The organism is Mycobacterium liflandii (assembly GCF_022354805.1).
Taxonomy (GTDB): domain Bacteria; phylum Actinomycetota; class Actinomycetes; order Mycobacteriales; family Mycobacteriaceae; genus Mycobacterium; species Mycobacterium marinum.
Genome location: NZ_CP023138.1, coordinates 5,418,571 through 5,533,913, shown reverse-complemented (window position 1 = coordinate 5,533,913; position 115,343 = coordinate 5,418,571). Strand labels below are relative to the sequence as shown.

Genomic DNA, 115,343 nt, shown 5'->3' with positions numbered 1-115,343 from the left:
ATCGTGGTACGCAGCCGTCCGGCTGGTGCCCGCGCCGCATATGCGTCTGAGGATGGGCATTCTGCTGTAGCACAATCAGTTTGAAATCCGACCGGGAATTTTCACGCATGACCGACAACTCGATCGCCTGGGTGGAGGGGGCGTTGGTAGCGGGTGACCAGCGTGCGCAGCCGCACGAGCCGCGCCAACTGCGGATTGCGACGGCCGACGAACTCATCGCGGCGATCGCGACTTCGCTTATCAGGGGGGCGCCCGCGATTGGCGTCACGGCGGCTTTTGGAGTGGCGTTGGCCGCGTCGTTGGCTGCCTCAGGTGACAACACCGACGAGCAGATCCGACGTTAGGCCGCGCGCATCGCGTCGGCGCGGCCAACCTGCGCCCGTATATCCGCAAAGAACGGGGCGTGGACGCGAAGTAAACGTCGTCGATCCCTTGGTACTGGCGGAGCGCACACACCGACAACACGTTCCGGCGGTGGAAGAAGGACCTCGCCACTGAGGAGGCGGGCTCAGATCGATGCCTCAGGGCTCCGGCGTTGTTGATTAGCAGGCTTGTGAGCTGGGGAATTGTGGATTGAGGAGGTCTAGGCGGCGGTTGGCGGTCAAAGCGGTGATCCGGCAGGCTTCGGCGATGTTGTCGGCGCCGTTGAGGCGGTGCAGATTGATCGCGGTGTTGCGTAGCGTTGCTAGGACCTGTGCGCCGTTTCCGGTATGTGCCCTTTGACGGTCTTCGTCGAAGGTGACGTCGCGTATCCAGTGCAGGCTGTTCTCGATTCCCCAGTGTTGACGCATCCAGGTCATGATCGCGGTAGGGCGGGCGTGCTCGAACGGCAGGCTGCAGATGGCATAGACCACCTCCACGCTGCGCTGGTCGGTGGCGGTGATCAAGCGTTCACGAGTGATCCGGATGATTTGTTTTGCGTAGGGGAAGCCGATTCCTCGTGCAGCGGTGATGATTTGCAGGGTGCGGGTCTCGACACGGCCGTGGCCGCGGGAGTCGTCGGTAGCGGCTGCGGGCACCTCGGCCCAGGGCAGCGCGGTGATACGCGCAAGTATTTTGGCTTGGTTGGACTTGACGATCATCAGGTAGTGCGACTTCAAGGTGGCGCAGATCAACTTCGCGGTGACGACCTGGGTATGCATCGCATCCACGGTGACCAGCCACCGCAAGCTACCCGGCAGCAGCGTGAGCAGGGCACGTACGCAGGGAATTTCATTGCTTTTCTCGGCGACAGCGAGTTGACCGAGCACCAATCGGGCACGGTGGGCGAACACCGACACGAGATGCGTGGCTGTCGCTTTGGCGCGTAAAGGCACCACGCAGCATCTTGCCGTCCAACGCGATCGGCACCAATCCACTGGGGTCGCTGCTGGCCACGTGTGCAGTGAAGTAACTGCCCATCCTGGCGTTGAGGTCGGCGGGGTCTAGCCGAGACAAAACAGCGCGGAAGGTCTTCTCACTGGGCCGCCGGAACCGGACCCCTAATTAGGCCAACACATCATCGGGAGCGGTGGCCGCCCATGTGGCAAAACCAGCATAGCCGCGCATCCCCGCGGCAGTGGCCAGAACCGCGATCGCCAACAAAGCCATCAGCGAATACCTCCGACCGCGTGGGTCCCTCGGGTCTGGCACCGAGGCCAACACATCGAGAAACTCCGATCCGATGAGCTCGCTGCGCTCACCAGGACTCCAGCGGTCGAACACCTCTGGAACCGACGACACAGGCAATACTGAAACGGTAGGCACGGGCAACTCCAGGCCAACGACGAACAGTAACCAACTCGATCGTTCTCCAGATAGCCCGTGCCTACACTCCGGCCCCAATAGCGCGGCACCAAAGATCATCAACCCAGCTCACAAGCCTGCTAATCAACAACGCCGGAGCCCTGATCGATGCCTCTGTGAGTGGCAGTAAACGCGCGGTCCGTCGTTGTATTTCGCTGTCGAAGCAACAATGGTCGACTGCACCGCAATCACGTTCTAATAGCGCCTACAAGTACTACCGGGTGAAATTCGCATGACTGTCAATTACGCGAACGACTCCGACACCGAAAGGCCGCTGATCGTGAGGAAGATTCATGCGTTCGCGGTGCCAATCATCTTGGGCTGGCTGGCTATTTGCGTCGCACTCACCGTGTTCGTGCCATCGCTGGAAAAGGTCGAACAACAGCGTGCAGTTTCACTGAGTCCTCAGGATGCGCCGTCCTTCCAAGCGGTCAAGCGCATCGGCCAGGTGTTCGACGAAGGAAATTCCGACAGTTCAGCGATGATCGTGTTGGAGGGCGATCAACCGCTCGACGACGCGGTCCATAAGTATTACGCCGCTTTGTTGCGCAAGTTGAATGCCGATTAAAAGCACGTAGAGCACGTGCAAGCCTTCTGGGGCGATCCTCTCACGGCGGCGGGCGCGCAAAGCGACGACGGCAAAGCCGTGACTGTCCAATTGAGTTTGGGGGGGCAATCGAGGTGAGTCGCTGGCCAATGAATCCGTCGAAGCCGTCCGCAAGATCGTTGCGGAGACGCCCGCTCCGCCCGAGATAAAAACGTACGTCACGGGACCATCGGCGCTCATGGTGGATATGCAGCGCAGCGGTGACAAGTCCATGCTGAAAATCACGCTGACGACTGTCACAGTCATTTTTTTCATGTTGCTACTCGTCTATCGTTCGGTCAGCACCGTTATTGCCTTGCTGTCCATGGTCGGCGTTGCATTGACAGCGTCGCGGGGAATTGTCGCCCTCGTCGGGCACAGCGGGGGTATCGGACTCACCACGTTTGCGGTCACGTTGCTCACGTCGTTAACAATCGCGGCCGGCACGGACTACGGCATTTTCGTCTTTGGCCGGTACCACGAAGCGCGCCTGATCGGCGAAGACGAAGAGACCGCCTTTTACACCATGTACCGCGGCACTACCCACGTCATTTTGGGCACTGGCTTGACTATCGCCGCCGCGACCCTCTGCCTCCTGTTCGCCCGGCTGCCTTCCTTCCAGACTCTGGCCATCCCCTGCGCGGTGGGGACGCTGGTTACTGTGGCGGTCGCGCTGACGCTGACGCCGGCCGTGCTGGTTGTCGGCAGCCGCTACGGTCTGTTCAACCCCAAACGGCGGCTCGACGTCCGGAGCTGGAGACGAGTCGGCACGGTGGTAGTGCGATGGCCTGTGCCCGTCCTCACCGCAACACTGGCTATTGCCCTCGTCGGACTGCTGGCTCTGCCCGGACTTCGAATCAACTACAACGACCGGATCTATCTACCCGCCGGCATCCCTGCGAACCAGGGGTACGCGGCGGCAGATCGCCATTTCGCCCCGGCCCGGATGAAGCCCGAGATCTTGATGATCGAGGCGGATCACGACATGCGAAACCCGACCGACTTCTTGATTTTGGACAAACTGGCCAAGGGAATCTTCCGCGTTCCCGGAATCTCGCGGGTCCAGGCGATAACCAGGCCCGACGGAACTACACTGGCGCACACGACGATACCGTATTTGATCAGCATGCAGAACGCCATTCAAGTGCCGACACCCAAATTTCAGCGTGACCCGATGAAGGACATGCTCGCGCAAGCCGAGGAAATGGGCCAAATGGCCGTTGCGATGCGTCGCATGTACGACGCCATGGCGAAACTTTCCGACAATACCCACCGAATGGCTAATGACTTCGTCGAGATGGAGCAAATCACCAGTGAGGTGCGCGACCACATCGCCGACTTCGATGACTTCTGGCGGCCAATCCGCAGCTATTTCTACTGGGAAAAGCACTGCTACGACATTCCGATCTGCTGGTCGTTCCGATCGGTATTCGACGCGCTGGATGGTGTGGACGAGATAGACGAGAAAATCGGCGCGCTCGTGAGTGACGTCCAGACCCTGGACGCGCTGCTACCCCAGATGCTCGCGATGTTCCCGCCGATGATCGAGACCATCGAAAGCACGCGCACCATGATGCTGACCATGCACAGCACCATGGTGGGCATTTTCGACCAGATGGATGAGATGAGCGAAAATGCGAACGCCATGGGCAAGGCGTTCGACACCGCCAAGAACGATGACTCTTTCTATTTGCCGCCGGAGATTTTCCAAAACAAGCGTTTTCAGCGCGCAATGGACTCGTTTCTGTCGGCGGACGGACACGCGGCCCGCTTCATCATTTTGCACCGAGGCGACCCCCAGACGCCCGACGGCATGGCAAGCGTTAATGCGGTCCGGACGGCGGCGGAAGAGTCGCTCAAGGGGACCCCATTGGAGGACGCCAAGATATATCTGACTGGCGCGGCAGCTGTGGTCAAAGATATCGACGAGGGCGCCGGCTGGGACCTTCTGATTGTGGGAATTTCGGCCATGTGCCTGATTTTTATCATCGTGCTGATCCTCACCCGCGCCCTTATTGCTGCCGCTGTGATCGTGGGGACGGTAGTGCTGTCGCTGGGCGCTTCCTTTGGGCTATCCGTGCTGCTATCGCAGCATATTCTCGGCGTTCCCTTGCACTACATGGTGCTGACGATGTCTGTTATCGCCCTCTTGGCGGTGGGATCTGACTACAACCTGCTGTTGGTGGCCCGGTTCAAACAGGAATTGGGCGCCGGACTGAATACCGGAATCATCCGCTCGATGGGCGGTACCGGAAAGGTCGTGACGAACGCGGGCCTGGTATTTGCCGTCACCATGGCATCGATGGTCGTCAGCGACTTGCGAGTTATCGGCCAGGTGGGAACTACGATTGCCCTGGGCCTGCTGTTCGATACCTTGATTGTCCGGTCGTTCATGACGCCCGCAGTAGCCGCGCAGTTGGGCCGCTGGTTCTGGTGGCCGATGCGAACAGGCGCCATACGCTAGATGGCTAGATCCGGCGAAGCCGGATTTTTGAGTCAAGTTGTGTGGCGTGGGTCAGGTTCGCTGGTGTTCGATTTGGAGGGTGCGTCATTCCATCTGCGTAGGTCCGGGGTGGTCCATTAGCGGACCGCTGTTGGGGCGGACAGAAGGAGTGTCTTGTGACCAAGACCATGCAGGCGCCAGCCGGGGACAAGACGGCGGTGCGGCGGTTGGCCGAGACGTTCACAGCCGAGACGCTGGACTCGTCGATCAACCTGACGTAGGTCACTTTTCCGGTTCGGGTTTGTCGCGGGGCTTGGACCTGCTGTTTTCCGATCGTTGAGGCTAGAGCAAGCTCAGTGCGGCCGTGTGCAAGCATTCGCCGTCGTTTTCGGCCACCATGGTGTGGTGGAGCTATCGGTACGCGGGGCGGCGCCATGACTCGGGCGCAGGTCGCGCGCCTGCTCGAACAGCACCGGGCATCGGGGCGCCGATTCACCGCGGCCGGCATCGAGTCCTTCGTCTTGGATAGCGGCGCCCGAGACGCACCGCCGGTGATCTGCGTGCACGGCGTGCCAGCGTCGTCATTCCTCTACCGCAAGGTCGTGGCGGTCCTGGCCCAGCGTGGTCTGCGGGGGATTGCGAACGATCTGCCCGGTCTCGGCCTTGCCGAACGCCCCGGCGACGCCGACTACACCTGGAGCGGTCTGGGACGTTGGCTGGGCGCGGCGATCGATGCGCTGGGTATCGGCCGCTTTCACCTGGTCGTCCACGACATCGGTGGACCGATCGGATTCGACGTCGCCAACGCGGCACCCGATCGTGTGCTGTCGATGACGCTGCTCAACACCATCATCGCGGTGGAGCGCTTTCACCGCCCCTGGCCGATGGAGCCGTTCGCTCATCGAGCGGTCGGCGAAATGTGGCTTGCCTTGTTGCGCGTTCCGGGTGCGTTCGAGTCGATAATGCGTCTGGTGGGCGTGAGCAGTCGGGTCCCGAGCGCCGAGATCGCTTGTTGGAAGCCGCTTTTGTTCGGGGATGACGGAGGCCGGGCATTCCTCGAGATCATGCGGGGCTTCGAACTGACACCAGAAAAACAGCACAGCTACATCGCGGCGGTCCAGGACACGCGCTATCCGGTGCAAATCGTATGGGGTGTTCGAGACACGATGCTGAGTTGGCGCCGCTACGGCGCCGAGGCCCGGCAGCTGGCCGGGACGCAGCGGGTGACCACGCTACCGGCCAAGCACTTTCTTCAAGAGGATTTTCCAGAGGAGATCGCGGCCGCGGTTCAGCGGCTCGCCCAGTCGAGCTGAATCACAGGCCATGGTCTGCTTTGACGATCTCCGCGGCACGCTCACCGATCACGACGCAAGGAGCCATGGTGTTGCCGGTGGTGATCCGCGGCATGATCGAACTATCGGCGACCCGAAGATTTTCCATTCCATGGACTTTCAACTTGGCGTCAACCACCGACATGTCGTGTCGCCCCATCTTGGCGGTGCCGGACTGATGCCAATAGGTCGAAGCGCCATCGCGAATGAAACGTTCGAGCTCGGCACCCGCGAAACCGCCCGGCATCACCTCGCGCTTCGCGAAGGGGCGAAGTGGTGCCGTATTTCCGATCTCGCGGCAGAGTTGCAACCCGGCCGCGGCGGCCTTCATATCGTCAGGGTGGGCGAGCATCTCGGCCTCGATCAGCACAGGGTCGCCGGGGTGCGGCCCGCTGAGCCGCACCCGACCGCGACTTTGTGGTCTGACCACGCCGACACACATGGTCCAGCCGTGTGCCGGCAGCCCGTAGCGTGCTGCGTTCTCCGGGCTGGACAACGGAAACTCCGCGACACAGATCTGTAGGTCCGGGGTGGCCAGCGTCGGGTGGCTCTTCCAGAAGACCGTGACCTCCGCCCCGTTGTTGCGCGGTGCCAGCGCCTCATGCGATTCCCATACACAGTCAATCCGAGGGTGATCCTGATAGTTGTGTCCCACTCCGCGAAGATGCGTGATGACCGGAATGCCGAAGCCGCGCAGTTCATTTGCATCCCCGATGCCAGACTGCATGAGCACTTTGGGGGTGTTGATGGCGCCGAGTGAGACGACCACCTCTTGGGTGGCGGAGACGGTGCGGATCGCGTTGGCATGTGAGAACTGCACGCCGGTGACACGACTCCCGCTGAACGTCAGCCGCCGGACCGTCGCACCGGTAAGGACGGTGAGGTTACGTTGTTGCAGGTGGGGGTGCACATAGCTGCGGAACACCGACTCGCGGAGTCCATTTCGCAGTTGCAGGTCCAATAGCGATGCGCCGCCCGGTCCCTCCATCATGATGCCGTTGTTGCTGTCATACACGGGAATCCCGATTGCGCCCGCACCATCGACGACGGCCGTGGCAATCGGATTGGGGTCGGGCGCGGTTTGGACGAACACCGGGCCTCCGACTCCCCGCCGATCGCCGTCGCAGCGGCCGTGCCAGTCTTCGATGCGGCGGTAAATGTCCAGGACCGATTCATAGCCCCAGCTCGGGTCGCCGGCCGCCGCGGCGAAATGGGCCCAGTCGTTGCGGTGACCGCGCGCCCAAGCCATCACGTTGATGCTCGATCCTCCGCCGAGCACCTTGCCCATGGAGAGCGGGATGGATCGTCCGTTCAGGTGGGCGCTCGGAGCCGACGCAAAGCCCCAATCGCGTGCGCTGCCCAGGTTGAGTGGCCATTGGGCGGGATCCATCACCTCCGCAACGTCGTCGGTGCCGCCGGCCTCCAGCAACAGCACGGCGACGTTGCTGTTCTCGGATAGTCGCCGCGCCAGCACCGACCCTGCCGAACCGGATCCGCAGACCACGAAGTCATACCGCGCCGCGATGGGGTCGGAGCACATGTGATTTCTCGATTCTGCATCGGGGCGGTTCGGTATCCGGTGGTCTTTTGGTTTGCGGTCGCGGGGATCAGTGGCGGCGCCGATCACGATGACGCGATGTCTCACCCAGTGTTGGTCGCGCGGGACGGGGCGCGCTTGCACGCCGGCGCACGGATCTTGAGCTTGCGCGAATGCTTCGGGTGAACTCGCGGCGCAGCGCCGCTTCGGGCGCCGCGCAGGTACCGTCGAATGAGGTGCTCAGCATCCGTCACGGGGGTGGGCGCCGTACCGCGCGATGACGTCGGCTGAGCAGGTTGCGGCCAAACCCGGGATGGCTCGCCGACGAGTTGGAGGCACCATGGTGAATCCCAGCCGACCCGGCCAGCGCTGTGCCGCCACGTCCGCACGGCGAAACGAACGTTTTGAAGCCTTCCAGCACGCCATCTCCCAGACATTCGTGCCGCTTGCGTTATGCGTCGATGACGTCGGAACTTTTCGTGGCCAGGTGCGCTCGGCGAGTCTGGGCACGGTCCGAGTGTCCGATGTCCGGGTCGGAAGTGACGTGCTGGTGCGCCGCACGGCCAAGCTGATAAACCACAGCGCCCCGGACTACCTCAAGGTCGCGATACCGCTGAACGGTAAGTGCGTTGTGACCCAGGACGGCCACGAAGAGACGTTGGCTCCGCGAGATTTCGCGGTGTACGACACGACCCGGCCCTACAGCCTGGCTTTCAGCGGTGTCTACCGGGCGCTGGTCGTCATGTTTCCGCGCGACCAGATGCGGCTGTCCTCGGCCGAATTGACGCGATTAACGGCTCGGCGGCTGAACGGGCGCGATGGCTTGGGAGCGTCGGTGTCGGCCTTCCTGACCGAGATGGGCAACCGGCTCGACGATGCGAACACCGCCGGCACCCTCTATCTAGCCGACGCGGTGCTGGACATGCTGGCGGCATCGTTCGCCGCGCAACTCTCCGACGAGACCGGCGGCAATGTGGCTCGAGGTACGCGAGGCCTGGCGCTGCGGATTCGCGCCTTCATCGAAAGTCGGCTCGGTGACCCGGGTCTGGATGTTTCAACGATCGCTGCCGCGCATCATGTTTCGGTGCGGTACCTGCAGAAGCTGTTCGAGTCGCAGGGTCAGACAGTCACCGGCTGGATCCGAGACCGCCGCATCGAACATTGCCGTCGCGACCTGGAAGATCACCGCCTTGGGGAGGTGCCGGTGAGCTCTATCGCCGCGCGTTGGGGGCTGGTCAACGCATCGCATTTCTCCCGCCTCTTCAAGGCCATTCATGGGTCCTCACCCGCCGAATACCGCGCCGAGGTTTCGCTACGCTCGCCTTCCGCATCCACCGATCGGGGCTAGGTTGGGAGGTAGAGCTGCGCGATAGCGGGATCGGGTTGCTGCTTGGGGAAAGGCGGCCGGTGTGGCAATCGACTACAACCAGGGGCACATCGCCGAGCAGTATCAACAGGCGAAGACGCAGCCTTGGCGAGAACGCATCGAGACCTACTCCTTTCTCAAGCACATCGGTGACGTCAGCGGCAAGAAGGTGCTGGACGTCGCGTGCGGCGAAGGGCATTTCACCCGCTTGTTGCGCCGCGCCGGCGCCGGGCAGGTGGTCGGACTCGACATCTCCGAACGGATGATCGCCCTGGCCCGCGCGCAGGAAAAGCAGCAGCCGTTGGGCATCGACTACGTCGTGGCGGACGCCCGTTCGACCGTTGCGCAACAGGATTACGACGTGGTTGTGAGTGCGTGGCTGCTGGTGTACGCGCAAAACCGGGCGGAGCTCGCGCAGATGTGTCGCGGCCTGGCGTGCCGGGTCAAGCCGGGCGGCCGGTTCGTCACCGTGAACACCAATCCGGGGGTGTATTCGTTTCGGCCCGACTACCGTAAGTATGGATTCGAGCTGCAACTGGCCGATCACGTCTGCGACGGCGCGCCGATCGACATCACGGTCAATCTCGCCGATTCCAGACTGCGAGTCCGGAACTACTACCTGCCGATCGAGGCCTATGCCCGCGCGTTCCGGCACGCCGGTTTCCACGACTTCGCCGTCCACATTCCCGATCTGGAGCCTGCGCCCGAAGCGGGTGAGGAGGGCGACTACTGGGACTACCTACTCGACAATCCTTTCCTGGTCATCATGGACTGCGTCAAAGACTGACGTGCGCCGCGACGGTGCCGTCAGAGCTGCTGGAGCTAAATCGATTTCGGTTTGGCGAGATCCTGTCACGACCACGTTCTAGTTGTCGTTGACCGTTACCACCATCTGGTAGTCGCTGGCCTGCCAGGCCTGCATGAAGGTGTCGATCGGCACCTGCTTGTCGGCGCCCGACGGATAGGCGGGGTCGTTGAGGTGCACGACGCCGGTGCGGGTGTCCACGCCGGTGATGACCAGGGAGTGGTCCGGGGCGCTGTGGTCGCCGTCCGGGTTGTCCCAGATGGTTTCGACGTTGACGGTGGCGATCACCTTGTGGCCATCGCCGAGGTAGCGCTCGATCGCCGAAAGTCCGGTGGGAACACCGGTTTGCTCTTCGGTGGAGGCATTGGTGATGGCACCCTTGATGCCGAACTGGGCCAGCAGGACCACCACATCGCTGGGGTCGGTGCCCCAGGTTTGGGTGGGGGTGGGGCGGATGCAGATCGACCCGGGATGCATCGAACTCGGCGTGCTTTCGGCCAGGCGAACGATCTGCTCCTCGGGCGGCAGCTTTCCAGTTACTTCGCCGACCACGTCGGCGACCGACATCAGCACGCAGTTGTCGGGCAGGTGCTGCATCTGCCAGTACTGAGCGGCCGTGTCTGGGTGGCCGTACAGCGCGCCGGTGGATTCGGTCTGGGGAGCGGGGCTGGCCAGCGCGGGGGCGGCGAACGCCCCGGCCGCGGCGGCGCCGATGAAGGCCGCCGCGGTGGCGGTACGCGCTGCGGTGGCGACTCGGTTCATGAAGGTCTTCGACACGATGAGCTCCTTTCCTCGTGGGCTTCTCGTCGGCCGCCTCGGCGGCGCGGTGGGTTCCGTGAGAAAAAGATCCACCCGGGGCCTTCCGGGATTCATGAAGAAACCTTGGAAGCCGCGAAAGCCCTGGAAGCTACCTGTCACCGCCCGTGAGCGGCGGCCTCGGTGTCAGGAGATGCGGTCCGTCCAGCCCAGCCCTCGACTCACCACGTCAGCCGCGGCGATGGTCTGTTGGGCGACCTCTTCGAAGTCGGCGGCCGGTAGCCGGTAGGCCGGTCCGGAGACGCTCAGCGCCGCGGCAACCCGTCCGGTGCTGTCGTAGATCGGCGCGGCGACCGCATTGAGGCCGATTTCGAGCTCCTCACGTGCGCTGGCCCAGCCGGCCGCGCGGGTGGCCGCGAGTTGGGCCTCCAACGCATCGATGGTGACGATGGTGTTCTCGGTGAAGCTGTCCAATGTCGCGCCGACCCGGTGGCGTACCTCATCTGCCTCCAGACCGGCCAGCAACACCTTGCCGGACGAGGTGGCGTGCACTGGGCAGCTCTGGCCCACCCAGGTTTGCAGTGCGATTTCGGCGCTGCTTACCGCCTCGACGATGTTGACGGCGCGGTTTTCGTCGAGGATTGCCAGGTTGGCCGTTTCACCCAAGTCCGCCGCCAGCTTGTCGCACGCGTCCTGGCTCAGCTTCACCAGGTCCGAGTGACCGCTGCGGGCGCGGGCCAGTCGCGACACCCCGATTCCGAGCTGGTACTTGCCGCGATCGGAGAGCTGTTCGACGTAGCCGCGTGCTTCCAGCGCGGTGATCAGCCGCGACGCGGTTGATTTGTGTACCCCGAGCTCATCGGCGACCTCGGTCACCCCCGCTTTGCCCATGTCCGCCAACAGTTCGAGCACCAGCAGGGCACGGTCGACCGATTGAACGGCGGGGGCAGGGTCTGACTCGGAGGCACCGCCGTCGTTGCCTGTCCCCATGATCATCGACGATATACCGCTGCTCACGGGCACCTCGGTTACCCCGACACCGCGGGGATGCCGATGCGTGCGACCACCCACTGATGGAATTCGGCGATGTGGTGCTCGGCGGGAACCAGCACACCGCCGGTGCGGTAGGCGCGTGACGACATCGCGGGCTGGGTCCGCTGGCAGGCGTCGAAGTCCTGCTCGTTGACGCGATGGAACAGTTCAACCGAGTGCGCAATGTCGCCGCCCGCGGCCACCTCGGGGGCTTAGAGCCAGTCACATTCGACGATGGTTCGGTCGGCGGCGATCGGGAACATCCGGTGGATGATCGCGTGATCGGGGACCAGGTTGATGAACACCGTCGGTTTGACGGTGATGGCGAAGTAGCGTCGGTCCTGCTCCGGCCTGATTCCGGGTAGGGCGGTGAAGCCTGCCCGGCCGTCCACGGTGAAACCTGCTACCGCCGAGCCGAATTCGGCGCCGCGTCCCACCGATCGCTGAGCCGCCTGGCCGCGTGCGAATTCCGGTATCACTCTGGTCAGCTCGGGGTGGATGGTGGCGCAGTGGTAGCACTCCATGAAGTTCTCGACGATCAACTTCCAGTTCGCCGCGACGTCGTAGCTGACACGCCGCCCGACCTGCAACGCCTCGATCCGGTAGGTGTCTATGGCGCTCACGTCGCCGAGTCGCGCCGTGACCGACCCGACGACGTCGTCTTCGAACGACGGCGGATCCTCGGCCAGGCAGACCCACGCATAGCCCAGCCACTCCCGCAATGCCACCGCGACCAGGCCATAGCGGTGCCGGTCGATGCTCGCTCCGTCGGTGTCGGTCAGTTCCGCGATATTCGGGGCGGCGATCAGGGTGCCGTCCAATCCGTAGGTCCAGGAGTGATAGGGGCAGCGCAGATTCCGGCGCACCTGTCCCTCGGGCTCGGTGCACAGCAGCGCACCTCGATGCCGGCAGATGTTGAGAAAGGCGCGCAGCCGTCGATCCCGCCCCCGCACCAGCAGCACGCTTTCGCGTCCCACCTGTACGGCCTTGAATTGCCCTGGCTCGTTCAGGTCGGCCGCGCGCACGACGCAAAACCACATGCTTTCGAACACGTGCTGTTGCTCGGCGGCAAACACGGCGGCACTGGTGTAGTAGGCCCCGCCCAGGGTGGGCAGCAAGGCCGAGGGTTGCCGGACAGCGGTCATACGGTCACCAGCCTCTGTGGGTCGAACAGCGAAATCGGTTGGCTGGTAGCGCCCTCGGTCACCAGGTCGGCAAGAATCTCGCCGACAACCGGCACGAACTTGATGCCGTGCTCGGAGAATCCACAGGCCACGGTCACCGCAGGACAGTACGGATGTCGTGCGATGACGAAATGCTGATCGGGTGTGTTGGAGTACATGCAGGTCGCCGCTTGCAGGCAGGTGCCGGCGAGCGCCGGCAATAATTCGCCGACCCGGGTGATCATCTCGTGGATATCCTGCGGCCCAACCACCCGGTCGATGGTGTCCGGGGTGCAGGCGATCCCTTTGCGGAAGAACGCGACCTTGACCCCGCCGCGTGGTCCGTCGATGGCGGGGAAGTCGTAAATCTTTGCGCCGGAATCATTCTCGGCGATGAAGATCGGGTGATCCCGGAACCCGGCCGTGCCGCCAACCGGGTCCAGCCAGTACATCACCTGGCGTTGCACCGTGATCGGAATGCCCAATTGGCTCAGCAGCTCCGGTGCCCAGGCGCCGGGGCAGACCACCAGCTGTTCGGCGATGTAGGTGCTGCGGCCGGTGGTGACCCGCACGCCGCTGGTGGTCGTGGTCCAGTTCAGCACCGGCTCCTCGAATTGCAGTGTTGCCCCCGATCGCTTTGCCAGCTCCAGGTGTGCACGCACCGTCAGTTCAGGGCGAGCCAAACCCGCCTTGGCTTCGTAGAGCGCGATGTCTGTGGGCTGCGGGGTGAAATTCGGGAAGCGGGCCGCGATCTGCGGGGCGTCGAGCACCTCGTGCGGCAGATTCCACTCGCGGCTGGCCCGCAGGCTGCCGGCTACGGTCGCGCAGTCCGGCGGTCCGATGAACAGGCCGCCGGTGAGTCGGTAGATGTCGCTCTGGGCATCGATGGCCAGCCTCTCCCACAGCTCATAGGACCGCAGCAGCAGTGGCACGTAACCGGGATCCTCGAAGTAGGACTGGCGGATGATCCGGGAGCCGCCGTGGCTGGATCCCTTGTCGTGGGCCGGTTGATGACGCTCCAGGCCGAGCACTCGGCGGCCCCGGGCGGCCAGATGATAGGCGGCCGCGCTTCCCATGCCGCCCAGTCCGATCACAATCACGTCGTAACCCGTTGTCGCCATGACGAGTTATCTCCGTATCCGGGTGGACTCTGGATCGACCGCCGGTTGCTGGTGGACGCTCGCCGGGTAGCGCCGGCCGCGGTGGTCGACGGTGACGGTGTCACCAATCGACGATTCGGCCGGCAGCCAGGCGTAGGCGATGGTGCGGCCAATCGTGGGCGAATACCCGGCACTGGTCACGAATCCAATGCAGACATCGCCGGCAAACACCGGCTCCTTGCCCAGTGCCGCCGCGGCGGGATCGTCGAAGACAATGCACTGCAGTACCTTTCGCGCAGCGGCGTCCACCAGCGCGGCCTTGCCGATGAAGTCTTTGGACATCCGAACCGCGAAGCCCAGGCCGGCCTCATCCGGGCGGTGCTCGGCGGTCATGTCGGTGCCCCACGCGCGGTAGCCCTTCTCCATGCGCAGGCTGTTGAACGCGATGCGTCCGGCGGCAATGGCCTGGTGGCCGGCGCCAGCCGCCCACAACAGGTCCCACAGGGCGCCGCCGTAGCTGGCTTCGGTATAGATCTCCCAGCCCAGCTCGCCGACATAAGACACCCGCAGCATGGTGACCGGGATGGCCTCCAGATAGGTCTGCAGCAACCGGAAGTACGGGAACGCTTGGTGTGACAGATCGTCTCGGCACAACGGCTGCACGAGGTCCCGCGCGGCCGGCCCCCACACCCCGATGCAGCGGGTGCCTCCGGTGATATCGCGCAGCGTGACGCTGCCGTCTTGGGGCAGATGGCGACTCAGCCAGTCGAAGTCCTGGGGCCCATTGGCGCCGACCTGAAAACGGGCCGTGCCGAGTCGGGCGACGGTGAGATCGCTGCGGACGCCGCCCGTCTCATCGAGCATCAAGGTGTAGGTGACCGATCCGACGCCCTTGTCGATGTCGTTGGTAGTCAGCCGCTGCAGCAGGTCGACCGCACCGGCACCGCTGACTTCGTAGCGGGTCAGCGGTGTCATGTCGTAGAGGGCGACGCGTTCACGCGTCCACTGCGCCTCGGCGATCGCGATGGGCGACCAGTAGCGTGCCGCCCAGTCGTCACGCTCGGGAAACGCCACATTGCGGCCGGCGAGCTCCCGAACCAGCTCGGCATTGGCTTGAAACCATGCGGGTCGCTCCCAGCCACCGCCCTCGTAGAAGTAGGCGCCCAGTTCGCGCTGGCGGTGGAGGAATGGGCTGGTGCGCAGGCCGCGCAGCGCGCTGCGGTACTGGTGGGGATGAACGATGTCGTAGACCTCGACGAAGGCCTGCGCGCAGGTCTCGTCGATGAATCGTGGGCTGCGCGCAAAGTCCTCGAACCGGTACAGGTCGCATTCGTGCACGTCGATCGTCGGGGTGCCGTCGACGATCCACTCCGCGACCGCTTTGGCCACCCCGGCCGAATGGGTCACCCACACCGCCTCGGCAACCCAGAACCCGCCCAACTCCCGGTGCTCGCCGAGCAGCGAATACCCGTCGGGCGTGAACGAGAAGATGCCGTTGAAGCCCTCGTCAACCTTGGTGTCCCCGAGCGCAGGCAGCAGTCGCACGCAGTCACGCCAGGCCGGTTCGAAGTCCTCCTCGGTGAAAGGGAGCATCGAGGGCATCGGTTCACCGGCGGTGTCGGCCAGCAACGTGGACATGTCCACGGGCATCGGCTGGTGCCCGTAGGAGCCGATGCCAAGGCGGTCGACGTGTTCGCGAAAATAAAGGTCGGCGTCTTGGTGGCGCAGGATCGGCAGGCTCGCCGGGGCGTCTTCGGTGTTGCGCCCGACCAGCGGTGCGACCTGGCCGGTCTTGGCGTACTGGTGCGCCAGCGGCACCAGCGGCAGCACCAGGCCCACCTGTTTGGCCAGCTGTGCGCCCCAGAATCCCGCCGCGCAGACCACGATGTCGGCCTCGATGACACCGCGACTCGTGTGGACTCCGGTGACCCGGCCGTTGTGATCGGCCACCTGCTGCACCTCGGTCTCGGCCAGGAAGACCGCGCCCCGCGCGATCGCCCGCCGAGCTTGCGCTTCGACCGCGCGTACCGCCGAGGCCAGGCCGTCGCTCGGGGTGTGAAAGCCGCCCAGGATTCCCGCGCGGTCCAACAGCGGGTGCAGCTCGACGCACTGGTCCGGGCCGACCAGCCGCCCCGGCACTCCCCAGGCCTGCGCCCAACCCGCCTTGCGATGCAGGTCCGCCCAGCGCTCGGCGGTGGTGGCGACCTCGAGCCCGCCCACCCGGTTGAACACCGCCCCATCGCGATGGTGCAGTCCGGAGAATTTGTCCACGGTGTAGCGAGCGAATGCGCTCATGGTTTTCGACGGGTTGGTCGCAAACACCAGGCCGGGGGCATGCGACGTGGATCCGCCGGTGGTGAACAAGGGCCCGCGGTCGACCACCGTGACATCGATGACCCCCCGGGCGGTCAGCTCGTCGGCGAGCGAAGCCCCAACGATGCCGGCACCCACGATGACGATCTTCGGTCCCATAACGCCACCCACTTGCACTGTGTTCTGTAATGCAGAACAAGTTTTGTAATGCGCAACATGGTGAGGTCTGGCGCGGCCGCTGTCAAGCGGACAGGAAGGGACCCGGAAACGGCGCGGGCGGGGCCGCGGCATTGGCTGGCCCCAGCCGTCTCCGGGTTGTCCAAAAAATGCTGGTGAGCAGGGGCTTGCACCCCGGTGCGGCTAGCGGAGGCTTACCGGTTGGGGTTGCGAATCGATCAATGGCGCGCGGCGCCGACCGCCGCGGTCTGATAGTCCCAGGGATCGAAGGGGGCGGAGGCGGTGCCGGTAGGTAGCTGCCATCTGGTGAAGAAGTGGCCGGCCGGATGTGCGCTCTCCGATGCCGCGATGCCCAGCGCCGCGCGGACCTCGGCCAGCGGTCGGTCCAGGAGCTCTTCGTACGGGGCCGCCATCAGGTTCTGCGCGGCCCGCCCGCGTGCTACCGCCTGGCGCCAGAACTCGCGTTTGCGCCGCCATGAGCCGCCGCGTACCGCCGCGCACGCGATGAATCCGAAAATCGCTGTGGTTCGGCACTTTCCAAGCTGGCCGTGATGCAGGCCCAGGTTGCCGATCTCGCCGCCCAGGTCGGGTCCGTAGCCGCCCAGCACGTGGAACATGTCATGCAAGACGGTGCCCCGCTTGATCATGTAGCCGAAGTCGGGGTCCCAGCCATTGCGTTCGATGACCGGCTCGATGACGTCGCGGGCATCGAATACCCCCGCATCGAGGCGGTGTTGACGCAGGAAATCGCGATAGGCGGCGCCGAGTGAGCCCGGCGGCAACGTAGCCAGGTAGTCGTCGTCACCGAGTCGCGCCATCAGGTCGGGCTTTGTCTCGAGCAGCCGGCGTCCCTGCGGGAGTCGGGCGAGTTTGTCGAACTCGCGCTGCAGGGTCGGGTAGCCGAAGGCGATCACGGCTTCGAATACCTGGTCGTGATTGAACCGAAGGCCGAACACGTGGCCCAGTGCGCGAACACCGGTCCGCATCTGCCCGTACCGTGCCGTTGTGGACGGGATAGCCATCTACCAAATAATAGACATACTGTAATCGATGTCAACTAAAATTCCAGCCGGAGAATCCGGCGTGCGGCGACGCGGCCGGCCCGCGGGGGGCGGCAATACCCCGGAGCAGGCGCGTCGTCTGCTGGTGCAAACGGCCGAGCGTTGCTTTGCCGAAAATGGTCTGGATATCACCATGGCGGAGGTTGCCAAGCGGGCGGGCGTCTCACGCGCTGTGCTCTATCGGCATTTCGGTGGGCGTGATGAGTTGGTGGTCGCGGTTGCGGTTCAGGTGATGGATCGCTATGTCGCACGAGTGGTTGATGACCTGATGCCCACGGACGACGTTGCCGCCCTGATCACCGAGTCATTGGTTTTTGTGACCACGGTGGTCAGTCGTGATCCCCTGCTCGAGTTGCTGTCCATGGGAGCCGAGCACGGCGTCGCCAGTTTGCTGGCCAACTCCCCGGTGTTGTGTGGGAAGGTGGCCGGCCTCTACGAGCAGGTGTTCGTCCTATTCCGGGACCGGTTGCGAGTGGGCTTGGAGCCCGGTGATGTCGGGCGATACGTCCTCGGGGTAGCGCTTTCGCTGCTGATGAACGTGATACCGGGGTCGGATGACCCTGCGACGGTCCGTCGCTATGTCCGGACCTTCGTGCTGCCGGCGATTGTCGCGTCCCCGCCCGACGCGGTGTCGGTGTTTGTCTGAGCCGCCGGTAACTTCCCCGTGTCGCGCGCGGCGGCGCACCGCGGTGGTGCGCTCGTGCGGCCATACACTGGGCCATCGTGGGTATGCTCTTCGGGTTTTCGCCGTGGCTGGTCTACTGGGTGTTGGTCGGCAATGTCCCTTTCGAGACGGCGGTCGCGGTCGCACTGTTGATTGCCCTGGCGGTGCTGGCGGTAGGGCGCTCCGCTCAAAGGCCCGGTCGCACCGTCGAAATAGGTTCTGTCGCAACATTTTCGGTGCTGACCGTGCTGACATTCGCACTCAGCGAGGCGTTTCTGGCGCGATGGATCGTGGCGGTGAGTAACTTCGGCATCTTCCTGGTCGCTGTTCTCGGATTGCTGATGGGCAAACCGCTTGTGCGCGAATACGCGGCCGCCGAATTGCCCTCCGACGTGGTCAACACCGAGTTGTTCAAGCGAATGACGATGATCCTGACCTGGATCTGGGTTGCCGCGTTCGCCGGTATGACGCTCTCATCACTGGTTCCGCCGGTCGTGGAAAGTGACGCCACCATCCTTGACACCAAGACCCCGGTGTCGTTCATGTGCTAATGGGTCATTCCGGTGTCGCTGCTGGGTTTGGCGGCGCTGGCTTCTCAGTTGCTGCCCACCCGGATGCTTGCCGGCATCGACGACGTTGTCCGGGAGACCTCGTTCGTCGCTTACGACGAAGCGACCATCGACGAGCTGTACTACCTTGCCCAAGAACACGCCAACCGGGAAGTCGGTCCGGGTAAGGAGGCCTACAACGTGAAGGTCGGCGGGATGGGGACACCCCTGACCGGCGACGAGGCGCGCAAATCCTGGCCCTCAACCTATAAAGTGCGTGACAAGCGGCGCTAGCGCCGGCTTCCGTACACCCGCACTACAACTTTTCCTGCTAAATCATGCGTATGGCATTTATGGCGAGACGATGGGTAGCGACGGTTGGGTTGTCGATTGCGCTGACAGCCTGCTCGTCGAGCACCTCAGATCCCACCGCCGCGTACGCGGGCAACATGGACTTGAGTACCGCAACCGGCACAGCGTTGGCGATCTCACCGGGCCGGATGTTGGCGGCCACCCACGGCGTGACACCGGTGGCGTTCGGCAAACCCGCGCACGGCCGCATCGCCTACGGCGAAAACGGTGCCATGATCTACACCCCCGACCCGGGCTTCACCGGTACCGATGAACTCGCCGTCACGGTCAGCCACGCGGTCAAGCTCTTCGCCGAGGACCAACTGCCGCTGGCCACCGTCGGCGGCGTCGCGATCAAGGCCAGCGCACACGGATCGGGAATCGCCGCGGTGCCGGGCAGTGCTGATGAAATCTATGGCATCACCGACCGCGGTCCCAACGTCGACGGGCGTACCCCGAATGAAAAGGTGCTCCCGGTACCCGAATTCCATCCGCACATCGCCAAGCTCAAACTCGCCGATGGCGTGGCAACGGTGGAGCGAATCATCACGCTGCACGGTCCGGCCGGACGTCCGATGCTCGGACTGGTGTCCCCGCAGGCGAATACCGGGGAGGCCCTGGTAGACCTCAACGCAACGCCGCTGCCGCCTTCCGAGCAACGCCGCTGCCGCCTTCCGATTACGGCGTGGACCCCGAGGGTCTGGTCGCCATGTACGACGGCAGCTTCTGGGTATTCGACGAGTACGGTCCCTACCTCATCCACTTCGACGACAACGGCAAAGAGCTGGAACGCTTTTCACCGTTTGACGGGATGCTGCCCCGGGAGCTGTCACTGCGCAGCCCCAACCGCGGCATCGAGGGTCTAACCATCACCCCGGACGGCTCCACGCTGGTGGGGATCATACAGTCGGCCATCCAGACGCCCGAGCTGGCCGGCCCGGCCAAGTCGGTCCCGATCGTGCGCATCGTGACCGTCAACCTCATTGACCGCAGAAACGTCCACGAATACCTGTATCCGCTGGAAAATCCCCAGCAGACGAAGGTCGCTGTCTCCGATATCACCGCGCTGAGCGCCACCACGTTCCTGGTCGACGAGCGCGACAACGAGCCGGCGCCCAAGGGAAACAAGAAGATCTACCTGGTGGATACCGCCGACGCCACCGACGTCGGACCCCGCTCGACGGTGCCCGGTGCGGTGTATCAGGCGGACGCCGGCGGCTTGCTCATCGACGGTGTTCCGATCGAAACCGCGGTGGGCGTCAGCACCGACGCCGACGCCGTCGCCAAGCTCAAGGCCGCCGGCATCACGGTGGCGTCCAAGACCCTCAAACTCGATCTCGGAGCCCTGGTGCGCACGCTGAGTCCCAACGGTGACTTCTTCGGGCACGACAAGATCGAAGGCCTGATCACCCCGGACGGCGGCAAGACGCTGATCATGGCAAATGACAGCGATTTCGGGCTGGCCGGGTTTGCCTCGGACACGCCGCCCATGCGGCTCGAGCCCAAGATGTTGCCCAACGGCTCCCAAGACAATGGCGAGATTCTCATCGTCGACACGACCCAGCTGCCGGCGAAAACCGAATCGGTGACGGTCTTCATCAGGGTCGGTTGAGCGCGGTGGACCGGAGCGCTCAGCCCGCCACCGGGCGAAGGCGAAAAACCCGGATCTCGCGGGGCGCGCAGCTGCTGCGATAACCCTCGTAGCCGGCGTAGAAGTCCGTGGCGCTGGCCCACGCTGCCGCGCGCGCATCGCCGGTGAGCAGTTCGGCCCGGTACGGCCCGGGCGGCCCTTTGAACTGCACCGTGCACTCGGGGTGTGCCAGCAAGTTGGCACTCCACGCGGGATGGTTGGGACGCCCGTAGTTGGACCCGATGGCCAACAGTCCGTCGGAGTCCTCGATCAACGCCAGGGGATGCACCCGGGGCTGGCCGGACTTGGCGCCCGTCGAGGTGAGCAGGCCTACTTTGTTCAAGCCCCCGAAGCTCAGCCGGCCGCCGGTCCGTGGGATCAGCGCCTTGTCGATGGGTGGGGCAACGCGGAGCATGACGACGTAGCCCACCCGGGTCAGCAGGACGCGATCCAGCAGCGCCTCATCGAGTCGCAACCGTCGCCCGCGCCGCGGGCTGTACCTGCGAAACGCCACGAGTAGCACAGTAATCGATCGGAGCGGAGCCCACATTGGGGTTTGTGGGGGTTCGCGGGGGTTATGGCGTCGTAGGTTGAATGGGTCGGATGCGTCGAGTCCTCCGCAGGCAAGGAGCGTTGCGATGATCAAGGACAACTCATGACAAGCGACATGGGAGACCGCGACTATCCCCAGATGGCGGCCGCCCGCGGACGGATCGAGCCAGCGCCGCGCCGGGTGCGCGGCTATCTGGGGCACGAACTGGTCTTCGACACCACACAGGCTCGCTACGTGTGGGAAGTGCCGTACTACCCCGCGTACTACGTGCCATTGGCCGACGTCCGAGCGGAGTTCCTCAGGGACGAGAACCATGCGCAGCGGGTCCAGTTGGGTGCCTCGCATCTGTACTCCGTCGTCGGCTCCGGGGCGACGCAGACCCATCCGTCGGCCGCGCGGGTGTTCGACGCCGACGGTGCGAGTCCGGTAGCGGGCACCGTGCGGTTCGACTGGGACGTGCTGCGGTGGTTCGAGGAAGACGAACAGATCTATGGCCATCCGCGCAATCCCTACTCGCGCGTCGACGCGCTGCGCTCGCAACGACATGTCCGGGTCGAACTCGACGGTGTCGTGCTTGCCGATACCGGTGCTCCCGTGCTGCTGTTCGAGACCGGACTGCCCACCAGGTACTACATCGATCCAACCGACGTCGCCTTCGAGCATCTGGAACCGAGCGCGACCCAGACGTTGTGCCCCTACAAGGGGACGACCACCGGCTATTGGTCGGTGCGGGTGGGCGACAGCGTGCATCCGGACCTGGCGTGGACCTACCACTACCCGTTGCCCGCCGTCGCCGCAATCGCCGGGTTGGTGGCGTTTTACAACGAAAAACTTGACATTAGCGTCGACGGTGTCAACCTATCCCGGCCCCGTACGCACTTTGGCTAGGTTTGAGCATAAGCACGGTGTGAGATTTGCTTCTCCCGGTGTTGGAATATAAGAGATTCTTATTTGACGTCCGCGACCAGGGCATTTGGACTGTTGGCGACACGTGCCAAAAGGGCAGATCAAGCCATCCTTGGACATTTGCTGCGAATTCCCTGTGGAAATGATTCAGAATTGCATTCTGAGCGCCGGCTGAGGCGGCCGAGTGACATAGGTAACAGCAATAAAATTGAAATCTATTTACCCAGAATTAAGGAGCTAGACTCGGGCGAAAGCAGTCGATCAGCGCCTTTTTGGTGCTGAAATCCGGTTTGGATCGGGCGGCGAGGATCGCACAGGGTTGTCGCGATATGCGGCGCCCGCATGGAGTTTTCAAAACAGCAAAGGCGGTGCCAACGTGAGCGACGTGAACGGCCAGCAGACCGGCTGGAATGATCGCGATGGCGGGGATGTCCAGGTCTTCGAGTTGGGTACCGCACCCGATTTCCCGACCTCCGTCGAGATTGCGGTGGCCAACGGGCCCATCGGTGACATCGGCATCAGTCCCGACGGCAGTCGCCTGATGGTGACCAACTACGGCGACAACAGCGTGTCGGTGATCGACACCGACACCTGCCGGGTGGTGGAGACCATCACCGGCCTCGATGAGGCTTTCGCGGTCACCGCGGGCGGCCCAGCCGCCAACCGCGCCTACGTGAGCACCGTTTCGACGGCGTATGACGCCATTGCCGTCATCGATGTCGCTACCAACGCCGTCGTCTCCACCCACCCGCTGGCGCTCAGCGTCAGTGACCTGGCGGCCAGCTCGGATGGAAAGTACGTCTACGCCAGCCGTAACGGCGCTCGCGGTGCCGACATCGCTGTTCTTGACACCGCAACGGGCCGCGTCGATGTGGTCGACATCGCTCCCAAGCCTGGCCTCACCACCGAATGTGTCCGCGTCAGCGCCGACGGCAACCGCGTTTACGTCGGCGCCAACGGACCGTCCGGCGGTCAGCTCATCGTCGTGGCAACGCATGCGGAGTCCGAACTCAATCCGGTCCGGGGCGGACGCGCACGCTCGCGGGGCAGGAATGGCCAGGGCGTGGCCGGATCTGTCGTGCAGCAGTTCCCGCGCGATCTGCGCATCATCGACACGATTGAGATCGGCTCTTCGGTTCGTGATGTCGCGATCAGCCCCGACGGCACCACCGCCTACGTCGCCAGTTGCGGCGCCGACTTCGGCGCGGTGATCGACGTTGTCGACACCCGCACCCGCAAGATCACCGGCACCCGCAAGATCGAGGAGATCGGCGGTCTGATCACCCGGCTTTCCATCGGCGGCAACGGCGAGCGTGCCTACCTGGTGAGCGAGGACCGTGTCACCGTGCTCAGCGCGCGCTCGCAGGATGTCATCGGCACCGTCCGGGTCAACCAGCCGTCCGCCGCGATCGAAAGCCCGGGCGGCGACCGCCTGTACGTCGCTGACTATTCCGGAACGGTCACCATGACGTTGGTTGATCTGGGCGTGTCAGCCATCGACAACGCCCTGTGCCAGGGTCTGTCGGCCGATTGGGTCATGCCTGAGCTGCTGCAGTTCGAGGCGGCGCTGGCCTAGCGCCCCCTACTGGACGCGGTTCTGCGGGGGAGCCCGTTTCTTATGGTGGTGCTCGGCGATAGCATTCGCCGGAGGCCGACACGAGGCGGTGCTGCGCCGGGACCCGTAAGGCGGTACATCGATGTACAGCACGATGCAGGATTTTCCTCTGACGATCACCGCGATCATGCGCCACGGCTGTGGCGTTCACGGGTCGCGGCAGGTGATCACCGCGACCGGTGACGCCTACCGTCAGACCACCTATCGCGAAGTCGGACAGCGTGCCGCCCAACTGGCAAACGCGCTGCGCGGACTGGGCATTTCCGGTGACCAGCGGGTGGCCACGTTCATGTGGAACAACGCCGAACACCTGGTGACCTACCTGGCGGTGCCGTCGATGGGGGCGGTACTGCACACCCTCAATATCCGACTGTTCGCCGAGCAGATCGCCTACGTCGCCAACGAGGCCGAAGACCAGGTGGTCCTGGTCGACCTGTCCTTGACCAACCTGCTGGCTCCAGTGCTGCCCAACCTCGACACCGTGCACACGGTGATCGCGGTCGGGGAGGGGGACACCGCGGCGCTGGAAGAGTCGGGCAAGACCGTGCTGCGCTACGACGAGCTGCTCGACGGCCAATCGACCGAGTTCGATTGGCCGCACATCGACGAGAACTCCGCCGCCGCCATGTGTTACACCAGCGGTACCACCGGACACCCGAAAGGTGTTGTATACAGCCATCGTTCAAGCTTTTTGCACTCGATGGCGACCTGTACCGCAAACGGTATCGGCGTGGGATCCAGCGATCGGGTGCTGCCGATCGTGCCGATGTTTCATGCCAACGCCTGGGGGCTGCCCTACGCCGCACTGATGGCCGGCGCGGATCTGGTGCTACCCGACCGCCATCTCGACGCCAGGTCGCTGGTCCACATGGTGGAGAACCTGCGCCCCACCCGGGCCGGCGCGGTGCCGACCATCTGGAACGACGTCATGCACTACCTGGAGAAAAATCCCGGCCACGACGTGTCCTCGTTGGGGCTGGTGGCCTGCGGTGGCTCGGCGGTTCCGGAATCGCTGATGCGGACGTTCCAAGAAAAGTACGGCGTCCAAATCCGGCAGTTGTGGGGGATGACGGAAACGTCGCCGTTGGCCACCATGGCCTGGCCGCCGCCGGGAACCCCGCCGGACCGGCACTGGGCGATCCGGTCCACGCAGGGCCAGCCGGTGTGCGGCGTGGAAACCAGGATCGTCGACGACAACGGCGAGGCGCTGCCCAACGACGGCCAGGCCGTGGGTGAGGTAGAGGTCCGCGGCCCGTGGATCACCGGCGCCTACTACCTGGGCTATGACCAGTCCAAGTTCGATTCCGGCTGGCTGCGCACCGGCGATGTCGGGCGCATCGATGAGCTGGGCTTCATCACGTTGACCGACCGGGCCAAGGATGTCATCAAGTCCGGCGGGGAATGGATCTCCTCGGTGGAGTTGGAGAACTGTCTGATCGCTCATCCCGATGTGGTCGAGGCCGCGGTGGTGGGCGTCCCCGACGAGCGCTGGCAGGAGCGGCCGCTGGCCGTCGTGGTTCGCCGCGAGGGGGCCACGGTCAGCGCCGCGGAGTTGCGAAAGTTCCTTGCGGACCGGGTTGTTCGATGGTGGCTGCCCGAACGGTGGGCATTTGCCGATCAGGTTCCGCGCACCAGTGTGGGTAAGTACGACAAGAAGACCATCAGGGCCGGTTATGCGGAGGGCGTCTACCAGGTCACCGAGGTGCACAACTGAGCGCGAGCAGACACAGACTCGCATAGCCTCGGCGCCAATCGTGCGATTCTGTGTCTGCTCGCCAGAGGCAGCGAGCCAGCGCAACGAAGCGCGAGGAAGGTGGGGTCATGGGCCTGCGAGTCGTGCAGTGGGCAACCGGGTCGGTCGGTGTTGCCGCAATCAAAGGTGTTCTCGAGCATCCCGAACTCGAACTCGTCGGCTGCTGGGTGTACTCGGAGGCCAAGAGCGGCGTCGACGTCGGTGAGATCATCGGGACGCCGCCGTTGGGCGTGATCACGACCAACAGCGTCGACGAGATTCTCGCACTCGACGCCGACGCGGTGATCTATGCGCCGCTGATGCCCAGCGTCGATGAGGTTGCGGCTCTGCTGCATTCGGGCAAGAACGTGGTCACGCCGCTGGGCTGGTTCTACCCGACCGAAAAGGAAGCTGCCCCACTCGAAGTCGCTGCGCAGTCCGGCAACGCCACGCTGCACGGTGCCGGCATCGGCCCGGGCGCGGCCACCGAACTGTTCCCGCTGTTGCTGTCGGTGATGTCCACCGGCGTGACTTTCGTTCGCTCCGAGGAGTTTTCCGACTTACGCACCTACGGTGCGCCGGACGTGCTGCGCTATGTGATGGGTTTCGGGGGCACCCCGGACAGTGCGCTGACCGGGCCGATGCAAAAGCTGCTCGACGGCGGCTTCATGCAGTCGGTCCGGCTCTGCGTGGACCGCCTCGGCTTTGCCGCCGACCCGCAGATCCGCACCTCGCAAGAGGTGGCGGTGGCAACCGCGCCGATCGAATCGCCGATCGGAGTGATCGAGCCGGGCCAGGTGGCGGGGCGCCGCTTCCACTGGGAGGCCGTGGTTGGCGACACGGCGGTCGTCGAGATCACCGTGAACTGGCTGATGGATGAGGAAAACCTAGACGCTCCATGGTCTTTCGGCCCCGCCGGGGAGCGCTACGAGATCGAGGTGCGCGGACATCCCGACGCCTTTGTCACCATCAAGGGATGGCAGCCCGACAGTGTGGCCGCGGGTTTGCAGAGCAACCCGGGAATCGTCGCCACGGCGGCGCACTGCGTCAACGCCGTCCCGGCGACCTGCGCGGCACCGGCGGGCATCCAAAGCTTCTTCGACTTGCCGCTGATCACCGGCCGGGCCGCACCCGAGCTGTCTGGCTGATCTGTCGCCGCGGGGGGCGCTCGTCGGCCTCGGGCACGACGGGTGAGCCGACCCGTGTCGACACGCCCGCGAGGGGTGCCATTGCGCCACGGATTTACGTAGGCTGCGATTCATGTCCAACGGAAAACCCAACATCCTTGTCATTTGGGGCGACGACATCGGCATCACCAATCTCAGCTGCTACAGCGACGGTTTGATGGGATATCGCACGCCGCACATCGATCGGATCGCCAACGAAGGCATGCGGTTCACCGACGCCTACGGGGAGCAGAGCTGCACCGCAGGCCGTGCGGCGTTTATCAGTGGGCAGAGCGTGTACCGCACCGGCATGAGCAAGGTCGGAATGCCGGGCTCCGACATCGGCTGGTCGGGCCAGGACCCGACCATCGCCGACCTGCTCAAACCACTTGGCTATGCCACCGGGCAGTTCGGCAAGAATCACCTCGGTGACCGCAACAAGCACCTGCCGACCGTGCACGGGTTCGACGAATTCTTCGGAAACCTCTACCACCTCAATGCCGAGGAAGAGCCAGAGCTGCCGGACTATCCCAAAAGCGATCGATTTCCGGTGCTAGCCGAGTTGAACCGGCCGCGCGGCGTTCTCCGGTGCTGGGCCACCGAGGAGGTTTCCGACGAGCCCGACGACCCGAAATACGGGCCGGTGGGCAAGCAACGCATCGTGGACACCGGCCCGCTGACCAAACAGCGCATGGAGACCATCGATGACGAAACCACCGAGGCCTGTGTGAATTTCATCAAAACGGCAGGCCGCGGCGGACACGCCGTTCTTTGTGTGGATGAACATGACCCACATGCACCTGCGCACTCACACCAAGCCGGAAAGCGTGGGCCAGGCCGGGGTGTGGCAGTCGCCCTACCACGACACCATGATCGACCACGACCGAAACGTCGGTCAGCTCCTTGATGCGCTGGACGAACTGGGCATCGCGCAGGACACCATCGTCATCTACAGCACCGACAACGGCCCACACGCCAACACCTGGCCCGACGGCGCAACAACCCCCTTCCGCAGTGAGAAGAACACCAACTGGGAAGGCGCATTCCGCATTCCGGAGATGATTCGCTGGCCGGGCAAGATCTCCGCGGGCGTGGTCTCCAACGAGATCATCCAGCAACACGACTGGTTGCCCACCTTCTTGGCGGCCGCCGGCGAGCCCGACATCATCGAAAAGTTGAAGAAGGGCCACAAGATCAGCGTCAGGGGAGACGACAAGGAGTTCAAGGTCCACCTCGATGCCTTCAACCTGCTGCCGTATCTGACCGGTGAGGTCGAAGAGAGTCCGCGCCAGGGGTTCATCTACTTCTTCTCCGAAGACTGCGATGTGCTGGGTATCCGTTTCCACAACTGGAAGATCGTCTTCCAAGAACAGCGCTGCCAGGGGACGCTGCAGGTCTGGGCCGAACCATTCGTTCCGCTGCGGGTGCCCAAGATCTTCAATCTTCGCACCGATCCTTTTGAGCGGGCTGACATTACATCCAACACCTATTACGACTGGTTCCTCGACCACGATTTCATCGCCTTCTACGGCACCGCGATATGCACGCAGTTCCTCGAGACATTCAAGGAGTTTCCGCCGCGGCATCCACCGGCCAGCTTCACGATCGATCAGGCCGTGGAGAAGCTGCAGGCGATCGTAAAGGACTAGATGCTCGAGCATTGGAACGACGGCCCCACCAAGGCGGCGATCGTCGATTTTGTCGATCAGACCGTCGCTGAGGTGGAGCCCGAGGCACGTATCGCGGTGTTCGACAACGACGGGACACTGTGGTGTGAGAAGCCGATGTATATCCAGCTGGACTTCCTGGTCCGCCGGTTCGCCGAGCAGGTTGCGGCTGACCCGTCGTTGCGGGAGCGCCAGCCCTACAAGGCGGTGTACGAGGATGACCTGCGCTGGATCGGTGACGCCGTCACCAAGCATTACCAAGGTGATGACACCGACCTGAAACTTCTTGTTGGGGCAATACTTTCCGCGCATGAGGCGATTACTGTCGAGGAACACGCCAGCCGGGTGCGGGCATTCTTCGCCGAGGCGACACACCCGACTCTGGGCCGTCCCTATCGGGAATGCGGGTACCTGCCGATGGTGGAGTTACTGCAGTACCTGGCCGGCAACGGATTCACCAACTACATCGTCTCCGGAGGTTGCCGGGACTTCATGCGCCCGATCACCGGTGCGCTCTACGACATTCCGCCGGAGCGGGTGGTGGGCAGCTCGGTGGGGCTGATCTATCGCGACGGCAGCCTGTTCACCACCGCGCAGCCGGAATTCCTCGACGACGGTCCGATGAAACCGGTGCGGTTATGGAGCCGAATCGGGCGCCGTCCGATTTTCGCTGCCGGCAACTCCAACGGGGATATCGAAATGCTCGAATTTGCCGACACACCTGGCGGATCCGCGCTGCGGCTGCTGGTTCGCCACGATGACGCGGAGCGCGAATTCGATTACACCGCAGGGGCCGAACGGGCACTCGACCAGGCCGCCGCGTCGGGCTGGGTGGTGTCCAGCATCAAAAATGACTGGGCGACCGTCTTCGGTGACTGACGATCTGATCCGGATCGCCGCCCAGACCGCTGTGCTGGGGTCCGAGGCGCACTACCCCGAGGAGAGCCCGCCGCGACAGGTCGACGTCAACGCCTTCCGGATCCAAGTGCACCAGGTGACCAATACTCAATTCGCCGAATTCGTCGACGCTACAGGTTATCTCACCGTCGCCGAGCGACCGCTGGACCCGGCGGACTATCCGGGCGCGCCGCCGGAGAACCTGCAACCGGGCTCCATGGTGTTCACCCGCACCGCTGGCCCCGTCGACCTGCGCCACCTCAGCTTGTGGTGGACGTGGACTCCCGGCGCCTCTTGGCGCCATCCCGCGGGCCCGCATTCGTCGATCGCCAAACGGGCCGATCATCCGGTGGTGCACGTCGCCTACGAGGACGCGCACGCCTACGCCGGATGGGCGGGGCTGGCGCTGCCCAGCGAGGCCGAATGGGAAGTCGCCGCCCGCGGCGGGCTGACCGGTGCGGCCTATACCTGGGGTGAAGAATCGGAGCGGCCGGGGCAGCGGTTGGCGAACTTCTGGCATGGCGACTTCCCGTGGCGACCCGAACCCGGCTACGGGCGCACCAGCCCGGTGGGCAGTTTCGAGCCCAACGGCTATGGCCTATTCGATATGGCCGGCAACGTCTGGGAATGGACCGTGGACTGGTACACCGACACCCCCTCGGCCCGGCCCGCCGCCGAGGCCGATAGCTATGACCCCCAACAACCCCAGTTCCGGGTGCCGCGCAAGGTCGTCAAGGGCGGCTCGTTCCTGTGTGCCGACAGCTATTGCCGTCGCTACCGGCCGGCCGCTCGCCGCCCACAGCCGATCGATACGGGCATGAGCCACATTGGATTTCGCTGCGTAGGACGCGACTGAGCCAGGGCTCCGGCGTTGTTGATTAGCAGGCTTGTGAGCTGGGTTGATGATCTTTGGTGCCGCGCTATTGGGGCCGGAGTGTAGGCACGGGCTATCTGGAGAACGATCGAGTTGGTTACTGTTCGTCGTTGGTCTGGAGTTGCCCGTGCCTACCGTTTCAGTATTGCCTGTGTCGTCGGTTCCAGAGGTGTTCGACCGCTGGAGTCCTGGTGAGCGCAGCGAGCTCATCGGATCGGAGTTTCTCGATGTGTTGGCCTCGGTGCCAGACCCGAGGGACCCACGCGGTCGGAGGTATTCGCTGATGGCTTTGTTGGCGATCGCGGTTCTGGCCACTGCCGCGGGGATGCGCGGCTATGCTGGTTTTGCCACATGGGCGGCCACCGCTCCCGATGATGTGTTGGCCCAATTAGGGGTCCGGTTCCGGCGGCCCAGTGAGAAGACCTTCCGCGCTGTTTTGTCTCGGCTAGACCCCGCCGACCTCAACGCCAGGATGGGCAGTTACTTCACTGCACACGTGGCCAGCAGCGACCCCAGTGGATTGGTGCCGATCGCGTTGGACGGCAAGATGCTGCGTGGTGCCTTTACGCGCCAAAGCGACAGCCACGCATCTCGTGTCGGTGTTCGCCCACCGTGCCCGATTGGTGCTCGGTCAACTCGCTGTCGCCGAGAAAAGCAATGAAATTCCCTGCGTACGTGCCCTGCTCACGCTGCTGCCGGGTAGCTTGCGGTGGCTGGTCACCGTGGATGCGATGCATACCCAGGTCGTCACCGCGAAGTTGATCTGCGCCACCTTGAAGTCGCACTACCTGATGATCGTCAAGTCCAACCAAGCCAAAATACTTGCGCGTATCACCGCGCTGCCCTGGGCCGAGGTGCCCGCAGCCGCTACCGACGACTCCCGCGGCCACGGCCGTGTCGAGACCCGCACCCTGCAAATCATCACCGCTGCACGAGGAATCGGCTTCCCCTACGCAAAACAAATCATCCGGATCACTCGTGAACGCTTGATCACCGCCACCGACCAGCGCAGCGTGGAGGTGGTCTATGCCATCTGCAGCCTGCCGTTCGAGCACGCCCGCCCTACCGCGATCATGACCTGGATGCGTCAACACTGGGGAATCGAGAACAGCCTGCACTGGATACGCGACGTCACCTTCGACGAAGACCGTCAAAGGGCACATACCGGAAACGGCGCACAGGTCCTAGCAACGCTACGCAACACCGCGATCAATCTGCACCGCCTCAACGGCGCCGACAACATCGCCGAAGCCTGCCGGATCACCGCTTTGACCGCCAACCGCCGCCTAGACCTCCTCAATCCACAATTCCCCAGCTCACAAGCCTGCTAATCAACAACGCCGGAGCCCTGGCGACTGAGCGACACCGTCTTTTGGGAATGGCGACCAGTCGCGGGTTGGAAATGGCAATAATCCGGCTCTGAAAGTGGAAATGATGCCTGCAAAGTGGCGGCAGAAGGAATGGACGCCCCGGTTGGCGTAGGCTGGAATTCGGGTCCAAAGATGACAATGCGACTTTGCCGCTTTGTGGGCCGGGGCGAGGTGCTGCCGCCGAGGTGCAACGATGCTGCTGCTCGGGTGAATCCCGTTGTCGCGCTACAAATATGACAACGCTACGGTGGCGGCTTAGCGGGCTGGTTTCGCAACGTGATGGTGATGGGGTGTGCCTTGCGCTGCAGCGACCTACCGGGGTGAACAATTCACCGAAAACTGAATTCCTAATTAATCCGAAAATGAATTCCGGGAGGCTTGACACTGCCTTTGAATTCCGGTGTAGTTGGCGGGAAAAGACGCGATTTTAAAACGTCGCGTTCAGGCGTTTTGTGATTGCAATTACCGTCGTTGCAGAGCATCGCCCGTACGGCACCTGCCGCACCACAGGACCCATGTCGCAGGCATGGGCCGTTTGGAGGTTCACCGATGTCGTACGTATTCGCCGCGCACGAGCTGATGGCGGTGGCCGCCGGGGAGTTGAACGACATCGGGGCGCTGGTCGGGTCGGCCAACACGGCGGCGGCTTCGACAACCGATCTGATGGCGGCAGCGGGAGATGAGGTGTCGCTGGCCATCGCGCGGGTTTTCGGTGCTTACGGCCGCGACTACCAGGCGTTCGGCGTGCAGGCGGCGGAATTTCACGAGCGGTTTGTCCAGGCATTGCGTGCGGGAGCGGGCGCCTACGGCGCCGCCGAGGCCGCCGGTGCGTCATCGTTGCAGTCCTTGGAAACAGATCTGCTGGGTCTGATCAACGCGCCCACCATGGCGTTGTTCGGGCGGGCACTGATCGGCAACGGCGCCAACGGTGCGGCGGGGACCGGGGCGGCCGGCGGGGACGGGGGGATCCTGATCGGCAACGGCGGCAATGGTGGGTCGGGTGCGGTCGGCGGTACGGGCGGGGCCGGGGGTTCGGCTGGGCTGTTCGGTAGCGGTGGTGCCGGTGCAGCCGGTGGTGCGGGGGCGGCCGGTGGCGTGGGCGGCAACGGCGGGGCCGGCGGTAGCGGCGGGTGGTTGTTCGGTGCGGGCGGGGTGGGCGGCGCCGGTGGTGTCGGTGGTGCCGGTGGGGGCACTGGGGGGATCGGCGGCAACGGTGGCAGCTCAACGGGCTGGTGGTTTGGGCCCGGGGCCGGTGGTGCGGGCGGCGAGGGTGGCACCGGCGTGGGCTTCGGTACGGACGGTGGCGCTGGCGGAGCCGGCGGTGTCGGCGGGGCCAACAACTCCTTGTTCGGTGGGGTCGGTGGAAGGGGTGGCGCCGGCGGGGGCGGCGGCACCGGTGACACCGGCGCCGCCGGTGAGATGGGTTTCACCGGCGGTGTTGGTGGGGTCGGCGGTGCCGGTGGAGCTCATCACTTCCTGCTCGGCGCGGGCGGAGCCGGTGGGGATGGCGGCACCGGCGGGGCCGGTGGTGTCGGCGGCGCGGGTGGGAATAGCGCTGGTGGGGACGGCGGTCTGGGTGGTGACGGGGGCGCTTCGGGGGCTGGTGGTGCGGCCGGTTTGCTGGGCACGGCCGGTCACGCGGGGGCCGGTGGTGGCGGTGGCGTCGGGGGTAGCGGTGGGGTCGGGGACGTCGATTCGACGGGCAGCGGCGTCGGCTATGTCGGAGGCGACGGAGGTACCGGCGGTATCGGCGGCGGCGGCGGCGCCGGCGGGGTAGGTGGCTCCGCTGGAGCGGGCGTAGCTGGCACCGACTCGGCTACCCCCACCGACGGTGGCAAGGGTGGCGATGGCGGCGGCGGCCAGGGCGGCGCCGGCGGTGCTGGTATCGGCGGTGTGGGCGGCGGCCAAGGCGGCAACGGTGGCACTGGCGGTGTCGGCGGAGTGGGCGGGGCGGGCGGGCAGAACACCGGCACCGGCGGCGACGGTGCCGACGGCGGGGCCGGGGGCACCGGCGGACACGCGGGTGCTGCTGGCGCCGGAACCGACGGCGGCGCGGCGGGCGGCAACGGACTTGGTGGTGCGGGCGGACAAGGCGGCGCCGGTGGTGACGGCAACGTCGGCAGTATCGGCAAGGTGGGCAGCCCCACTGAACCGGCCATCGCGGCCCAGCAGGGTGGCACCGGCGGCGACGGCGGCGCCGGCGGCAACGGTGGCGATGGCTTCCTCGGTGTCGGCGGGGGTGCCGGTGGCACCGGCGGGGCCGGTGGTGGCGGCGGAACGGGCGGTGCCGGTGCTGACGATGGAGATTCCGGCACCGGGGGTGTCGGCGCCCAAGGCGGCACCGGCGGCAAGGGCGGTGTCGGCGGAGTCGGTGGTGACGGCGGCGGGGTCGGCGGTACCGGGGGAGCTGGTGGTGCCGCCGGCACGGGCGGGGCCGGCGGCAATGTTGGCGATGGTGGTGCGGCGGGTGGCGGCGGCAAGGGCGGCATCGGCGGCGAAGGCGGCGGTGGCGGCGAAGGCGGGAGTGCCGGGGGTAGCGGCGGTGTCGGCGGAGCCGGCGGCGCAGCCGGTACGGGCGGGGCCGGTGGCGCGTCTGGCCCGGGCGGCATCGGCGGCGGCGGTGGGCACGGCGGCAGCGCCGGCACCGGCGGCCAGGGCGGTGCCGGTGGTGACGGTGGGCACGGCGGTGAAGGCGGCTTCTTCGGCACCGGCGGCGGCAACGGCGGCAACGGCAGCACCGGGGGAACTGGCGGTGTCGGTGGCACCGGCGGCGACGGCGGCGGCGACGGTGGCGACGGTGGCACCGGTGGTGACGGCGGCAACGGTGGGGAAGGCGCCGGGGACGGCGGATCCAACGGGGGTGGCGGCGGCGGCCAGGGCGGTGGCGGCGGCGCCCCCAGCGCCTCCGGCGGCAGCCCAGGTGAGCACGGGGCCGAAGGCAAGGCCGGCGGCTCCGGCGCCAGCAGCGCGCTGTAGCCGGGCAGGGACAGCGGCGCCGCGGGATCGGCGGTGCAGCGCCGCCCTGCGTAGAGCCGGAAGTTCATCGATCACGTCACGGCCGACCCGACGCAGCGAAGGGGGGCAGGGGCAAGCCGGCCAATCGGGCCGGTGACCCCGACTACCAATGGCAACACCTATCGTCGTCGAGCAATCGCTGGTCATCCCGGTCCCCGGCGACCAAGCGTTCCGCGGCACGCTGCCGGCGCCGCTGCCGGAAGTCTTCAACCACTGGTATGGGCCCATCCCACCGATCAAAGAGGTCCGCGACCAAACCGGTGATTGGGACGCCGCGGGCCAGACTCGCAAACTTTTCATGGTCGGCGGCGGCAGTGTGCACGAGGAGTTGACCAGCCTCGACTCGCCCCGATCATTCGGCTACCGGCTCTCCGACATCAAAGGCCCGATGGCGTTGCTTGTCGGCCAGGTGGTGGGTGCATGGATCTTCACTCCGGCGGACGGCGGTACCGAGATCACCTGGCGCTGGACCATTCATCCGAAGTCTGCGTTGGCCGCGCCGGCGCTACCGGTGTTCGGGATGTTGTGGAAGGGCTACGCCCGTCGGGCGCTACGTAACCTGTCCGCGCTGCTGACGCGCTGAGCACGCGTCTAGCTCCAGCTACCGTCGACGTCATGTGCCGACTCTTTGGCCTGCACGCGGGACGGGACTGCGTCACCGCCACGTTTTGGTTGCTCAACGCCCCGGATAGCCTTGCCGCCCAAAGCAAGCGAAACCCCGACGGGACGGGTCTGGGCGTGTTCGACGACCGGGGCCGGCCCGAACTGCACAAGCAGCCGATAGCGGCGTGGCAGGACGCCGACTTTGCCGCCGAGGCGCACGAGATGACGGGCACGACCTTCATCGCTCACGTGCGCTACGCCACCGCCGGATCGCACTCGGTGGTCAACACCCACCCGTTTCTGCAGGACGGCCGGATCTTCACGCACAACGGGACGCTGGGGGATCTCGAATTGCTCGACACCCGGTTGCGGGAGGTGGGCACCGCCGGTCTGGTGCAGGGGCAGACCGACTCCGAGCGGGTTTTCGCGCTGATCACGGCCGCGATCCGCACCCATGACGGCGGCGTGTCCGCCGGTCTGCTCGACGCGATGGGGTGGCTGGCCGCCAACGTGCCGATCTATGCGGTCAATGTCTTGCTCAGCACCGCCACCGGGATGTGGGCGCTGCGTTACCCGGAGTCGCACAACCTCTACATCCTGGACCGGCGTAATGGTGCGCCGGCCTCCAGGCGCGAGTTCCACTTGCGCACCAAGCGGATTCGCGCGCGTTCCGAGCACCTGCGCACCCGGCCGTCGGTGGTGTTCGCCAGCCAGCCGATGGACGACGACCCGCGCTGGCGCCTGCTGGACCCGGGGGAGTTGGTACACGTCGACGTCGACCTGCGGATCACCCGAAGCCTGGCGCTGCCCGACCCACCCCGGCATCGGCTGCGGCTCGCCGACTTGGGTCCGGAGGTCCAAGAGGCGCTGCACCCGCCGGCCTGACTGGGCTGGCAGACTGACTGGGCGTGGCACCCAAACGCGCACTGGTATTGGCTGGCGGAGGACTGGCGGGAATCGCCTGGGAGACAGGTGTTCTGCTCGGCATCGCCGACGAGTCGCCGGCGGCGGCACGGTTGCTGTTGGATTCGGACGTGCTGGTGGGTACCTCGGCCGGTTCGGCGGTGGCCGCGCAGATCAGCAGCGGCACCAGCCTCGATGCGCTGTTCGACCGGGAGATCGCCGAGCAGTCGGCCGAGCTTGATCCGGGCGTCGACATCGACGTCATCACTGAACTTTTCCTGGACGCCCTGCGCGAGCCGCGAATCCCCGGCGTCGACAAGATACGGCTGCGACTGCAGCGAATCGGGGCGGTGGCGCTGGCCACCGAAACCGTGTCCGAGTCCGTTCGCCGCGAGGTGATCGCTGCGCGCCTGCCCTGCCACGATTGGCCGGACCGCGCGCTGCGGGTCACCGCGATCGATGTGTCCACCGGCGAGCTGGTGGCATTCGATCGTGACTCCGGGGTCGAACTCGTCGATGCGGTGGCGGCCAGTTGCGCGGTCCCGGGGGCGTGGCCGCCGGTGACCATTGCGGGCCGGCGCTACATGGATGGCGGGGTGGCCAGTCTGGTCAACCTCGGTGTGGCCGACGATTGCGGTGTGGCGGTGGTGTTGGTGCCCACGGGGGCCGACGCGCCGTCGCCGTTCGGCGGCGGGTCCGCCGCGGAGGTGGCGGAATTCGCCGGGACGTCGCTGGGCGTCTTTGCTGACGACGACTCGCTGGCCGCCTTCGGGGCCAATCCGCTGGATCCGTGTTGCCGCAAGGCTTCGGCGCTGGCCGGGCGGGCGCAGGGCCGGCGCGAGGCGTCCGCCGTCGCGGCGTTTCTGGGGCTGTGATCAGCCCTCGATGGCCGGCGTCGCGGGTTGGTCCGCGGACTCGAGTGCGTCCAGGGCGCGGTTAGCCAGCGCCCGGCCCACCGCGATCACCTCGCTTGCCCGATGAAATTCCAGGCTGCGGCAGGTCGAGCGCGGCACCTCGATCAACAGATCGGCGGGGTAGGCCGCCAGCGTATGGCGCGCCAGTGCGGACTGGGCGATGTCGATGGTCCGGTTCATCACCTCAAAACTGCCCATTTTGGGCAGTCCGGGTGTGTAGCCGCCGTCATCGCGCTCCGGCACGGGGGCCTCGATCTGGGCGTCTTCCGGCCAGGAGTCCTGGTCCGGGGACCCGGCGCCGAAGCGGTTCAGCACCGCCCGCGTCGGCCGGTCCAGCAGCGACCGGGCGGCCGTGGCGTCGAATATCGAGGAGGTGGTGCGCACCATGCGGTTCAACCACTCGGTGGTGACACCGGGCTCGCTTTCTCGGCTGGGGCCGCTTTCGCTGCCGTTGAGGCTCACCGCGATGGTCAGGTCGGCGTTGACTCCGGCGATCGGTGCCATGGGCAGCGGATCCAGGATGCCGCCGTCGGCGAGCAAACGGCCGTAGACCTCATGGGGGGCGATGATTCCCGGGATGGCGATGGAAGCGCGAATGGCTTCGTCGAGCGGGCCGCGCTGAAACCAGACCGATTTGCCCGCCAGAATGTCGGTCGCCACCGCCGTGTAGGGGACCGGCAGTTGTTCGATGGTGACCGGTCCGAGGATGTCGCGTACGGCGTCCAGAATCTTCTCGGCTCGCAGCACCCCCGCCGCGGTGATCGACGGATCGAGCAGCCGCAGAATGGTGCGCTGATTCAGGGACTTGGCCCAGTCGCTGAACTCCCCGAGGCGCCCGGCCGCCTGCAGTCCGCCGACCACGGCGCCCATCGACGAACCGGCGATACCGGCGATCTCATAGCCCCGCTCGCGCAACGCCTCGATCACCCCGATGTGCGCATAGCCGCGCGCGCCGCCGCTGCCGAGCGCCAAGGCCACCCGGGTCGACGATGATCCGTGCGTGCGCACGGCGATTGGCCCGGTCATCCCTTCATTCTGCGCGGCCTACCCGAGGGGATCGAATCGGACGGGAGTTTCGTGCATCGCTGATCGCAATTGCGCAGCGCTTCGAATCGGCGGTAGCGGCCGCTATCCGCATTCGTTGTTGGCGGCCGCCGCCGCCGCGACGATCACCGCCGCCTGGCGCGGCAGGCTCAGATCCGCCCACCGCATATTCCAGGTGCCGGCAACGCCGGATTCGGATGCCTGAACCATGGCCAGGTAGGGCTCGATCCGCGGCTGCTCGGTGGCTGGTTGGGCGTCCATCCACACCTTCGCGGCATGGCAGGCCTGGAAATATTCCTCTTCGGTCGACTCTGCGGGGACGTCGACGCGAGTCGTCACGCCGGTCGGTGAGACGCCGACGGCGCCGGGCGCCAGCGAACTAACCGGCGGTGCGGTGGTCTTGGCGGACGGCCCGGATGACGTGGTGGCCGTGCCGTTGCTGGCATCGGTGGAGCAGCCCGCGAGGGCCGAGACGCCCGCCGCGACGATGAGTGGTGCGCACACCTCCCAGCACTGGTGGCGCGGTCGGGAAAAGAGACGGTGTGGGCGCATGGTGCCAATTTATGCAACACTGTGCGGCGTGATGAAGTGCCTCGGATGTTTGGAGTGTTGTCGGCCCTGACGTGCCGCCGCTTGCCCGATCCACTTCACACTCTGGAGAACTCCTTCCGTGGCCATGCCTCTTCGCCAGTCCTCTGTCACGTCTTCTCGCCCCCAGACCGTCACGTCCCCGGCACCGGGACCCACGCGGTTTCGGGTGCCCGACCTGTTGCACGCGACCGACCAGGTCGCCGATGACGTGCTCAGCGGTCGCTGCGATCACCTGTTGCCGGAGGGGGGCGTGCCCGACGACGGGCGCTGGTTCACCCGCGTCCATGGCGACGACGAACTCGACGTTTGGCTGATCAGCTGGGTGCCCGGTCACGCGACGGAATTGCACGACCATGGCGGCTCGCTCGGGGCGCTGACCGTGCTGTCCGGATCGCTCAATGAATTTCGGTGGGACGGCACGCGGTTACGCCGCCGCCGCCTTGACGCCGGGGATCAGGCCGGATTCCCGCTGGGCTGGGTGCACGACGTGGTCTGGGCGCCGCGCCCGGCCGCCGAGCCGATCGCGGCGCCGCTGCCGCCCACCCTGAGCGTGCACGCGTATTCGCCGCCGCTGACGGCCATGTCTTACTACGAAGTCACCGACCGCAATACGTTGCGCCGCAAGCGCACCGAATTGACCGACCACCCCGAGAAGCCCTGATGAGCCGAATCGACCGGATACTTGACGACGCCCGCAACCGCTATCCGCGGCTGCCCGCCGACCAGGTGCCGGACGCGCTGCGCCGCGGTGCGGTGCTGGTCGACATCCGGCCGCAGGCCCAGCGCGCCCGGGAGGGCGAGGTGCCCGCGGCGTTGGTGATCGAACGCAACGTCTTAGAATGGCGCTGCGATCCCACCAGCGACGCGCGGTTGCCGCAGGCGGTCGATGACGATGTCGAGTGGGTGATCCTGTGTTCGGAGGGGTACACCTCGAGCCTCGCGGCGGCGGCACTGCTGGACCTCGGGTTGCACCGGTCAACTGACGTGGTGGGTGGCTATCACGCGCTGGTGGCCGCCGGGGTGCTGACCGCGCTGAGCGGCTAGGAGCCTGCGGGGTCTAATGCGGTCGTGGTCGGTTACGACGCCCCGCTGAGCCCGTCGACACCGATCAGCCCGCCGGTTCCGCCGGTTCCGGGGGTGCCCTTGGCGGTGCCGGTTCCGCCGGTGCCGCCGTTGCCGCCGGTGCCGATCAGCACGGCGTTGCCGCCAACTCCGCCGGATCCGCCGGTGCTGCCTCCGAGCGGGTCGGTTTGGCCGCCGGCGCCGCCTGCCCCGCCGGCGCCCAGCAGCTGACCGCCGGTGCCGCCGGCCTCGCCGGTGCCGCCAGTGCCACCGATGGTGATTCCGCCGGCGCCGCCGGCCCCGCCGCAGCCCAGCCAGCCGGCGTCGCCGCCGGCACCGCCGGTGCCGCCGCTGCCGGTATTGCCGTATCCGCCGAATCCGCCGGCTCCGGCGCTGGAGAACAGCAGCCCGGCGTTGCCGCCCCGGCCGCCGGTCCCGCCGGCCCCGGGGCCGAATCCGCCGTCGCCGCCGGCGCCGCCGCTGCCGAACAGCAGCCCGGCATTGCCGCCGGCGCCGCCGACTCCGGCAGTTCCATCAACCGCGCCCCCGAATAGCGCGGGTCCTGCGGCCCCGCCGGGGCCGCCGAGGAGTCCGGCGTTGCCGCCGACCCCGCCGCCTCCGCCGGACCCGCCGGATCCTCCGAACCCAATCCCACCTTGGCCGCCGGCGCCGCCGTCGCCGCCGCCAGCGCCGACGAGGCCGCTGAGCAGGCCGCCAGCCCCTCCGGCCCCGCCGGCCCCGCCACCGCCCCCATCGCCGAAGGTGGGCACGCCGACGAACACGCCGAGTCCGGCCGGTCCGCCGGTTCCGCCGGCCCCGCCGGTTCCACCGTCGCCGAACAGCCCACCGGCCCCGCCCGCGCCGGCGGAGCCGCCGGCACCCCCGTTGCCCGGGGTGATGGCGCCGCCGTACCCGCCGGCGCCGCCCCCACCGCCGATCCCGCCGCTGCCTGAGAGCCACCCGCCTGCGCCGCCGGTGCCGCCGGTGCCCATCAGCCCGGCGGCCCCGCCATCGCCGCCGTCGAGGCCGGTGCCACCGGATCCGCCGGCGCCGCCGTCGCCGAGTAGCCATCCGCCGGGTGTTCCGTCGGTTCCGCTACCAGCGTCCCCGGGGGTGCCGTTGCCGATCAGCGGGCGTCCGGTCGCGGCCTGGATGGGTGCGTTGATCGCATTGAGGGCCTGTTGTTGCAGGGTGTGAATTGGTGAGGTGCTGGTCGGGGCGTTGAAGCCGTCCAGCCCCAGCAGCAGCCCGCTGGTCCCGCCGATACCGTTGCCGCCCGGAGTCGGGCCGGCCCCGCCGATACCGCCGTTGCCGCCGTTGCCGATCAACACCCCGCTACCGGCGGCACCACCTGCCCCGCCGTCGCCGCCGGCGCCGCCGTGGCCTCCATCGGCGCCGACGAACCCGGACAGCAGCCCGGCCGCCCCGCCTTGGCCGCCGGCCCCGCCGCTGGCGGTAGCGCTAGTGCTGGCCCCGCCGGCCCCGCCGAGCCCGCCGCCGCCCAACAACCCGCCGGCACCACCGGCGCCGCCGGCACCACCGTTGGCGACGGTCGAGGCCCCGCCGGCCCCGCCGACTCCGGCGTTGCCCGAGAGCCAGCCGCCGGCCCCGCCGGCACCACCGGCACCCCCGTTGGCGGATGTCGAGCTGCCGCCGGCGCCGCCGGCACCCAACAGGCCCGCGGCCCCGCCGGCGCCGCCGTTTAGCCCGGGTGCGCCGGATCCGCCGGCGCCGCCGTCACCGAGTAGCCAGCCGTCCGGGGCTCCATCGGCCCCGTCCCGGGGGTCCCGTTGGCGCCGTTGCCGATCAGCGGGCGCCCGGTCAACGACTGAACCGGTGCGTTGATCGCGGCCAGCAGACCCGCCAGCGGTGAGGCGCTGGCGGCCTCGGCCTGGGTGTAGGCGCTCGCGCCGGCGCTCAGCGCCTGCACGAACTGGGCATGAAACGTCTCGGCTTGTGCGCTGAGAGTTTGATAGCTCTGGCCGTGGGCGGAAAACACCGCCGCGATGGCCGCGGAGACCTCATCTCCAGCGGCGGCCAGCACCCCTGTCGTCTGAGCGGCCGCGGCCGTGGTGGCGGTGCTCAGTGTCGAGCCCACCCCGGCCAGCTCCGATGCCGCACCGGCCACCAGGTCCGGCACTGCGATCACATACGACATGGGAGACCTCCCAACCGCGTCGACCGACTACCCGACCGGCGCTCGCCAACACCTGTGCTGGGCAAAGTCGACCACAATGGCAATGAGGAACGCGGTGTTTCCACCGAATTGGTCAGCACGAATCGTGACGGTCGTGGGGGATTACATCGGCCCGTTGGTGTATGGAGCCGCCCGAGCTCGGCGCCGCATCCAGGTTGCGGCGCGTACCGCCGCGCGGCCTCAGGACAAGCCGTTGAGCCCGTCCACGCCGAGCATCCCGCCGGCCCCGCCGGATCCCGGGTCGCCCTTGGCGGTGCCCGGTCCGCCGTTGCCGCCGTTGCCGCCCGCCCCGATCAGTACCGCGTCGCCGCCAACCCCGCCTGATCCTCCAGCGCCACCTGCGGCCAGCTCGGCCTCACCGCCCGCGCCGCCGGCGCCGCCGTCGCCCAATAACTGGCCGCTGGTACCACCGGCCCCACCGGCGCTCGCGTCGCCGTTGACGCTGATTCCACCGGCTCCGCCGGCCCCGCCGCTGCCCAGCCAGCCGGCATCGCCACCAGACCCACCGGTCCCGCCGCCGCCGGCCAGGCCGAACCCGCCGAACCCGCCGCCACCGGCGTCGGAGAACAGCAGACCGGCGTTGCCGCCCCCGCCACCGTCTCCACCATTGCCGTGGTCGCTGCCGCCGTCACCACCGACACCGCCACTGCCGAACAGCGTCCCGGCGTTGCCGCCCGCCCCGCCGGGACCGCCGAGCAGTCCGGCGTCGCCGCCGGCTTCACCGGTCCCGCCGGCCCCGGCAGTCCCAGTCACGGCATCCCCGTGGAATCCGCCGGTGCCGCCGGCCCCGCCGTCGCCGCCACCGGCACCGACCAGGCCGCCCAGCAGCCCGCCGGCCCCGCCGGCCCCGCCAGCCCCGCCGGCACCGCCGTCACCGGATGCCAATAGCCCGCTGAATCCTCCGATCGCGCCGGTTCCGCCGGCGCCCAGCAGCCCGCCGGCCCCACCGGACCCGCCGGCCCCACCGGACCCACCGGTGCCTGACAGCCACCCGCCGGCCCCTCCGGCACCCCCGTCACCACCGGCAATGCCGCTGATGGAGTCGGTTCCGCCGGACCCGCCGGACCCGCCGGTCCCGCCGGTGCCCCACAGCCCGGCGGCCCCGCCGGTGCCGCCGTCGAGGCCGGAACCCGCCGTGCTGGATCCGCCGGCGCCGCCGTCGCCGAGTAGCCATCCGCCGGCGGTTCCGCTGCCGGCTGCTCCGGGGGTGCCGTTGCCGATGAGCGGGCGTCCGGTCGCGGCCTCGACGGGTGCGTTGATGGCGTTGAGTGCTTGTTGTTGCAGGGTGTGCAGGGGTGAGGTGCTTGCTGGGGCGTTGAAGCCGTCCAGACCCAGCACCAGCCCACTGGTCCCACCAATGCCGTCGGCGCCCGGAGTCAAGCCGGCCCCGCCGATACCGCCGTTGCCGCCGTTACCGATCAGCACCCCGTTGCCGGCCGCACCACCTGCCCCGCCGATACCGCCGCCGTCGCCGCCGGTACCGCCGGCGCCGCCAGCGCCGCCGTTTCCGAAGAACACGCCACCCGCACCGCCGGCGCCACCGCCGCCTCCGCTACCAGCGGGTATGCCGAACGGAGGGCCTACCGCATCCGCCCCGGCCCCGCCGGCCCCGCCGACCCCGCCGTTGGAGAGCAGCCACCCGCCGTTACCACCGGCGCCGCCGGCACCCCCGTCGGCAAGTTCGCTGGCGCCGCCGGCGCCGCCGGCCCCGCCGTTGGAGAACAGCATGCCCGCGCTGCCGCCGTCCCCGCCGATCCCACCCGTGTTCCCGCCTCCGGTAGCACCGGCCCCGCCGGCGCCGCCGGCCCCGCCAGCACCGCCGCCGTACCCGCCGGTACCGCCGTGGCCGCCGCCAGCACCAACCAAACTGGACAACAGCCCGCCAGCCCCGCCCTGACCCCCGGCGCCACCGGCGCTACCGCCGAACCCGCCGGCCCCGCCCAGCCCGCCAGCACCGAACAACCCGCCGGACCCGCCGGCCCCTCCGGCGCCACCCTTGCCGATGAGGTCCGGGCCGAGCGGGATCGCGCTGGCGCCACCCGCACCGCCCGCGCCGCCATTGCCCAACAGCCAACCGCCGGCCCCGCCGGTTCCGCCGACTCCACCGTTGACCGTCGATGAACTCCCGCCGGCCCCGCCGGCGCCTCCGGTACCAATCAACCCGGCCGCCCCGCCGGCACCGCCGTTTAGCCCGGGCGCACCCGAGCCCCCGGCCCCGCCGTTACCGATCAGCCAGCCGCCCGCGCCACCGTTGGCTCCGGTACCGGGGGCGCCGTTGGCGCCGTTGCCGATCAGCGGCCGTCCGGTCAGGGTTTGCACGGGCGCATTGACGGCGCCGAGCAGACCCTGAAATGGCGCGGCGTTGGCGGCCTCGGCGCTGGCGTAGGTCCCCGCGCCGTTGGCCATCAGCTGCGCAAACTGGGCATGAAACGCCTCGGCTTGCGCGCCGAGTGTCTGATAGCTCTGACCGTGGAAGGAAAACAGCGCGGCGATCGCCGCCGACACCTCATCTCCGCCCGCGGCCAGCACCGTCGTCGTCGCCCTCGCCGCGACCGCATTGGCCTCACCAAGTACCGACCCGATCCCCGTCAAATCCGACGCCGCCGCAGCGACCGCCTCGGGAGTCACATTCACAAACGACACAGCCCACCCACCTAATCAACCCATTGCGGAGAAGTCCCAGACGAACTGGGCCACGTTAATCTGCAGGTCAGGGCCGTATGTGCGGAATGGGTGGCATCGTGAAAAGTTGAGTGGGGACCCTCTAACCCCGGGCGTGCGGTTGTCTCACCACGGGTGGCGCGACCAGCGGCGACGACACCCTGCGGCCACTGGTCGCGTCTCACCGCGAGACGATGCTGGGACGGCCCGATCGGCGTCCTACGCCGCAGCCGCTAGTCGGCGCGCAGCAGCGGTCGTAGCCGCTCGGTTTTCTCGGGGGTCCAGCCCGGCGGCGACAAGACCGCGGCCCAGCCGTTGGCGACGTTGCTGACGTAGCGGTGTCCATGCCCGTCGGGAACGTCCACGGCCACCGCCATGTCCGCAGACACTTGCAGGAAGGTCACCAACGGGATCCACCGCGTTTGGGGCAGTACGTCATAGCCGCGTTTCTCGCGTAGCCAGTCCGGCTCGCTGAAGAGCAGGTCCGGCGTCCACCACGCGATGGGGTCGGAGGCGTGCTGCAGATACACCACCCGCGGTTTGCCCCACGGCGCGTCCGGGCGCTGCAGATCACTGGCGCGGGCGATGAACCGCACGTTGTAGCCGTCGTCGTAGATGGGCAACCACTCCGGGGAACCGGGATCGCGGTTGGCGGTCAGCTCGGTCCAGACGGTGTTGTTGAACGTCGGTCCGCTGAACAACGCCCCGTCGGTGCGGGCGAGGATGTTGTTGAGGTTCATGAACGGTGCTTCGCCGCCGAAGGAACCCAAACTCTCACCGAATACGACGAGCTTGGGGCGCTGAAACTCCGGCATCTGCCGGATCAGCTTGTCCACGGCCTCGAACAGGGCCTGGCCGGCCTGTCGGGCGTTCTCCTTGTCCACCAGGAACGACAGCCAGCTCGGCAGATAGGAATACTGCATGCTCACGATCGCGGTATTGCCGTTGTACATGTACTCGAGCGCGGAGGCTTCCGCCTCGTTGATCCAGCCGGTTCCGGTGGTCGTCGCGACCGCGACCACCGCGCGCTGCAGACCACCGGTGCGCTGCAACTCCCGCGCCGCCAGCTCCGCGGTCGCGATGATCCCGTTCGCCGAGTTCAACCCGGCATAGGCCCGGATCGGCTCGGTGGCGGGGGAACCGTTGAACGCGGTGAGATCGGCCCGGCTTGGCCCACCCTCGACGAAGACCCGGCCCTGATGCCCCAGGGATTCCCACGAAACCAATGACTGCGGTCCTCCGGATCGCAGTGCGGTATTCGGCGGTGCGCTATTGGGATCCAACTCGTCGTTGACCGAGGCGAAGGTGCTGTTCATGGAATGCATCGCGAACTTGAGCACCACACCGTTGAGCACCGTGATCGTCAGAGTTACCAGCAGCACCACCACGATGGTCGCCGACAGGCGAAATGGTGCGATCCGGTCGAGCTGGCGAACCAGAAAACTGAACAGCCGGCGGATGAACTGACCGACTTCGACGAACGCGAACAGCACGATCAGCGATACCACCGCGGTCAACAGGTAGTCGTACCACTTCAGGTGTACAACGCCCATCAGGTCGCGCACATCGTCCTGCCAGAAGTGGAACCAGATCGCCATGAGCACGATGCCAACCCCGCCGACCGCGATGAGCGGCGGCCACACCCAGCGGGGCGGCGGTGGCCTGTCGTCTTGCGAGCGCATGTATCGGACCAGCCAGACGGCGAAAACACCCAGGCCGTATCCGATTGCCCCGGAGATGCCGCTGACCAGACCCTGAAACAGTGGGCCGCGGGGCAGCAGCGATGGCGTCATGGAAAACCACAGAAAAATCAAGCCGACCGCGCTGCCGGTAAAGGTGTAGTGGCGAACCCACCAGGCGTTGCGAGTCGTCTTCGGCGCGGCGGTTTCCCCGCTGCCGGAAGTCTCAACCGACTCGTCGGCCGCCGGTGCCGCTTCGTCGCTGGCGTCGGTACTGGTTGCGGAATCCATGTCGCTCATCGGTGCGTCACCTATCGGTGGGTGAAATTGGGCGGGCGCTTCTCGATGAACGCCGCCATCCCTTCGGACTGATCGGCTGTCGCGAAGGCGGAGTGGATGAGGTGACGTTCGTAGAGAAGTCCCTCGGCCAGGGTTGCTTCGAACGTGCGGTTCACGGCTTCCTTGGCCATTCGGGCCGCTGACCGCGACATCTGCGAAATGGTGGTGGCCACCGCCTTTGCCTCGGTGAGCAGGTCGTCGGCCGGCACCACCCGTGACACCAGACCACTGCGCTCCGCTTCGGCGGCGTCGATGGTGCGTCCGGTCAGGATCAGATCCATGGCTTTGGCCTTGCCGATCGCCCGGGTCAACCGCTGTGAGCCGCCCATCCCCGGCAGGACGCCGAGTTTGATCTCGGGTTGGCCGAACTTCGCGGTATCGGCGGCGATGATCAGGTCGCACATCATGGCTACCTCGCAACCGCCACCGAGCGCGTACCCGGCCACCGCGGCGATGGTCGGGGTGCGGACGGCGGCCAGTTTGCCCCAGGCGGCGAAGAAGTCGGCGTCGAACGCTTCGGAGAACGTCAGGTCCGCCATTTCCTTGATGTCGGCTCCGGCGGCAAATGCCTTGGCTGAGCCGGTGATGATGATCGCCCCGATGCCGGGATCGTTGTCCAGCTCGGCCGCAGCGCTGGTGACTTCGTTCATCACCTGGCTGTTGAGCGCGTTGAGGGCCTGTGGCCGGTTCAGGGTGATGATGCCGACTCGCTGGTCGCGCTCGACCAGGATGGTTTCGTAGCTCATGACCTGCCTTTCTAGAAACTCAAGTCGTCGTCGACCGGCGCGAAATACGCTGCGACGTCGGACTCGGTGATCTCGGCGAACGTCGCCGGCGACCATTTCGGATTGCGGTCCTTATCGATCAACTGTGCGCGGATGCCCTCCACCAGGTCGTGCGAGCGCAACGACGCCGAGGACACCCGATAGTCCTGGACCAAGACGTCTTCGAGCGTTTCCAGCTTGGCTGCACGGCGCACCGCCTCCAACGTCACCGACAGTGCGATGGGGGAGCGGCTGGCAATCACATTGGCGGCGTCGTTGGCCGGGCCGGCATCGTGGCTGCGCAGTGCGGCGATGATGTCGGCGACCGTATCACCCGCATAGCACTCGTCGATCCAGCCGCGTTGGGCGGCGAGACCGCTGGGTGGCGGTTCGACGGCGTGGTGGGCCAGCGCGCTCTCGATTCCGTCGGAGGCGATGGCCGCGCTGAAGGCGCCGAGTTCGGCGTGCGGCACGAAGTGGTCGGCGAACCCCAGTGCGATGGCGTCGGCACCGGAGAAGGGTGCTCCGGTGAGTGCCGCGTGCAACCCCAGGGCGCCGGGGGCCCGCGACAGCAGGTACGCCCCGCCGACGTCGGGAATGAACCCGATACCGACCTCGGGCATCGCGACCTTGGAGGTATCGGTCACCACCCGGATGTCGCCGTGGGCGCTCACGCCCACGCCGCCGCCCATCACGATGCCGTCCATCAAGGCCACATACGGCTTGCTGAACCGGCCGATCTGGCCGTTCATCAGATACTCGTCGCGCCAGAACCGCCGCGCTTCGGCCCCGTCCTTGCGGGCACTGTGATAGATGGCCACCACATCACCGCCGGCACACAATCCGCGTTCGCCGGCTCCGGAGACCACCACCGCGCGTACCTCGCCGTCGCGCTCCCAGCGGGTGAGCACCGTGCTCAGCAGGTCCACCATTGTCTGGTTCAGCGAGTTGATCGCTTTGGGGCGGTTGAGGGTAATAAAGCCGACACCGCCGTCGACGCGGGTCAGAACTTCGTCGGACTCGCCGGTCACGGCTTCGGTCACGCTAGATCTCCCCTCCAGGGAATCGTCCAAGAGTTTGACCAGCAATCTAGATCGTGACTCGCTCCTGGGTGGCCCCGGGGCTAAGGTTTATCGTTAGCCGGACGACAGCGGCGCGGTTGGGCACGAGTCCGGAAAACAGAAAACCGGCAGGTGCGTTGGGAACCCGCGCGGGCCACTGATCGTTGAGCAGTTGTTCGCACAGCTCGAACCCATAGCCATAAGAGAGGATCCGACGGTGCGGGAGACAAGTAACCCGGTATTCCGCTCGCTGCCGAAGCAGCGGGGCGGATACGCGCAATTCGGTACGGGAGCAGGGGCGGGATATGCCGGCGACCCCTACATGGCTCCCTACCAGGAGACTCGTGACGCTGGGACGACCCGGCCACTGACCATCGACGACGTCGTGACCAAGACTGGCCTGACGCTGGCCATGCTGTCCGCGACGGCAGTCGTTTCCTACTTCCTGGTTGCCCAGAACATCGCGCTGGCGATGCCGCTGACCCTGGTCGGCGCGCTCGGCGGGCTGGCGCTGGTGCTGGTCGCGACCTTCGGTCGCAAACAAGACAACCCGGCGATCGTGCTCAGCTACGCCGCGCTGGAGGGTCTGTTCCTTGGCGCCGTTTCGTTCGTTTTGGCCGCCTACACGGTGGGGTCCGCCAACGCGGGAGTGCTCATCGGGGAGGCGGTCCTGGGCACGCTCGGCGTGTTCTTCGGGATGCTGGTCGTCTACAAGACCGGGGCTATCCGAGTCACGCCTCGGTTCACTCGCATGATCGTGGCCGCCATGTTCGGGGCGCTGGCCCTCATGCTCGGCAACTTCCTGCTGGGGATGTTCGGTGTCGGCGGCGGCGAGGGCCTGGGCCTGCGCAGCGGTGGACCGCTGGCGATCCTGTTCTCACTGGTGGTCATCGGTATCGCGGCGTTCAGCTTCCTGATCGACTTCGACGCCGCTGACCAGATGATCCGGGCCGGAGCGCCGGAGAAGGCGGCGTGGGGTATCGCGCTGGGCCTGACCGTGACGCTGGTCTGGCTCTACATCGAGATCCTGCGTCTGCTGAGTTATCTGCAGAACGACTAGTCTCGGCTCGACGAGAAAAGCCGGCACATATGTGCCGGCTTTTTCGTGTGTCCGCTTGGTCTCTTGAGTGTGCGGTGGTGGCCCCGAGCGTGTGCTGGTGGCGGGCTGACCCGAGTTTCGCAGCCCAGGGCGCACACTCACCGCCCTGGGCGCACGCTCGACGTCGGTGCCTGAGGCGCTAGCTCAGCCGCTCGATCACCATGGCCATGCCCTGGCCGCCACCGACGCACATGGTCTCCAGGCCGAACGTCTTGTCGTGGGTCTGCAGATTGTTGAGCAAGGTGGTGGTGATGCGGGCGCCGGTCATGCCGAACGGGTGTCCCAGGGCGATCGCTCCGCCAGAGACGTTCAGCTTGTCCTCGTCGATGCCCAACTCCCGGGCCGAGCCCAGCACCTGCACCGCGAACGCTTCATTGATCTCGACCAAGTCGATGTCGCTGATGGACATACCCGCCCGCTGTAGCGCCTTCTTGCAAGCCTCGATGGGGCCAAGGCCCATGATCTCCGGGGACAGACCGCTCACGCCGGTGGACACGATGCGCGCCAACGGCGTCAGGCCCAGCTCCTTGGCCTTGGTGTCGCTGGTGATCACCACTGCCGCGGCGCCGTCGTTGAGTGGACAGGCGTTGCCGGCGGTCACTGTGCCGTTGGGCCGAAACACCGGCTTGAGTTGGCTGACCTTTTCGTAGGTGGTACCCGCGCGCGGGCCATCATCGGTGCTGACCGTGGTGCCGTCGGGAAGCGTCACCGGGGAGATCTCCCGTTCGAAAAAGCCGCTCTTGATCGCCTCTTCGGCACGGTTTTGGCTGCGCACACCCCAGTGGTCTTGGTCTTCGCGGCTGATGCCCGAAATGATCGCGACGTTTTCAGCGGTCTGACCCATGGCGATGTAGACGTCAGGCAGATTTCCGTCAGCGCGCGGGTCATGCCATTCCTCGGCACCCGCGGCCGCGGCGGCGGTGCGTTCCTGGGCCTCATCGAAGAGGGGGTTCTTGGTGTCGGGCAGCGAGTCGGAGTTGCCCTTGCCGAACCGGGACACGGTCTCTACGCCCGCGGAGATGAACGCGTCGCCCTCGCCGGCCTTGATCGCATGAAACGCCATCCGGGTGGTCTGCAGTGAAGACGAGCAGTACCGGTTGACCGTGGTCCCCGGCAGAAAGTCGTAGCCCAGCGCCACGGCGACGACGCGCCCGATATTGAAGCCGGACTCACCTCCCGGGAGGCCGCAGCCCATGATCAGATCGTCGATCTGGTGCGGGTTCAGCGCGGGCACTTTGTCCAACGCGGTGCGCACCATCTGCACGGCCAAGTCGTCGGGGCGCATGCTGACCAGCGACCCTTTCATGGCGCGGCCGATCGGCGAGCGGGCTGTTGAGACGATGACGGCTTCTGGCATAACAGCTCCCTCCATTGGGGTGTGGCGAAGCCGAATCTAGCCTGACGACGAGCCTGGTGACGATTCGGGTCGTGCAGCGGCCCGTTGCCCGACTAGCCGCTAGCCGGGATCGCGACGGGTCCACCAACCACCGGGACCGGGCGCCGCCACAGCCGGGTGACGATGGCGCCCCGGGAACGCTCCTGGCTGCTGGTGCGGAAGCTAGGCCGCGACGGCACGGGAAGCATTGCGCTCCCGATCTTTTCGCGTAACGCATCGCGCAGACTGAGGAGCAGCTGATCGGCCGCCAGGCCGTACGCCGTTGCGAATGGGTGATATCGGTCGGCGGAGAACATCCGTTCGGGTTCGGCCCGGAATTGGCGTGCCAGCAGATTGGCGAGCGGAACCGGCACCCCGCCGGCCGCCTTGACGGCGGCGGTCTGAGCGCGGGCGAGCTGGCTTCCCCGCGTGTGAGCCAGGGACCGCAACGGTTGCGGTATTGCGGTGATGACACTGAAGTCCGGGCACGTGCCGACCACCACGATTGCGCCGCGGGCGCGCAGCTTGCGTACCACCGAGCCAAGCCGTTCCGCGGAGGGGCCGATCCCGTTGAGTGCTGTTATGTCGTTGGCGCCGATGATGATGATCGCGGCGTCCGGTGGCGGTCCGGCCACAAACATCGCGTCGACCTGACCGCACACGCCTTTTGAGGTGGCGCCGACCAGGGCTTTGGTGCTCAACCGCACCCGCTTGCCGGTCTGCTCGGCGAGCTTGCGTGCCATCACCACGCCCGGCACTTCCTCGGGGCTGCCACAGCCGTATCCGCACGCCGTGGAGTCGCCGAACATCATCAGGTGAAGGTCAAAGGGGGTTCCGCGGCGCCAGCGCTGCACCGGCCCACCGCCGCGGGAGTAGACCCCATCGGCACGGGGAGGTACGTCCCAGGCTTTGGGGATGATGGTGCGCGCGTGCGTAGCCTGACCGACCAGCAAGTTGCGTGCGCCCAGATAGGCCGTACCTGTCGAGGCGAGTGCACCCGCTGTGGCCAGAGCGATCGTCGAACGCCGCGGCACGCGTATGCCCACGCGATCAGTTTAGATCGGCTTCTCTGTTTGCGGGTCTACCTGACAAAACAGGTGAATTACGTTGTGGATCAATTGTGGTATCGAATCAGACTCATTAAGCGTTGTTTAAAAAGTAAGCTGTCAAGCTAAGTCGGAGGAGTTGGCAAATCGCTCGGGGGAGCAGGTTCAATCCGAACGCTTGGCCGCTCCATCACATGCCTTATCGGACTACAACGACGTAGGAAGTGTTGCGCATGACCGCACCTAGCAGGGTCCCCAGTAACCCTATCCATGCCATTCGCCCACGAGACGTACTCAAGACACGTAGACTTGAGGCACGCAGATTCGCCATCAGTGATGGCGCTCCGGTCGAGGTTGTCGAGTCGGGCCCGAGCGTTGCTGCGCGGGTCGCGACGCTTGCCTCGCGGCTGACCATTCGGCCGGTGTTGGCGGTCGGTAGCCACGTGCCGCATCTACCTTGGCCATGGGGCCTCATCGATCACGCCGCGAAGGCTTTGGTCCCGGCGTCTGCCACCGTGAGGGCCGCGGTGAGCTTGCCAAATACGGCAGCGCAACTGGTTCGGGCGCCGGGCGTGCTGCCCGCCGACGGGACCCGGCGCGTGGTCCTCTATCTCCACGGCGGTGCCTTCCTGACCTGTGGAGCAAACTCGCACGGGCGGTTGGTCGAGCTGTTCTCAAAGTTTGCTGACGCGCCCGTTCTGATCGTCAACTATCGGCTGATGCCCAAACACTCGATCGGTATGGCGCTCGATGACTGCCACGACGGCTACCGCTGGCTGAGGTTGTTGGGCTACGACCCGGAACAGATCGTGTTGGCCGGAGACTCCGCCGGCGGCTATCTCGCGCTGACTCTCGCGCAGCGGCTGCAGGAGGAAGGCGAGGAGCCGGCCGCCCTTGTCGCGATCTCGCCACTGCTGCAGCTAGCAAAGGAGCAGAAAAAGGCTCATCCCAACATTAAGCGGGATGCGATGTTCCCGCCGAAGGCTTTCGACGCGCTTGGTGAATTGGTTGCTAGCGCGGCCGCTAAAAACAAAGTCGACGGCAAACCCGAGGAACTCTACGAGCCGCTCGAGCACATCCGCCCGGGTCTCCCGCGGACCCTGATTCACGTGTCGGGATCCGAGGTGCTGTTGCACGACGCCCAGCTGGCGGCGCGCAAGTTGGCGGCGGTCGGGGTGCCCGCCGAGGTGCGTGTCTGGCCGGGACAGGTGCACGACTTTCAGGTCGCCGGGCCGTTGTTGCCCGAGGCGACCCGCTCCCTGCGTCAGATCGGCGACTACATCCGCGAGGCAACCGGCTAGGGGGTCGCGCCGTACCCGGAGTGTGGTTCGCCGGGACCGGCCTGACACGATGAAGCCCATGCGGATCGCCCAGCACATCAGTGATCTCATCGGCGGCACACCACTGGTTCGCCTGAACGCGGTCGTTCCGGCCGGGATCGGCACGGTGGCGGCGAAGGTCGAATATCTCAACCCTGGCGGCAGCTCCAAGGACCGGATCGCGATCAAGATGATCGACGCGGCCGAGGCCAGTGGAGCGCTGCGACCCGGCGGCACCATCGTCGAGCCGACGTCGGGCAATACCGGGGTGGGTTTGGCCCTGGTCGCCCAGCACCGGGGCTACAAGTGCGTATTCGTCTGCCCCGACAAGGTCAGCGAGGACAAACGAAACGTCTTGCGGGCCTACGGCGCTGAGGTGGTGGTGTGCCCGACGGCGGTGCCGCCGGAGGATCCGGACAGCTACTACAGCGTCTCTGACCGGCTGGTCAGAGAAATCGACGGTGCGTGGAAGCCCGACCAGTACGCCAACCCCGAAGGCCCGGCCAGCCACTACGCGACCACCGGCCCGGAGATCTGGGCCGATACCGATGGCAAGATCACGCATTTCGTTGCCGGCATCGGCACCGGTGGAACGATCACCGGCGCGGGGTGCTACCTCAAGGAGGTGTCGGGCGGCAAAGTCCGCGTCATCGGCGCCGACCCGGAGGGGTCGGTGTATTCCGGCGGGACCGGGCGGCCCTACCTGGTCGAGGGGGTGGGCGAGGACTTCTGGCCGGCGGCCTACGACCACGCGGTGCCCGACGAGATCATCGCGGTGTCGGACTCCGACTCCTTTGACATGACCCGGCGGCTGGCCCGAGAAGAGGCGATGCTGGTGGGCGGATCCTGCGGGATGGCGGTGGTAGCCGCCCTGCGGGTCGCCGAACAAGCAGGGCCCGACGCGCTGGTTGTCGTGCTGCTGCCCGACGGCGGGCGCGGTTACATGTCGAAGATCTTCAACGACGCGTGGATGTCGTCGTACGGCTTCTTGCGCAGCCGCCTCGACGGCAGGACCGATGCGTCCACGGTTGGTGATGTGCTGCGGCGCAAGTCCGGTGCGTTGCCGGCTCTGGTACACACCCACCCCTCCGAGACGGTGCGCGATGCCATCGGAATCCTGCGGGAATATGGCGTGTCGCAGATGCCGGTGGTCGGCGCCGAGCCGCCGGTGATGGCCGGTGAAGTTGCCGGCAGCGTTTCCGAACGCGAACTGCTCTCGGCTGTATTCTCGGGCAAGGCCAAGCTGGCCGACGCCGTCTCCCAGCACATGAGCCCGCCGCTGAAGCTGATCGGCGCCGGTGAATTGGTCGGTGTGGCAGGCAAGGCATTGCGGGACTGGGATGCCTTGATGGTCGTCGAGGAGGGCAAGCCGGTCGGGGTCATCACCCGGTATGACTTGTTGGGATTCCTTTCCGAAGGGGCGTTGCGGCGCTAGTCCGCCGTGGCGCCACAACTTAGGTCGGCTAGGAACAAAATCGGCTGGTAGCTACCTCCCCGACGGTGCCCAACCATGCTGGTAATGGCGCGAATCGCGGCTCGGGCGCAGCTCTAGCCTGATCTCTCCGCAGACCGCCAACCTCAGGTACTGTAAGGCCGCCTACTTCAGCTAATTCCGAGTGGAAGGTTGCCCATGACCGATCAGCCGCCTCCCGGCGGGTCTTACCCCCCACCGCCTCCGCCTCCCGGATCCTCCGGTGGGTCGGAGCCGCCCGCTGGTGGGTACCAAGCACCACCGCCTCCCTCGGCGCCCAGCGGGGGCGGCTACCCGCCGCCGCCACCGCCCCCGTCGCCCAGCACCAGCGGTTATCCGCCGCCTCCGCCGCCGTCGGCGCCCGGCGGCAGCGCTTATCCGCCGCCTCCGCCACCACCACCGCTGGAAGGTGGCTACCCGCCGCCGCCACCACCGTCGGCGGGTGGATACGCACCGCCCCCACCGGGGCCGGCGATTCGTGCACTGCCGGCGGAGTCCTACACGCCGTGGATCACTCGCGTGCTGGCCGCGCTCATCGACTTCGCGCCCTACGTTGTGGTTACCGGCATCGGCTGGCTGATCATGATGGTGACCACGACCTCGTCGTGCGTGACCGACATCAGTCAGTACGACATTGGCCAGTACTGCGTATCCCAGCCGTCGATGATCGGTCAGCTGGCGCAGTGGTTGTTGTCCCTGGTGGGGTTGGCCTACCTGGTATGGGACTACGGCTACCGCCAAGGCACCACCGGTTCGAGCATCGGTAAGTCGATCATGAAGTTCAAGGTGGTCAGCGAAACCACGGGGGAGCCGTTGGGCTTCGGAATGTCGGTGGTGCGCCAGCTTGCGCACATCGTCGACGCGATCATCTGCTACATCGGGTTCCTGTTCCCGCTGTGGGACGCCAAGCGGCAGACGCTTGCCGACAAGATCATGACGACGGTTTGCCTACCGCTCTGAGTGCAACGCAACTCACTTGTGTCAGTGAGTGATTAGCAAAGCGCCACCTCGGCCGTGCGATTACGGCCGGGGTGGCGTTCGCTATTAGGCTGGTCATCGATGAAGGACGATCACAAGGCGCAGCACCGGTTCGCCGGACTCGCAACACGAGCCATTCATTCCGGCTATCGCCCGGACCCGGCGACCGGAGCCGTCAACGCTCCGATCTATGCCAGCAGCACCTTCGCCCAGGATGGTGTCGGCGGGCTTCGGGGCGGCTATGAGTATGCGCGAACCGGCAATCCGACTCGCACCGCCTTGGAAGCCGCGCTTGCCGCGGTTGAAGACGCGGCGTTCGGGCGTGCGTTCAGTTCCGGCATGGCCGCCGCCGACTGCGCGCTGCGGGCAATGCTGCGACCGGGTGACCATGTCGTCATCCCCGACGACGCCTACGGCGGCACCTTCCGGTTGATTGACAAGGTCTTCACCGGGTGGAACGTCGAGTACACACCGGTAGCCCTGGCGGATCTGGATGCGGTGCGTGCGGCGATAAGGCCAACCACCCGACTGATTTGGGTGGAAACACCGACCAATCCGCTGCTGTCGATCGCCGACATCGCCGGCATCGCCCAGCTGGGTGCGGACAGCTCGGCGAAAGTTCTGGTGGACAACACCTTCGCATCTCCGGCGCTGCAGCAGCCGCTATCGCTGGGCGCCGACGTGGTGCTGCATTCCACCACCAAATACATCGGTGGTCACTCCGATGTGGTGGGTGGCGCACTGGTGACCAATGACGAAGAGCTGGACCAGTCTTTTGCCTTCTTGCAGAACGGGGCGGGCGCGGTGCCGGGCCCGTTCGACGTGTACCTGACCATGCGCGGCCTGAAAACCCTGGTCCTGCGCATGCAGCGGCATAGTGAAAATGCCGCTGCCGTGGCGGAATTCCTCGCCGAACATCCCGCGATCAGCACCGTGTTGTACCCAGGGCTGCCCAGTCACCCCGGCCATGCCGTGGCGGCGCGGCAGATGCGCGGGTTTGGCGGCATGGTTTCGGTGCGGATGCGAGCCGGCCGCACCGCCGCCGAACAGCTGTGCGCCAAGACGAACATCTTCATCCTGGCCGAATCGCTAGGCGGTGTGGAGTCGCTGATCGAGCATCCCAGCGCGATGACTCACGCGTCGGCCGCGGGTTCGCAGCTGGAAGTGCCCGATGACCTGGTGCGGCTGTCGGTCGGTATCGAAGACGTTGCCGATCTCCTCGACGACCTCAAACAGGCGCTGGGCTAACCCCGGCGCGAGCAGCCCGCGAGCAGACACAGAATCGCACGCGCAGCGCGCGCTGGGTGCGATTCTGTGTCTGCTCGTCAGGTCAGGAGTGGTAGGGCTCGGCGCTGATCAGCGTGACCTCGATGACGCTGCCGTTGGGCACGGTGTAGCTACGGGTCTCACCGACCTTGGCGTCGATCAGGGCGCCACCGAGCGGGGAATTCGGCGAGTACACCTCGAGCTTGCCGTCGTTGACGCCTTCTTGGCGGGTGGCGATGAGGAATGTCTCGCTATCGGACTGGTCGCCGTTGTAGTAGACCTTCACCACGGAACCGGGCAGGGCGATACCGGACTGCTTGGGCGCTTCGCCGACCTTGGCGTTGTTGAGCAGGTCCTGCAGCTGGCGGATGCGGGCCTCTTGCTGGCCCTGCTCTTCGCGGGCGGCGTGGTAGCCGCCGTTCTCGCGCAGGTCGCCCTCTTCGCGGCGGTCATTGATTTCGGCGGCGATGATCGGACGATTGGCGATCAAGTGATCGAGCTCGGCCTTGAGTCGGTCATGTGACTCCTGGGTTAACCAGGTCACCTGAGTATCCGTCATCTCGTGGCGCTCCTTGTGTTGTCTTTTGGCGCATGCGCGCAAGTTGCTGATCCCGCATCAACCCGGTATCGGGCGTACGCGGGCCCCCACCCCGGTCGCTGCCACTCCGCTTCTGCTCACGGCCATTAATGCAGCAATACACGGTCCCGGTCAGGACCGTGTATCTAGCCATGTTACCACCGCGCTAACAGTCGGTGACTGCATATGCGCAGTTCGGGGTTTGTTGCGCGGTCAAGGTGAGCGCAAGTAAGCGGGCACATCTGTGCCGCAACCGTATACGTCCGCCATCAACGGCGGCTTGCTCGATTTCAGGGTCGTCGTCACCTGCACGGTGGTTTGGTCCGAGGGCGGCACCAGGACCTCTCGCCGGCCGGTCTCGCTACCGTCCTTGGCCCGGACGCGCACGATGCAATCGACCGGCCGTGACGGGTCTGACCGCGTCACGCTGATCGTCACCGATGCCGTCTGCTCATCGATCACGCGGTAGCCGGCCAATTTGCCGGTGACGGCGTTGGTGACGATCCGCTGGTAGCCGATCACGGCAAGCACGGTCCCGGCCACCACCACCAACACCGCCAGAGCGATGAGGATGTAGCGCCGCGACCTACCGGAGAGTCGAGACCGCCCATAGCGGGCTTCGGGACGGGATATGGGTGCTGGATTCATGCCTGGCTTGGCGGATCGGGGAAGGGCTGTGGGCGGGCGTCAGACGCCGGACGACAAGATGGAACGATTGAGAACTGAAATTATAGTGGCGCAATCGGCCGGCGAGCAGACGGCCCGACCAGCAGACGGACAAGGGAGCACGTGAGCAAACTGCGGTTGATGGCGGTGCATGCCCACCCCGACGACGAGTCCAGTAAGGGCGCCGCCACTCTTGCCCGGTACGCGGACGAGGGTCATCGCGTGCTGGTGGTGACGTTGACCGGGGGCGAGCGCGGCGAGATTCTCAACCCGGCGATGGATCTGCCCGACGTGCACGGGCACATCTCCGAAATTCGCCGCGACGAGATGGCGAAGGCGGCCGAGATTCTCGGTGTGGAGCACACCTGGCTTGGGTTCGTCGACTCCGGACTGCCGAAGGGGGATCCGCCGCCCCCGCTGCCCGAGGGGTGTTTCGCCCTGGTGCCCTTGGAAGATTCCATCGAAGCGCTGGTACGTGTGGTGCGGGAGTTCCGGCCCCACGTGATGACGACCTACGACGAGAACGGCGGCTACCCGCACCCCGACCACATCCGCTGCCACCAGGTCTCCATCGGCGCCTACGAGGCCGCTGCCGACTATCTGCGGTTCCCGGATGCCGGTGAGCCCTGGACGGTGTCCAAGCTCTACTACATCCACGGCTTCCTGCGGGAGCGCATGCGGATTCTGCAAGATGAGTTCATCAAGCGCGGCCAGGAAGGTCCGTTCGGCAAGTGGCTCGAGCACTGGCATCCCGACCACGATCCGTTTGCCAACCGAGTCACCACCCGCGTTGAGTGCTCGGGCTATTTCGCCCAACGCGACGACGCCTTGCGAGCGCATGCGACCCAGATCGACCCCAACGCCGAATTCTTCGCGGCGCCGCTGTCGTGGCAGCGTGAACTCTGGCCGACCGAGGAATTCGAGTTGGCCCGCTCGCGCATCCCCATCGGTCTGCCTGAGACCGAGTTGTTCGCCGGAATCGAGTCGAGCCAATGAACCAGTTTCTGCTCACTGTGATTGCAGACGATGCACCGCGCAATACCGGACCCGATTTCGGCAAGGCCAGTCCGTTGGGGCTGCTCGTCGTCGTGGTCTTGGTCATCGCCACGTTGTTTCTGCTGCGATCGATGAACCGGCAACTCAGGAAGGTCCCGGAATCCTTCGATCGTGCGCACCCCGAGCCGGATCAGGCGGCCGACGAGGGCACGGATGTGGTGGACGTCGAGGAACCGCCCGCCGCGGACGGTGGCGCCACCACGCGATCGCCGGGGCCGGCCGATGACCCCGGCTGATTCATCGGCCGGTTTCTCCGGAACCAATACCCTCGCGCAGGCCACCAGTCCGTACTTGCGCCAGCACGCCGACAACCCCGTGCATTGGCAGCAATGGACACCGCAGGCGCTGGCTGACGCCGCCGTGCGCGACGTGCCGATTCTGTTGTCGATCGGATACGCCGCGTGTCACTGGTGTCACGTCATGGCCCACGAATCGTTCGAGGACGACGAGGTGGCGGCGGTGATGAACGCGGGCTTCGTCAACATCAAGGTGGATCGCGAGGAACGGCCCGATATCGACGCGGTCTACATGAACGCCACCGTTGCCCTCACCGGGCAGGGCGGCTGGCCGATGACGTGCTTCCTGACCGCTGATGGGCGGCCCTTCTACTGCGGTACCTACTACCCGAAAGCGGGTTTTCTGCAGCTGCTTTCGGCCGTATCGGAGACCTGGCGGGAACGTCGCGGCGAGGTGGAGGAGGCCTCCGACCACATTGCCGGTGAGTTGCGTTCGATGGCGTCCGGACCGCCCGGCGGCGGTCCCGACGTGGCGCCGGAGCTGTGTGACCATGCCGTCGCGGTCGTCTTGGGTGAGCAGGACACGGTTCATGGTGGCTGGGGCACCGCGCCCAAGTTCCCGCCGTCGGCGCTGCTGGAAGCGTTGCTGCGGCACTACGAGCGCACCGGCTCCCCGGCCGCACTGGCTGCGGTGTCGCGCACCGGCGCCGCGATGGCCCGCGGCGGCATCTATGACCAACTTGCCGGCGGCTTCGCCCGATACAGCGTCGACAAGGCCTGGGTGGTACCGCATTTCGAGAAGATGTTGTACGACAACGCGCTGCTGTTGCGGGCTTATGCGCACTGGGCCCGGCGGACCGGCGATGAGTTGGCGCGCCGCGTCGCGGCCCAGACCGCGGGGTTTCTGCTGGACGGGCTGGCCGCTGGCGGCATGTTCACCTCCTCGCTGGATGCCGACACCGACGGCCGCGAGGGTTCGACCTATGTCTGGACTCCCGAACAGCTGATCAAGCTCCTAGGTGAGGACGACGGCCGTTGGGCCGCAGAGGTTTACGCGGTGACCGCGGCCGGCACCTTCGAATACGGCGCGTCGGTGTTGCAGCTGCCCTCGGATCCGCACGACGCCGAGCGGCTGCAGCGGGTCAGCGGCGCACTGTCGGCGGCCCGGCGCGGGCGCGCGCAACCCGGTCGCGATGACAAGGTCGTCACCTCCTGGAACGGGTTGGCAATCACGGCGCTGGTAGAGGCCAGCATTGCCCTGCAGCAGCCCGAATTGGCGCAAGCCGCGCGGCGTTGCGCACGCGTGTTGCTGGACTTGCACGTGGTCGACGGCCGGTTGCGCCGCGCCAGCCTGGGCGGTGTGGTCGGCGACAGCGCGGCCATCCTCGAGGACCATGCCATGCTGGCCACCGGCCTGTTGGCGCTCTATCAGTTGACTTCCGAACCGGGTTGGCTGACCTCGGCCTGCGATTTGCTGGATACCGCATTGGCGCACTTCGGCGATCCGCAGCGGCCCGGTCGCTGGTTCGACACCGCCGACGACGCCGAGCGGCTGATGCTGCGCCCGGGCGACCCGCTCGACGGGGCCACGCCTTCGGGTGCGTCTTCGATCGCCGAAGCCCTGCTGACCGTCGCACACCTGGTCGCCGACGACCGCGCCCCGCGCTACCTGCAAGCCGCCACGGAAACGTTGCGCGAACATTCGGTCTTGCTGGCACGCGCACCGAGGTCGGCCGGGCACTGGCTGTCCGTCGCGGAGGCGGCGGTGCGGGGACCGCTGCAGATCGCGGTTGCCTGCGACGATCCGCAGTCAGAGCTACTGGCCGCCGCCCGCCGGCTGGCGCCGGGCGGAGCCATCGTCGTCGGCGGTCGGCTGGACTCGGCACCGTTGCTGATCGGACGGGATCGGGTGGCGGGTGCGGACGCCGCCTATGTCTGCCGGGGACGGGTCTGCGACCTGCCGGTGACCGGTACCGGCGAACTGGCCGCAGCTCTGCCAGTGCCCGGGTAGTAGCGTGCGTCACATGCCGAATTCCGCTGAGAGGTCCCAAGCGATTACCGAAACGGTCAACCGATACATGTCGGTGCTGGCCGACGGCGGCGCCGACGATCTGGTCGGCTTCTACGCCGATGACGCGACCCTCGAGGATCCGGTCGGGGGAGAGGTGCACATCGGTACGCGAGCCATCCACGGCTTCTATTCGGCGATCGCGGGCCTGACGCGCGAGTGCGAGTTGGTGTCGCTGCGGGTGTGTGGCAACGAGGCGGCTTTTCAGTTCCGGCTGACCGTGACCAGCGGCGACAGCAAGATGCGGGTGGAGCCCATCGAGGTCATGGCGTTCGATCGCTCCGGCAAAGTGGCCACGATGAAGGCGTATTGGTCAGCGGCCGACGTGACTCATTTGTAGCCACGTGAGGCGCTGCTGTAGCGCTCAGAACACCACGAACCACATCGCGATGTAGTGGCAGATCGCCGCGACCGCGGTGCAGGCGTGGAAGAACTCGTGGTAGCCGAACGTCGAGGGCCACGGATCCGGCCAGCGCACGGCGTAGAGAATGCCGCCGATGCTGTACAAGGCGCCGCCGACAAACAGCAGCACCAGCGCCGTCACCCCGGCGTTGTGCAGAATCGTCGCGGTGTACCAGACCGCGACCCAACCCAGCAGCAGGTAGAGCGGGACACCGACCCAGCGCGGCGCGGTCGGCCAGCACATCTTGAGTAGAATCCCGGCGATCGCACCGCCCCACACGATCGATAACACCACTCGCCCGTCATGGCCCGGCAATGCCAGCAGGGCGAACGGGGTGTAGCTACCGGCGATGAACACGAAGATCATCGAGTGATCGGCCCGCTTCATCCACTTGTGCGTGGTCGCGGACGCCCAGTTGACTCGGTGATAGGTGGCGCTGACGGTGAACATCACCACGGTGGCCGCAATGTAGGCCAGCGTGGCCAGGCCGGCTTCGGTGGAGCCCACCGCCCAGGAGACCGCAACCAGCGATGCGCCCGCCAAAACAGCGGTGCCGGCCGAATAGACGTGGATCCAGCCGCGGAAGCGCGGCTTGGTGAGCGCCCGTGCGACCCCTTCGACGAGATGATGCGCAGCGTTGGGAACGGCTAGACCCTGTGGTTCGGGTTCTGCGGTGCTGGCCATGCTGGCCTGGCTGCTCATTTCGCCCATTGCCCCGTCTGGTGATCGCCGGATATCGGTCACCGATCACAGTAGTCGCCCCGAGCGTGAGTGGGCTTACGACTTGGCGTGATCTTGCGGCGAATCAAGGCCGGAATTTGGTGCGCGGCACAGTAGTCTGGATCCTCGTGGAGATCATCCCGCCGCGGCTCAAGGAGCCGTTGTATCGGCTGTATGAGCTGCGGCTGCGGCAAGGCCTGGCAGCCACGAGTTCCGAGTTGCCGCGGCACATCGCGGTGCTGTGCGACGGCAATCGCCGTTGGGCCCGCGATGCGGGTTACGACGACGTCAGCTACGGCTACCGGATGGGTGCCGCCAAGATCGCCGAGATGTTGCGGTGGTGCCAGGAAGCCGGCATCGAGATGACCACCGTCTACCTGCTGTCCACTGAAAACCTGCAGCGCGACGCCGACGAGCTGGCGGCGCTGATCGAGATCATCACCGACGTCGTCGAAGAGATCTGTGCCCCGGCCAACCGCTGGAGTGTGCGCACCGTCGGCGACTTGGAGCTGCTCGGCGATGAACCGGCGCGCCGGCTGCGCGAGGCCGTGGAATCCACGCCGGCCACCGCGCAGTTCCATGTGAACGTGGCAGTCGGCTACGGCGGGCGTCGCGAGATCGTCGACGCGGTGCGGGCGCTGCTGAGCAAGGAACTCGCCAACGGTGCGACCGCCGAGGAGCTTATCGACGCGGTGAGCGTTGAGGGCATTTCGGAGAACCTCTACACTTCGGGGCAACCCGACCCTGATCTGGTCATCCGCACGTCCGGCGAGCAGCGGCTGTCCGGGTTTCTGTTATGGCAGAGCGCCTACTCGGAGATGTGGTTCACCGAGGCGCACTGGCCAGCGTTTCGGCGGGTCGATTTTCTGCGCGCATTGCGCGACTACAGCATGCGCCATCGCCGGTACGGCAAGTAATCGCGTGCGGCACTGAGCCCGCCGCTGGGATGCCCCTCGATCTACCAGGGCTGGCGCTGCGGCACCGGCTCGACCGACTCGGTGGGCGCCAACCTCCGACTGCAATTGGGGCAGAACCGGGGGACAACCAGCAGGAGTTCATGATCTGGTTCAACCATCGATTCCTTCTCCGACGGCGTGGCCACCGGCGAGGCCGCATCGGCGGTACGGCGAGGCGCTGGCGTGGAACACTGGGCGCATGGCTGCGCTGTCGGCGGTGGTGTTCACGCTCAGCGGTTGGCTGGGGCTCTACCTGCTGGCCCGCGACCCGCGCAAGCCGGTGCTGATATTGGCCGCCATTGGGCTATGCGGGTTTGCCCTTGTCTTGGCGTTGGATGCGGTGCGCAACACCAGCATGGCCCACGCCCAGTTGCTCGGTCAGCTGGAGATCTACCTGGTCGCCGTGCCGGGCGTGGCATGGTTCGGCGTTCTGCTCGAGTTGTCGGTGGCGCCCGAGCGCCCTTGGGCACGCAAAGCCGAGTTGCTGCTGATCGCGGCCGTCGGCGCGCTGGCCCTGCTGGGTGCGACCATCGCGGGCAGCGTGGCAGGGCCACTGCGGCCCGGTCACTGGCTGATGTTTGCGGTGATCTCGGCGGCAACGCTGGGCGCCATGGTGGCCGTGTTGGTGCGGCCGGCGCAGCCGATGCCGGTGGTCGGCGTGGTCATCGTCGCGACGCTGTTCTTCGCGCTGGGCAATGCCATCCTGGTGATTCCGCTGGGGCTGGTGCCCAGCTGGCTGGCCCTGGCCTCAACGGGATTCGACGTGTTGTTGCTCGGCGTGGCCGTGGCGGTATGGGACGCCTTCGACGAAGGCCAGGCGTTGCGCGCGGACATGCTGCGCTCGTTTGCGGGCGCGATGGCGGTCGCGGGTGTGTTGGGCGGTCAGGCGCTGATCGGGTTGGCCTTGATCCGCGATGAGCCCACCGCTTCGACCGTGCTGACGGTGCTGCTGTTCACCAGCCTGTCGATCGCCATCGCCGTGCAGGTGTTGGCCGACCCACTGGCCGGGGTACTGGACCGGCTGGCGTTTTCGAAATCGCCGGCACTGCGCGCCGACCGCGCGGCACTGCGCCACACCGGTGCGGCGCTACCGCTGCGGTCGGCGGATCCGCTTGCCGGCATCGATGACGAGACCTTTGTCAGGCTGACCCGCAGAGCGCTGGGGCACTACGGTGACCTGGCCAAGCTCGTCGCCAGCCCGTTGACCGCGTTGCCCGTGATCGATCAGCGGCTGGCCACCCGTGGGGTTCCCGACCAGCCGCTGGAACGGGCCAACGAACTTAAGGCCGTCCTGGCCGACGGCATCAAGCGACTCAAGCCGCGTGAGGGTGGTGATTTCGGAACCACCGAACAGTGGCGTTATTACAACTCGCTGTATTTTCCCTACGTCGTCGGTGTGCGTGCCTACGCGCAGAATGCCACCGCGGCGGGTTTGGATCCCATCGCCCGGCAGGCCTGGCAATGGCTGGTGACCGAGGTCCCGCAGCGGTCACTGCACAACTGGCAGAACGCGGCTGCTCGGCTGATCGCGGCCGATTTGCGCGGGCGCATCACGGTGGCCAGCGACTAGTCTTGCCGGCCCCCGCCCGGCGGGCGTTGACGGCACTGCCCGCAACTGCCTGACGGCGGGGAGAACGACCTGGTCACGGGGCCTATGGCAGCAGTTGGCAGTGCCATGCGTCGATCTGGCAGTGCGCAGGCGGCAGTCTCAAAACTGTTCCACCGACCGCCTTCTCGCACAGCCCCAAGGAGTAATGCAATGACCGCAATCTCGGGCCCGACAACTCGGCCCCTCTCCGATTCGACGGACGCACTGCTGCGTTTCGCGATGCGCGCGGACGCCACATTGACCGGACTCATGGGCCTGGCCCTCGCCGCGGCCGCCGACCCGATGTCGTCGCTGACCGGCCTGACATCCGCTCAGGAATACAGCATCGGTGCCTTCTTCGTGCTCTACGGCCTGTTGGTGTTCGGCCTCGCCGCGATACCCAACCTGCGTCGCGCCGGGATAGGGGTGGTCGTCGGCAACCTCGTCTACACCGTGGGCGCGATCGTCGCCGCCGAACTAGTGCCGATGACTGGCATCGGGGTGGCCGCGACAGTGGCCAGCGGCGTGTTCACAGCGGCATTTGCCGGGCTGCAGTACCTGGGAGTGCGTCGTATCACGGCCTGAACTCCCCTTCCCGCTGGTGCGGGGCGCCCCCGATAGCTGAGGTGGGTGCCCCGCACCAGCCATGTCGGGCGGTGGCGGGTTCCGCGGCCCGGGAGAGCCGGCGGTGACTGACGATGAGGTTGGAATGCTCAAATCGGCTCGGATCGATGGGTGATCCGAGATACGATCCGGCTGTTCGGCGGGGGTAAACCTCTAGAGGACAGTGATGTCATATTTGATAGCCGCCCCAGACCTGATGGCGCATGCCACAACGGAACTGTCGAGCATCGGTTCGGCCCTCACCGCGGCCAACGCGGCCGCCGCTGTCCCGACGACGGGGGTGCTGGCCGCCGGCGCAGATGACGTCGCGGCGGCGGTGGCCTCGCTATTTGCCGGGCATGCCCAGGCCTATCAGTCACTCGGCGGGCAGGTCGCGGCGTTTCACCAGCAGTTCCTCGAGGGGTTGCGCGGAGCCAGCGGCGCCTATGCGGCCGCCGAGGCGGCCAACGTGTCGCCACTGCAGGATCTGCTGGGGTTGATCAATGCGCCTACCCAGGCGCTGTTGGGACGTCCGCTGATCGGCAACGGCACCAACGGCACCGCCGCCAATCCCAACGGAGGCGCGGCGGATTGTTGATCGGCAACGGTGGCAACGGCTGGAACAGCACCACCGGTGGGGCTGCCGGCGGTAACGGCGGTGATGCGGGGCTGCTCGGCAACGGCGGGACCGGGGGCAGCGGCGGGGCGCTGGCGCCCGGCGGCACCGGTGGTGTCGGTGGCTGGCTATATGGCAATGGCGGTGTCGGGGCGAATGGGGGCGGCGGGGGTAACGCCTTCTTGTTGGGTGCCGGCGGTGACGCCGGGGTCGGCGGAGCCGGCGGGGCGTTGTTGGGCAACGGTGGGGCCGGCGGCGCCGGCGGCAATGGCGGGGACGGTGGCGGTTATGTCACCTCCGGCAATGCTCCCCGAGGCGGCGGCAATGGCGGCGAGACGGGCGACGGCGGCCTGGGCGGCTCCGCCGGCATGTGGGGGGCTGGAGGTGCCGGTGGGGCTGCCGGTACCGGCGGCGCTGGCATCTCGGGATACCCGAACGGGTTCGGCGGCAGCGGGGGCAACGGCGGCAACGGCGGCAACGGCGGCGGTGGTGGCACCGGTGGCTGGTTATACGGCGACGGCGGTGCGGGCGGGGCCGGCGGTAGCGGCGGCCCAGGCGGAACGACTCACGACCAATACATTGGCGGCGATGGGGGTGACGGCGGTGATGGCGGCGCCGGCGGCGACGCCCAGCACATCGGCAATGGCGGCGCCGGCGGTGAGCGCGGCGCGGCCGGCACCGGCGGGTCCGGCTTTGCCGACGGGTCGGCGGGCAGCGGCGGTGCCGGAGGCACCGGCGGGTCACTGTGGGGTGCGAATGGGGCGAGCGGCCTTTAAGTCAGGCCCCGGGCTGACTCGGCGCCGGATCAACCTAGCGGCGCCGCGGCCTACAGTTTGCGTAGCCGCAGCCGCTTGATGGAGTGGTCGGCATCCTTGCGCAGCACCAATGTTGCCCGCGGCCGAGTCGGCAGGATGTTTTCAACGAGGTTGGGTCGGTTGATCGTTCGCCAGATCTCGCGCGCGGCGACCACAGCTTCCGGGTCGGGCAGCGCCGAGTAGTGGTGGAAGTGTGACTCCGGGTTGGCAAACGCGGTGCTGCGCATGGCCAGGAACCGCGACACGTACCACTGCTCGATGTCTTCGATTCGGGCGTCCACATACAGCGAGAAATCGAACAGATCCGACACCATCAGCGTCGGGCCCGTCTGAAGTACGTTGAGTCCCTCCAAGATCAAGATGTCGGGATGGCGGACGACTTGTTTGGCTCCGGGGATGATGTTGTAGTGCAGGTGTGAATACACCGGTGCGCAGGCATAGTCGGACCCGGACTTCACCGACGTGACGAACCGCATCAGCGCCCTGCGGTTGTAGCTTTCTGGAAAGCCCTTGCGGTGCATCAGATTTCGTCGCTCCAACTCGGCGTTGGGGTAGAGAAATCCGTCTGTGGTGACCAGGTCCACCCGGGGATGGTGATCCCAGCGCGCCAAGAGGGCCTGAAGCACGCGGGCGGTGGTCGACTTGCCGACTGCCACGCTGCCGGCCACGCCGATGATGAACGGCACCGGCCGGTCAGGGTTCTGCTGTGACTCACCCAGGAATTCCGCGGTAGCGGCGAACAGTCGTTGACGGGCCGCGACCTGAAGATGAAGCAACCGGGCCAGGGGCAGGAAGACCTCTTCGACCTCGAGCAGGTCGATCTGTTCCCCGAGGCCGCGCAGGCCGATCAGTTCGGCTTCGGTGAGAGCCAGCGGTGTCGACATTCGCAGCGCGCGCCACTGCCTTCGGTCGAACTCCACATAGGGGCTCGGCTCGCTAAGCCGTGACATGGCATAAGTCTTACAGGGGCGAGGGCATGCTTGTCGCCTGGGGCCAGCGGTACTGGGAGATCGGGCCCGCAACGGCACCACTGGATACACTGGCGGCCGTGACTGCCGCACCTGACGCTCGCACTTCCGCCCCAAAATCCGCGCCGAGAAATGCTTCTGTGATGGAGGCTCCGCTCGCTGAGGTCGACCCCGACATCGCAGCGCTGCTGGGCAAGGAACTCGGTAGGCAGCGGGACACGCTGGAGATGATCGCCTCGGAGAACTTCGTCCCGCGAGCGGTATTGCAGGCCCAGGGCAGTGTCTTGACCAACAAGTACGCCGAGGGCCTGCCGGGCCGGCGTTACTACGGCGGTTGCGAGCACGTCGATGTGGTGGAAAACATTGCCCGCGACCGGGCTAAGGCGCTGTTCGGCGCCGATTTCGCCAACGTGCAGCCGCATTCGGGCGCCCAGGCCAACGCCGCGGTGTTGCATGCGCTCATGTCGCCGGGGGAGCGGCTGCTGGGGCTGGATCTGGCCAATGGGGGCCACCTGACCCACGGCATGCGGCTGAACTTCTCCGGCAAGTTGTACGAGAACGGCTTCTACGGCGTCGACCCGACGACGCACCTGATCGACATGGACGCGGTGCGGGCCAAGGCGCTTGAGTTCCGTCCGAAGGTGATCATCGCCGGCTGGTCGGCCTATCCCCGGGTGCTCGACTTCGCGGCCTTCCGCTCCATCGCCGATGAGGTTGGCGCCCAGTTGTTTGTCGACATGGCCCACTTCGCCGGGCTGGTGGCTGCCGGATTGCATCCGTCCCCGGTGCCGCATGCGGATGTGGTTTCCACCACAATTCACAAGACGCTCGGTGGCGGCCGGTCGGGCATGATCCTGGGCAAGCAGGAATTCGCCAAGGCCATCAATTCGGCGGTTTTCCCTGGCCAGCAGGGCGGTCCGCTCATGCATGTCATCGCGGGCAAGGCGGTGGCACTCAAGATCGCCGGCACGCCCGAATTCGCCGATCGGCAGCGGCGCACGCTGGCGGGTGCCCGGATTGTCGCCGATCGGCTGATGGCTTCCGACGTCGCCAAGGCGGGGGTCTCGGTGGTCAGCGGCGGCACCGACGTACACCTGGTACTGGTCGATTTGCGTGATTCCCCGCTCGATGGCCAGGCGGCCGAAGACCTGCTGCACGAGGCGGGAATCACGGTCAACCGCAACGCTGTCCCCAACGATCCGCGGCCACCGATGGTGACCTCGGGCTTGCGGATCGGGACTCCCGCATTGGCCACCCGCGGGTTCGGCGATGCCGAATTCAGTGAGGTCGCCGACGTGATCGCGGGCGCCCTCGCGGCCGGGCGCTCGGCCGATGTGGCCGCGCTGCGGGCCAGGGTAACCCGTCTGGCCAGGGACTTTCCCCTTTATGAGGGCCTCGAGGAGTGGAATCTCGTAGATCGCTGACGGCGACACGGGGGGTCGATTTTAATTATCCTGTGTATGAGGGTTACAGTTACCGCATGGCACAGAAACCTGTCGCTAATGCGCTGACCCTCGAACTTGAGCCCGTGGTCGAACAGAACATGGCTCGCCACCTCGACACCGAGGACATTTGGTTCGCCCACGACTTCGTCCCCTTCGACCAGGGCGAGAACTTCGCCTTCCTCGGTGGACGTGACTGGGATCCCTCCCAGACGACGCTGCCCAGGCTGATCACCGATGCCTGCGAGATCCTGTTGATCCTCAAGGACAACCTGGCCGGCCGTCACCGCGAACTCGTCGAGCACTTCATTCTCGAGGACTGGTGGGGTCGTTGGCTGGGTAGATGGACCGCTGAGGAGCACCTGCACGCCATCGCTCTGCGCGACTACCTGGTGGTGACTCGCGAGGTCGACCCGGTCCTCAACGAAGACGTCCGCGTCCAGTACGTGATGAAGGGGTACCGGGCCGAGAAGTACACGCAGGTCGAAACTCTCGTGTACATGGCCTTCTACGAGCGCTCCCTGGTCGCCTTCTGCCGCAACCTGGCTGCCCAGATCGAGGAACCCGTCCTGGCCGGCATGATCGACCGGATCGGCCGTGACGAAGCGCGTCACGAGTTGTTCTTTGCCAATCTTGTGGACCACTGCCTGGCCACCCGCCGCGACGAGACGATCGCCGCGATTGCCGCCCGGGCCGGCGATCTGCAGGCCCCCGGTGCCGACATCGACGCCTACCAGGACAAACTGCGCGACGTTGCCGAGGCCGCAATCTTTGGCGCGGACCAGCTCAAGCAGGTTGTTTCGGGCCGCATCACCGAATGGGGATTGGCTGAGGAGCCTGCGCTCAAGCAGTTCGTGACGGGCTAGATCGACTTCGACAAAACGATGCACTGCGCCTGGCGCAGTGCATCGTTTTCGTCTGTTGGGCTTGACCGCTCAGCTCCTGCGCGGCGCGACCGCGCGGTCCGTCGTCGTCAAGGTGTGCTTGCCTCGGCGCGCCTGTCCTGCGTGGGTGTGCTCACCGGAGTAGCGTCGCAGGTGATGGTCAGCGACTTGCTCAGCTGCCAGGGCGGCACCTTCCGTCACTACAACGGCAGGACCGGCCCCGGTCCTGGTGCCGCGGCCCGCGTCGACACGCTCGTGCGGGTCCGCCCGAGCGGCAATCGCTCGAGGAGCGCTCTGTGACCGATATTCGGACTTACGTGCTGGACACCTCCGTGTTGCTGTCCGACCCCTGGGCCTGCAGCCGGTTCGCCGAGCACGAAGTGGTGGTTCCACTGGTGGTAATCAGTGAGCTCGAAGCCAAGCGGCATCACCATGAGTTGGGTTGGTTCGCCCGGCAGGCATTGCGGTTGTTCGACGACCTTCGACTGGAACACGGGCGGCTGGATCAGCCCATTCCGGTTGGTAAACAAGGTGGTTCGTTGCACGTCGAGCTCAACCACACCGACCCTTCGGTGCTGCCCGCGGGATTCCGTACCGACAGCAACGACTCTCGCATCTTGAGTTGCGCGGCCAACCTTGCCGCCGAGGGCAGACGAGTTACGTTGGTCAGCAAGGACATTCCGCTTCGAGTCAAGGCCGCTGCGGTGGGCTTGGCGGCTGACGAGTACCACGCGCAGGACGTCGTAGCCTCCGGCTGGTCCGGGATGCACGAAATCGAAACGGCTGCAGGGGATATCGATGCCCTATTCGCCGACGGAGAGATCGACCTGGCCGAAGCCCGCGATCTGCCCTGCCACACCGGGGTCCGGCTGCTGGGCGGAAGTTCACATGCGCTGGGCCGGGTCACCGCGGCCAAACGTGTGCAGCTAGTCCGCGGTGACCGCGAGGTTTTCGGTTTGCGGGGTCGCTCGGCCGAACAGCGGGTAGCGCTGGACCTGCTGCTCGACGAGTCGGTGGGCATCGTGTCGATGGGCGGCAAAGCCGGGACCGGAAAGTCGGCGCTGGCGCTGTGTGCCGGCCTGGAAGCGGTGCTCGAGCGCCGCACTCACCGCAAGGTGGTCGTTTTCCGCCCGCTCTATGCGGTGGGCGGCCAGGAGCTGGGCTACCTACCCGGCAGCGAGAGCGACAAGATGGGGCCATGGGCCCAAGCCGTCTTCGACACGCTCGAAGGTTTGGCCAGCCCGGCGGTGCTCGAGGAGGTTCTCTCCCGGGGCATGCTCGAGGTGCTGCCGCTCACCCACATCCGGGGCCGCTCGTTGCATGACTCGTTCGTCATCGTCGACGAAGCCCAATCGCTGGAACGCAACGTGCTCTTGACCGTGCTGTCGCGGCTGGGTACCGGGTCCCGGGTGGTGTTGACGCACGACATCGCGCAGCGCGACAACCTGCGAGTCGGCCGCCACGACGGCATTGTCGCGGTGATCGAGAAACTCAAGGGACATCCGCTGTTTGCGCACATCACGCTGCTGCGTAGTGAACGGTCCCCGATCGCCGCGCTGGTCACCGAGATGCTCGAAGAGATCGCCGGGCCGCACTGATCGGCCCCTGACCAGGCCGCGAGACCCCGCGATGGCGGGATCGGGTGCCTAGCGCCAGGTAGGCTGCCAAGGTGCGCAAACGACCCGACAACCAGGCCTGGCGGTATTGGCGCATGGTCGTCGGGGTCGTTGCGGCGGTGGCCGTGCTGGTGATCGGCAGCCTGACCGGCCATGTCACGCGTGCCGATGACCAGAGTTGCGCGGTGGTCAAATGTGTCGCGCTGACCTTCGATGACGGTCCAAGCCCGTTCACGGATCGTCTGCTGCAAATCCTGAAGGACAACGACGCCAAGGCCACGTTCTTCCTGATCGGCAACAAGGTGGCGGCCAACCCCGCGGCAGCGAAACGCATCGCCGAAGCGGGCATGGAGATCGGCAGCCACACCTGGGAACACCCCAACATGACGACCATCCCCGAAGCGGACATCGCCGGCCAGTTTTCCCGGGCCAACGACGCGATCAAAGCCGCGACGGGTCGCACACCCACGCTCTATCGTCCCGCCGGGGGACTGTCCAACGCGGCGGTGCGCCAGACCGCCGCAAAATACGGCCAAGCCGAAATCCTCTGGGATGTCATCCCCTTCGACTGGGCCAACGACTCCAACACCGCGGCCACGCGCTACATGCTGATGAGGCAGATCAAGCCGGGTTCGGTGGTGTTGTTTCATGACACCTACTCGAGCACCGTCGACCTGGTCTACCAGTTCATTCCGGTGCTCAAGGCAAATGGCTATCGCCTGGTGACGGTCAGCGAGCTGCTCGGGCCGCGGGCGCCCGGCAGCAGCTACGGCAGCCGGGACAACGGCCCGCCCGTCGACGAACTGCGCGACATTCCGCCCAGCGACATCCCGCCGTTGCCCAACACCCCGTCGCCCAAACCCATGCCGAACTTCCCGATCACCGACATAGCGGGTCAGAACTCAGGCGGGCCCAATAACGGTGCCTAGCACCAGCGCTTCGGCAGGCCAAGCGCAGCCGAAGACCGCCCGCAGGCTTTTACTGCAATACGCGTTCGACCTCGCCCTGGCCTACTTCATCGCCGTCGTTGATGCATCGGCGATCTTGATCCCACTGCGCGGTCACACCTACGTCGACTTCGCCCAACGAAACCTGCCGGTGGTGTCGGTCCTGGTGGTGCTGGGGATCATCAGCGTCGCGGTTGCCGGAGCACTGACCCTGGCCCCCACCCTGCAGTGGTTCGTCCCGGGGCACCCGCCCACCAAGGCGCAGCGAGAAGCCGCGCTGCGGCTCGGTGGTCGCCAGTCGCTGATCCTGGTCGGAGCCTGGGCCGCATCCGGGGCAGTCCTGATGCTGCTCAACCACGCGGACGGCACCAAGATCCTGCTGCCGATTCTGCTCGGTGTGGTGCTGGGGGGACCCGCCGCCGCGGGCACCGGCATGCTGCTGGCGCAACGCACCCTGCGGCCCATCGTGGGGGTGGCCACCCGGGGCGGCCAGCCGCGACTGGCGGTCCCCGGCGTGTTCGCCCGGCTGGTCCTGCTCTGGTTCCTGTGCAGCGCCTTGCCCATCGGGGTCATCGGGACCTTCATCGTGTTGCGGTCCTACGGGTGGGTCATTGAACAGTCCGCGTCGCTGGATGTGCCGATCCTGGTCGTATCGTTGGCCGCCCTGCTGCTCGGGCTGCCGACGATGATCCTGACCTCGCGATCCATCTCCGATCCACTCGATGAGATCGTCGACGCCATGGGGCAGGTCGAGCACGGCCACATCGGCACCTACGTCGGTTCCTACGAGCGCTCCCAAATTGGGCGCCTGCAAACGGGGTTCAACCGCATGGTGGCCGGCCTGGAAGAGCGGGAACGCCTCCGGGACCTGTTCGGCCGCCATGTCGGCACCGATGTCGCACGCCGCGCCCTCGAAGAGGGCTCCGGGTCGCCGGGCGAAGTGGTGGAGGCGGCGGTTCTCTACATCGACCTGGTGGGCTCCACGCAGCTGGCCGAAAACCGCCCGCCGCAAGAGGTAGCCGAAGTGCTCAACGACTTCTTCCGGATAGTCGTCGACGCCGTCGATGAGCATCAGGGGCTGATCAACAAATTCGAAGGTGACGCTGCGCTGGCCGTCTTCGGAGCGCCGCTGCGAACCGGTGATCCGGCGTCGGCCGCGCTGGCGACGGCGCGCGCGTTGGGCACCCAGCTGCGTGGCCTACCGGCGGTGGATTTCGGTGTCGGTGTTTCGGCGGGGCGGGTTTTTGCCGGCAACATCGGTGCGGAAAACCGCTACGAATACACGGTCATCGGCGACGCGGTCAATGAGGCCGCACGGCTGGCCGACCTCGCCAAGACCTCCGAGCGGCGGATTCTGTGTTCGGCGGCGGCGCTTGACCGCGCCCATGAGGCCGAGTGCCGTCGCTGGATCCAGTGCTATTCCACGGTGCTGCGCGGCCGCTCCGAAGCCACGCACGTCTGTGCCCCGGCCGAGGCCGGCTAGCGCGGGTTCGGCTCGGTACTTGTCGGTTTTCAGGACTTGTCGACCTTGAGTGCCGCAATGACCTTGCTGATCGTGGCCGCCGAGGCGGCATCGCTGATGGGTGTGGCGCCCAGGAAGATGGTGACCGGTTTGGTGTCGACGGCGATGATGACCACGGAGTCACCCTTGACGTTGCGTGAGGTGTCGGCGATCGTGATGTCGGCGTCAACTCGAGCCGCCTTGACCCCGTCGACGGTGGTCGACGACTTCTTGGTGGGGCCCAGGGTGGGCGACGACTGCACGTAGCCGGGGCCGTCGACCACACATTGCATCAGCTTCGATGCCTGCTTGCTGACATCCATGCTGGCCACGAAGTTGGTGACGGCGACCTCGGCCTGCATCATCCACTGGCTGGCGTCGGGTACCTCCTGGCCGACCCCCAACGCTCCAATCAGGTTGGGGCTCTGATCGTCGCCGAATACCGACCAGCCCGGTGCCGCGCTGATCGGGAACGACAACTTGCCGGCACTGATGATCTCCCCGAGTGGCCGCTCACCGGCGGACACGTTGGGGGTGCAGCCGGTCGCGTTCTGCTCGGAGTTGTCCGGCTCCGAAGTCGAAGCGCCGCTGGTCGCGGGGGTGCCCGAGGGGCCGGCGTTGTTCGATTTGTTGCCGCCGAGCGTAAAGACCAGCACCACTACCAGCGCCAGTACGCCCAGCACGGCGACACCGGCGATGATCAGCCACGGTGCCTTCGAGCCCGGTCCTTTCGGCGGCGGTCCGGGTGAGTACGGCCCGGTCGGCCAGCCGGGGCCGGTGCCATACGGCTGACCGGCCTGGGGGAATTGCTGGGGTGGATAGGTGCCCGGCCCGTAGGAAGGCGCACCGCCCTGCGGGTTGGTGTACGGCCCGGTCGGTGGGTACGGGTATTGGCCGCCGGCCTGGGGCTGGCCGTACCCGTAGGGGGCCTGACCATACGGGTTGTAGCCGGCCGGATCCTGGCCATAGGGCCCACCGGGAGGAGTCATCATACGCCTAACCATCCTCGTTTCCTTGAACCGCCTCGGTTGAGGGGGTCGCGCAACCGCGCGGGCGTAGCCAGTCGCCCGGCACGGACCTAGGTCGGCCTAGTCGTCGGTCGCTTCGACCTTGGCCATCGCAAGCACGTCGAGACGGCGGTCGAGTTCCTCGAGCGAGAGCTTGTCGCTGATCAAGCCGCGATCGATGACGGTCTGGCGGATCGTCTTGCGTTCCTTGAGCGCTTGCTTGGCGACCGCGGCCGCCTCCTCGTAGCCGATCGCCGAGTTCAGCGGTGTCACGATCGACGGTGAGGACTCCGCGAGTTCACGCAGGTGCTCGGCGTTGGCGGTCAACCCGGCAATGCAGCGCTGCGCGAACAGCTTTGAGACGTTGGTCAGCAACGTGAATGACTCGAGGATGTTGCGGGCCATCATCGGGATGTAGACGTTGAGCTCGAAGGCGCCATTGGCGCCGCCCCAGGCCACCGCCGCGTCGTTGCCGATCACCTGCGCCGCGACCTGCGTAACAGCCTCGGGGAGAACCGGATTCACCTTGCCCGGCATGATGGAGCTGCCGGGCTGCAGGTCCGGCAGCTGGATCTCGGCCAAACCGGTCAACGGACCGGAGCCCATCCAGCGGATGTCGTTGGCAATCTTGGTCAGCGACACCGCGATGGTGCGCAGCGCCCCGGAGGCCTCGACCAATCCGTCCCGTGCGGCTTGGGCTTCGAAAGAGTTCGCCGCCGTTCGCAATTGGGGCAGCCCGGTCTGGGACACCAGCACCGACACCACCTTGACGCCGAAGCCCTCGGGGGCGTTGAGTCCGGTACCGACCGCGGTACCGCCGATGGCCAGTTCGCCGAGTCGGGGCAACGTGGCGCGGACGCGCTCGATGCCGGCCTCGATCTGGCGGGCATACCCGCTGAACTCCTGGCCCAGCGTGACCGGAACCGCGTCCATCAAGTGGGTCCGGCCCGACTTGACCACCGACTGCCACTCGAGAGCCTTCGTGGCCAGGGCGTCCTGCAAGATCTCCAGGGCGGGGATGAGGTGGCTGACGGCGGCCTCGGTGGCCGCGATGTGAGTGGCGGTTGGGAAGGTGTCGTTCGACGACTGCGACATGTTGACGTCGTCGTTGGGGTGTACCGCCACGCCATTGGCGCCGGCGATGCTGGCGATCACCTCGTTGGTGTTCATGTTGGAGCTGGTGCCCGAGCCGGTCTGGAAGACATCGATCGGGAACTGGTCGTCGTGTTGGCCGTCGGCGATCTCGGCGGCGGCAGCGATGATCGCTTGGGCCTTCTCCGGTGCCAGCAGCCCGAGGTCCATGTTCACCTGCGCGCAAGCGCCCTTGAGCAGGCCCAAGGCGCGGATCTGGGCGCGCGCGAGACCGCGGCCCGAGATGGGGAAGTTTTCCACCGCCCGCTGGGTTTGGGCGCGCCATAGTGCCTTTGCCGGCACCCGGACCTCGCCCATGGTGTCGTGCTCGATGCGGTATTCGGTGTCGTTGTCGGCATCGTCGTGGGCGCTGTGGGCCATTGGCGGGTCCTTGCTGGTCGGGTTTGCGGGAAGGGTGTTACGGCAGGGGATAGGCGGCGGTGCTGTCGCCGGTGAAGTCGATCGCCGAGTATTCGTTGAGTTTGGAAAGTCGGTGGTAGGCCTCGATCATCCGCACGGTGCCCGACTTGGACCGCATCACGATCGACTGCGTGGTGCAGCCGCCCGGGTAGTAGCGAACACCCTTGAGCAGGTCACCGTCGGTGACCCCGGTGGCACAGAAGAAGACGTTTTCCCCGGACACCAAGTCCTCGGTGGTCAGCACCTGATCGAGGTCGTAGCCGGCGTCGAGCGCCTTGCGGCGCTCGGCCTCGTCCTTGGGGGCCAGTTGCGCCTGGATGGCTCCGCCCATGCAGCGAATCGCGGCGGCGGCGATGATGCCCTCCGGCGTGCCGCCGATCCCGGCCAGCATGTCGGTGCCCGATTCCGGTCGACATGCCGAGATGGCGCCGGCGACGTCGCCATCGGTGATCAGCCGGATCCGGGCGCCGGTGGCCCGAACGTCTTCGATCAACTGGGCGTGTCGTGGCCGGTCCAGGATGCATACCGTCATGTCCCGCGCCGACAATGCCTTGACCCGGGCCACCGCCCGAACGTTCTCGGCAATGGGTGCGGTGATGTCGAGCACGTGCGCGGCCTCGGGGCCGACGGCGATCTTGTTCATGTAGAACACCGCCGACGGATCGAACATCGCACCGCGATCGGCTACCGCCAGCACCGAGATGGCGTTGGGCATGCCCTTGCTCATCAGTGTGGTGCCATCAATCGGGTCGACAGCGAAGTCGCACTCTGGCCCGTCGCCATTTCCGACGTCTTCGCCATTGTACAACATCGGGGCGTCGTCTTTCTCGCCCTCGCCGATGACCACGACGCCACGCATCGACACCGAGTTCACCAGCTCGCGAATCGCGTCGACAGCGGCGGCGTCGCCACCCTCCTTGTCGCCGCGCCCCACCCAGCGGCCCGCGGCCATGGCACCGGCCTCGGTGACTCGCACGAGTTCCATCGCCAGGTTGCGGTCGGGGGCTTCGCCACGTGGCGGCCGTGGCAGCGATGGGTCGCGCCCCGCGACCGCGGTTGGCGACGAACCGGATCCCTGAGCTGTCATGGTTGGTGATTGTCCCAGAAGCAGATCACCGGGCTGGAGCTGGGATACTGGCCTGCGATACTGGCCAGGTGACTGGTGAGCCGCAGCCGGGCCCGAAGCCGGCCAAACCACGGTTGCTGCAGGATGGGCGCGACATGTTCTGGTCGCTTGCCCCGCTGGTGGTTGGCTGCATCCTGCTGGCAGGCCTGGTAGGGATGTGTTCCTTCCAACCGGGCGCGACCAATCGAGGAAATGTCCCGTCCTACGACGCCGCGGCGGCTCTGAAGGCCGACGCGGCCGCCCTGGGATTCCCGATTCGGCTGCCAGTCCTGCCGGATGGATGGAAAGCCAACTCGGGCGGTCGTGGCGGCATCGAGAATGGGCGCACCGATCCGGCTAACGGTCAGCTGCTGCGCGCGACCACCTCGAAGGTGGGATACATCAGCCCATCGGGGATGTACCTGAGCCTGACCCAGAGCAATACCGACGAGGACAAACTGGTCCGATCGATCCATCCGGACATGTATCCGACTGGCACCGTGGATGTGGTCGACACCAGCTGGGTTGTCTACGAAGGCACCGATAGCAACGGCTCCACCGAGCCGGTGTGGACCACCCGGCTTACCAGCCCGCAGGGTCCCGCCCAGGTCGCAATCACCGGCGCCGGAAGCGCCGACGAATTCCGTACGCTGGCGCTGGCTACGCAATCGCAGGCGCTGCTGCCGACCAAGAATTAGCCGGCAAGCCGGCAGAAGGGACTGATCGTGAGCGGACCCGAAGCGGACTTGGCCGGATGGTCGGCGGCACCGTTCACCGGCGGCGGCTACACCCACGACGTCTTTCGCAAAGGCTCAGGCCCCGGAGTGGTGCTGATCCCGGAGATGCCGGGCATCCATCCCGGCGTGCTGGCGCTGGGAAACCACCTGGTGGACAACGGATTCACGGTGGCCATTCCGTCGTTGTTCGGCAAGCCGGGCAAGGCGGTGTCGATCGGTTATGTGGCGCTCGAAATCTCCCGCGGATGTGTGGCCAAGGAGTTCGCGGCGATGGCCACCAACAAGGAGCGCGGCCGGTATCGATCTTTCTGCGCGCGCTGGCGCGTGATCTCAACGCGTCCACACCGGGCAAGGGGGTGGGGGTGATCGGGCAATGCTTCACCGGCGGTTTTGCGTTGGCCGCCGCCGTCGATGACAGCGTGCTCGCCCCGGTGCTCAGTCAGCCGTCGGTGCCGCTGCCGCTGACGTCCGCGCAGCGCAGTGACCCCGGGCTAAGTGAGTCCGAGCTCCAGGTGGTCGCCGATCGTTGTGCGAATGAGGGGCTGTGCGCCATCGGTTTGCGCTTCAGCGAGGACAAGACGGCGCCGCGTGAGCGGTTCAGTACGCTCAAGGCGCGTTTGGGTGACGCGTTTGAGGTGATCGAGATCGATTCCGGCCCGGGCAACCCGGACGGCTTTGGCCGGATGGCGCATTCGGTACTCACCGAAGAGGTTCGTGAGGTGGATGGCCATCCGGCGTATGAGGCCCGTAAGCGCGTGGTCGAGTTCCTCACTGAGCGGTTGAGTCAGTAGCCGCGTTTGCCGGCGCATTCCCGGTTCTGCGGGGCAACCAGTTGCGGCGGGCGGGCTTGGCGCTGCGGTCCTTGAGTTCGACGCCCTTGTACACGGCCAGATAGACGTCGATCGTGGTGACGATGAGGATCATCAGCACCGGACCGATGATGATCCCCCACGGGCCGAACATGCCGATGCCGGCGAATACCGACGTCAGCATGAGCGCCGAATTGAGCCGGGCATCGCGTGGAACCAGAATCGGTCGCAAGAAGTTGTCGATATTGGTGACCACCAGCAAGTGCCACAAGACGACGAACGCGCCGCCGCCGATATTGCCATAGAACGCCATCCCGATACCGAATGGAATTGTCACGATTCCGCCGCCGAGCGGAATGATGGACATTGCGGTGAGCAGGATCGCGAAAATGAAGAACCCGTGGTGAAATCCGGCGACGTAGATGGACGCGGCACCGGCAACGCCTTGACACAGCGCGATGACGAACTGACCGATCACGGTGCCGCGCACCATCGAGCCCATCTTGCGCAAGTACAAATCTGTGACTTCTTCACCCAGCGGGTTGAGCTGACCGATCAGTGTCCGCAGTTTCTCGCGGTTGAGCAGCAGTGCCATGAACACGTACAGAAAGATGATTCCCGAGGTAACCGCGCCGGCCAGGCTGCCGGCCGCATTCTGCAGAAAGTGCAGCAGCCACTGGCCGACGTTTTGAGCCACCGAGATCATCATTTTGCGCAGTGCCTCCGCCGTCACGGTGACATGCAAGAACGGCACTCGGGCCAGGAGCTCATTGACCAGCTGCAGGGCCTTGTCGCCGAGACTGCTCAGGTCGGTTGTCTTGACCCAGCCGGCAATGTTCTCCACCATCCGGGCAATCTGGACGACCGCCAGGCCGACCAGCAGCCCAACCGGGACGATGACCACCACCAATGCCGTCAACAGGGTGAGGGTCGCCGACAGGCCCGCGTTCAGCCGCTTGTTGAACCAATTGAACAGCGGTGTGAACAGATATGCGCCGACGGCGGCCACCACAATCAGCACGAAATAGCTGCGCAGGAAGTAGGCGCCGAACAGCAGGGCGGCCAGCGTGACAATCGCCAGAGCGCGTTTCTGACTGAGCGTGAATTCGGTGTTCACTGGACCGGGGCCCGCCCTCCGCGTCGGTGTTGAGCGCAACCTTAGCCGCAGACAGTGTTGTTGTTCGGGCGCTTGTCCCGTGCGCCCTGAGCACTCCGGTGCCATTGACCGCTGGGTGTGGCCCTTTCGGCAGCTGTGCGATTGCCAGTCGTTAACCTGAGCCAAGGGGAACAGGAGTTTTCACAATTATGACCAGTGACATCAGACGAATGGCGAGTGACGGCTATGTGGTCGAAACCGCCTACGGGCCGGTCCGGGGCGCCGAAGACGGCATTGCAGCGGCCGGTAGCGGGGTTCGGACTAAATCGTGGAAGGGCATCCGGTATGGAGCGCCGCCCGTGGGCGAGCTGCGGTTCCGGGCCCCACAGCCACCCCAACCATGGACCGAGATCGCCGATGCCACCGCTTTCGGGCCGGTCTGCCCTCAGCCGGTGCTGGCCAACATGCCCATCGACCTCGGCGCGCCGCAGGACGAAGACTGTCTACGGCTGAACATCTGGGCGCCAGCGAACACCGCACCCGGTGCCGCGAAACCGGTGATGGTGTGGCTGCACGGTGGCGCATACATGCTGGGCTCGGCAAGTCAGGCCCTCTATGACGGCCGGAGGTTGGCCAGCAGCGGTGAGGTCATCGTGGTGACGGTGAACTATCGGCTCGGTGCTCTGGGCTTCCTGGACCTGTCGTCGTTGAGCCATGCCGGACGGAGTTTTGATTCCAACGTCGGGCTGCGTGATGTGCTGGCTACATTGCATTGGGTACGCGAGAACATCGCGGCGTTCGGCGGCGATCCCGCCAACATCACGCTGTTCGGTGAATCCGCCGGTGCGGGGCTGGTGACGACGCTGCTGGTGACCCCGGCGGCTCGGGGCTTGTTCTCCCGCGCGATCGCCCAAAGCTCGCCGGCTACCTCGGTATACGACCGGGAAAGGGCGCAGCGTGTCGCGGTGCACCTGCTCGACAAGCTGGGAATCGCCGCCAGCGACGTGGACAAACTGACGCAGCTGCCCACCGCGGCGATCGTTGCCGCCTCGACAGAAGTATTCAACGAAGTGCCGGTGCGTAACCCCGGCACGTTGGCGTTCGTCCCGATCGTCGACGGCGATGTGCTCACCGACTATCCGGTGAAGGTCGCTCAGGAGGGCCGCTCGCACCCGGTCCCATTGCTGATCGGCACCAACAAGCATGAAGCCGCGCTGTTCCGGCTGATGCGATCGCCGCTGATGCCGATCACGCCGCGCGCGATCACGTCCATGTTCACCCAGATCGCCGCCGAGCAGCCCGACCTGCAATTGCCGACCGAAGAGGAGATCGGGCTGGCCTATTCCCGGCTGCGGCGCAGGGCCAGGCCGCTCAGCATCGCCACCGACGTCGGCTTTCGGATGCCATCGGTATGGCTGGCCGAGGGCCACAGCAGGGTGGCGCCGGTGTACTTGTACCGCTTCGACTACTCCACGCCGCTGCTGAAGCTGTTGCTGGTCCGGGCTGCTCACGCGACCGAGCTGCCCTACGTCTGGGGCAATCTCGGGGGACCGCAGGACCCCACCTTGCGACTCGGTGGCGCGAAAACCGCCAAGGCCGTCTCCAAGAGGATGCGGACCCGGTGGATCAACTTTGCTACCCAGGACAATCCCGCGGGCCCCGCCGGTGAACCGGACTGGCCGGCTTACCAGGACGGCGACCGCGTTTGCCTGGTCATCGACAAGTCCGACAGGGTTGCGCGCGATATCGACGCACCCATTCGCGCCGCCTGGGGCCGGGAGGTCGTGGGTTTCCGGTAGGCGGACCATGGGGTGTCTGTTTCACGTTCGTCACAGGTGGGCAGACGACGAAGGCGGGACGCTGCTCCGTTCTTTGCCGCGCGGTGTGCGCAATGCGGGCCGAAGACACCCAATGCGGCGTCACAAATCTTGACGTGGTGGTGACGGTCGGCGTGCCGGTTGTCCTCTCGGGCGCCGCGCGGCTGCCGCGCGAGCGGGACCGGTCGAGCCATCGCTGGACGGTCGGACTGGTGATGTCGAGGTGTCGTGCGGGGTCCCCGTGTCGTTCGCTACCCGTTCAACCCATGCTGGCCGATCAGTGAACCCCCGGATCCCCCCACACCCGGGCCACCCGGTTGGGTGCCGGTGCCGCCGCTGCCGCCATTGCCGCCGTTGCCGATCACCCATGCATCGCCACCTTTGCCCCCGTCGCCGCCGGTGCCACCGGCGACCGAGGTGATCCCGCCGGCGCCACCGTTACCGCCGTTGCCGATCAGCCCAGCATGTCCTCCGGCTCCACCGGTCCCGCCCTGACCAGGCACGCTGAAGCCGCCCCAGCCGCCGGTGCCGCCGGCACCGCCATTGCCGAGCAGGATGCCCGCGTTGCCGCCGCCCCCTCCCTGGCCACCGTGGAGACCCGCGGCGCCACCGTCGCCCCCGTTGTCCCCCCGGTCCTACTAGCGGGCCGGCTCGGCCGCCGGCGCCGCCTGCCCCGCCGTTGTCGTGGCCAACCCCGCCGTCGCCACCGTTACCGCCGGCGCCCAGCAGGCCGCCGGCGCCGCCCGCGCCGCCCGCGCCGCCATCCGGCCGGTTGCCCGTTGCCGCCGTCACCACCGAAGCCACCGGATCCATAGAGCAAGCCGCCACGACCGCCTGCTCTACCGGCTGCGCCATTGGTGCCGCCGGTTCCGCCGTCGCCGCCGGAGCCGCCGTCGCCGAACAGCCCGCCCGAGCCACCCGCTCCACCCAGGCCCCCCTGGTGGCCGCCGTTGCCGCCATTGCCGCCGAGCCCGCCGGATCCGTAGAGCGTGCCGCCGCTTCCGCCGGTGCCTCCGGTTCCGCCGATGGCGTCATCGGCTTGCCCGCCATCACCACCGGCGCCGCCCGCGCCCAGTAGTCCACCGGTCCCACCGGGACCACCCGTGCCGCCGACCTGGTGCGCGCTGACGCCTCCAACCCCGCCTTTGCCGCCCGAATCCAAGAAGCCGCCCGCGCCGCCTGCCCCGCCGCTGCCGCCGTTGCCGTCCAAGGAGCCCCCGCCGGTGCCGCCGTTGCCGCCGTTGCCGAACAGGCCGCCGGCTCCGCCTGCTCCGCCGTTGCCGCCCGCACCCCCAGGCAGCCCGAAGCTGCCCACACCACCGGCACCACCGGCGCCCAACAATCCTGCGGCGCCACCGTTGCCGCCGTTGGTGCCCGCAGCGCCGGAGCCCCCGGACCCGCCGTTGCCGATCAATAGTCCACCCGGCCCGCCGTCTTGGCCGGTTCCCGGTGCTCCGTTGGTGCCATTGCCGATCAGCGGGCGGCCAATCAATGCCTGGGTGGGGGCGTTGATGATGTCGAGCAGTTGCTGCCCGGCATTGGCGGCTTCGGCGCTGGCATACCGATCGGCGCCAGCAGCCAACGCTTGTACGAATCGCGCATGAACATCCGCGGCTCGAGTGCTCAGCGCTTGATATGCCTGGCCGTACGCGCGAAAACCTGCGGCGATGGCCACCGACACCTCGTCATCGGCTGCAGCCAGGAGCCCCGTGGTCGGAACTGCCGCAGCTGCGTTGGCCGCAACGAGTGTCGTCCTGAGCGAGGACAGGTGGGTAGCGGTGGCAGCGAGCAACTCGGGCTCAGCGATCACAAACGACACCGGGCGCCTCCCATGCGGAACAACCAGAAATGACGGCCGGAAAAGACACCGCATCTTGTTGCTTCCTACTATGAATTTCTCCTATGCCAAGCCGCTACCGGTTGGCAAGTGGTTTGACGGATTTTGTCGGTCGATGTGCCGATGACCGAAGACGGTGTTGGCAAGGCGGCGTGCGAGACAGGGCCGCCGAGGCGAATCCGGGTGACCGCGATGCGGCGCAGGCCGATGTTGAGTTGGGTACGGGTAATTCGGACCGGGCCGGGGGCGCTGGCTGACGATACCGGCACCGAGCTACCCGGCATGCCGGGCAACAGCGGCCTCGCTTTTGCAGGCGATACCAATGTCGTTACCTGGACCATCCCCTCGGGGCCTGGTCGACCAGAACTTGTCGACCTGTGTCCGTAGACGTCGTGGATTGATGCGTTTCCGCCGGCGCTGATGACTACGGTTTGGTCACGGTCCGTGTCACGATTCGATAAGAACCGATCCGTCTTTTCCGAGACTTTCAGGCTTCGCGCGTCACTCTGGTCGCTTGCTTCGCACAGTCACCACGCTTGCCCGGCAGATCACCGGGAAGCGGTCGAATGAGCGAACCCGGTCACCGACCTGGGCCAAATTCCTCCGCTACCTTGGATCCCGGGTATTCGCAGGGCTCCGGCGTTGTTGATTAGCAGGCTTGTGAGCTGGGGAATTGTGGATTGAGGAGGTCTAGGCGGCGGTTGGCGGTCAAAGCGGTGATCCGGCAGGCTTCGGTGATGTTGTCGGCGCCGTTGAGGCGGTGCAGATTGATCGCGGTGTTGCGTAGCGTTGCTAGGACCTGTGCGCCGTTTCCGGTATGTGCCCTTTGACGGTCTTCGTCGAAGGTGACGTCGCGTATCCAGTGCAGGCTGTTCTCGATTCCCCAGTGTTGACGCATCCAGGTCATGATCGCGGTAGGGCGGGCGTGCTCGAACGGCAGGCTGCAGATGGCATAGACCACCTCCACGCTGCGCTGGTCGGTGGCGGTGATCAAGCGTTCACGAGTGATCCGGATGATTTGTTTTGCGTAGGGGAAGCCGATTCCTCGTGCAGCGGTGATGATTTGCAGGGTGCGGGTCTCGACACGGCCGTGGCCGCGGGAGTCGTCGGTAGCGGCTGTGGGCACCTCGGCCCAGGGCAGCGCGGTGATACGCGCAAGTATTTTGGCTTGGTTGGACTTGACGATCATCAGGTAGTGCGACTTCAAGGTGGCGCAGATCAACTTCGCGGTGACGACCTGGGTATGCATCGCATCCACGGTGACCAGCCACCGCAAGCTACCCGGCAGCAGCGTGAGCAGGGCACGTACGCAGGGAATTTCATTGCTTTTCTCGGCGACAGCGAGTTGACTGAGCACCAATCGGGCACGGTGGGCGAACACCGACACGAGATGCGTGGCTGTCGCTTTGGCGCGTAAAGCACCACGCAGCATCTTGCCGTCCAACGCGATCGGCACCAATCCACTGGGGTCGCTGCTGGCCACGTGTGCAGTGAAGTAACTGCCCATCCTGGCGTTGAGGTCGGCGGGGTCTAGCCGAGACAAAACAGCGCGGAAGGTCTTCTCACTGGGCCGCCGGAACCGGACCCCTAATTGGGCCAACACATCATCGGGAGCGGTGGCCGCCCATGTGGCAAAACCAGCATAGCCGCGCATCCCCGCGGCAGTGGCCAGAACCGCGATCGCCAACAAAGCCATCAGCGAATACCTCCGACCGCGTGGGTCCCTCGGGTCTGGCACCGAGGCCAACACATCGAGAAACTCCGATCCGATGAGCTCACTGCGCTCACCAGGACTCCAGCGGTCGAACACCTCTGGAACCGACGACACAGGCAATACTGAAACGGTAGGCACGGGCAACTCCAGACCAACGACGAACAGTAACCAACTCGATCGTTCTCCAGATAGCCCGTGCCTACACTCCGGCCCCAATAGCGCGGCACCAAAGATCATCAACCCAGCTCACAAGCCTGCTAATCAACAACGCCGGAGCCCTGCGGGTATTCGGGAACCTTCAACGATTGATTCGCCAATCCGAAGGAATCAAGTGATGAAGAAAATCATCGGTATTGGTGCGCGCCGGCAAGTGGTGTCCATCAGTGCGGGTTGCCTCCTCGGGGAACTGGCCATCGGATTCCTGGGTGCGCCCCAAGCGGCCGCAGCCGCTGACTGCAGTCCGCAAGGCGTGTCTGCCACCGTGTCGTCGGTGACCGCTTCGGCGCGTCAATATTTGGCGGCCCACGAAGGTGCCAACCAGATAGTCATGGCTGCCTATGGGCAACCGTATGCACCAGCAGCTGCCAGCTTGCGCAGCTATTTCACGGCGCATCCGCAGGAGTACCAGGACCTGCGTGCCATTCTGGCGCCAATCGCTGATACCGAGCGCCAGTGCGATGTGGCGGCGCTGCCGCCGGATCTCGAGTCGGCCTACCACGAATTCATGGCTGGTTGATCCGGGTGCTCAACGATGGCAGGTGCCCCTCCGCTCGGAGAGCACCTGCCATCATCCCGGCGCCACGTTTCTCGGCGCACAGCCCCGATGGGGCTCAGTGGTTGCGCAGCTTGCTGATCAACTCGTCTTTTGTCAGGCCCGAATACCTGGACATGCCAAGCTCTTTGGCCCGTTTCTTCAGTTCTGGCACCGTCCAGTCCGGATAGGACCGGGCCTTGCCGCCTTTGCGGCCCACCGAGGAAGTGCCCTGGGCAGCTGCCGCATTGGAAATCCGCGCTGCCCTTTCCTTGGAGCTGCCTTCTTTGCGCAGATCCCGGTATAGCTTCTCGTTCTTGATCGAGGGGTTCGGCATGATCACCTCCTTGGCATGACAGGACTCCCATCCAGGATGCCCGAGCCTGGCGGTGGTCAAACCTGTGCCGGGTTGGTGTCGATCGATCACGTGGTGGTTGGTCAGCCCCGCCTCTGGTGAATCATCGCCACGGTCGCGCCGCCCCCAGTGTTAACGTGACTTGCTGGCCGCCGGCTAGTTCACCGGCCGCCGGCTTTGACTTCGCTTTTCATCTGGCGGAACAGGTCCACGTAATAGGGCAGGCATTCTTTGAGCGCCTGTTCGGTGGTGAACTTGGGTTCATAACCGAGGTCGCGGCGGGCCTTGTCGACTGAGAAATAGTTGTCCAGGTACAGCCGTTCGACGGCCAGCGGCTCCAGCAGCGGCGCGGGCAATCCGAACCGGAAGTGCAGTCGTTGCCAACCAGTCATCGCCCGGTGCACCATCGGGCCGGAAACCCTTACTCGGGGCCATTTTTCCCCGCATGCTTCCACCACGGGCCGGGCGAACTCGAACATGTTGATCGGCTCTGCGTCGTTGATGAAGTAGGCCTGGCCGGGCGCGCTACCGCCGGGCACCAAATGCTGGGCCGCCAGAATGAAACCGTGAATCAGGTTGTCTACGTAGGAGTTATCCAGCAGTGCTGACTTGGGCCCAACCAGCACCTTGACGTGGCCCTTGATCACGCTTTCGAACAACTTGCGGAACATCAGCTGATCGCCGGTTCCCCAGATGCCGCTAGGACGGATTGCGCAGGTGAGCATTTCATTGTTGCCGTTCTGCGACAACACGAATTTCTCTGCAACCACCTTGGTTTCGGTGTAGAGGTCATTGAACCGATTGGTATAGGGCAGCGTTTCGTCGCCGCCGGCGATGATTTGCCCGCCCATCACCACGCTGTTCGAGGAGGTGTAGACGAACCGCTTCACTCCGGCCTGCTGCCCCTCGCGCACCAGATTCTCGGTACCGCCGACGTTGACCGAGAAACTGCGCTTGCGGTACTCGTCGGTCACCGATGCGCCGCCCATCAGCTCGATGATGGCCGCGGTGTGAAAGACCGTGTCGACACCGTCGACCGCTGTGGCGCAGGTGGCCGCGTCGGTGATGTCCCCCTGTAGCACCTCCAACTGCGGATGCGGGGGCAGTGGCGAGGGCGCGCGGTCGAACGAACGCACGTGATGTCCACGGTCGAGCAGCGTGGTCACCAGGTTGGACCCGACAAATCCTGAGCCACCGGTAACCAGGACACGGCCGAGTTCGGTTGTCAGCGATGCATCACCCATGGGCCGAAGCATAACTAAAACGTGTTCCAGTTTGGAATATGGTTCGATACCCAATACTGGCCAAGATCAGTCCCGCTCGGCCTCGCTGGCGGCCAGCGAATCGGCCACCCGCTGACGTGCGCCAGCTAAGTGTTTCTCGCACCTTTTTGCGAGTACCTCGCCTCTTTCCCATAGCTTCAGCGACGTATCGAGGTCCAGTCCGCCCTGTTCGAGGAGGCGCACGACTTCGATCAGTTCGTCGCGACACGCCTCGTAGCCGAGCTGGCTAATGGGTGTAACCGAGTCGGTTTCCCCGTTGTGGTCGTCAAGCTCCATCAACACGTCCCTCGCTTACCGCGGTAACGGCACCGTCGCCTACCCGCACTCGTAGTCTGGTGCCCGCGGGCGCGCCGTCGACCGACCGCAGCACTTCCATTGGTTGACCGGCGGTCGAAACCGTCTGCACCACCGCGTATCCGCGGGCCAGTGTGGCCGCCGGACCCAAGGTGGCCAGCCGCGCACCCAGGTGGCCGATGTTTTCGGTTTCGGTGCTGATCAGCCGGCTGACATCACGCCGAAGCGCTGACCGGGCCCGCTGGATTTCATCGGAGCGGGTGATCAGCGCCTTGAGCGGGTCGGCAAGAACGGGGCGGCTGCGCAACTGGGTCAACGCCCGCTGTTCCCGAGAAACCCAATTGCGCAGCGCTTGTGCACTGCGCCGGCGCAGGTCCGCGACCAGGCGTTGCTCGGCGGCAGTGTCGGGGACTGCCTTCTTGGCCGCGTCGGTCGGGGTGGCCGCGCGCAGATCGGCGACCAGGTCGCACAGCGGATTATCGGGTTCGTGGCCGACCGCACTGATCACGGGTGTGCGGCACGCCGCGATCGCGCGGCACAGTGTCTCGTCGGAAAACGGCAGGAGATCCTCGACGCTGCCGCCACCGCGGGCCACCACGATTACATCGACTTCCAGGTCTGAATCGAGCTCACGCAGTGCTTCGACGATCTGAGCGACGGCATTGGGCCCCTGCACGGCGGTGTTGCGGACGGCGAATCGCACTGCGGGCCAGCGCGTCGCGGCAACCGTCGTCACGTCACGCTCGGCGGCGCTGGCTCTGCCGGTGATCAGGCCGACAGTGTTGGGCAAGAAGGGAATTGGCCGCTTGAGGCGCGGATCGAAGAGTCCTTCGGCGTCCAGCAGCCGGCGCAGCCGTTCGATCCGGGCCAGCAGCTCACCCACCCCGACAGCGCGAATCTCGTTGAGTCGCAGCGAAAATGTGCCACGCCCGGTATAGAACGAGGGCTTTCCGCAGACCACCACCTGGGTGCCTTCGGTCAATTTCACCGGTGCGCTCAGTACCAGGTCGCGCGGGCATGTGACGGTCAGCGACATGTCCGCCGCGGGGTCGCGCAGCACCATGAACACCGTCTTGGAGTTGGGTCGTATCGTGATCTGGGCTAGTTGCCCCTCAACCCAGACCGCTCCCAACCTGTCGATCCAGCCGGCGACCCGGATGGCCACCGCGCGTACCGGGAACGGGTTCTCGGCCGAATTCGATGCTGCGGCTGGGCTCACTTGGCGGTCGCGCGGGTGATCCTGTTGGCGAGCAGCGTCTGGAACGGGGCACGAGCCTTGGTGGCCTGCTCATAGGCCAGCAGGGCCTCCAGGTCCTCGACACTGAGCGACGCAAGCCGGGCCCGAAGCTGGGCCAGGGTCAACGACGCATAATCGAGTTTGCCGGCGACTGCAGGTATCTCGGTGCTCGGCTTGGCGGCCGACTTCGGCTGCCTGGCCGGGGCCTTGCGGACCGGCGAGCTGGTTTCCCGGGATTCGGCGGGGTCCGACACCGAATACAACGCGAACCGTCCCTCGGTGCGACGATCGGCGTCCATGCTGTCGGCCAATGCCGTGGCGGACCCTTCCAAGGCGTTTGCATCATCCGGCAAGTCCTCGTCGAAGGTCGCCCACGCGGCCTGTTCGTCCTTCGGCGGAAACAGTGACTCCAGGGTGGAATCGCCCTTGATGACCAACTCGGCCAGGTTCTGTTGAAACAGCATCACCAGGTGCGCCGCCTGGCTGGCCAATGTCATCGGGTACATCAGGATGGTCCGCGGCAGCTTCATGGTCTCCTCGACGGCGACTGTTGCCGCGCCGACAATTAGCCGAACCCCATACGGTGCAGTTGCCATGGGTCCAAGACTGCCTCAAGCGGCGGCGAAGTCCAAGCTAGCCGCGGTGGCATGAGCGCAAATGGTCGGGAATGGCCTAGCCGTGGCGGCAGAAAGTACCCTGAATGGCATGGTGCCGACTATCGACATGGGAATTCCCGGTGCCTCGAGTTCGGTAGCGCACGTGCCGGCCCGTAGACGGGTGCTATTGGCCGAGCCGCGAGGTTACTGTGCGGGCGTGGATCGCGCCGTGGAGACGGTCGAGCGAGCGCTGGAAAAGCACGGTCCGCCCGTCTACGTGCGTCACGAGATCGTGCACAACCGCTACGTGGTGGACACCCTGGCCAAGGCGGGTGCGGTATTCGTCGAGGAGACCGATCAGGTTCCCGAGGGAGCCATCGTGGTGTTCTCTGCCCACGGCGTCGCCCCGACGGTCTACGCGGCCGCCGCCGAACGCAACCTGCAGACCATCGACGCCACCTGCCCGCTGGTCACCAAGGTGCACAACGAGGCCAGGCGGTTCGCCCGTAACGACTACGACATCCTGCTGATTGGTCATGAGGGCCATGAGGAGGTCGTCGGAACTGCCGGGGAGGCTCCCGAACACGTACAGCTCGTCGACGGGCTCGACGGCGCCGAGCGGGTGACGATCCGCGACGAAGACAAGGTGGTCTGGCTCTCGCAAACCACGTTGTCGGTGGACGAGACCATGGAGATCGTCGCACGACTGCGCCAACGCTTCCCCAAGCTGCAGGATCCGCCCAGCGACGACATCTGCTATGCGACCCAGAACCGCCAGGTCGCGGTCAAGGCGATGGCACCCGAATGCGACCTTGTGCTGGTCGTCGGCTCGCGCAATTCGTCGAACTCGGTACGGCTGGTCGAGGTGGCGTTGGGTGCGGGCGCCCAAGCCGCCTACCTGGTGGACTGGGCCGACGACATCGATCAGTCGTGGCTGCAAGGTGTCACCACGGTCGGCGTGACGTCGGGGGCTTCGGTCCCCGAGGTGCTGGTACGTGGTGTGCTGGAACGGCTGGCCGAGAGCGGTTACGACATGGTGCAGCCGGTGACCACGGCCAACGAGACACTGGTATTCGCCCTGCCCCGGGAAATCCGGCCGGCGCGCTAGCGATTCCGCCGCGTTACGGCGTCAGACGTCGTACTCCCAGGATTCGGCCTGGGGCCGGCGCGGTGCGCGGGGACGACCCCGGCGATCCGGGCGAGGCTCGTCGCGGTATTGATCGCGGCCCTCGTCGCGGGGCGCCGCCCCGCGATAGCGGACCTGCGAGATCGGGTGGTGTTTCGGGTTGGCGTTGTTGGGCCCGCCGGTGCTGCCGCGCCGGCGGGGGGGCTCGAAGGGTTCAAACGGCTCATAGGGCTCATACGGCTCGTAGCGGCCGGCCCGGCGTTCATACCGATCGAAGGACTCCGGGGCCTCGGGTGGCTCGTATCCGCTGTAGGGATCGAAGCGACTGGTGCGGGGCGCGGGCCGCTCGTAGGACTCGTACGGGTTGCGCCGCGTGTGCGGATCACGCCGCGGCTGGCGCGGCGGCGTGGCGCGCAAGTCCGAGTCACCCGGTGGGCGGGGCCGGCGACGCGCCCGCCGGGGCGGTTCGGCCGCGTCGTTGTCGGGAGGGGGTGTCGGACGGCGGCGCCGCGGACGTTCGGCACCCGGGTCCGGCTGATCTTCTACCGGTGGGCGGGTGCGTCGCGCACGGGTGCGGTCGGTGCGCCGGGTGGTGGACCGACCGCCCGTGGAGCTGCGGCCGCTTCGCGATGACCGCCTGCCCGCTTCGGGTGCTGGCGGGGCCGCATCGGCCACGTCGTCGGGGTCGTCGGAGTCACCGCCCAGCAGGGCACTCAATTTTTCGGCGAGGCTGTGCAAAATCGGCGTTCGTGCGGCGGTGGTGGGTTCGCCGTCGTCACCGGTGGCCAGCGCGCTCGTTCGTTGCGCCATCCCGATGTACCACCTGATCAGGCCGATCAGCAGCACCGTACCGGCGGTGCCCAGCATCAATGGGAAACGTTCGATCAGCGGATAGCCGCAATTGATCAGGAGGTCCTTGAACTTGCCGATCTTGGCGGAGTGGAACAACCAGTAGGCACCGGGCACCGTGATGAAGAGGATCAACGGCGGCTGGATGACCGCGGTGAACACGCCCGATTGGCGGACCGCCAGCACCGCGGCGATGCAGCCCACGATGTAGAAGCCGGCGAAAACGTGTGTCAGATCCTTGTGGCCGGCGTCGAACGCGTACCCGAGTGCCGTCGTGCTGACGGCGATGAGAACCGCGCCCCACCACGGAGCACCTGGAATATTGGGAACGATTGAGCGGTGGCTTGGTGGCACCGCTGTTCTCGCCCGGTCCGCTGACACATCTAGACCGTACCGGCAATGCGCCCAAAGGCCCGTAAATACCTGGACAGTAGTCACGGGCGTGCCCCCGGCATCCGCTACGGGGATGGGCGCCCATAAGCCTAGATCGCGGCACCTTAGACTTGGCTCCCTGTGAGCTTGAGCCTGGGAATCGTGGGCCTGCCAAATGTGGGCAAGTCGACACTCTTCAACGCGCTGACACGCAACGACGTGTTGGCAGCCAACTATCCGTTCGCCACCGTCGAGCCCAACGAGGGGGTCGTTTCGCTGCCGGACCCGCGACTTGACAAGTTGGCGGAGCTTTTCGGATCGGAACGTATCGTCGCGGCACCGGTGACCTTCGTCGACATCGCCGGACTGGTCAAGGGAGCGTCGGAGGGCGCCGGACTGGGCAACAAGTTCCTGGCGCACATTCGCGAGTGCGACGCGATCTGTCAGGTGGTGCGGGTGTTCCACGACGACGACGTGACCCACGTGTCCGGCCGGGTCGATCCCCGCTCCGATATCGAAGTCGTCGAGACCGAGCTGATCCTGGCCGACATGCAAACCCTCGAACGTGCCGTGCCCAGGCTGGAGAAGGAAGCTCGCAACAACAAGGAGCGCAAGCCCGTCCACGAAGCGGCGCTGGCGGCCCAGGAGGTGCTCGACAGTGGAAAGACACTGTTCGCCGCCGGGGTGGACACCTCCTTGCTGCGTGAACTGAACCTGCTGACCACCAAACCGTTCCTGTACGTGTTCAACGCCGACGAGTCGGTGCTCACCGATGCCGCGCGGGTCGCCCAGCTGCGTGAACTGGTCGCGCCGGCGGACGCCGTCTTCCTGGACGCGGCGATCGAGGCGGAGCTGGTCGAGCTCGACGAGGAATCAGCCGCCGAACTGCTGGAGTCGATCGGACAAACCGAGCGTGGCCTGGACGCGCTGGCCCGCGCCGGCTTCCACACCCTCAACCTGCAGACCTACCTGACGGTGGGACCCAAGGAGGCCAGGGCCTGGACCATCCACCGTGGCGACACCGCGCCCAAGGCGGCCGGGGTGATCCATACCGACTTTGAAAAGGGCTTCATCAAGGCGGAGATCGTTTCCTTCGACGACCTGTTGGCCGCCGGGTCGATGGCCGCGGCCAAAGCCGCCGGCAAGGTCCGGATGGAGGGCAAGGACTACGTCATGGCCGATGGCGACGTGGTCGAGTTCCGTTTCCAGACCAGCTCCGGCGGTAAGGCAGCAGGGCGCTAGCGCGGATTCGGTCCGAAGATCCGAGGTTAGGAATCCGGCGCCGGTCGGTGTGCTCGTGGCAGGACAGGCGCGCTCGGATGACTGTTCGGGTGCGGTCCGGTCGACGCGATTTTCTGCACCGCACTGTGACCGGACGCAACCGGGGATTTGCCCAAAGGTAGCCGCGATCATGCTTTTTCTTGGCGGGCGCAGCGTCGCATATTTGTCGGGCGTCGGCAATTATGAAATGCGATTCTGAAATTGTTTGGCGCGGTGTCGATTCAATTATTGCTGCTACTATGATCGCGGACATCGATGATATCGACCGAGCCATTCGATTTTGATTCTTGCGATCAGAGCGCCGTTCGGTTTGCGCCGTGAGTGGTCACACCCGGTCGTGAATATCGGCGTGATTGGCGCGCCGTCGCATTGGAGGGAATTCGCTCGGTAGCGAACGTACAGAAGGGATTCGGCAATGGCTGAACCACTGGCCGTCGATCCGGCTGGCTTAGGTGCTGCGGGGACAAGACTGCGCGGCCTCGTTTTTCCGACGCCGCCGGCGCCGATTGTCGCGGCTGGAACGGATGCGCTATCGGTCGCGATCAATACGGCGATGCCCAACATCGAATCTTCGGTGACCGACTTACTGCCCAGCGCAAAAGCTGACATGGCAAATACTGCGTCGAGCATGGCCACCGCGGCCGACATTTACACGAAGGTCGATGAGTCGCTCGGCGAAAATCTAAGCCAGCATCAATTCCGCGGCTCGGCCCCAATCCTGACCGGCAGCACGGTCACAGATCAGGCAGGTCAGTTCGTTCAGTCGATGGCCACGTCTGCTTGGCAGTGGGCGGACCGCGCACGGCAGGGCGTAGAGACGCTGATCGATCAGCTGTCACCACAGATTTCCGAGGTGGCCGCACAGGTCGCCGAGGCCGGCCCGCAACTGGCTCAACTGGGGTCGCAAGCCGCTTTCGTAGCGCAGTATGCGTCTCCGATGGCGCAATCCATCGGTCAAAGTACGCAACAAATCGTCTCGACGGCATCGCAGGCCGGCGGTGCCGCACCGGCGCAACACGGGTTGCTGGTCGACGACATGAAAGCCGATGACGCCGACGACGAGCGCGACGCCAAGGCCGGGGCGGACGGCGCTGGCGCGGCACCCGGCTCCCAGACTCTGGGTGGTGCCCCGATCGAGGGCGGAACCGGCACGACCGCCGACAATCAGTCGGCAGGTCCCGACGTCACGGTGCTCTGAGCTTCGCGGTCGGTCTCACGCCGCGTTGCACAGGGCGCTGCCGAGTAGCCCGGCGATGTGTTGCCAGTACAGCCAGTCGGCGATGGCGGCACGCGCGGTGTCGGGATCGGCTGCGCAGTGTGCCAGGTGCAGGGCGAGTTCCTGCGCGTGCGCGGCATAGGCCTGGAAGGCCCTCAGGTGTGCGGCCTCGCGGCCAGCGGCGCTGCTGGCCATGGGGGCCATCACCTCGAACCACAACATCCCGTCCTGATCTGCCGGGACATCCGCGGCAACCGGGGCCGGCGGCAACAGCTTGATCAAATTCGGATCTTTGGTGTCGGACAGCCGAGCCGCGGCGGCAGGATTGACCACCTCCAGCCGGGACCGGCCGGTCATTTTGCCGCTCTCCGGGATGTCGTCGGGCTCCAGGATGATTTTGGCGACCCCGGGATCGCAGTCGGCCAGCTGCTCCGCGGTGCCGATCACCGCCCGCAGCGTGGTGTCATGGTGGGTTGCCCAGGCCTGCACGGTCAGTAGCGGATAGGTAGCACAGCGCGCCCGCTCGCCGGCGGGGATGGCGTGATCGGCGCTGGCCATCTGCACGACGTCGGGCAGTTCGACCCGGTCCGGGATAAAGGCCAGCCCATAGCTGTTGGCTACCGCGATCTGGCCGTCGACGGTCACCGCGGTGATCCAGAAGAACCCGAAATCGTGGTCGGCGCCACCACCGGGCGCGTTGAGCGCCGCCGCGATCCGGCGCGCCAAGCGCAGCGCATCATCCCGGTCCTTACCGCGGGTGGTGAAGCCTGCGGCCACGGCATCGCGCGCCGCCCGGGCCGCCGCAACCGGGACCATCGGTCCCGCCATGGGCGCATCGTTTGACTCGCGCTGATCGGTGCCATTGGTGTGATCGGTCGCCCACGACCCTGCGGCTGACGCGCCATACGCGGACGCTCGGGGGGCCGCTGCGCGCCCCCGGACCGACCCACCCAACCGGGGTGTTCCAGCCGGAACTCGTGACCGCGCGCCCCACCCCGTGGCCGGGCCTGCGCTGCCCGAATCCGCGGTCGAGCCGAATCCGGCCCCGCTCGGTGCTGCGCCGGCCACCCGCGCGGGCGCCATGCCGGTCATTGCGGCGGGCGCAACACCCACCCCCGATTGCTCGCCGGACTGTGACGGATCTGCCTGCGCCGGCTGATCGGTAAGCCCACCCGTGACGGGCGTCTGATCGGTCGACGTCGCAGGTCTGAGCTCAGCTGCCGGTACGGCCTGCCGGCTCGGAGCCGGACGCGGGGTGGCTGCGGGGATCGGTGACGCCGCGATCGGTACCGCCCCCAAGGTAGGCGGTGCCGCAGTACCGGGTCTGACCGGCGCGACCGGCCGGACCGGACTCGCAGCCCCTTCCGGTGCCGGGTTCGCTCCGATACCGGGGGTGACCAGCGGCGGTTCCGTCGGTGCCGGGGCGCCCAGTGGCGGTGTATCCGGGAGCGCACTCACTGGCGGTGTGTCCGGCAGTGGTGGTGGCGTCTTCTGATCCAGCAGCTGTTCGAGGGCGTTCTTCGGCGCCTTCCAATGCTTGAACTCCAGCACCTGCTCAGCGGTGCTGGAAACGACGCCGACATTGGCCGCATGCGCCACACTGATCAGCGAATCGATCGCGGCGGTCTTCTGTTCGGCGTCGAGGGTCTGATCCCGCTCCACGATGTTGATTTCTCGTTGAGCAGCATCGACATGGTTACCGATTTCCGACTTGGCTTGCCCAATCAAATCGGCTACGTACCGATGACGTACCGATGCCAGGCAATCACCGTCGCGAGATGAACCTGCACCGTCATCAGTTGATCAATGTTTGCGCCCAGCGCGCCGTTGGCGGCATTAGCGGCACCCCCCGACCAGACACCGCCTTCGAAGACGTGGAGCCGCTGCTGCCGACACGTGTCCAAGACATGGGTGATTTGGCGCAATGTCTGGCTGTACTGCTGGGCCCGGACATAAAAGATGTCCTCATCGGCCTCCGGCCACCCACCCGGGTCGAGCATCAGCCCGACATGCAGGGCTCCGGCGTTGTTGATTAGCAGGCTTGTGAGCTGGGTTGATGATCTTTGGTGCCGCGCTATTGGGGCCGGAGTGTAGGCACGGGCTATCTGGAGAACGATCGAGTTGGTTACTGTTCGTCGTTGGTCTGGAGTTGCCCGTGCCTACCGTTTCAGTATTGCCTGTGTCGTCGGTTCCAGAGGTGTTCGACCGCTGGAGTCCTGGTGAGCGTAGCGAGCTCATCGGATCGGAGTTTCTCGATGTGTTGGTCTCGGTGCCAGACCCGAGGGACCCACGCGGTCGGAGGTATTCGCTGGTGGCTTTGTTGGCGATCGCGGTTCTGGCCACTGCCGCGGGGATGCGCGGCTATGCTGGTTTTGCTACATGGGCGGCCACCGCTCCCGATGATGTGTTGGCCTAATTAGGGGTCCGGTTCCGGCGGCCCAGTGAGAAGACCTTCCGCGCTGTTTTGTCTCGGCTAGACCCCGCCGACCTCAACGCCAGGATGGGCAGTTACTTCACTGCACACGTGGCCAGCAGCGACCCCAGTGGATTGGTGCCGATCGCGTTGGACGGCAAGATGCTGCGTGGTGCTTTACGCGCCAAAGCGACAGCCACGCATCTCGTGTCGGTGTTCGCCCACCGTGCCCGATTGGTGCTCGGTCAACTCGCTGTCGCCGAGAAAAGCAATGAAATTCCCTGAGTACGTGCCCTGCTCACGCTGCTGCCGGGTAGCTTGCGGTGGCTGGTCACCGTGGATGCGATGCATACCCAGGTCGTCACCGCGAAGTTGATCTGCGCCACCTTGAAGTCGCACTACCTGATGATCGTCAAGTCCAACCAAGCCAAAATACTTGCGCGTATCACCGCGCTGCCCTGGGCCGAGGTGCCCGCAGCCGCTACCGACGACTCCCGCGGCCACGGCCGTGTCGAGACCCGCACCCTGCAAATCATCACCGCTGCACGAGGAATCGGCTTCCCCTACGCAAAACAAATCATCCGGATTACTCGTGAACGCTTGATCACCGCCACCGACCAGCGCAGCGTGGAGGTGGTCTATGCCATCTGCAGCCTGCCGTTCGAGCACGCCCGCCCTACCGCGATCATGACCTGGATGCGTCAACACTGGGGAATCGAGAACAGCCTGCACTGGATACGCGACGTCACCTTCGACGAAGACCGTCAAAGGGCACATACCGGAAACGGCGCACAGGTCCTAGCAACGCTACGCAACACCGCGATCAATCTGCACCGCCTCAACGGCGCCGACAACATCGCCGAAGCCTGCCGGATCACCGCTTTGACCGCCAACCGCCGCCTAGACCTCCTCAATCCACAATTCCCCAGCTCACAAGCCTGCTAATCAACAACGCCGGAGCCCTGGCCCGACATGTTCACCAGTCGGCTCCACGATGCACATCGCTTACTCTCCTCGCGAATACCGGAACGCCGTCTAGGCCATTGCCGCGAGATTTTCGTGCGGATTCGCGACCGTATCGGGTGGCGAAAACCTCTTTCTGTGCTGCGGCGGCCTGCTCTGGCGTCGGTAGGTTCAACATGGTGCCGAGGAATTCACGCAGCTTGGCGCGGTGTTCTTCGCTCTCGATGTCCTTCATGCTTTGCACCATGAGGGTGTGCTGAGCTGCCCGCGCTTTCTGCCGGGCCATGTCGGCAATCACATATATCTCTGCGGCAAGGTTTGGTTCAGCCATGGTGGTGACTTCCTCCGACAGTTCGACCCGGCGGATTTTGCCGCCCAACACGGCCGACACCGACACGGTTCCCTGCGGATTGGTCACCGTGAACAGGTCGCATTCCTCTGCTTTGTCGTCCTTTGCCGGCTTATGGAGGGCTTCCTCAAATCAACATCGGCTTCCTCGGGTTGAGTCGGCGCGAAAGCGCGCAACGCGTCAATTGCTGATTCCTTGTTGTCGGCGGTGCGCGAGAATTTCAGGGCGTCCAGATTGCTGTGGGCATTTGATCTGGGCTGGACCATTGTGAGGTGCCTTTCTGAGGTGCATTGGCGGGCATGGTGAAAGCTGTTTGGAGCCCCTCACTGGGCGCCAGCTGGCAGCGTGGGCCCGTGCCATTTCGCAGCGAGCCACCGGGCATGATCAGCGATCAACCTGTTGGTCGAGGATCTCGGCGCCGGCTCGGTCGGTGTTGACGTACGCGGTGAGCGCCTTGTTCAGGTTCTTGGAAAGTCCGGTTGCGACCCCTTGCAGAGCCTGATCGGCGCGGGCGCGGACGGCTTCGAATTCGCTGAGCGCATTGTTGAACTCCGACGTGAACGTGCCGTGGGTGGTGGCAACATTCGCGCTGATCCCGGCGGGCGCCGCCGTCGCGGCCTGCAGACCGGTGACCGTAGCGTCGTGCCCTTGCGACAGTCTGCTGATGACATCGGGCTGCAGGGTCAGGATTTCGTTCATGGGTTGAGCTATTCCTCTCGGTTTGACGGGTAGGGGCGTTGTTGTGGGCCGGTGGCCGCTTCGGGGGTGTTGCCGGTCAGGCCGGCGGCTGGCTGATCGCAGCGGAAATGGTGGCGAGTGTGTCGACAAGCGTTTGGCCCGCAGGGCTCCGGCGTTGTTGATTAGCAGGCTTGTGAGCTGGGTTGATGATCTTTGGTGCCGCGCTATTGGGGCCGGAGTGTAGGCACGGGCTATCTGGAGAACGATCGAGTTGGTTACTGTTCGTCGTTGGTCTGGAGTTGCCCGTGCCTACCGTTTCAGTATTGCCTGTGTCGTCGGTTCCAGAGGTGTTCGACCGCTGGAGTCCTGGTGAGCGCAGTGAGCTCATCGGATCGGAGTTTCTCGGTGTGTTGGCCTCGGTGCCAGACCCGAGGGACCCACGCGGTCGGAGGTATTCGCTGATGGCTTTGTTGGCGATCGCGGTTCTGGCCACTGCCGCGGGGATGCGCGGCTATGCTGGTTTTGCCACATGGGCGGCCACCGCTCCCGATGATGTGTTGGCCTAATTAGGGGTCCGGTTCCGGCGGCCCAGTGAGAAGACCTTCCGCGCTGTTTTGTCTCGGCTAGACCCCGCCGACCTCAACGCCAGGATGGGCAGTTACTTCACTGCACACGTGGCCAGCAGCGACCCCAGTGGATTGGTGCCGATCGCGTTGGACGGCAAGATGCTGCGTGGTGCTTTACGCGCCAAAGCGACAGCCACGCATCTCGTGTCGGTGTTCGCCCACCGTGCCCGATTGGTGCTCGGTCAACTCGCTGTCGCCGAGAAAAGCAATGAAATTCCCTGAGTACGTGCCCTGCTCACGCTGCTGCCGGGTAGCTTGCGGTGGCTGGTCACCGTGGATGCGATGCATACCCAGGTCGTCACCGCGAAGTTGATCTGCGCCACCTTGAAGTCGCACTACCTGATGATCGTCAAGTCCAACCAAGCCAAAATACTTGCGCGTATCACCGCGCTGCCCTGGGCCGAGGTGCCCGCAGCCGCTACCGACGACTCCCGCGGCCACGGCCGTGTCGAGACCCGCACCCTGCAAATCATCACCGCTGCACGAGGAATCGGCTTCCCCTACGCAAAACAAATCATCCGGATCACTCGTGAACGCTTGATCACCGCCACCGACCAGCGCAGCGTGGAGGTGGTCTATGCCATCTGCAGCCTGCCGTTCGAGCACGCCCGCCCTACCGCGATCATGACCTGGATGCGTCAACACTGGGGAATCGAGAACAGCCTGCACTGGATACGCGACGTCACCTTCGACGAAGACCGTCAAAGGGCACATACCGGAAACGGCGCACAGGTCCTAGCAACGCTACGCAACACCGCGATCAATCTGCACCGCCTCAACGGCGCCGACAACATCGCCGAAGCCTGCCGGATCACCGCTTTGACCGCCAACCGCCGCCTAGACCTCCTCAATCCACAATTCCCCAGCTCACAAGCCTGCTAATCAACAACGCCGGAGCCCTGGTTTGGCCCGACTGTTCGTCAAAGACGCTCACCGCTCGCTGCGCGTTCTGCAGCGCCTCGTTGACCCGCTCAGCGACCCCCTGCGCGCCCACCTCTTTCAGCAGACCGTTTTCGATGCGGATGCCGGTGAGCCACTGGTAGCCATTGAGCGTCACCTGCACGGACTTGGTCTCGTCGGAGGCTTTGAAAACCCCGTTGTTCATGTGGTGGAACCGCCCCTGCAGGGTGGATTGAAACTGCGACATCAAGGTCAGCGCCCGGGCCGCCGTGGGGTCCAATTTCATGGTCACTGCTCCTTGCTGTCTTCGAGCGGGCTGATTCCGATGAGTCCCTCGGTCCAGGCTCGGTTCTCGGCGTAAAGCACTTCCTGTTCTTGTTGCGAGGACTTGGTTTTGGCGTTTCCTTGGCCCTGCCCGGGTGCGCCCATCGGCATGCCGCCGCCCATCAGGGGGCCGCGGGGCACGTTCCCCCGGCCCAGGCTTCCCGCACTGCCCGCCGCGCCGGTCGGTACGGATCTGGCATCGATTCCGTTGGCCGGCGGTGGTGCCAGCGCACCGCCGCCAACGCCTCCGCCGGTGGACGCCGGCTTGACCCCCGTGCCGGGGGCCAACCTGGATGCGCGGCGTAGCGCATCGGCCGTGGCCCCCATGTCGTCGCCGCCCGGTGACCCGGTGAAGGGCATCGTCGGCAGGGTCGGCATCGTGGGCATCGTGGGGGTGCTCGGCAGCCCACCGCCAGGGATTACCGGGATATCGCCGTGGGGTTGCGGGTCGGTTGGGGTGGGGGCGTGCGGCGGGCTGGTCGGATGCAGTGGGTCGATGGTTGACTTCTCGGAGTAGTCGGAAAGCACCTCTGCCGACGTCTCGTGCTTCTTTGTGTATTTCGACTTGAGAATCAACAGAGTCGCCAACGCGGTACCAGTGATGTCGTACTTGGTCGCGTCGTACGCGACGCAGATTTCTCTTTCAAGGACGACGACATCGTGGAGTGTGGGGTGTGTTTGTACGGCGGAGTGCTGCACCTGCGCGAGATCTGAGGCCTGCTTGGCTATTTTGATACTCAATTCCGCCATGCTGCTCAGCCAGTCCCAGTGCTGAAGGAGTGCGTCCTGAACGGTCTCGGCCGCGTCGCCGTCCCAGTCTTCGAATTCCCGGAACCGGGAAAAGGAGCCGGTCCGGGCGCCGGCGGCGCGGGTCGGCAACGTGCGCGACGGCGCTGCCGGCCAGTGCGGGGTGGCCTGTCCGTTCCAGATACATTAGAAGACAGGGGTCATCATGCTGTGGCACGCGATGTCACCGGAACTCAACACCGCGCGGTTGATGGCCGGGGCGGGGTCAACTTCGATGCTGGCAGTCGCCACGGGGTGGAAGGACTGGGCAGCGGCCCTGGACGCGCAGGCCATCGAGGTGTCGGCACGGCTGAAATCCGCGGGTGAGGTGTGCAGCGGGGAAAGCGGCGACCGAGCGATTGCCGCGGCCGTGCCAATGGTGAGTTGGTTGGCCACAGCCTCAGCGCGTGCGAAGGCGCGTGCCACGCAGGCGTTGGCACAAGCCGCCGCGCACGCCGACGCGCTGGCGGCCACCCCACCGCTGCCCGAGATCGCGATGAACCACATCACGGCCGCGGTCGTTACGGCTACCAACTTTCTGGGTATGAGTACGGCGCTGATAGCGCTCAGCGAAACGGACTATTTCACCCGGATGTGGAATCAGGCCGCCGCGGCAATGGATGCTTACCAGGCGCAAACGACCGTCAACACGCGTTTCGGCGAGCCCGATTCGATCAAGACCAATCTTGGTGTCTGGGGCCTGGCCAACGGGCTGGATCGGGTCGCCACGATTGCCCGCAACGTGGCCCTGCCCGCCAAAGAAGCGATCCGGCAAACGCTGACCCAGAGCTCGGGTATGGGCTGCTCGATACCGCAGCCGGCGCAGGTAACGTCGCTGTTTGGCCATCCCGGCGGCACTGGCGCGGGACTGGACCAGGGCGAGGGCGTGCAGATCGGTTTGTTGGGGGCCAGTCCGCTGTCCCACCATCCATTGGCCGGTGGCTCGGGTCCCAGTGCCGGGGCGGGACTGATGCGGGCGGATTCGCTGCCCGGCGCAGGCGGCTTGTCGGCGCGCACACCGCTGCTGGCCGGCTTGCTTGACAAACCCACCGTGGCGATGGGACCGGCCGCGGTCAGCGCCGAATCGGCGGCCACTCGGGCCCTGCCCGACGTCACACCGGCGACTACCCGGCGTCGGTGCCTACCGGCCGATAAGTGACCGATCCGAGGCTGCCCCGGTCACCGGGGCGCCGCCCGCCAGCATTTTGGCGAGCACACCGCAACCACCAGGCGCTCGTGTGAGCCAGGCCACGCGTTGGCCCGGGAAACACCGGCTGATCAGCCGCTGGCGCGGCCCAATTCGACCGCGGGTCAGGGCTCCGGCGTTGTTGATTAGCAGGCTTGTGAGCTGGAGAATTGTGGATTGAGGAGGTCTAGGCGGCGGTTGGCGGTCAAAGCGGTGATCCGGCAGGCTTCGGCGATGTTGTCGGCGCCGTTGAGGCGGTGCAGATTGATCGCGGTGTTGCGTAGCGTTGCTAGGACCTGTGCGCCGTTTCCGGTATGTGCCCTTTGACGGTCTTCGTCGAAGGTGACGTCGCGTATCCAGTGCAGGTTGTTCTCGATTCCCCAGTGTTGACGCATCCAGGTCATGATCGCGGTAGGGCGGGCGTGCTCGAACGGCAGGCTGCAGATGGCATAGACCACCTCCACGCTGCGCTGGTCGGTGGCGGTGATCAAGCGTTCACGAGTGATCCGGATGATTTGTTTTGCGTAGGGGAAGCCGATTCCTCGTACAGCGGTGATGATTTGCAGGGTGCGGGTCTCGACACGGCCGTGGCCGCGGGAGTCGTCGGTAGCGGCTGCGGGCACCTCGGCCCAGGGCAGCGCGGTGATACGCGCAAGTATTTTGGCTTGGTTGGACTTGACGATCATCAGGTAGTGCGACTTCAAGGTGGCGCAGATCAACTTCGCGGTGACGACCTGGGTATGCATCGCATCCACGGTGACCAGCCACCGCAAGCTACCCGGCAGCAGCGTGAGCAGGGCACGTACGCAGGGAATTTCATTGCTTTTCTCGGCGACAGCGAGTTGACCGAGCACCAATCGGGCACGGTGGGCGAACACCGACACGAGATGCGTGGCTGTCGCTTTGGCGCGTAAAGCACCACGCAGCATCTTGCCGTCCAACGCGATCGGCACCAATCCACTGGGGTCGCTGCTGGCCACGTGTGCAGTGAAGTAACTGCCCATCCTGGCGTTGAGGTCGGCGGGGTCTAGCCGAGACAAAACAGCGCGGAAGGTCTTCTCACTGGGCCGCCGGAACCGGACCCCTAATTAGGCCAACACATCATCGGGAGCGGTGGCCGCCCATGTAGCAAAACCAGCATAGCCGCGCATCCCCGCGGCAGTGGCCAGAACCGCGATCGCCAACAAAGCCATCAGCGAATACCTCCGACCGCGTGGGTCCCTCGGGTCTGGCACCGAGGCCAACACATCGAGAAACTCCGATCCGATGAGCTCGCTGCGCTCACCAGGACTCCAGCGGTCGAACACCTCTGGAACCGACGACACAGGCAATACTGAAACGGTAGGCACGGGCAACTCCAGACCAACGACGAACAGTAACCAACTCGATCGTTCTCCAGATAGCCCGTGCCTACACTCCGGCCCCAATAGCGCGGCACCAAAGATCATCAACCCAGCTCACAAGCCTGCTAATCAACAACGCCGGAGCCCTGGACCGCGGGTGGTCTCCGATCGGTCTCCGATACGCAAATGCACAGTTGCACCGCTAATCGGACGCAATCTCGTCGGTCGGCATTTTCGCAGGTCAACCACCTCATCAAAGTGGTTCGAGCGATTGCTGATTGTTTGCTGATTACTCAGTAGTCACTTCTGTTTCAATATGTAGATTATTGCGTGACCTGGACGCTGTACATGCAGGTCAGGGCATTATTCGATTAATCGTGATAAGTGCCACAAATTTTGATTTCCTATGGATATTGTCGGTAGCGTCCGTCCTCATGATTGCTCTCGCAACACTGTTGACGCTTATCAATCAGGTTTCCGGTACGCCGTATATTGTCGGCGGCGATTCGCCCGCCGGGACCGACTGCTCGGGTTTGGCTTCCTGGGTATCTAATGCAGCAACGGATAGGCCCATTTTCGGAGATCGATTTAATACGGGTAATGAGGAGGCCGCGCTAGCTGCTCGCGGGTTCCAACATGGCACCGCCCCCAATGCTTTGGTAATCGGTTGGAATGGTCGCCATACCGCGGTCACATTGCCTGACGGCACCTCGGTGTCCAGCGGTGAAGGGGGTGGCGTCCGGGTCGGTGGCGGGGGCGCCTACCAGGCGCAATTCACCCACCACATGTATCTCCCGATGGATGAGGACATGGTTGACGTTGACCTGCCCGCGCCCGAGGACCCTCCTGCGCAGGGCTCCGGCGTTGTTGATTAGCAGGCTTGTGAGCTGGGGAATTGTGGATTGAGGAGGTCTAGGCGGCGGTTGGCGGTCAAAGCGGTGATCCGGCAGGCTTCGGCGATGTTGTCGGCGCCGTTGAGGCGGTGCAGATTGATCGCGGTGTTGCGTAGCGTTGCTAGGACCTGTGCGCCGTTTCCGGTGTGTGCCCTTTGACGGTCTTCGTCGAAGGTGACGTCGCGTATCCAGTGCAGGCTGTTCCCGATTCCCCAGTGTTGACGCATCCAGGTCATGATCGCGGTAGGGCGGGCGTGCTCGAACGGCAGGCTGCAGATGGCATAGACCACCTCCACGCTGCGCTGGTCGGTGGCGGTGATCAAGCGTTCACGAGTGATCCGGATGATTTGTTTTGCGTAGGGGAAGCCGATTCCTCGTGCAGCGGTGATGATTTGCAGGGTGCGGGTCTCGACACGGCCGTGGCCGCGGGAGTCGTCGGTAGCGGCTGCGGGCACCTCGGCCCAGGGCAGCGCGGTGATACGCGCAAGTATTTTGGCTTGGTTGGACTTGACGATCATCAGGTAGTGCGACTTCAAGGTGGCGCAGATCAACTTCGCGGTGACGACCTGGGTATGCATCGCATCCACGGTGACCAGCCACCGCAAGCTACCCGGCAGCAGCGTGAGCAGGGCACGTACGCAGGGAATTTCATTGCTTTTCTCGGCGACAGCGAGTTGACCGAGCACCAATCGGGCACGGTGGGCGAACACCGACACGAGATGCGTGGCTGTCGCTTTGGCGCGTAAAGCACCACGCAGCATCTTGCCGTCCAACGCGATCGGCACCAATCCACTGGGGTCGCTGCTGGCCACGTGTGCAGGGCTCCGGCGTTGTTGATTAGCAGGCTTGTGAGCTGGGTTGATGATCTTTGGTGCCGCGCTATTGGGGCCGGAGTGTAGGCACGGGCTATCTGGAGAACGGTCGAGTTGGTTACTGTTCGTCGTTGGTCCCCTCCTGCGGTTGAGGATGTCGTGAATCCGACGTGAATCCGGATGAATTACCGCCGCCGCCCGAAGACCCGGGACCCGTCGACGATCTCGAAATTTCGAATACATAACAATTTGCGGTAAGTAAGTCGGCCAAAGAAAGACGCTGCGACCTGGATCACATTCCCGGGTGCATTGATACCTTGCGGCCACCCCGGACCATGCATTGTGTGCTGGATCACAATTCGGTTCGGGTGTGGCTGCAATAACTATTTGAGCATCAAATCTGCGCTGGACTATTCATCCGGACCGTTCCCGGACGCCATTGCAGGCGGTATGTCGTGGTATAAGCGGATGCGATTCGCATTCGGTTCACGCTGAGCTAGAAGGTCGATTCTGCAGGACGGCGCTCCATACCATTTCTCCCGATGGAAGGAGCTTTGCCTTGACAACTACCGAGTCGACGAATCACCTGAGCGGCATCATCGCGGCAAATCGGCGCGCGGTAACCACGGATCCGGCCCAGGCGCGCGTGGTGTTCCAGGCTTCGGCCACCGGGCATGACGCTGTTGCCAGCACGGTCAGCCTCGGCCGCTACCGGGTCGAGGTCGATGAGCCGGCGCCCCTCGGTGGGGATGCCAAGGCTCCGAACCCCGTCGAGTACTACTTGGCCTCGCTGCTTTCGTGCCAGATCGTGACATGGCGTTTCTGGGCCGCGAAGCTGGGAATCTCGGTCGATGACATCTCCGCGACCGCAGAGGGCGATCTCGACGTGCAGGGCTTCTTCGGATTCGCCGACGACGTTCGCTGCGGATTCCAGCAGGTGCGGGTGGTGATCACGGTGACCGGGCCGGAACCGGCGGAGCGCTACCGCCAATTGCAGGCGGCGGTCGACGCGCACTGCCCAGTGCTCGATCTGACGCGTAACCCAACTCCGGTGCACACCCGGGTGGAGATCGCCTGACCCACGCGTGCTGGGTATCCTGACCCTGTTCTCCGAGGTCGATGATCAAGTCAGCGAGAGGGGCGGGGACCGCAAATGATCTTCATCGTCGTCAAGTTCGAAACCAAACCCGAGTGGAGCGAGCGCTGGCCGGAGTTCGTCGCGTCGTTCACCGCGGCCACGCGCGCCGAGGACGGCAACCTCTGGTTCGAGTGGTCGCGCAGTCTGGACAACCCGGCCGAGTACGTCTTGGTCGAGGCCTTTCGCGACGGTGATGCCGGAAGTGTCCACGTCAACAGCGATCACTTCAAGCGGGCGATGCAGGAGTTGCCCCAGGCCCTCGCGGCTACGCCCAAGATCATCAGTCAGACCCTCGACGCGACCGGGTGGTCGGCCATGGGGGAGATGTCGGTGGACGAGTCGTAGGCCCCGCGACCGAAAGCCGTTTATTCCGATGGTGGCTCCCGGCCCCGGAGTCTGTAGCCGGTGGCCGGGCCGAGGCGATTGCCGCCGTTCGGTCGGCTAGTCGGCCTGACCGACGGTGACCGCGATTTCGCTACCCAATCGATAGCCCGGGGTGAGTGGAAGCGTATCGCCACTCCAGAAGGAGCCCGGGTCAAACCAGTTCGAGTACTTTTCGGTGGCCATCAAACCCATTTCCTCATAGGTGATTGCCACCGTCTCCGCGCAGTACGCCGCTTCCAGGCCGACCTTTTGGCGTTCCTTGCGTCGCTGGGTGGACTCGCGGATCTTCTTGTCCACCCACGGCAGTCCTCTGGTCCAGTCGTAGGCGGTGGGAAGCCGGCCGCGTAGCCAACGTCCGGTGAGGCGTGCGGTGGCGGGAAACGGAGTGCCGTCCATGCGTGCGATGACTCGCAACAGTTGGTTCTCTTGTTCGCGACTGGCGTACGGGGTCAGCTGCCGCAGCCAGCAGCGCTGGTGGTAACGCTCGGTCCATTGCCGGACCGCGTCGCGCGCATCGTTGAGCTGTACGCCGCGGTGGTGAGTGCCCGTCCACATGTCGACCAGCTTGTCGCCCAGCTCGGCGTGCCAGATCAGCGGCGGCAAGTCATCGATGGCCACCGTCATGCCGACGTGGTTCACCGGACTATTGGTCAAGGTCTGGATGGCGCGGTCGGGGCGGGAGCGGCCGCGGAACAGCCAGAGGTCGCCAGTGCGGGTCTCATTGAGCGCTTGGTCCAAGGTCAGGCTGTTTGATTCCACCCCAGCACCATAGGCAGAGATAGCCTGTCGTCATGCGCAGCGTGTGGAAGTGGCTTGGACTGGCCGGTGTCGCCGGCGTCGTCGCCGGTGGCGCGTTGGTGGTACGCGACCAACGGAAACGCCGTTCCTATTCGGCCGATGAGGTCCGGGCTCGGTTGCATCAGCGGTTGGACGAGTCTGAGACGCAGGGCGACTAGTCCGGCTCGCACTCGGGGGCGGTTTCGACGCCGAACAACCGATAGCTGCCGGAAAATCCCTTGAGCTCGACGTCGCGGCCGTCGTCCACACGGATGTCTCCGCAGTCGCGGACCGCGTCGCGAACCGGTTCACTCACCAGGATCTGGCCGCCGACGGCCTGACCCGCAACCCGGGCCGCCATCGCTACATTGCGGCCGAACAGATCATCGCCGCGGCGCACCGAGCGGCCCATATGGATCCCGATCCGTACCCGAATGCCGTTGCGCGGTTTCCTTTTTGCCTCTCGACTTAGCGCGCGCTGGATATCCAAACCGCATCGCACCGCCTGTTCGGCACGAGCGAAGGCGATCATGAATCCGTCGCCTTGACTCTTGACCACGTGTCCGCCGTGGCGGTGCACGAACTCGTGAACCATCTTGTCGTGCGCGCCAATCAGCTTCACCCACGCACGATCCCCGATCCGCTCGTTGAGCGCCGTGGACTCTTCGATGTCGGAGAACAGAATCACGACCCGGCCGTCGGGGGTGACTCGCGCCAGGTCCGGCCGTTCCACCTCGGCCCAGTCCGCGAGGTCCTCGATCGAGCTGCGAACCGCGGCGCCAAAGCCCTCTTTGCGCATCAGGTTCGCGGTCTGCCAAACCGTCTTGACGGCCTCGCGCCCCCCGGTCAGCAGCCAGTTGCGGGAGTCGGCGCGCTGGCGCAACTCATCGTTTTCCTGACGAGCGCGGGCCAGCAATCGCCATAGCGCGATCAGGGCGGCGGCTTCCAGGGCGGCGACGCCGGCCAACACGTAGACCGCGATGTGCAGTGCATCGGTCATGCCTGACACCCGCCCATCCTTTCAGTACCGGCCCAAGCCTGCCTTGTCGGGCTATCGGGCAATGTCTAGGGTTGAGTTCAGCCCCCGCGGGGAAGCAGATCTCAAGTAAGCCGACCAGCGGCTTTAGCCCAGATGACGTCCTGGAGGTGGGGGATTGGCCAACGGCGGAGGTCAGGCCTCAGATCTATTGGTGATCTTTGGAATTACCGGCGATCTGGCTCGCAAGATGACTTTTCGCGCGTTGTACAGGCTGGAACGCAGGGGACTGCTGGATTGCCCGATCGTGGGCGTCGCCAGTGACGACATGTCGGTAGAGCAGTTGGTCGATCGGGCGCGGGAGGTCATTCGAGGGTCCAGCGAGCCGTTCGACGAAGCGGTATTCGAGCGATTCGCCAGTCGGTGGTCCTATCTGCCCGGTGACGTTACCGACCCCGCCCTGTACACGGCGCTGGCCAAGCAGATCGGTCATGACCGCCACGCCTTGTACTACCTGGAGATGCCGCCCGCGCTGTTCGCCCCAATCGTCGAGAATCTTGCCAAGGCAGACTTGCTGCGCGGCGCGCGCGTTGCGGTGGAGAAGCCATTTGGCCATGACCTGGACTCCGCGCGGGAACTCAACTCCCGGCTACGTGCCGTGCTCAACGAAGATCAGATCTTGCGCGTCGATCACTTCTTGGGCAAGCAACCCGTCGTGGAGTTGCAGTATTTGCGCTTCACCAATCGCGGCCTGGCCGAATTGTGGGATCGCAAGAGCGTTTCCGAGGTTCACGTCACCATGGCCGAGAACTTCGGCGTCGAGGACCGTGGCAAGTTCTATGACGCGGTGGGCGCCCTGCGAGACGTCGTGCAAAATCACCTGCTGCAGGTGCTGGCGCTGGTGGCGATGGAGCCTCCGGTGAGTCCGGGTGCCGACGACCTCAACGACAAGAAGGCCGAGGTGTTCCGTGCCATGCCGGCGCTGCAGACGGCGCACTACGTGCGGGGCCAGTACCAGGGTTACGGCGATGCCCCGGGGGTGGCCAAGGACTCGCAGACCGAGACCTATGTCGCACTCAGGACCGAGATCGACAACTGGCGCTGGGCCGGGGTGCCGGTCTTCTTGCGGGCCGGAAAAGCTCTGCCAGAGCGGGTGACTGAGGTGCGGATGTTCCTGCACCACGTTCCCGGGTTGGCTTTCCTGCCCAACCGCAGGCCGGCCGAGCCGAACCAGATTGTGCTGCGCATCGACCCAGATCCGGGCATGCGCCTGCAGATATCCGCGCAAACCGGCGACTCGTGGCAGGGCGTTCACCTGGACTCCTCGTTCGCCGAAGACCTCGGTGAACCGATCCGGCCCTATGAACGACTGCTGTATGCCGGATTGATCGGCGATCGCCAGCTTTTCGCTCGCGAGGACGCTATCGAGCAGACGTGGTGGATCGTGTAACCGGTTCTTGACGACCCGGGGGAAATCCACCCGTACGATCGCGGCTCCTGGGGGCCCGAGGCAGCACAGACGCTGCTGCGTGGCCACCGCAATTGGCAACAGCCGTGGCTACCCCGCAGTGCCGAGGCACGACAGTAAGGAGACGAACAGATATGCAGCTAGGGATGATCGGGCTGGGCCGGATGGGTGCGAACATCGTGCGCCGAGTGGTCAACGGCGGACACGAGTGCGTGGTGTACGACCACAATCCCGACGCCGTCAAGGCGATGGCGGGGGAGAACAACACCACCGGGGTGTCCTCGCTGAGCGAGTTGCGTGACAAACTTTCCGCCCCGCGGGTCATCTGGGTGATGGTGCCCGCCGGGATCATCACCACCGGCGTCATCGAGGAGCTGGCCACCACACTCGACGCGGGAGACATCGTGATCGACGGTGGCAACACCTACTACCGTGACGACATCAAGCACGCAAAGCTGTTATCTGGCAAAGGCATTCACATGCTGGATTGTGGTACCAGCGGCGGTGTGTGGGGACTTGACCGCGGCTACTGTCTGATGGTCGGCGGGGAGCCGGACGCGTTTGCGCATGCCGAGCCGATCTTGACCACCGTCGCACCCGGGGTGCAGGCGGCACCGCGAACGCCGGGCCGCGATGGTGAGGTCGCGGAGGCCGAAAAGGGTTACCTGCATTGCGGGCCGACGGGCGCCGGGCACTTCGTCAAGATGGTGCACAACGGAATTGAGTACGGGATGATGGCGTCGTTGGCGGAGGGCCTCAACATCCTGCGCAACGCCGATGTCGGCACCCGGGTGCAGCAGGGTGACGCCGAAACCGCGCCGCTGGCCAACCCGGAGTACTACCAGTACGACATCGACATCCCCGAGGTGGCCGAGGTGTGGCGCCGGGGGAGCGTGATCGGCTCCTGGCTGCTGGATCTGACCGCGATCGCGCTACACGAATCTCCCGAGCTGCAAGAGTTCTCGGGACGGGTTTCCGACTCTGGCGAGGGGCGGTGGACTTCCATCGCGGCGATCGACGAAGGTGTGCCTACGCCGGTCCTCACCACCGCGCTGCAGTCGCGCTTTGCCTCGCGTGACCTCGATGATTTTGCCAACAAGGCGCTATCGGCGATGCGCAAGCAGTTCGGTGGCCACGCGGAAAAGCCGGTCAACTAGCCGGTCGCCGCCCTCCGCTTGACGAAGTCGACCACCACTTCGGTGAAGGCGTCGTTGTCATCGCCGGCCGCGGTGTGGCCGGCGTTGGACAGCTCGACGTATTCGGCGTGCGGCACTTTGTCCAGAAAATCCTGGACGCCCTCGGAGCCAGGGCTCCGGCGTTGTTGATTAGCAGGCTTGTGAGCTGGGTTGATGATCTTTGGTGCCGCGCTATTGGGGCCGGAGTGTAGGCACGGGCTATCTGGAGAACGATCGAGTTGGTTACTGTTCGTCGTTGGTCTGGAGTTGCCCGTGCCTACCGTTTCAGTATTGCCTGTGTCGTCGGTTCCAGAGGTGTTCGACCGCTGGAGTCCTGGTGAGCGCAGCGAGCTCATCGGATCGGAGTTTCTCGATGTGTTGGCCTCGGTGCCAGACCCGAGGGACCCACGCGGTCGGAGGTATTCGCTGATGGCTTTGTTGGCGATCGCGGTTCTGGCCACTGCCGCGGGGATGCGCGGCTATGCTGGTTTTGCCACATGGGCGGCCACCGCTCCCGATGATGTGTTGGCCTAATTAGGGGTCCGGTTCCGGCGGCCCAGTGAGAAGACCTTCCGCGCTGTTTTGTCTCGGCTAGACCCCGCCGACCTCAACGCCAGGATGGGCAGTTACTTCACTGCACACGTGGCCAGCAGCGACCCCAGTGGATTGGTGCCGATCGCGTTGGACGGCAAGATGCTGCGTGGTGCTTTACGCGCCAAAGCGACAGCCACGCATCTCGTGTCGGTGTTCGCCCACCGTGCCCGATTGGTGCTCGGTCAACTCGCTGTCGCCGAGAAAAGCAATGAAATTCCCTGCGTACGTGCCCTGCTCACGCTGCTGCCGGGTAGCTTGCGGTGGCTGGTCACCGTGGATGCGATGCATACCCAGGTCGTCACCGCGAAGTTGATCTGCGCCACCTTGAAGTCGCACTACCTGATGATCGTCAAGTCCAACCAAGCCAAAATACTTGCGCGTATCACCGCGCTGCCCTGGGCCGAGGTGCCCGCAGCCGCTACCGACGACTCCCGCGGCCACGGCCGTGTCGAGACCCGCACCCTGCAAATCATCACCGCTGCACGAGGAATCGGCTTCCCCTACGCAAAACAAATCATCCGGATCACTCGTGAACGCTTGATCACCGCCACCGACCAGCGCAGCGTGGAGGTGGTCTATGCCATCTGCAGCCTGCCGTTCGAGCACGCCCGCCCTACCGCGATCATGACCTGGATGCGTCAACACTGGGGAATCGAGAACAGCCTGCACTGGATACGCGACGTCACCTTCGACGAAGACCGTCAAAGGGCACATACCGGAAACGGCGCACAGGTCCTAGCAACGCTACGCAACACCGCGATCAATCTGCACCGCCTCAACGGCGCCGACAACATCGCCGAAGCCTGCCGGATCACCGCTTTGACCGCCAACCGCCGCCTAGACCTCCTCAATCCACAATTCCCCAGCTCACAAGCCTGCTAATCAACAACGCCGGAGCCCTGCCCTCGGAGCTGACCACATCGGAGAGCTTCCCGCGAATCAGCAAGATCGGGATCGTCAGGTTCATCGCGGCGCGCTCGAAGTTTTCGGTGCGCAACTCCGGGTCGTCCCCAGGTGCGGTCATCATCGCCGGATCCCAGTGCCAGTACCAGCGGCCGTCGAGCAGGCGCAGGTTCTTCTTCAGCCCTTCGGGGCTGCGCGGCTTGGTCCGATGCGGCAGATAGGTGGCGACGGCGTCAGCGGCCTCCTCGAGCGTGGCGAACCCGTGGAGGTTGGTGAACATGAAGTCGCGGATGCGGGCGCTGCCGTCCTTTTCGTATTTCGGCACCACGTCGACCAGCACCAACCCGGTCACCCGGTCGGGGCCAGCGCTGTCCGCGACGAGGATGCCGGTCAGCCCGCCCATGCTGGCGCCGATCAGCACGACCGGGCGTCCGATGGCGTCGAGGACGTGCAGGATGTCAGAGGTCAAGGTTTCGATCGCGTAGTCCGCGTCCGGCGCCCGGTCGCTGTCGCCGTGTCCGCGGGTGTCGAGCGCGATCACGTGGAGGCCCGTATCGGCCAGAATCTGGCCGGTGTTCTTCCAGGAAAACCGGTTTTGGCCGCCACCGTGCAACATCAGGATGGTGGGGCGACCGGACGCGGCGGTGTCGCGGTTCCATTCGTCGGCGACCAGGGTAATCCCCCCAGTACCGGAAAACTCGACCGTTCGGGGGTTGTTGCTCATGGCGCTCACGCGTTCTGACGTTACCTAGCTGCTTTAAGCACCCGCTGTTGCGGGGCCGATAGCGCGGTCGCGATGAGTTTGCCGCCCAGCCGGGGTCTATTGAAATGACGAGATCCCAACGACCAGGAGCCGCCAATGCCAGCTATCACGCCCTCGCTGTGGTTCGACCACAATCTGGCGGAAGCCGCACAGTTCTACACGTCGGTGTTCCCGAACTCGCAGATCGAGGGATTCAACCGGCATACCGAGGCGGGGCCGGGTGAACCCGGCACGGTGATATCGGGAACCTTCGTCCTCGACGGGGTCCGGTTCATTGGAATCAACGGCGGTCCACAGTTCCCGTTCACCGAGGCGGTCTCGTTCACGGTCAACTGCAAGGACCAAGATGAGGTCGACTACTACTGGGATCGGTTAACCCAGG

The 115,343-nt window shown here is 65.7% G+C and carries 90 protein-coding genes and 20 pseudogenes (2 of these 110 only partly in view); 65 read left to right on the top strand and 45 right to left on the bottom strand.

Annotated features, from left to right (window positions below):
- The 3 genes and pseudogenes from CKW46_RS24545 to CKW46_RS24535 form a co-directional block, all read left to right on the top strand.
- Positions 1 to 84: the final stretch of a cytochrome P450 gene (locus CKW46_RS24545; protein ID WP_117438082.1), read on the top strand. The gene continues 1,287 nt to the left of window position 1, outside the view; only the last 84 of its 1,371 coding nucleotides appear in the window; its start codon lies off the left edge, out of view; the stop codon is at positions 82 to 84.
- Positions 85 to 107: 23 nt separating this feature from the next.
- Positions 108 to 344, top strand: coding sequence for a hypothetical protein (locus CKW46_RS24540; protein ID WP_482052517.1), 237 nt, complete (start codon positions 108 to 110; stop codon positions 342 to 344).
- A gap of 26 nt (positions 345 to 370) precedes the next feature.
- Positions 371 to 577, top strand: a pseudogene (locus CKW46_RS24535) (hypothetical protein); the annotation flags it as partial.
- Here CKW46_RS24535 and CKW46_RS24530 read toward each other — a convergent pair.
- Positions 543 to 1,746 (bottom strand): annotated as a pseudogene (locus CKW46_RS24530) (ISAs1-like element IS2404/ISMul1 family transposase). The pseudogenes CKW46_RS24535 and CKW46_RS24530 overlap by 35 nt on opposite strands.
- Before the next feature lie 271 nt (positions 1,747 to 2,017).
- On the opposite strand from CKW46_RS24530, the pseudogene CKW46_RS24525 reads away from it, so the two are divergent.
- Positions 2,018 to 4,835, top strand: a pseudogene (locus CKW46_RS24525) (MMPL/RND family transporter).
- A gap of 413 nt (positions 4,836 to 5,248) precedes the next feature.
- Positions 5,249 to 6,127, top strand: a complete 879-nt coding sequence (locus CKW46_RS24520; RefSeq protein ID WP_482052516.1) for an alpha/beta fold hydrolase — start codon at positions 5,249 to 5,251, stop codon at positions 6,125 to 6,127.
- A gap of 1 nt (position 6,128) precedes the next feature.
- Here the strand turns inward: CKW46_RS24520 and CKW46_RS24515 are convergent, their stop codons facing one another.
- Positions 6,129 to 7,685, bottom strand: a complete 1,557-nt coding sequence (locus tag CKW46_RS24515; RefSeq protein WP_240274583.1) for a GMC family oxidoreductase — start codon at positions 7,683 to 7,685, stop codon at positions 6,129 to 6,131.
- A 337-nt stretch (positions 7,686 to 8,022) separates the two neighbouring features.
- On the opposite strand from CKW46_RS24515, the gene CKW46_RS24510 reads away from it, so the two are divergent.
- Both CKW46_RS24510 and CKW46_RS24505 read left to right on the top strand, forming a co-directional pair.
- On the top strand, positions 8,023 to 9,030 hold the full coding sequence (locus tag CKW46_RS24510) for an AraC-like ligand-binding domain-containing protein (protein ID WP_482052515.1): 1,008 nt from the start codon (positions 8,023 to 8,025) through the stop codon (positions 9,028 to 9,030).
- 61 nt (positions 9,031 to 9,091) lie between these two features.
- Positions 9,092 to 9,835 (top strand): class I SAM-dependent methyltransferase, encoded by a 744-nt coding sequence (locus CKW46_RS24505; protein WP_096369965.1) that lies wholly within the window; start codon positions 9,092 to 9,094, stop codon positions 9,833 to 9,835.
- A gap of 78 nt (positions 9,836 to 9,913) precedes the next feature.
- Here the strand turns inward: CKW46_RS24505 and CKW46_RS24500 are convergent, their stop codons facing one another.
- From CKW46_RS24500 to CKW46_RS24475, 6 genes and pseudogenes are all read right to left on the bottom strand, one after another.
- The gene (locus CKW46_RS24500; RefSeq protein WP_117436732.1) at positions 9,914 to 10,630 is read right to left on the bottom strand and encodes a C39 family peptidase; all 717 of its coding nucleotides are present in this window, start codon (positions 10,628 to 10,630) and stop codon (positions 9,914 to 9,916) included.
- A 165-nt stretch (positions 10,631 to 10,795) separates the two neighbouring features.
- Complete coding sequence (locus CKW46_RS24495; protein ID WP_482052514.1) at positions 10,796 to 11,626, bottom strand: IclR family transcriptional regulator; 831 nt, start codon at positions 11,624 to 11,626, stop codon at positions 10,796 to 10,798.
- Positions 11,627 to 11,637: 11 nt separating this feature from the next.
- A pseudogene (locus CKW46_RS24490) lies at positions 11,638 to 12,786 on the bottom strand (aromatic ring-hydroxylating oxygenase subunit alpha).
- On the bottom strand, positions 12,783 to 13,925 hold the full coding sequence (gene solA, locus CKW46_RS24485; RefSeq protein ID WP_482052513.1) for an N-methyl-L-tryptophan oxidase: 1,143 nt from the start codon (positions 13,923 to 13,925) through the stop codon (positions 12,783 to 12,785). Before solA ends, CKW46_RS24490 begins: the two are co-directional and overlap by 4 nt.
- 6 nt (positions 13,926 to 13,931) lie before the next feature.
- Complete coding sequence (locus tag CKW46_RS24480; protein ID WP_482052512.1) at positions 13,932 to 16,376, bottom strand: GcvT family protein; 2,445 nt, start codon at positions 16,374 to 16,376, stop codon at positions 13,932 to 13,934.
- 236 nt (positions 16,377 to 16,612) lie between these two features.
- The gene (locus tag CKW46_RS24475; protein WP_499018423.1) at positions 16,613 to 17,380 is read right to left on the bottom strand and encodes a Coq4 family protein; all 768 of its coding nucleotides are present in this window, start codon (positions 17,378 to 17,380) and stop codon (positions 16,613 to 16,615) included.
- Between the two features lie 64 nt (positions 17,381 to 17,444).
- Here CKW46_RS24475 and CKW46_RS24470 point away from each other — a divergent pair, with 64 nt between their 5' ends.
- From CKW46_RS24470 to CKW46_RS24455, 4 genes and pseudogenes are all read left to right on the top strand, one after another.
- Entirely contained in the window at positions 17,445 to 18,101 is a 657-nt protein-coding gene (locus CKW46_RS24470) for a TetR/AcrR family transcriptional regulator (protein WP_231395651.1), read from the top strand.
- Positions 18,102 to 18,178: 77 nt separating this feature from the next.
- Positions 18,179 to 18,961 (top strand): annotated as a pseudogene (locus CKW46_RS24465) (hypothetical protein).
- Positions 18,962 to 19,005: 44 nt separating this feature from the next.
- Positions 19,006 to 19,251, top strand: a pseudogene (locus CKW46_RS24460) (esterase-like activity of phytase family protein); the annotation flags it as partial.
- Positions 19,252 to 19,727: 476 nt separating this feature from the next.
- The gene (locus CKW46_RS24455; RefSeq protein ID WP_499018420.1) at positions 19,728 to 20,630 is read left to right on the top strand and encodes an esterase-like activity of phytase family protein; all 903 of its coding nucleotides are present in this window, start codon (positions 19,728 to 19,730) and stop codon (positions 20,628 to 20,630) included.
- A gap of 19 nt (positions 20,631 to 20,649) precedes the next feature.
- Here the strand turns inward: CKW46_RS24455 and CKW46_RS24450 are convergent, their stop codons facing one another.
- Complete coding sequence (locus CKW46_RS24450) at positions 20,650 to 21,162, bottom strand: nitroreductase family deazaflavin-dependent oxidoreductase (protein WP_238559429.1); 513 nt, start codon at positions 21,160 to 21,162, stop codon at positions 20,650 to 20,652.
- A 153-nt stretch (positions 21,163 to 21,315) separates the two neighbouring features.
- Between CKW46_RS24450 and CKW46_RS24445 the strand changes: the two genes are divergently transcribed.
- The 13 genes and pseudogenes from CKW46_RS24445 to CKW46_RS24385 all read left to right on the top strand — a co-directional run bounded on the left by CKW46_RS24445 (position 21,316) and on the right by CKW46_RS24385 (position 36,824).
- Entirely contained in the window at positions 21,316 to 22,089 is a 774-nt protein-coding gene (locus CKW46_RS24445) for a DUF427 domain-containing protein (protein WP_180338802.1), read from the top strand.
- Positions 22,090 to 22,483: 394 nt separating this feature from the next.
- Positions 22,484 to 23,683, top strand: coding sequence for a YncE family protein (locus tag CKW46_RS24440; RefSeq protein ID WP_240274585.1), 1,200 nt, complete (start codon positions 22,484 to 22,486; stop codon positions 23,681 to 23,683).
- Between the two features lie 121 nt (positions 23,684 to 23,804).
- A complete protein-coding gene (locus CKW46_RS24435; protein WP_482052511.1) occupies positions 23,805 to 25,436 on the top strand; it encodes a fatty acid--CoA ligase in 1,632 nt (543 codons plus the stop codon).
- A 107-nt stretch (positions 25,437 to 25,543) separates the two neighbouring features.
- Complete coding sequence (locus CKW46_RS24430) at positions 25,544 to 26,602, top strand: NAD(P)H-dependent amine dehydrogenase family protein (protein WP_117436727.1); 1,059 nt, start codon at positions 25,544 to 25,546, stop codon at positions 26,600 to 26,602.
- A gap of 112 nt (positions 26,603 to 26,714) precedes the next feature.
- A complete protein-coding gene (locus CKW46_RS24425; protein WP_252872496.1) occupies positions 26,715 to 27,527 on the top strand; it encodes a sulfatase-like hydrolase/transferase in 813 nt (270 codons plus the stop codon).
- Positions 27,415 to 28,269 (top strand): sulfatase-like hydrolase/transferase, encoded by an 855-nt coding sequence (locus tag CKW46_RS24420; RefSeq protein ID WP_252872495.1) that lies wholly within the window; start codon positions 27,415 to 27,417, stop codon positions 28,267 to 28,269. Before CKW46_RS24425 ends, CKW46_RS24420 begins: the two co-directional genes overlap by 113 nt.
- Positions 28,270 to 29,166, top strand: a complete 897-nt coding sequence (locus tag CKW46_RS24415; protein WP_482052510.1) for an HAD family hydrolase — start codon at positions 28,270 to 28,272, stop codon at positions 29,164 to 29,166. It begins immediately after the preceding gene.
- Complete coding sequence (locus tag CKW46_RS24410; protein WP_482052509.1) at positions 29,159 to 30,040, top strand: formylglycine-generating enzyme family protein; 882 nt, start codon at positions 29,159 to 29,161, stop codon at positions 30,038 to 30,040. The genes CKW46_RS24415 and CKW46_RS24410 overlap by 8 nt, the downstream gene beginning before the upstream one ends.
- 145 nt (positions 30,041 to 30,185) lie before the next feature.
- Positions 30,186 to 31,389, top strand: a pseudogene (locus CKW46_RS24405) (ISAs1-like element IS2404/ISMul1 family transposase).
- Positions 31,390 to 31,977: 588 nt separating this feature from the next.
- Positions 31,978 to 34,404 carry a PE family protein gene (locus CKW46_RS24400; protein ID WP_482052508.1) on the top strand — a complete coding sequence of 809 codons (2,427 nt, stop codon included), beginning with the start codon at positions 31,978 to 31,980 and terminating at the stop codon, positions 34,402 to 34,404.
- Between the two features lie 148 nt (positions 34,405 to 34,552).
- Entirely contained in the window at positions 34,553 to 35,026 is a 474-nt protein-coding gene (locus CKW46_RS24395) for an SRPBCC family protein (protein ID WP_012395963.1), read from the top strand.
- A 32-nt stretch (positions 35,027 to 35,058) separates the two neighbouring features.
- Positions 35,059 to 35,931, top strand: coding sequence for a class II glutamine amidotransferase (locus CKW46_RS24390; protein WP_015356927.1), 873 nt, complete (start codon positions 35,059 to 35,061; stop codon positions 35,929 to 35,931).
- Between the two features lie 23 nt (positions 35,932 to 35,954).
- Positions 35,955 to 36,824, top strand: a complete 870-nt coding sequence (locus CKW46_RS24385; RefSeq protein ID WP_015356926.1) for a patatin-like phospholipase family protein — start codon at positions 35,955 to 35,957, stop codon at positions 36,822 to 36,824.
- Here CKW46_RS24385 and CKW46_RS24380 read toward each other — a convergent pair whose 3' ends face one another.
- Positions 36,825 to 37,889, bottom strand: coding sequence for a patatin-like phospholipase family protein (locus tag CKW46_RS24380; RefSeq protein ID WP_482052507.1), 1,065 nt, complete (start codon positions 37,887 to 37,889; stop codon positions 36,825 to 36,827).
- A gap of 102 nt (positions 37,890 to 37,991) precedes the next feature.
- Entirely contained in the window at positions 37,992 to 38,459 is a 468-nt protein-coding gene (locus CKW46_RS24375; protein WP_181005923.1) for a lipoprotein LpqV, read from the bottom strand.
- 124 nt (positions 38,460 to 38,583) lie between these two features.
- Between CKW46_RS24375 and CKW46_RS24370 the strand changes: the two genes are divergently transcribed.
- Positions 38,584 to 39,159 (top strand): cysteine dioxygenase, encoded by a 576-nt coding sequence (locus CKW46_RS24370; RefSeq protein WP_085981873.1) that lies wholly within the window; start codon positions 38,584 to 38,586, stop codon positions 39,157 to 39,159.
- Positions 39,159 to 39,542, top strand: coding sequence for a rhodanese-like domain-containing protein (locus tag CKW46_RS24365; protein ID WP_020726355.1), 384 nt, complete (start codon positions 39,159 to 39,161; stop codon positions 39,540 to 39,542). The genes CKW46_RS24370 and CKW46_RS24365 overlap by 1 nt, the downstream gene beginning before the upstream one ends.
- A 32-nt stretch (positions 39,543 to 39,574) precedes the next feature.
- Here CKW46_RS24365 and CKW46_RS24360 read toward each other — a convergent pair.
- The 5 genes and pseudogenes from CKW46_RS24360 to CKW46_RS24340 all read right to left on the bottom strand — a co-directional run bounded on the left by CKW46_RS24360 (position 39,575) and on the right by CKW46_RS24340 (position 48,231).
- Positions 39,575 to 41,718: pseudogene (locus tag CKW46_RS24360) on the bottom strand (PE family protein).
- 219 nt (positions 41,719 to 41,937) lie between these two features.
- Complete coding sequence (locus CKW46_RS24355; protein ID WP_482052506.1) at positions 41,938 to 44,400, bottom strand: PE family protein; 2,463 nt, start codon at positions 44,398 to 44,400, stop codon at positions 41,938 to 41,940.
- A gap of 251 nt (positions 44,401 to 44,651) precedes the next feature.
- Positions 44,652 to 46,397, bottom strand: coding sequence for an alpha/beta hydrolase (locus tag CKW46_RS24350; RefSeq protein WP_482052505.1), 1,746 nt, complete (start codon positions 46,395 to 46,397; stop codon positions 44,652 to 44,654).
- Between the two features lie 11 nt (positions 46,398 to 46,408).
- Positions 46,409 to 47,182, bottom strand: coding sequence for an enoyl-CoA hydratase (locus CKW46_RS24345; protein WP_117435339.1), 774 nt, complete (start codon positions 47,180 to 47,182; stop codon positions 46,409 to 46,411).
- Positions 47,183 to 47,193: 11 nt separating this feature from the next.
- Positions 47,194 to 48,231, bottom strand: a complete 1,038-nt coding sequence (locus tag CKW46_RS24340) for an enoyl-CoA hydratase/isomerase family protein (RefSeq protein ID WP_482053475.1) — start codon at positions 48,229 to 48,231, stop codon at positions 47,194 to 47,196.
- 247 nt (positions 48,232 to 48,478) lie between these two features.
- Between CKW46_RS24340 and CKW46_RS24335 the strand changes: the two genes are divergently transcribed.
- The gene (locus tag CKW46_RS24335; protein WP_012395952.1) at positions 48,479 to 49,321 is read left to right on the top strand and encodes a Bax inhibitor-1/YccA family protein; all 843 of its coding nucleotides are present in this window, start codon (positions 48,479 to 48,481) and stop codon (positions 49,319 to 49,321) included.
- A 178-nt stretch (positions 49,322 to 49,499) separates the two neighbouring features.
- On the opposite strand, the gene CKW46_RS24330 is transcribed toward CKW46_RS24335, so the two are convergent.
- Positions 49,500 to 50,717, bottom strand: a complete 1,218-nt coding sequence (locus tag CKW46_RS24330; RefSeq protein ID WP_482052504.1) for an acetyl-CoA C-acetyltransferase — start codon at positions 50,715 to 50,717, stop codon at positions 49,500 to 49,502.
- Positions 50,718 to 50,809: 92 nt separating this feature from the next.
- A complete protein-coding gene (locus tag CKW46_RS24325; protein ID WP_482053474.1) occupies positions 50,810 to 51,769 on the bottom strand; it encodes an SGNH/GDSL hydrolase family protein in 960 nt (319 codons plus the stop codon).
- Between the two features lie 245 nt (positions 51,770 to 52,014).
- Here CKW46_RS24325 and CKW46_RS24320 point away from each other — a divergent pair, with 245 nt between their 5' ends.
- From CKW46_RS24320 to CKW46_RS24305, 4 genes are all read left to right on the top strand, one after another.
- Positions 52,015 to 53,082 carry an alpha/beta hydrolase gene (locus CKW46_RS24320; protein ID WP_482053473.1) on the top strand — a complete coding sequence of 356 codons (1,068 nt, stop codon included), beginning with the start codon at positions 52,015 to 52,017 and terminating at the stop codon, positions 53,080 to 53,082.
- Positions 53,083 to 53,140: 58 nt separating this feature from the next.
- Positions 53,141 to 54,535 carry a cystathionine beta-synthase gene (locus tag CKW46_RS24315; RefSeq protein WP_036426325.1) on the top strand — a complete coding sequence of 465 codons (1,395 nt, stop codon included), beginning with the start codon at positions 53,141 to 53,143 and terminating at the stop codon, positions 54,533 to 54,535.
- 195 nt (positions 54,536 to 54,730) lie between these two features.
- Positions 54,731 to 55,531: an RDD family protein gene (locus CKW46_RS24310; RefSeq protein WP_041299563.1), complete on the top strand. Its 801-nt coding sequence runs from the start codon at positions 54,731 to 54,733 to the stop codon at positions 55,529 to 55,531.
- Between the two features lie 99 nt (positions 55,532 to 55,630).
- Complete coding sequence (locus tag CKW46_RS24305) at positions 55,631 to 56,797, top strand: cystathionine gamma-synthase (RefSeq protein ID WP_482052503.1); 1,167 nt, start codon at positions 55,631 to 55,633, stop codon at positions 56,795 to 56,797.
- Between the two features lie 82 nt (positions 56,798 to 56,879).
- Here CKW46_RS24305 and greA read toward each other — a convergent pair whose 3' ends face one another.
- Both greA and CKW46_RS24295 read right to left on the bottom strand, forming a co-directional pair.
- On the bottom strand, positions 56,880 to 57,374 hold the full coding sequence (gene greA / locus CKW46_RS24300; RefSeq protein ID WP_011738576.1) for a transcription elongation factor GreA: 495 nt from the start codon (positions 57,372 to 57,374) through the stop codon (positions 56,880 to 56,882).
- A gap of 231 nt (positions 57,375 to 57,605) precedes the next feature.
- Positions 57,606 to 58,040 (bottom strand): DUF4307 domain-containing protein, encoded by a 435-nt coding sequence (locus CKW46_RS24295; protein ID WP_012395945.1) that lies wholly within the window; start codon positions 58,038 to 58,040, stop codon positions 57,606 to 57,608.
- 141 nt (positions 58,041 to 58,181) lie between these two features.
- Here CKW46_RS24295 and mca point away from each other — a divergent pair, with 141 nt between their 5' ends.
- Genes mca through CKW46_RS24275 form a run of 4 tightly spaced genes read left to right on the top strand, consistent with a single transcriptional unit; the run spans position 58,182 to position 61,758 of the window.
- Entirely contained in the window at positions 58,182 to 59,054 is an 873-nt protein-coding gene (gene mca / locus CKW46_RS24290; RefSeq protein ID WP_012395944.1) for a mycothiol conjugate amidase Mca, read from the top strand.
- Positions 59,051 to 59,350, top strand: a complete 300-nt coding sequence (locus tag CKW46_RS24285; RefSeq protein WP_011738573.1) for a hypothetical protein — start codon at positions 59,051 to 59,053, stop codon at positions 59,348 to 59,350. The genes mca and CKW46_RS24285 overlap by 4 nt, the downstream gene beginning before the upstream one ends.
- The gene (locus CKW46_RS24280; RefSeq protein WP_482052502.1) at positions 59,337 to 61,361 is read left to right on the top strand and encodes a thioredoxin domain-containing protein; all 2,025 of its coding nucleotides are present in this window, start codon (positions 59,337 to 59,339) and stop codon (positions 61,359 to 61,361) included. The genes CKW46_RS24285 and CKW46_RS24280 overlap by 14 nt, the downstream gene beginning before the upstream one ends.
- Positions 61,362 to 61,374: 13 nt before the next feature.
- Entirely contained in the window at positions 61,375 to 61,758 is a 384-nt protein-coding gene (locus tag CKW46_RS24275) for a nuclear transport factor 2 family protein (protein WP_117435347.1), read from the top strand.
- 24 nt (positions 61,759 to 61,782) lie between these two features.
- Here CKW46_RS24275 and trhA read toward each other — a convergent pair whose 3' ends face one another.
- On the bottom strand, positions 61,783 to 62,523 hold the full coding sequence (trhA, locus tag CKW46_RS24270) for a PAQR family membrane homeostasis protein TrhA (RefSeq protein WP_012395942.1): 741 nt from the start codon (positions 62,521 to 62,523) through the stop codon (positions 61,783 to 61,785).
- A gap of 146 nt (positions 62,524 to 62,669) precedes the next feature.
- Between trhA and CKW46_RS24265 the strand changes: the two genes are divergently transcribed.
- The 4 genes and pseudogenes from CKW46_RS24265 to CKW46_RS24250 all read left to right on the top strand — a co-directional run.
- Positions 62,670 to 63,458 carry a (2Z,6E)-farnesyl diphosphate synthase gene (locus tag CKW46_RS24265; RefSeq protein WP_012395941.1) on the top strand — a complete coding sequence of 263 codons (789 nt, stop codon included), beginning with the start codon at positions 62,670 to 62,672 and terminating at the stop codon, positions 63,456 to 63,458.
- 238 nt (positions 63,459 to 63,696) lie between these two features.
- A complete protein-coding gene (locus CKW46_RS24260; RefSeq protein WP_012395940.1) occupies positions 63,697 to 65,067 on the top strand; it encodes a hypothetical protein in 1,371 nt (456 codons plus the stop codon).
- Positions 65,068 to 65,256: 189 nt separating this feature from the next.
- Complete coding sequence (locus CKW46_RS24255) at positions 65,257 to 65,670, top strand: hypothetical protein (RefSeq protein ID WP_117435349.1); 414 nt, start codon at positions 65,257 to 65,259, stop codon at positions 65,668 to 65,670.
- A gap of 205 nt (positions 65,671 to 65,875) precedes the next feature.
- Positions 65,876 to 67,074, top strand: a pseudogene (locus CKW46_RS24250) (PE family protein); the annotation flags it as partial.
- Positions 67,075 to 67,130: 56 nt separating this feature from the next.
- Here CKW46_RS24250 and coaA read toward each other — a convergent pair.
- Complete coding sequence (coaA, locus tag CKW46_RS24245) at positions 67,131 to 68,069, bottom strand: type I pantothenate kinase (RefSeq protein WP_015356911.1); 939 nt, start codon at positions 68,067 to 68,069, stop codon at positions 67,131 to 67,133.
- Between the two features lie 161 nt (positions 68,070 to 68,230).
- Between coaA and glyA the strand changes: the two genes are divergently transcribed.
- From glyA to CKW46_RS24220, 5 genes are all read left to right on the top strand, one after another.
- A complete protein-coding gene (gene glyA / locus CKW46_RS24240; protein ID WP_038580547.1) occupies positions 68,231 to 69,511 on the top strand; it encodes a serine hydroxymethyltransferase in 1,281 nt (426 codons plus the stop codon).
- Between the two features lie 56 nt (positions 69,512 to 69,567).
- Positions 69,568 to 70,395: an acyl-ACP desaturase gene (locus CKW46_RS24235; RefSeq protein ID WP_117437065.1), complete on the top strand. Its 828-nt coding sequence runs from the start codon at positions 69,568 to 69,570 to the stop codon at positions 70,393 to 70,395.
- Positions 70,396 to 70,709: 314 nt separating this feature from the next.
- A complete protein-coding gene (gene phoH2 / locus CKW46_RS24230) occupies positions 70,710 to 72,011 on the top strand; it encodes an RNA 5'-3' helicase PhoH2 (RefSeq protein WP_012395935.1) in 1,302 nt (433 codons plus the stop codon).
- A gap of 71 nt (positions 72,012 to 72,082) precedes the next feature.
- Positions 72,083 to 72,958 (top strand): polysaccharide deacetylase family protein, encoded by an 876-nt coding sequence (locus tag CKW46_RS24225; protein WP_015356908.1) that lies wholly within the window; start codon positions 72,083 to 72,085, stop codon positions 72,956 to 72,958.
- 52 nt (positions 72,959 to 73,010) lie between these two features.
- Entirely contained in the window at positions 73,011 to 74,459 is a 1,449-nt protein-coding gene (locus CKW46_RS24220) for an adenylate/guanylate cyclase domain-containing protein (RefSeq protein ID WP_051045886.1), read from the top strand.
- A gap of 29 nt (positions 74,460 to 74,488) precedes the next feature.
- Here CKW46_RS24220 and CKW46_RS24215 read toward each other — a convergent pair whose 3' ends face one another.
- The 3 genes from CKW46_RS24215 to glpX all read right to left on the bottom strand — a co-directional run bounded on the left by CKW46_RS24215 (position 74,489) and on the right by glpX (position 78,122).
- Positions 74,489 to 75,469 (bottom strand): hypothetical protein, encoded by a 981-nt coding sequence (locus CKW46_RS24215; RefSeq protein ID WP_482053472.1) that lies wholly within the window; start codon positions 75,467 to 75,469, stop codon positions 74,489 to 74,491.
- A gap of 96 nt (positions 75,470 to 75,565) precedes the next feature.
- Positions 75,566 to 76,996: a class II fumarate hydratase gene (locus CKW46_RS24210; RefSeq protein WP_482052501.1), complete on the bottom strand. Its 1,431-nt coding sequence runs from the start codon at positions 76,994 to 76,996 to the stop codon at positions 75,566 to 75,568.
- 37 nt (positions 76,997 to 77,033) lie between these two features.
- Positions 77,034 to 78,122, bottom strand: coding sequence for a class II fructose-bisphosphatase (glpX, locus tag CKW46_RS24205; RefSeq protein ID WP_012395930.1), 1,089 nt, complete (start codon positions 78,120 to 78,122; stop codon positions 77,034 to 77,036).
- Between the two features lie 68 nt (positions 78,123 to 78,190).
- On the opposite strand from glpX, the gene CKW46_RS24200 reads away from it, so the two are divergent.
- Complete coding sequence (locus CKW46_RS24200) at positions 78,191 to 78,838, top strand: DUF4245 domain-containing protein (protein WP_499018401.1); 648 nt, start codon at positions 78,191 to 78,193, stop codon at positions 78,836 to 78,838.
- A gap of 27 nt (positions 78,839 to 78,865) precedes the next feature.
- Positions 78,866 to 79,668 (top strand): annotated as a pseudogene (locus tag CKW46_RS24195) (dienelactone hydrolase family protein).
- Here the strand turns inward: CKW46_RS24195 and CKW46_RS24190 are convergent.
- A complete protein-coding gene (locus tag CKW46_RS24190) occupies positions 79,646 to 80,803 on the bottom strand; it encodes an AI-2E family transporter (protein ID WP_015356904.1) in 1,158 nt (385 codons plus the stop codon). The pseudogene CKW46_RS24195 and the gene CKW46_RS24190 overlap by 23 nt on opposite strands.
- A 209-nt stretch (positions 80,804 to 81,012) precedes the next feature.
- Here CKW46_RS24190 and CKW46_RS24185 point away from each other — a divergent pair, with 209 nt between their 5' ends.
- Positions 81,013 to 82,581, top strand: coding sequence for a carboxylesterase/lipase family protein (locus tag CKW46_RS24185; RefSeq protein ID WP_482052500.1), 1,569 nt, complete (start codon positions 81,013 to 81,015; stop codon positions 82,579 to 82,581).
- A 275-nt stretch (positions 82,582 to 82,856) separates the two neighbouring features.
- Here the strand turns inward: CKW46_RS24185 and CKW46_RS24180 are convergent.
- Both CKW46_RS24180 and CKW46_RS24175 read right to left on the bottom strand, forming a co-directional pair.
- Positions 82,857 to 84,418: pseudogene (locus CKW46_RS24180) on the bottom strand (PE family protein); the annotation flags it as partial.
- 667 nt (positions 84,419 to 85,085) lie between these two features.
- Positions 85,086 to 86,288 carry an ISAs1-like element IS2404/ISMul1 family transposase gene (locus tag CKW46_RS24175; RefSeq protein WP_482053471.1) on the bottom strand — a complete coding sequence of 401 codons (1,203 nt, stop codon included), beginning with the start codon at positions 86,286 to 86,288 and terminating at the stop codon, positions 85,086 to 85,088.
- A gap of 196 nt (positions 86,289 to 86,484) precedes the next feature.
- On the opposite strand from CKW46_RS24175, the gene CKW46_RS24170 reads away from it, so the two are divergent.
- Positions 86,485 to 86,886, top strand: coding sequence for a heme-binding protein (locus CKW46_RS24170; protein ID WP_117435353.1), 402 nt, complete (start codon positions 86,485 to 86,487; stop codon positions 86,884 to 86,886).
- Positions 86,887 to 86,980: 94 nt separating this feature from the next.
- Here the strand turns inward: CKW46_RS24170 and CKW46_RS24165 are convergent, their stop codons facing one another.
- From CKW46_RS24165 to CKW46_RS24145, 5 genes are all read right to left on the bottom strand, one after another.
- Positions 86,981 to 87,238 carry a DUF7218 family protein gene (locus CKW46_RS24165; protein WP_015356899.1) on the bottom strand — a complete coding sequence of 86 codons (258 nt, stop codon included), beginning with the start codon at positions 87,236 to 87,238 and terminating at the stop codon, positions 86,981 to 86,983.
- A gap of 179 nt (positions 87,239 to 87,417) precedes the next feature.
- Entirely contained in the window at positions 87,418 to 88,512 is a 1,095-nt protein-coding gene (locus CKW46_RS24160; RefSeq protein WP_012395922.1) for a 3-beta-hydroxysteroid dehydrogenase, read from the bottom strand.
- Positions 88,513 to 88,566: 54 nt separating this feature from the next.
- Positions 88,567 to 88,815 (bottom strand): exodeoxyribonuclease VII small subunit, encoded by a 249-nt coding sequence (locus CKW46_RS24155; RefSeq protein ID WP_117435354.1) that lies wholly within the window; start codon positions 88,813 to 88,815, stop codon positions 88,567 to 88,569.
- Positions 88,805 to 90,052 (bottom strand): exodeoxyribonuclease VII large subunit, encoded by a 1,248-nt coding sequence (gene xseA, locus CKW46_RS24150; protein WP_015356896.1) that lies wholly within the window; start codon positions 90,050 to 90,052, stop codon positions 88,805 to 88,807. The genes CKW46_RS24155 and xseA overlap by 11 nt, the downstream gene beginning before the upstream one ends.
- Positions 90,049 to 90,666 carry a lipid droplet-associated protein gene (locus tag CKW46_RS24145; RefSeq protein WP_011738548.1) on the bottom strand — a complete coding sequence of 206 codons (618 nt, stop codon included), beginning with the start codon at positions 90,664 to 90,666 and terminating at the stop codon, positions 90,049 to 90,051. Before CKW46_RS24145 ends, xseA begins: the two co-directional genes overlap by 4 nt.
- Positions 90,667 to 90,775: 109 nt before the next feature.
- Here CKW46_RS24145 and CKW46_RS24140 point away from each other — a divergent pair, with 109 nt between their 5' ends.
- Complete coding sequence (locus tag CKW46_RS24140; RefSeq protein WP_041299550.1) at positions 90,776 to 91,774, top strand: 4-hydroxy-3-methylbut-2-enyl diphosphate reductase; 999 nt, start codon at positions 90,776 to 90,778, stop codon at positions 91,772 to 91,774.
- A gap of 21 nt (positions 91,775 to 91,795) precedes the next feature.
- Here the strand turns inward: CKW46_RS24140 and CKW46_RS24135 are convergent, their stop codons facing one another.
- Positions 91,796 to 93,022 (bottom strand): DUF6542 domain-containing protein, encoded by a 1,227-nt coding sequence (locus CKW46_RS24135; protein ID WP_117435355.1) that lies wholly within the window; start codon positions 93,020 to 93,022, stop codon positions 91,796 to 91,798.
- Positions 93,023 to 93,154: 132 nt separating this feature from the next.
- Here CKW46_RS24135 and ychF point away from each other — a divergent pair, with 132 nt between their 5' ends.
- Together ychF and CKW46_RS24125 are read left to right on the top strand one after the other, a co-directional pair.
- Positions 93,155 to 94,255, top strand: coding sequence for a redox-regulated ATPase YchF (ychF, locus tag CKW46_RS24130; RefSeq protein WP_036426329.1), 1,101 nt, complete (start codon positions 93,155 to 93,157; stop codon positions 94,253 to 94,255).
- A gap of 454 nt (positions 94,256 to 94,709) precedes the next feature.
- Entirely contained in the window at positions 94,710 to 95,492 is a 783-nt protein-coding gene (locus CKW46_RS24125) for a hypothetical protein (RefSeq protein ID WP_015356892.1), read from the top strand.
- A gap of 15 nt (positions 95,493 to 95,507) precedes the next feature.
- On the opposite strand, the gene CKW46_RS24120 is transcribed toward CKW46_RS24125, so the two are convergent.
- Complete coding sequence (locus tag CKW46_RS24120) at positions 95,508 to 96,338, bottom strand: EspK C-terminal domain-containing protein (RefSeq protein ID WP_420891783.1); 831 nt, start codon at positions 96,336 to 96,338, stop codon at positions 95,508 to 95,510.
- 427 nt (positions 96,339 to 96,765) lie between these two features.
- Here CKW46_RS24120 and CKW46_RS24115 point away from each other — a divergent pair, with 427 nt between their 5' ends.
- From CKW46_RS24115 to CKW46_RS24100, 4 genes and pseudogenes are all read left to right on the top strand, one after another.
- Positions 96,766 to 97,005: a hypothetical protein gene (locus CKW46_RS24115; RefSeq protein WP_482052497.1), complete on the top strand. Its 240-nt coding sequence runs from the start codon at positions 96,766 to 96,768 to the stop codon at positions 97,003 to 97,005.
- A gap of 38 nt (positions 97,006 to 97,043) precedes the next feature.
- The gene (locus tag CKW46_RS24110; RefSeq protein WP_420891785.1) at positions 97,044 to 97,292 is read left to right on the top strand and encodes a hypothetical protein; all 249 of its coding nucleotides are present in this window, start codon (positions 97,044 to 97,046) and stop codon (positions 97,290 to 97,292) included.
- Positions 97,265 to 97,546 carry a hypothetical protein gene (locus tag CKW46_RS24105; RefSeq protein ID WP_482052496.1) on the top strand — a complete coding sequence of 94 codons (282 nt, stop codon included), beginning with the start codon at positions 97,265 to 97,267 and terminating at the stop codon, positions 97,544 to 97,546. Before CKW46_RS24110 ends, CKW46_RS24105 begins: the two co-directional genes overlap by 28 nt.
- 119 nt (positions 97,547 to 97,665) lie before the next feature.
- Positions 97,666 to 98,868, top strand: a pseudogene (locus tag CKW46_RS24100) (ISAs1-like element IS2404/ISMul1 family transposase).
- 31 nt (positions 98,869 to 98,899) lie between these two features.
- Here CKW46_RS24100 and CKW46_RS24095 read toward each other — a convergent pair.
- Together CKW46_RS24095 and CKW46_RS24090 are read right to left on the bottom strand one after the other, a co-directional pair.
- Positions 98,900 to 99,304 (bottom strand): hypothetical protein, encoded by a 405-nt coding sequence (locus CKW46_RS24095; RefSeq protein WP_482052495.1) that lies wholly within the window; start codon positions 99,302 to 99,304, stop codon positions 98,900 to 98,902.
- Between the two features lie 315 nt (positions 99,305 to 99,619).
- Positions 99,620 to 99,934, bottom strand: coding sequence for an ESX-1 secretion-associated protein (locus CKW46_RS24090; protein WP_015356888.1), 315 nt, complete (start codon positions 99,932 to 99,934; stop codon positions 99,620 to 99,622).
- 284 nt (positions 99,935 to 100,218) lie between these two features.
- Here CKW46_RS24090 and CKW46_RS24085 point away from each other — a divergent pair.
- A pseudogene (locus tag CKW46_RS24085) lies at positions 100,219 to 101,421 on the top strand (ISAs1-like element IS2404/ISMul1 family transposase).
- Here the strand turns inward: CKW46_RS24085 and CKW46_RS24080 are convergent.
- A complete protein-coding gene (locus CKW46_RS24080; protein WP_117435703.1) occupies positions 101,387 to 101,725 on the bottom strand; it encodes a YbaB/EbfC family nucleoid-associated protein in 339 nt (112 codons plus the stop codon). The pseudogene CKW46_RS24085 and the gene CKW46_RS24080 overlap by 35 nt on opposite strands.
- A 2-nt stretch (positions 101,726 to 101,727) precedes the next feature.
- Entirely contained in the window at positions 101,728 to 102,642 is a 915-nt protein-coding gene (locus CKW46_RS24075) for a PPE domain-containing protein (protein WP_238559423.1), read from the bottom strand.
- Positions 102,643 to 102,715: 73 nt separating this feature from the next.
- On the opposite strand from CKW46_RS24075, the gene CKW46_RS24070 reads away from it, so the two are divergent.
- Positions 102,716 to 103,708: a PPE family protein gene (locus CKW46_RS24070; protein WP_482052494.1), complete on the top strand. Its 993-nt coding sequence runs from the start codon at positions 102,716 to 102,718 to the stop codon at positions 103,706 to 103,708.
- Positions 103,709 to 103,881: 173 nt separating this feature from the next.
- On the opposite strand, the pseudogene CKW46_RS24065 reads toward CKW46_RS24070, so the two are convergent.
- Positions 103,882 to 105,084 (bottom strand): annotated as a pseudogene (locus CKW46_RS24065) (ISAs1-like element IS2404/ISMul1 family transposase).
- Between the two features lie 371 nt (positions 105,085 to 105,455).
- Between CKW46_RS24065 and CKW46_RS24060 the strand changes: the two are divergent.
- Positions 105,456 to 105,923, top strand: a pseudogene (locus CKW46_RS24060) (hypothetical protein); the annotation flags it as partial.
- A gap of 26 nt (positions 105,924 to 105,949) precedes the next feature.
- Here CKW46_RS24060 and CKW46_RS24055 read toward each other — a convergent pair.
- Positions 105,950 to 106,792, bottom strand: a pseudogene (locus CKW46_RS24055) (ISAs1-like element IS2404/ISMul1 family transposase); the annotation flags it as partial.
- Positions 106,793 to 107,342: 550 nt separating this feature from the next.
- On the opposite strand from CKW46_RS24055, the gene CKW46_RS24050 reads away from it, so the two are divergent.
- Entirely contained in the window at positions 107,343 to 107,861 is a 519-nt protein-coding gene (locus CKW46_RS24050; protein ID WP_012395908.1) for an OsmC family protein, read from the top strand.
- A gap of 75 nt (positions 107,862 to 107,936) precedes the next feature.
- The gene (locus CKW46_RS24045) at positions 107,937 to 108,266 is read left to right on the top strand and encodes a putative quinol monooxygenase (RefSeq protein ID WP_012395907.1); all 330 of its coding nucleotides are present in this window, start codon (positions 107,937 to 107,939) and stop codon (positions 108,264 to 108,266) included.
- 96 nt (positions 108,267 to 108,362) lie between these two features.
- On the opposite strand, the gene CKW46_RS24040 is transcribed toward CKW46_RS24045, so the two are convergent.
- Positions 108,363 to 109,064 carry a guanylate cyclase gene (locus tag CKW46_RS24040; protein WP_012395906.1) on the bottom strand — a complete coding sequence of 234 codons (702 nt, stop codon included), beginning with the start codon at positions 109,062 to 109,064 and terminating at the stop codon, positions 108,363 to 108,365.
- Positions 109,065 to 109,096: 32 nt separating this feature from the next.
- Here CKW46_RS24040 and CKW46_RS24035 point away from each other — a divergent pair, with 32 nt between their 5' ends.
- On the top strand, positions 109,097 to 109,261 hold the full coding sequence (locus tag CKW46_RS24035) for a hypothetical protein (protein WP_015356883.1): 165 nt from the start codon (positions 109,097 to 109,099) through the stop codon (positions 109,259 to 109,261).
- On the opposite strand, the gene CKW46_RS24030 is transcribed toward CKW46_RS24035, so the two are convergent.
- On the bottom strand, positions 109,258 to 110,091 hold the full coding sequence (locus CKW46_RS24030; protein WP_015356882.1) for an adenylate/guanylate cyclase domain-containing protein: 834 nt from the start codon (positions 110,089 to 110,091) through the stop codon (positions 109,258 to 109,260). The two genes, CKW46_RS24035 and CKW46_RS24030, sit on opposite strands and share 4 nt — an antisense overlap.
- Positions 110,092 to 110,236: 145 nt before the next feature.
- On the opposite strand from CKW46_RS24030, the pseudogene CKW46_RS24025 reads away from it, so the two are divergent.
- A pseudogene (locus CKW46_RS24025) lies at positions 110,237 to 111,646 on the top strand (glucose-6-phosphate dehydrogenase).
- A 14-nt stretch (positions 111,647 to 111,660) separates the two neighbouring features.
- Positions 111,661 to 112,683: a phosphogluconate dehydrogenase (NAD(+)-dependent, decarboxylating) gene (gene gnd, locus CKW46_RS24020; RefSeq protein WP_482052493.1), complete on the top strand. Its 1,023-nt coding sequence runs from the start codon at positions 111,661 to 111,663 to the stop codon at positions 112,681 to 112,683.
- Here the strand turns inward: gnd and CKW46_RS24015 are convergent.
- A pseudogene (locus tag CKW46_RS24015) lies at positions 112,680 to 112,829 on the bottom strand (alpha/beta fold hydrolase); the annotation flags it as partial. The gene gnd and the pseudogene CKW46_RS24015 overlap by 4 nt on opposite strands.
- A 145-nt stretch (positions 112,830 to 112,974) precedes the next feature.
- On the opposite strand from CKW46_RS24015, the pseudogene CKW46_RS24010 reads away from it, so the two are divergent.
- Positions 112,975 to 114,177: pseudogene (locus CKW46_RS24010) on the top strand (ISAs1-like element IS2404/ISMul1 family transposase).
- Between the two features lie 19 nt (positions 114,178 to 114,196).
- Here the strand turns inward: CKW46_RS24010 and CKW46_RS24005 are convergent.
- A pseudogene (locus CKW46_RS24005) lies at positions 114,197 to 114,922 on the bottom strand (alpha/beta fold hydrolase); the annotation flags it as partial.
- A 135-nt stretch (positions 114,923 to 115,057) separates the two neighbouring features.
- Here CKW46_RS24005 and CKW46_RS24000 point away from each other — a divergent pair.
- Positions 115,058 to 115,343 carry the 5' portion of a VOC family protein gene (locus tag CKW46_RS24000; protein WP_012395900.1) on the top strand. 191 nt of this gene lie beyond the right edge of the window, so 286 of the gene's 477 nt are visible here — the first part of the coding sequence; its start codon is at positions 115,058 to 115,060; the stop codon falls past the right edge of the window.

What these genes read in the sequence shown, in the direction of transcription:
- CKW46_RS24255 (WP_117435349.1), top strand. Translation starts at nt 65,257, where the DNA reads ATGACCGCAATCTCGGGCCCGACAACTCGGCCCCTCTCCGATTCGACG.
- CKW46_RS24305 (WP_482052503.1), top strand. Translation starts at nt 55,631, where the DNA reads ATGAAGGACGATCACAAGGCGCAGCACCGGTTCGCCGGACTCGCAACA.
- trhA (WP_012395942.1), bottom strand. Translation starts at nt 62,523, where the DNA reads ATGAGCAGCCAGGCCAGCATGGCCAGCACCGCAGAACCCGAACCACAG.
- CKW46_RS24370 (WP_085981873.1), top strand. Translation starts at nt 38,584, where the DNA reads ATGCCTCTTCGCCAGTCCTCTGTCACGTCTTCTCGCCCCCAGACCGTC.
- CKW46_RS24185 (WP_482052500.1), top strand. Translation starts at nt 81,013, where the DNA reads ATGGCGAGTGACGGCTATGTGGTCGAAACCGCCTACGGGCCGGTCCGG.
- CKW46_RS24510 (WP_482052515.1), top strand. Translation starts at nt 8,023, where the DNA reads ATGGTGAATCCCAGCCGACCCGGCCAGCGCTGTGCCGCCACGTCCGCA.
- CKW46_RS24165 (WP_015356899.1), bottom strand. Translation starts at nt 87,238, where the DNA reads ATGCCGAACCCCTCGATCAAGAACGAGAAGCTATACCGGGATCTGCGC.
- CKW46_RS24350 (WP_482052505.1), bottom strand. Translation starts at nt 46,397, where the DNA reads ATGAGCGACATGGATTCCGCAACCAGTACCGACGCCAGCGACGAAGCG.
- CKW46_RS24430 (WP_117436727.1), top strand. Translation starts at nt 25,544, where the DNA reads ATGGGCCTGCGAGTCGTGCAGTGGGCAACCGGGTCGGTCGGTGTTGCC.
- CKW46_RS24475 (WP_499018423.1), bottom strand. Translation starts at nt 17,380, where the DNA reads ATGCGGACCGGTGTTCGCGCACTGGGCCACGTGTTCGGCCTTCGGTTC.
- CKW46_RS24310 (WP_041299563.1), top strand. Translation starts at nt 54,731, where the DNA reads ATGACCGATCAGCCGCCTCCCGGCGGGTCTTACCCCCCACCGCCTCCG.
- CKW46_RS24425 (WP_252872496.1), top strand. Translation starts at nt 26,715, where the DNA reads ATGTCCAACGGAAAACCCAACATCCTTGTCATTTGGGGCGACGACATC.
- CKW46_RS24110 (WP_420891785.1), top strand. Translation starts at nt 97,044, where the DNA reads ATGCTTGAACTCCAGCACCTGCTCAGCGGTGCTGGAAACGACGCCGAC.
- CKW46_RS24070 (WP_482052494.1), top strand. Translation starts at nt 102,716, where the DNA reads ATGCTGTGGCACGCGATGTCACCGGAACTCAACACCGCGCGGTTGATG.
- CKW46_RS24330 (WP_482052504.1), bottom strand. Translation starts at nt 50,717, where the DNA reads ATGCCAGAAGCCGTCATCGTCTCAACAGCCCGCTCGCCGATCGGCCGC.
- CKW46_RS24415 (WP_482052510.1), top strand. Translation starts at nt 28,270, where the DNA reads ATGCTCGAGCATTGGAACGACGGCCCCACCAAGGCGGCGATCGTCGAT.
- CKW46_RS24170 (WP_117435353.1), top strand. Translation starts at nt 86,485, where the DNA reads ATGAAGAAAATCATCGGTATTGGTGCGCGCCGGCAAGTGGTGTCCATC.
- solA (WP_482052513.1), bottom strand. Translation starts at nt 13,925, where the DNA reads ATGGCGACAACGGGTTACGACGTGATTGTGATCGGACTGGGCGGCATG.
- CKW46_RS24235 (WP_117437065.1), top strand. Translation starts at nt 69,568, where the DNA reads ATGGCACAGAAACCTGTCGCTAATGCGCTGACCCTCGAACTTGAGCCC.
- CKW46_RS24145 (WP_011738548.1), bottom strand. Translation starts at nt 90,666, where the DNA reads ATGGCAACTGCACCGTATGGGGTTCGGCTAATTGTCGGCGCGGCAACA.
- CKW46_RS24515 (WP_240274583.1), bottom strand. Translation starts at nt 7,685, where the DNA reads ATGTGCTCCGACCCCATCGCGGCGCGGTATGACTTCGTGGTCTGCGGA.
- CKW46_RS24395 (WP_012395963.1), top strand. Translation starts at nt 34,553, where the DNA reads ATGGCAACACCTATCGTCGTCGAGCAATCGCTGGTCATCCCGGTCCCC.
- CKW46_RS24215 (WP_482053472.1), bottom strand. Translation starts at nt 75,469, where the DNA reads ATGATGACTCCTCCCGGTGGGCCCTATGGCCAGGATCCGGCCGGCTAC.
- CKW46_RS24140 (WP_041299550.1), top strand. Translation starts at nt 90,776, where the DNA reads ATGGTGCCGACTATCGACATGGGAATTCCCGGTGCCTCGAGTTCGGTA.
- CKW46_RS24435 (WP_482052511.1), top strand. Translation starts at nt 23,805, where the DNA reads ATGTACAGCACGATGCAGGATTTTCCTCTGACGATCACCGCGATCATG.
- CKW46_RS24520 (WP_482052516.1), top strand. Translation starts at nt 5,249, where the DNA reads ATGACTCGGGCGCAGGTCGCGCGCCTGCTCGAACAGCACCGGGCATCG.
- CKW46_RS24125 (WP_015356892.1), top strand. Translation starts at nt 94,710, where the DNA reads ATGGCTGAACCACTGGCCGTCGATCCGGCTGGCTTAGGTGCTGCGGGG.
- CKW46_RS24375 (WP_181005923.1), bottom strand. Translation starts at nt 38,459, where the DNA reads ATGCGCCCACACCGTCTCTTTTCCCGACCGCGCCACCAGTGCTGGGAG.
- CKW46_RS24260 (WP_012395940.1), top strand. Translation starts at nt 63,697, where the DNA reads ATGGCTGCGCTGTCGGCGGTGGTGTTCACGCTCAGCGGTTGGCTGGGG.
- CKW46_RS24320 (WP_482053473.1), top strand. Translation starts at nt 52,015, where the DNA reads ATGACCGCACCTAGCAGGGTCCCCAGTAACCCTATCCATGCCATTCGC.
- CKW46_RS24400 (WP_482052508.1), top strand. Translation starts at nt 31,978, where the DNA reads ATGTCGTACGTATTCGCCGCGCACGAGCTGATGGCGGTGGCCGCCGGG.
- glpX (WP_012395930.1), bottom strand. Translation starts at nt 78,122, where the DNA reads ATGACAGCTCAGGGATCCGGTTCGTCGCCAACCGCGGTCGCGGGGCGC.
- CKW46_RS24045 (WP_012395907.1), top strand. Translation starts at nt 107,937, where the DNA reads ATGATCTTCATCGTCGTCAAGTTCGAAACCAAACCCGAGTGGAGCGAG.
- CKW46_RS24315 (WP_036426325.1), top strand. Translation starts at nt 53,141, where the DNA reads ATGCGGATCGCCCAGCACATCAGTGATCTCATCGGCGGCACACCACTG.
- CKW46_RS24480 (WP_482052512.1), bottom strand. Translation starts at nt 16,376, where the DNA reads ATGGGACCGAAGATCGTCATCGTGGGTGCCGGCATCGTTGGGGCTTCG.
- CKW46_RS24280 (WP_482052502.1), top strand. Translation starts at nt 59,337, where the DNA reads ATGACCCCGGCTGATTCATCGGCCGGTTTCTCCGGAACCAATACCCTC.
- CKW46_RS24160 (WP_012395922.1), bottom strand. Translation starts at nt 88,512, where the DNA reads ATGCTTCGGCCCATGGGTGATGCATCGCTGACAACCGAACTCGGCCGT.
- glyA (WP_038580547.1), top strand. Translation starts at nt 68,231, where the DNA reads ATGGAGGCTCCGCTCGCTGAGGTCGACCCCGACATCGCAGCGCTGCTG.
- CKW46_RS24295 (WP_012395945.1), bottom strand. Translation starts at nt 58,040, where the DNA reads ATGAATCCAGCACCCATATCCCGTCCCGAAGCCCGCTATGGGCGGTCT.
- CKW46_RS24120 (WP_420891783.1), bottom strand. Translation starts at nt 96,338, where the DNA reads ATGGCGGGACCGATGGTCCCGGTTGCGGCGGCCCGGGCGGCGCGCGAT.
- CKW46_RS24155 (WP_117435354.1), bottom strand. Translation starts at nt 88,815, where the DNA reads ATGGAGCTTGACGACCACAACGGGGAAACCGACTCGGTTACACCCATT.
- CKW46_RS24105 (WP_482052496.1), top strand. Translation starts at nt 97,265, where the DNA reads ATGCCAGGCAATCACCGTCGCGAGATGAACCTGCACCGTCATCAGTTG.
- CKW46_RS24365 (WP_020726355.1), top strand. Translation starts at nt 39,159, where the DNA reads ATGAGCCGAATCGACCGGATACTTGACGACGCCCGCAACCGCTATCCG.
- CKW46_RS24035 (WP_015356883.1), top strand. Translation starts at nt 109,097, where the DNA reads ATGCGCAGCGTGTGGAAGTGGCTTGGACTGGCCGGTGTCGCCGGCGTC.
- CKW46_RS24420 (WP_252872495.1), top strand. Translation starts at nt 27,415, where the DNA reads ATGCACCTGCGCACTCACACCAAGCCGGAAAGCGTGGGCCAGGCCGGG.
- greA (WP_011738576.1), bottom strand. Translation starts at nt 57,374, where the DNA reads ATGACGGATACTCAGGTGACCTGGTTAACCCAGGAGTCACATGACCGA.
- CKW46_RS24080 (WP_117435703.1), bottom strand. Translation starts at nt 101,725, where the DNA reads ATGAAATTGGACCCCACGGCGGCCCGGGCGCTGACCTTGATGTCGCAG.
- gnd (WP_482052493.1), top strand. Translation starts at nt 111,661, where the DNA reads ATGCAGCTAGGGATGATCGGGCTGGGCCGGATGGGTGCGAACATCGTG.
- coaA (WP_015356911.1), bottom strand. Translation starts at nt 68,069, where the DNA reads ATGTCACGGCTTAGCGAGCCGAGCCCCTATGTGGAGTTCGACCGAAGG.
- CKW46_RS24285 (WP_011738573.1), top strand. Translation starts at nt 59,051, where the DNA reads ATGAACCAGTTTCTGCTCACTGTGATTGCAGACGATGCACCGCGCAAT.
- CKW46_RS24210 (WP_482052501.1), bottom strand. Translation starts at nt 76,996, where the DNA reads ATGGCCCACAGCGCCCACGACGATGCCGACAACGACACCGAATACCGC.
- CKW46_RS24090 (WP_015356888.1), bottom strand. Translation starts at nt 99,934, where the DNA reads ATGAACGAAATCCTGACCCTGCAGCCCGATGTCATCAGCAGACTGTCG.
- CKW46_RS24540 (WP_482052517.1), top strand. Translation starts at nt 108, where the DNA reads ATGACCGACAACTCGATCGCCTGGGTGGAGGGGGCGTTGGTAGCGGGT.
- CKW46_RS24445 (WP_180338802.1), top strand. Translation starts at nt 21,316, where the DNA reads ATGGGAGACCGCGACTATCCCCAGATGGCGGCCGCCCGCGGACGGATC.
- CKW46_RS24470 (WP_231395651.1), top strand. Translation starts at nt 17,445, where the DNA reads ATGTCAACTAAAATTCCAGCCGGAGAATCCGGCGTGCGGCGACGCGGC.
- CKW46_RS24455 (WP_499018420.1), top strand. Translation starts at nt 19,728, where the DNA reads ATGTACGACGGCAGCTTCTGGGTATTCGACGAGTACGGTCCCTACCTC.
- CKW46_RS24345 (WP_117435339.1), bottom strand. Translation starts at nt 47,182, where the DNA reads ATGAGCTACGAAACCATCCTGGTCGAGCGCGACCAGCGAGTCGGCATC.
- CKW46_RS24390 (WP_015356927.1), top strand. Translation starts at nt 35,059, where the DNA reads ATGTGCCGACTCTTTGGCCTGCACGCGGGACGGGACTGCGTCACCGCC.
- CKW46_RS24275 (WP_117435347.1), top strand. Translation starts at nt 61,375, where the DNA reads ATGCCGAATTCCGCTGAGAGGTCCCAAGCGATTACCGAAACGGTCAAC.
- CKW46_RS24380 (WP_482052507.1), bottom strand. Translation starts at nt 37,889, where the DNA reads ATGACCGGGCCAATCGCCGTGCGCACGCACGGATCATCGTCGACCCGG.